Source organism: Kocuria sp. ChxB, from assembly GCF_044359605.1.
GTDB classification, from domain to species: Bacteria; Actinomycetota; Actinomycetes; order Actinomycetales; family Micrococcaceae; genus Kocuria; species Kocuria rhizophila.
On the sequence record NZ_CP121123.1, the window covers coordinates 1,777,001 to 1,890,464 of the forward strand.

Annotated in this window: 105 protein-coding genes and 1 pseudogene (2 of these 106 cut by a window edge); 73 read left to right on the top strand and 33 right to left on the bottom strand. The window is 70.8% G+C overall.

What is annotated here, in order from left to right; translation table 11 throughout:
* Positions 1 to 828, top strand: partial view of a helix-turn-helix domain-containing protein gene (locus P8S73_RS07895; protein ID WP_135010604.1) — the 3' portion only. It extends 123 nt beyond the left edge of the window; 828 of the gene's 951 nt are visible here — the last part of the coding sequence; the start codon falls outside the window, past its left edge; its stop codon occupies positions 826 to 828.
* Between the two features lie 71 nt (positions 829 to 899).
* On the opposite strand, the gene P8S73_RS07900 is transcribed toward P8S73_RS07895, so the two are convergent.
* Both P8S73_RS07900 and P8S73_RS07905 read right to left on the bottom strand, forming a co-directional pair.
* Positions 900 to 2,231 (bottom strand): NAD(P)/FAD-dependent oxidoreductase, encoded by a 1,332-nt coding sequence (locus P8S73_RS07900; RefSeq protein WP_191550663.1) that lies wholly within the window; start codon positions 2,229 to 2,231, stop codon positions 900 to 902.
* A gap of 39 nt (positions 2,232 to 2,270) precedes the next feature.
* Entirely contained in the window at positions 2,271 to 3,782 is a 1,512-nt protein-coding gene (locus P8S73_RS07905; RefSeq protein ID WP_101888134.1) for an APC family permease, read from the bottom strand.
* A 169-nt stretch (positions 3,783 to 3,951) separates the two neighbouring features.
* Between P8S73_RS07905 and P8S73_RS07910 the strand changes: the two genes are divergently transcribed.
* From P8S73_RS07910 to P8S73_RS07925, 4 genes are all read left to right on the top strand, one after another.
* Complete coding sequence (locus tag P8S73_RS07910; protein WP_101888133.1) at positions 3,952 to 5,358, top strand: aldehyde dehydrogenase family protein; 1,407 nt, start codon at positions 3,952 to 3,954, stop codon at positions 5,356 to 5,358.
* Positions 5,359 to 5,525: 167 nt separating this feature from the next.
* A complete protein-coding gene (locus tag P8S73_RS07915; protein WP_101888132.1) occupies positions 5,526 to 6,389 on the top strand; it encodes a transporter substrate-binding domain-containing protein in 864 nt (287 codons plus the stop codon).
* A gap of 143 nt (positions 6,390 to 6,532) precedes the next feature.
* The gene (locus tag P8S73_RS07920; protein WP_396350307.1) at positions 6,533 to 7,615 is read left to right on the top strand and encodes an alkene reductase; all 1,083 of its coding nucleotides are present in this window, start codon (positions 6,533 to 6,535) and stop codon (positions 7,613 to 7,615) included.
* A gap of 245 nt (positions 7,616 to 7,860) precedes the next feature.
* Positions 7,861 to 8,067 (top strand): cold-shock protein, encoded by a 207-nt coding sequence (locus P8S73_RS07925; protein WP_019310274.1) that lies wholly within the window; start codon positions 7,861 to 7,863, stop codon positions 8,065 to 8,067.
* Between the two features lie 188 nt (positions 8,068 to 8,255).
* On the opposite strand, the gene P8S73_RS07930 is transcribed toward P8S73_RS07925, so the two are convergent.
* Both P8S73_RS07930 and P8S73_RS07935 read right to left on the bottom strand, forming a co-directional pair.
* A complete protein-coding gene (locus tag P8S73_RS07930) occupies positions 8,256 to 9,860 on the bottom strand; it encodes a GMC family oxidoreductase (RefSeq protein WP_396350308.1) in 1,605 nt (534 codons plus the stop codon).
* A 188-nt stretch (positions 9,861 to 10,048) separates the two neighbouring features.
* Positions 10,049 to 11,265 (bottom strand): annotated as a pseudogene (locus P8S73_RS07935) (IS110 family transposase).
* Between the two features lie 396 nt (positions 11,266 to 11,661).
* Here P8S73_RS07935 and P8S73_RS07940 point away from each other — a divergent pair.
* The 4 genes from P8S73_RS07940 to P8S73_RS07955 all read left to right on the top strand — a co-directional run bounded on the left by P8S73_RS07940 (position 11,662) and on the right by P8S73_RS07955 (position 19,188).
* Positions 11,662 to 12,918: an MFS transporter gene (locus tag P8S73_RS07940; protein WP_135010609.1), complete on the top strand. Its 1,257-nt coding sequence runs from the start codon at positions 11,662 to 11,664 to the stop codon at positions 12,916 to 12,918.
* Positions 12,919 to 12,968: 50 nt separating this feature from the next.
* Positions 12,969 to 14,351 carry a D-serine ammonia-lyase gene (locus P8S73_RS07945; protein WP_271074078.1) on the top strand — a complete coding sequence of 461 codons (1,383 nt, stop codon included), beginning with the start codon at positions 12,969 to 12,971 and terminating at the stop codon, positions 14,349 to 14,351.
* Between the two features lie 171 nt (positions 14,352 to 14,522).
* On the top strand, positions 14,523 to 15,188 hold the full coding sequence (locus P8S73_RS07950) for a TetR/AcrR family transcriptional regulator (protein ID WP_396350309.1): 666 nt from the start codon (positions 14,523 to 14,525) through the stop codon (positions 15,186 to 15,188).
* Positions 15,189 to 15,387: 199 nt separating this feature from the next.
* Entirely contained in the window at positions 15,388 to 19,188 is a 3,801-nt protein-coding gene (locus P8S73_RS07955; RefSeq protein ID WP_396350310.1) for an MMPL family transporter, read from the top strand.
* A 67-nt stretch (positions 19,189 to 19,255) separates the two neighbouring features.
* Here the strand turns inward: P8S73_RS07955 and P8S73_RS07960 are convergent, their stop codons facing one another.
* Positions 19,256 to 19,426 carry a hypothetical protein gene (locus P8S73_RS07960; protein ID WP_396350311.1) on the bottom strand — a complete coding sequence of 57 codons (171 nt, stop codon included), beginning with the start codon at positions 19,424 to 19,426 and terminating at the stop codon, positions 19,256 to 19,258.
* Between the two features lie 646 nt (positions 19,427 to 20,072).
* Between P8S73_RS07960 and P8S73_RS07965 the strand changes: the two genes are divergently transcribed.
* Together P8S73_RS07965 and P8S73_RS07970 are read left to right on the top strand one after the other, a co-directional pair.
* A complete protein-coding gene (locus P8S73_RS07965) occupies positions 20,073 to 20,735 on the top strand; it encodes a CDP-alcohol phosphatidyltransferase family protein (protein ID WP_070637384.1) in 663 nt (220 codons plus the stop codon).
* 6 nt (positions 20,736 to 20,741) lie between these two features.
* On the top strand, positions 20,742 to 21,737 hold the full coding sequence (locus tag P8S73_RS07970; RefSeq protein WP_101888124.1) for a phosphatidate cytidylyltransferase: 996 nt from the start codon (positions 20,742 to 20,744) through the stop codon (positions 21,735 to 21,737).
* A gap of 91 nt (positions 21,738 to 21,828) precedes the next feature.
* Here P8S73_RS07970 and P8S73_RS07975 read toward each other — a convergent pair whose 3' ends face one another.
* Complete coding sequence (locus P8S73_RS07975; RefSeq protein WP_101888123.1) at positions 21,829 to 22,302, bottom strand: Hsp20/alpha crystallin family protein; 474 nt, start codon at positions 22,300 to 22,302, stop codon at positions 21,829 to 21,831.
* Between the two features lie 278 nt (positions 22,303 to 22,580).
* On the opposite strand from P8S73_RS07975, the gene P8S73_RS07980 reads away from it, so the two are divergent.
* Positions 22,581 to 23,000, top strand: a complete 420-nt coding sequence (locus P8S73_RS07980; protein ID WP_039100718.1) for a ChaB family protein — start codon at positions 22,581 to 22,583, stop codon at positions 22,998 to 23,000.
* 4 nt (positions 23,001 to 23,004) lie between these two features.
* On the opposite strand, the gene P8S73_RS07985 is transcribed toward P8S73_RS07980, so the two are convergent.
* The gene (locus P8S73_RS07985; protein WP_101888122.1) at positions 23,005 to 23,484 is read right to left on the bottom strand and encodes a GNAT family N-acetyltransferase; all 480 of its coding nucleotides are present in this window, start codon (positions 23,482 to 23,484) and stop codon (positions 23,005 to 23,007) included.
* A 61-nt stretch (positions 23,485 to 23,545) separates the two neighbouring features.
* On the opposite strand from P8S73_RS07985, the gene P8S73_RS07990 reads away from it, so the two are divergent.
* The 4 genes from P8S73_RS07990 (at position 23,546) to P8S73_RS08005 (ending at position 27,916) form a co-directional block, all read left to right on the top strand.
* Complete coding sequence (locus P8S73_RS07990; protein ID WP_039100720.1) at positions 23,546 to 24,508, top strand: 1-phosphofructokinase family hexose kinase; 963 nt, start codon at positions 23,546 to 23,548, stop codon at positions 24,506 to 24,508.
* Between the two features lie 63 nt (positions 24,509 to 24,571).
* Positions 24,572 to 25,456: a 5'/3'-nucleotidase SurE gene (surE, locus tag P8S73_RS07995; protein WP_396350312.1), complete on the top strand. Its 885-nt coding sequence runs from the start codon at positions 24,572 to 24,574 to the stop codon at positions 25,454 to 25,456.
* 211 nt (positions 25,457 to 25,667) lie between these two features.
* Positions 25,668 to 27,335, top strand: coding sequence for an MFS transporter (locus P8S73_RS08000; RefSeq protein WP_396350313.1), 1,668 nt, complete (start codon positions 25,668 to 25,670; stop codon positions 27,333 to 27,335).
* A gap of 353 nt (positions 27,336 to 27,688) precedes the next feature.
* A complete protein-coding gene (locus P8S73_RS08005; protein WP_223246133.1) occupies positions 27,689 to 27,916 on the top strand; it encodes a hypothetical protein in 228 nt (75 codons plus the stop codon).
* On the opposite strand, the gene P8S73_RS08010 is transcribed toward P8S73_RS08005, so the two are convergent.
* Complete coding sequence (locus P8S73_RS08010; RefSeq protein WP_396350314.1) at positions 27,913 to 28,398, bottom strand: NUDIX domain-containing protein; 486 nt, start codon at positions 28,396 to 28,398, stop codon at positions 27,913 to 27,915. The genes P8S73_RS08005 and P8S73_RS08010 overlap by 4 nt on opposite strands.
* A gap of 23 nt (positions 28,399 to 28,421) precedes the next feature.
* Between P8S73_RS08010 and P8S73_RS08015 the strand changes: the two genes are divergently transcribed.
* The 6 genes from P8S73_RS08015 to P8S73_RS08040 all read left to right on the top strand — a co-directional run bounded on the left by P8S73_RS08015 (position 28,422) and on the right by P8S73_RS08040 (position 32,806).
* On the top strand, positions 28,422 to 29,435 hold the full coding sequence (locus P8S73_RS08015) for a nitronate monooxygenase family protein (protein WP_058954933.1): 1,014 nt from the start codon (positions 28,422 to 28,424) through the stop codon (positions 29,433 to 29,435).
* A gap of 98 nt (positions 29,436 to 29,533) precedes the next feature.
* Positions 29,534 to 30,076, top strand: a complete 543-nt coding sequence (locus P8S73_RS08020) for a TetR/AcrR family transcriptional regulator (protein ID WP_396350315.1) — start codon at positions 29,534 to 29,536, stop codon at positions 30,074 to 30,076.
* Complete coding sequence (locus tag P8S73_RS08025; protein WP_295109292.1) at positions 30,073 to 30,501, top strand: multidrug efflux SMR transporter; 429 nt, start codon at positions 30,073 to 30,075, stop codon at positions 30,499 to 30,501. Before P8S73_RS08020 ends, P8S73_RS08025 begins: the two co-directional genes overlap by 4 nt.
* Complete coding sequence (locus tag P8S73_RS08030; protein WP_396350316.1) at positions 30,498 to 30,827, top strand: DMT family transporter; 330 nt, start codon at positions 30,498 to 30,500, stop codon at positions 30,825 to 30,827. Before P8S73_RS08025 ends, P8S73_RS08030 begins: the two co-directional genes overlap by 4 nt.
* 76 nt (positions 30,828 to 30,903) lie before the next feature.
* A complete protein-coding gene (locus tag P8S73_RS08035) occupies positions 30,904 to 31,959 on the top strand; it encodes a Dyp-type peroxidase (RefSeq protein WP_295109288.1) in 1,056 nt (351 codons plus the stop codon).
* A 46-nt stretch (positions 31,960 to 32,005) separates the two neighbouring features.
* Positions 32,006 to 32,806, top strand: a complete 801-nt coding sequence (locus tag P8S73_RS08040; RefSeq protein WP_295109286.1) for a family 1 encapsulin nanocompartment shell protein — start codon at positions 32,006 to 32,008, stop codon at positions 32,804 to 32,806.
* Positions 32,807 to 32,935: 129 nt separating this feature from the next.
* On the opposite strand, the gene P8S73_RS08045 is transcribed toward P8S73_RS08040, so the two are convergent.
* Positions 32,936 to 34,822: an FAD-binding monooxygenase gene (locus P8S73_RS08045; protein WP_396350317.1), complete on the bottom strand. Its 1,887-nt coding sequence runs from the start codon at positions 34,820 to 34,822 to the stop codon at positions 32,936 to 32,938.
* Between the two features lie 315 nt (positions 34,823 to 35,137).
* Here P8S73_RS08045 and P8S73_RS08050 point away from each other — a divergent pair, with 315 nt between their 5' ends.
* From P8S73_RS08050 to P8S73_RS08100, 11 genes are all read left to right on the top strand, one after another.
* Positions 35,138 to 36,670 (top strand): fumarylacetoacetate hydrolase family protein, encoded by a 1,533-nt coding sequence (locus tag P8S73_RS08050; protein WP_396350318.1) that lies wholly within the window; start codon positions 35,138 to 35,140, stop codon positions 36,668 to 36,670.
* Between the two features lie 45 nt (positions 36,671 to 36,715).
* Complete coding sequence (locus P8S73_RS08055; RefSeq protein ID WP_396350319.1) at positions 36,716 to 37,405, top strand: GntR family transcriptional regulator; 690 nt, start codon at positions 36,716 to 36,718, stop codon at positions 37,403 to 37,405.
* Between the two features lie 38 nt (positions 37,406 to 37,443).
* Entirely contained in the window at positions 37,444 to 38,979 is a 1,536-nt protein-coding gene (gene hpaE / locus P8S73_RS08060; protein WP_396350320.1) for a 5-carboxymethyl-2-hydroxymuconate semialdehyde dehydrogenase, read from the top strand.
* Between the two features lie 131 nt (positions 38,980 to 39,110).
* Positions 39,111 to 40,277, top strand: coding sequence for a 3,4-dihydroxyphenylacetate 2,3-dioxygenase (gene hpaD, locus P8S73_RS08065; RefSeq protein ID WP_039100730.1), 1,167 nt, complete (start codon positions 39,111 to 39,113; stop codon positions 40,275 to 40,277).
* A gap of 215 nt (positions 40,278 to 40,492) precedes the next feature.
* The gene (hpaH, locus tag P8S73_RS08070) at positions 40,493 to 41,278 is read left to right on the top strand and encodes a 2-oxo-hept-4-ene-1,7-dioate hydratase (RefSeq protein WP_102613781.1); all 786 of its coding nucleotides are present in this window, start codon (positions 40,493 to 40,495) and stop codon (positions 41,276 to 41,278) included.
* A gap of 50 nt (positions 41,279 to 41,328) precedes the next feature.
* Positions 41,329 to 42,099, top strand: coding sequence for an HpcH/HpaI aldolase/citrate lyase family protein (locus P8S73_RS08075; protein ID WP_396350560.1), 771 nt, complete (start codon positions 41,329 to 41,331; stop codon positions 42,097 to 42,099).
* A gap of 120 nt (positions 42,100 to 42,219) precedes the next feature.
* Entirely contained in the window at positions 42,220 to 42,957 is a 738-nt protein-coding gene (locus tag P8S73_RS08080; protein ID WP_259463944.1) for a dienelactone hydrolase family protein, read from the top strand.
* Positions 42,958 to 43,026: 69 nt separating this feature from the next.
* Positions 43,027 to 43,461: a cytidine deaminase gene (locus P8S73_RS08085; RefSeq protein ID WP_121566820.1), complete on the top strand. Its 435-nt coding sequence runs from the start codon at positions 43,027 to 43,029 to the stop codon at positions 43,459 to 43,461.
* Positions 43,462 to 43,575: 114 nt separating this feature from the next.
* Positions 43,576 to 44,220 (top strand): uridine kinase, encoded by a 645-nt coding sequence (locus P8S73_RS08090; protein WP_102613785.1) that lies wholly within the window; start codon positions 43,576 to 43,578, stop codon positions 44,218 to 44,220.
* Between the two features lie 107 nt (positions 44,221 to 44,327).
* A complete protein-coding gene (locus P8S73_RS08095; RefSeq protein ID WP_102613786.1) occupies positions 44,328 to 44,924 on the top strand; it encodes an ATP-binding protein in 597 nt (198 codons plus the stop codon).
* 107 nt (positions 44,925 to 45,031) lie between these two features.
* Positions 45,032 to 45,499 (top strand): GNAT family N-acetyltransferase, encoded by a 468-nt coding sequence (locus tag P8S73_RS08100; RefSeq protein WP_259463945.1) that lies wholly within the window; start codon positions 45,032 to 45,034, stop codon positions 45,497 to 45,499.
* 134 nt (positions 45,500 to 45,633) lie between these two features.
* Here P8S73_RS08100 and P8S73_RS08105 read toward each other — a convergent pair whose 3' ends face one another.
* Positions 45,634 to 46,311 (bottom strand): enoyl-CoA hydratase/isomerase family protein, encoded by a 678-nt coding sequence (locus P8S73_RS08105; RefSeq protein ID WP_102613788.1) that lies wholly within the window; start codon positions 46,309 to 46,311, stop codon positions 45,634 to 45,636.
* 127 nt (positions 46,312 to 46,438) lie between these two features.
* Between P8S73_RS08105 and P8S73_RS08110 the strand changes: the two genes are divergently transcribed.
* Both P8S73_RS08110 and P8S73_RS08115 read left to right on the top strand, forming a co-directional pair.
* Positions 46,439 to 47,863, top strand: coding sequence for a dihydrolipoyl dehydrogenase family protein (locus tag P8S73_RS08110; RefSeq protein WP_396350321.1), 1,425 nt, complete (start codon positions 46,439 to 46,441; stop codon positions 47,861 to 47,863).
* A gap of 195 nt (positions 47,864 to 48,058) precedes the next feature.
* Positions 48,059 to 48,700 (top strand): DUF1345 domain-containing protein, encoded by a 642-nt coding sequence (locus P8S73_RS08115; protein ID WP_059281511.1) that lies wholly within the window; start codon positions 48,059 to 48,061, stop codon positions 48,698 to 48,700.
* Between the two features lie 63 nt (positions 48,701 to 48,763).
* On the opposite strand, the gene P8S73_RS08120 is transcribed toward P8S73_RS08115, so the two are convergent.
* From P8S73_RS08120 to P8S73_RS08130, 3 genes are all read right to left on the bottom strand, one after another.
* A complete protein-coding gene (locus P8S73_RS08120) occupies positions 48,764 to 49,489 on the bottom strand; it encodes a hypothetical protein (RefSeq protein WP_224764846.1) in 726 nt (241 codons plus the stop codon).
* A gap of 258 nt (positions 49,490 to 49,747) precedes the next feature.
* Complete coding sequence (locus P8S73_RS08125; RefSeq protein WP_121566484.1) at positions 49,748 to 50,626, bottom strand: hypothetical protein; 879 nt, start codon at positions 50,624 to 50,626, stop codon at positions 49,748 to 49,750.
* A gap of 94 nt (positions 50,627 to 50,720) precedes the next feature.
* Positions 50,721 to 51,536, bottom strand: coding sequence for a sulfurtransferase (locus P8S73_RS08130; RefSeq protein ID WP_121566485.1), 816 nt, complete (start codon positions 51,534 to 51,536; stop codon positions 50,721 to 50,723).
* A 130-nt stretch (positions 51,537 to 51,666) separates the two neighbouring features.
* Between P8S73_RS08130 and P8S73_RS08135 the strand changes: the two genes are divergently transcribed.
* Positions 51,667 to 52,059 (top strand): membrane protein, encoded by a 393-nt coding sequence (locus tag P8S73_RS08135; RefSeq protein ID WP_019310847.1) that lies wholly within the window; start codon positions 51,667 to 51,669, stop codon positions 52,057 to 52,059.
* Positions 52,060 to 52,074: 15 nt separating this feature from the next.
* On the opposite strand, the gene P8S73_RS08140 is transcribed toward P8S73_RS08135, so the two are convergent.
* A complete protein-coding gene (locus tag P8S73_RS08140; RefSeq protein ID WP_121566486.1) occupies positions 52,075 to 52,254 on the bottom strand; it encodes a hypothetical protein in 180 nt (59 codons plus the stop codon).
* Between the two features lie 205 nt (positions 52,255 to 52,459).
* Here P8S73_RS08140 and P8S73_RS08145 point away from each other — a divergent pair, with 205 nt between their 5' ends.
* From P8S73_RS08145 to P8S73_RS08210, 14 genes are all read left to right on the top strand, one after another.
* The gene (locus tag P8S73_RS08145) at positions 52,460 to 52,615 is read left to right on the top strand and encodes a hypothetical protein (protein ID WP_161936985.1); all 156 of its coding nucleotides are present in this window, start codon (positions 52,460 to 52,462) and stop codon (positions 52,613 to 52,615) included.
* Positions 52,615 to 53,271, top strand: coding sequence for a Fic family protein (locus tag P8S73_RS08150; protein WP_121566487.1), 657 nt, complete (start codon positions 52,615 to 52,617; stop codon positions 53,269 to 53,271). Before P8S73_RS08145 ends, P8S73_RS08150 begins: the two co-directional genes overlap by 1 nt.
* Positions 53,272 to 53,321: 50 nt before the next feature.
* Positions 53,322 to 54,119, top strand: a complete 798-nt coding sequence (locus P8S73_RS08155; protein WP_121566488.1) for a carbon-nitrogen hydrolase family protein — start codon at positions 53,322 to 53,324, stop codon at positions 54,117 to 54,119.
* Positions 54,120 to 54,386: 267 nt separating this feature from the next.
* Positions 54,387 to 54,539, top strand: coding sequence for a hypothetical protein (locus P8S73_RS08160; RefSeq protein ID WP_396350322.1), 153 nt, complete (start codon positions 54,387 to 54,389; stop codon positions 54,537 to 54,539).
* 175 nt (positions 54,540 to 54,714) lie between these two features.
* Positions 54,715 to 55,842, top strand: coding sequence for a Gfo/Idh/MocA family protein (locus tag P8S73_RS08165; protein ID WP_396350323.1), 1,128 nt, complete (start codon positions 54,715 to 54,717; stop codon positions 55,840 to 55,842).
* A 51-nt stretch (positions 55,843 to 55,893) separates the two neighbouring features.
* Positions 55,894 to 57,306: a TIGR01777 family oxidoreductase gene (locus P8S73_RS08170; RefSeq protein ID WP_396350324.1), complete on the top strand. Its 1,413-nt coding sequence runs from the start codon at positions 55,894 to 55,896 to the stop codon at positions 57,304 to 57,306.
* A 207-nt stretch (positions 57,307 to 57,513) separates the two neighbouring features.
* Entirely contained in the window at positions 57,514 to 59,058 is a 1,545-nt protein-coding gene (locus P8S73_RS08175) for a hemolysin family protein (protein ID WP_070637411.1), read from the top strand.
* A complete protein-coding gene (locus P8S73_RS08180) occupies positions 59,055 to 60,134 on the top strand; it encodes a hemolysin family protein (protein WP_144802567.1) in 1,080 nt (359 codons plus the stop codon). Before P8S73_RS08175 ends, P8S73_RS08180 begins: the two co-directional genes overlap by 4 nt.
* The gene (locus tag P8S73_RS08185) at positions 60,131 to 60,730 is read left to right on the top strand and encodes a DUF3817 domain-containing protein (RefSeq protein WP_144802570.1); all 600 of its coding nucleotides are present in this window, start codon (positions 60,131 to 60,133) and stop codon (positions 60,728 to 60,730) included. Before P8S73_RS08180 ends, P8S73_RS08185 begins: the two co-directional genes overlap by 4 nt.
* 118 nt (positions 60,731 to 60,848) lie before the next feature.
* The gene (locus tag P8S73_RS08190) at positions 60,849 to 62,051 is read left to right on the top strand and encodes a sensor histidine kinase (protein ID WP_396350325.1); all 1,203 of its coding nucleotides are present in this window, start codon (positions 60,849 to 60,851) and stop codon (positions 62,049 to 62,051) included.
* Positions 62,051 to 62,947 carry a response regulator transcription factor gene (locus P8S73_RS08195; RefSeq protein WP_144802576.1) on the top strand — a complete coding sequence of 299 codons (897 nt, stop codon included), beginning with the start codon at positions 62,051 to 62,053 and terminating at the stop codon, positions 62,945 to 62,947. The genes P8S73_RS08190 and P8S73_RS08195 overlap by 1 nt, the downstream gene beginning before the upstream one ends.
* 146 nt (positions 62,948 to 63,093) lie before the next feature.
* Complete coding sequence (locus tag P8S73_RS08200; protein WP_260859432.1) at positions 63,094 to 63,876, top strand: ABC transporter ATP-binding protein; 783 nt, start codon at positions 63,094 to 63,096, stop codon at positions 63,874 to 63,876.
* The gene (locus P8S73_RS08205) at positions 63,876 to 65,345 is read left to right on the top strand and encodes an FtsX-like permease family protein (protein WP_396350326.1); all 1,470 of its coding nucleotides are present in this window, start codon (positions 63,876 to 63,878) and stop codon (positions 65,343 to 65,345) included. Before P8S73_RS08200 ends, P8S73_RS08205 begins: the two co-directional genes overlap by 1 nt.
* 5 nt (positions 65,346 to 65,350) lie before the next feature.
* Positions 65,351 to 66,097, top strand: a complete 747-nt coding sequence (locus tag P8S73_RS08210; protein WP_396350327.1) for an ABC transporter permease — start codon at positions 65,351 to 65,353, stop codon at positions 66,095 to 66,097.
* Between the two features lie 86 nt (positions 66,098 to 66,183).
* On the opposite strand, the gene P8S73_RS08215 is transcribed toward P8S73_RS08210, so the two are convergent.
* Positions 66,184 to 66,738 (bottom strand): TetR/AcrR family transcriptional regulator, encoded by a 555-nt coding sequence (locus tag P8S73_RS08215; RefSeq protein WP_396350328.1) that lies wholly within the window; start codon positions 66,736 to 66,738, stop codon positions 66,184 to 66,186.
* Positions 66,739 to 66,911: 173 nt separating this feature from the next.
* Between P8S73_RS08215 and P8S73_RS08220 the strand changes: the two genes are divergently transcribed.
* From P8S73_RS08220 to P8S73_RS08290, 15 genes are all read left to right on the top strand, one after another.
* Positions 66,912 to 68,429 carry an MFS transporter gene (locus tag P8S73_RS08220; RefSeq protein WP_070637629.1) on the top strand — a complete coding sequence of 506 codons (1,518 nt, stop codon included), beginning with the start codon at positions 66,912 to 66,914 and terminating at the stop codon, positions 68,427 to 68,429.
* Between the two features lie 219 nt (positions 68,430 to 68,648).
* A complete protein-coding gene (locus tag P8S73_RS08225) occupies positions 68,649 to 70,034 on the top strand; it encodes a S41 family peptidase (RefSeq protein WP_070637421.1) in 1,386 nt (461 codons plus the stop codon).
* Positions 70,035 to 70,196: 162 nt separating this feature from the next.
* Positions 70,197 to 70,499 (top strand): urease subunit gamma, encoded by a 303-nt coding sequence (locus P8S73_RS08230; RefSeq protein WP_070637423.1) that lies wholly within the window; start codon positions 70,197 to 70,199, stop codon positions 70,497 to 70,499.
* Positions 70,500 to 70,517: 18 nt separating this feature from the next.
* Positions 70,518 to 70,949 carry an urease subunit beta gene (locus P8S73_RS08235; protein WP_070637425.1) on the top strand — a complete coding sequence of 144 codons (432 nt, stop codon included), beginning with the start codon at positions 70,518 to 70,520 and terminating at the stop codon, positions 70,947 to 70,949.
* Positions 70,950 to 71,034: 85 nt separating this feature from the next.
* Complete coding sequence (ureC, locus tag P8S73_RS08240; protein WP_070637427.1) at positions 71,035 to 72,750, top strand: urease subunit alpha; 1,716 nt, start codon at positions 71,035 to 71,037, stop codon at positions 72,748 to 72,750.
* A gap of 149 nt (positions 72,751 to 72,899) precedes the next feature.
* Positions 72,900 to 73,391, top strand: coding sequence for an urease accessory protein UreE (ureE, locus tag P8S73_RS08245; protein WP_070637429.1), 492 nt, complete (start codon positions 72,900 to 72,902; stop codon positions 73,389 to 73,391).
* Between the two features lie 40 nt (positions 73,392 to 73,431).
* Positions 73,432 to 74,100, top strand: coding sequence for an urease accessory protein UreF (locus P8S73_RS08250; RefSeq protein ID WP_070637631.1), 669 nt, complete (start codon positions 73,432 to 73,434; stop codon positions 74,098 to 74,100).
* Between the two features lie 118 nt (positions 74,101 to 74,218).
* Positions 74,219 to 74,830, top strand: coding sequence for an urease accessory protein UreG (gene ureG, locus P8S73_RS08255; protein WP_070637431.1), 612 nt, complete (start codon positions 74,219 to 74,221; stop codon positions 74,828 to 74,830).
* Positions 74,823 to 75,710, top strand: a complete 888-nt coding sequence (locus P8S73_RS08260) for an urease accessory protein UreD (protein WP_070637434.1) — start codon at positions 74,823 to 74,825, stop codon at positions 75,708 to 75,710. Before ureG ends, P8S73_RS08260 begins: the two co-directional genes overlap by 8 nt.
* A 22-nt stretch (positions 75,711 to 75,732) precedes the next feature.
* Complete coding sequence (locus tag P8S73_RS08265) at positions 75,733 to 76,824, top strand: HoxN/HupN/NixA family nickel/cobalt transporter (protein WP_135010630.1); 1,092 nt, start codon at positions 75,733 to 75,735, stop codon at positions 76,822 to 76,824.
* Positions 76,825 to 76,956: 132 nt separating this feature from the next.
* Positions 76,957 to 78,327, top strand: a complete 1,371-nt coding sequence (locus P8S73_RS08270) for an NAD-dependent succinate-semialdehyde dehydrogenase (protein WP_135010631.1) — start codon at positions 76,957 to 76,959, stop codon at positions 78,325 to 78,327.
* A gap of 156 nt (positions 78,328 to 78,483) precedes the next feature.
* Entirely contained in the window at positions 78,484 to 78,960 is a 477-nt protein-coding gene (locus P8S73_RS08275; protein WP_124109657.1) for an ester cyclase, read from the top strand.
* Between the two features lie 191 nt (positions 78,961 to 79,151).
* The gene (locus P8S73_RS08280) at positions 79,152 to 79,676 is read left to right on the top strand and encodes a DUF664 domain-containing protein (protein WP_124109658.1); all 525 of its coding nucleotides are present in this window, start codon (positions 79,152 to 79,154) and stop codon (positions 79,674 to 79,676) included.
* Positions 79,677 to 79,800: 124 nt separating this feature from the next.
* Positions 79,801 to 81,630 carry a M23 family metallopeptidase gene (locus P8S73_RS08285; RefSeq protein ID WP_223110662.1) on the top strand — a complete coding sequence of 610 codons (1,830 nt, stop codon included), beginning with the start codon at positions 79,801 to 79,803 and terminating at the stop codon, positions 81,628 to 81,630.
* Between the two features lie 114 nt (positions 81,631 to 81,744).
* A complete protein-coding gene (locus P8S73_RS08290) occupies positions 81,745 to 82,926 on the top strand; it encodes an NAD(P)/FAD-dependent oxidoreductase (protein WP_396350329.1) in 1,182 nt (393 codons plus the stop codon).
* A gap of 200 nt (positions 82,927 to 83,126) precedes the next feature.
* Here P8S73_RS08290 and P8S73_RS08295 read toward each other — a convergent pair whose 3' ends face one another.
* The 5 genes from P8S73_RS08295 to P8S73_RS08315 all read right to left on the bottom strand — a co-directional run bounded on the left by P8S73_RS08295 (position 83,127) and on the right by P8S73_RS08315 (position 89,544).
* Positions 83,127 to 84,413 carry a cytochrome P450 gene (locus P8S73_RS08295; protein WP_396350330.1) on the bottom strand — a complete coding sequence of 429 codons (1,287 nt, stop codon included), beginning with the start codon at positions 84,411 to 84,413 and terminating at the stop codon, positions 83,127 to 83,129.
* Between the two features lie 57 nt (positions 84,414 to 84,470).
* A complete protein-coding gene (locus tag P8S73_RS08300) occupies positions 84,471 to 85,691 on the bottom strand; it encodes an MFS transporter (RefSeq protein ID WP_396350331.1) in 1,221 nt (406 codons plus the stop codon).
* Between the two features lie 163 nt (positions 85,692 to 85,854).
* Entirely contained in the window at positions 85,855 to 87,042 is a 1,188-nt protein-coding gene (locus P8S73_RS08305; RefSeq protein ID WP_259918869.1) for a DUF4097 domain-containing protein, read from the bottom strand.
* A gap of 8 nt (positions 87,043 to 87,050) precedes the next feature.
* Positions 87,051 to 87,707, bottom strand: a complete 657-nt coding sequence (locus tag P8S73_RS08310) for a response regulator transcription factor (RefSeq protein WP_124109662.1) — start codon at positions 87,705 to 87,707, stop codon at positions 87,051 to 87,053.
* Between the two features lies 1 nt (position 87,708).
* Positions 87,709 to 89,544 (bottom strand): histidine kinase, encoded by a 1,836-nt coding sequence (locus P8S73_RS08315; RefSeq protein ID WP_396350332.1) that lies wholly within the window; start codon positions 89,542 to 89,544, stop codon positions 87,709 to 87,711.
* A gap of 266 nt (positions 89,545 to 89,810) precedes the next feature.
* On the opposite strand from P8S73_RS08315, the gene P8S73_RS08320 reads away from it, so the two are divergent.
* On the top strand, positions 89,811 to 91,112 hold the full coding sequence (locus P8S73_RS08320) for an acyltransferase (protein ID WP_124109787.1): 1,302 nt from the start codon (positions 89,811 to 89,813) through the stop codon (positions 91,110 to 91,112).
* 135 nt (positions 91,113 to 91,247) lie between these two features.
* Here P8S73_RS08320 and lysX read toward each other — a convergent pair whose 3' ends face one another.
* The 4 genes from lysX to P8S73_RS08340 form a co-directional block, all read right to left on the bottom strand.
* Positions 91,248 to 94,547, bottom strand: coding sequence for a bifunctional lysylphosphatidylglycerol synthetase/lysine--tRNA ligase LysX (gene lysX / locus P8S73_RS08325; RefSeq protein WP_396350333.1), 3,300 nt, complete (start codon positions 94,545 to 94,547; stop codon positions 91,248 to 91,250).
* Positions 94,548 to 94,676: 129 nt separating this feature from the next.
* On the bottom strand, positions 94,677 to 95,567 hold the full coding sequence (locus P8S73_RS08330) for an alpha/beta fold hydrolase (RefSeq protein ID WP_246829104.1): 891 nt from the start codon (positions 95,565 to 95,567) through the stop codon (positions 94,677 to 94,679).
* 137 nt (positions 95,568 to 95,704) lie between these two features.
* Positions 95,705 to 96,595 carry a formyltetrahydrofolate deformylase gene (gene purU / locus P8S73_RS08335; protein WP_396350561.1) on the bottom strand — a complete coding sequence of 297 codons (891 nt, stop codon included), beginning with the start codon at positions 96,593 to 96,595 and terminating at the stop codon, positions 95,705 to 95,707.
* A 267-nt stretch (positions 96,596 to 96,862) separates the two neighbouring features.
* Entirely contained in the window at positions 96,863 to 97,363 is a 501-nt protein-coding gene (locus P8S73_RS08340; protein ID WP_396350334.1) for a nucleoside deaminase, read from the bottom strand.
* A gap of 113 nt (positions 97,364 to 97,476) precedes the next feature.
* Here P8S73_RS08340 and P8S73_RS08345 point away from each other — a divergent pair, with 113 nt between their 5' ends.
* Positions 97,477 to 98,040 (top strand): AAA family ATPase, encoded by a 564-nt coding sequence (locus P8S73_RS08345; protein ID WP_081477475.1) that lies wholly within the window; start codon positions 97,477 to 97,479, stop codon positions 98,038 to 98,040.
* Between the two features lie 132 nt (positions 98,041 to 98,172).
* Entirely contained in the window at positions 98,173 to 98,709 is a 537-nt protein-coding gene (locus P8S73_RS08350; protein WP_019310803.1) for a DUF4190 domain-containing protein, read from the top strand.
* 221 nt (positions 98,710 to 98,930) lie between these two features.
* On the opposite strand, the gene P8S73_RS08355 is transcribed toward P8S73_RS08350, so the two are convergent.
* Both P8S73_RS08355 and P8S73_RS08360 read right to left on the bottom strand, forming a co-directional pair.
* A complete protein-coding gene (locus P8S73_RS08355; protein WP_019310802.1) occupies positions 98,931 to 100,580 on the bottom strand; it encodes a thiamine pyrophosphate-binding protein in 1,650 nt (549 codons plus the stop codon).
* Positions 100,577 to 102,022, bottom strand: a complete 1,446-nt coding sequence (locus tag P8S73_RS08360; protein WP_039102105.1) for a sodium:solute symporter — start codon at positions 102,020 to 102,022, stop codon at positions 100,577 to 100,579. Before P8S73_RS08360 ends, P8S73_RS08355 begins: the two co-directional genes overlap by 4 nt.
* Positions 102,023 to 102,215: 193 nt before the next feature.
* Here P8S73_RS08360 and speB point away from each other — a divergent pair, with 193 nt between their 5' ends.
* Positions 102,216 to 103,253, top strand: a complete 1,038-nt coding sequence (gene speB / locus P8S73_RS08365; protein ID WP_059281563.1) for an agmatinase — start codon at positions 102,216 to 102,218, stop codon at positions 103,251 to 103,253.
* Positions 103,250 to 104,434, top strand: coding sequence for a PLP-dependent aminotransferase family protein (locus P8S73_RS08370; RefSeq protein WP_059281564.1), 1,185 nt, complete (start codon positions 103,250 to 103,252; stop codon positions 104,432 to 104,434). Before speB ends, P8S73_RS08370 begins: the two co-directional genes overlap by 4 nt.
* A 156-nt stretch (positions 104,435 to 104,590) precedes the next feature.
* On the opposite strand, the gene P8S73_RS08375 is transcribed toward P8S73_RS08370, so the two are convergent.
* The 3 genes from P8S73_RS08375 to P8S73_RS08385 all read right to left on the bottom strand — a co-directional run bounded on the left by P8S73_RS08375 (position 104,591) and on the right by P8S73_RS08385 (position 107,502).
* Positions 104,591 to 105,424: a hypothetical protein gene (locus tag P8S73_RS08375; protein ID WP_153007952.1), complete on the bottom strand. Its 834-nt coding sequence runs from the start codon at positions 105,422 to 105,424 to the stop codon at positions 104,591 to 104,593.
* Positions 105,402 to 106,403 carry a type IV toxin-antitoxin system AbiEi family antitoxin gene (locus tag P8S73_RS08380; RefSeq protein ID WP_019310797.1) on the bottom strand — a complete coding sequence of 334 codons (1,002 nt, stop codon included), beginning with the start codon at positions 106,401 to 106,403 and terminating at the stop codon, positions 105,402 to 105,404. The genes P8S73_RS08375 and P8S73_RS08380 overlap by 23 nt, the downstream gene beginning before the upstream one ends.
* A gap of 94 nt (positions 106,404 to 106,497) precedes the next feature.
* Complete coding sequence (locus P8S73_RS08385) at positions 106,498 to 107,502, bottom strand: CoA transferase (protein ID WP_019310796.1); 1,005 nt, start codon at positions 107,500 to 107,502, stop codon at positions 106,498 to 106,500.
* Positions 107,503 to 107,592: 90 nt separating this feature from the next.
* Here P8S73_RS08385 and P8S73_RS08390 point away from each other — a divergent pair, with 90 nt between their 5' ends.
* Positions 107,593 to 108,093, top strand: a complete 501-nt coding sequence (locus P8S73_RS08390; protein WP_191550625.1) for a MarR family winged helix-turn-helix transcriptional regulator — start codon at positions 107,593 to 107,595, stop codon at positions 108,091 to 108,093.
* Between the two features lie 141 nt (positions 108,094 to 108,234).
* Here P8S73_RS08390 and P8S73_RS08395 read toward each other — a convergent pair whose 3' ends face one another.
* Positions 108,235 to 108,849, bottom strand: coding sequence for a malonic semialdehyde reductase (locus P8S73_RS08395; protein WP_191550624.1), 615 nt, complete (start codon positions 108,847 to 108,849; stop codon positions 108,235 to 108,237).
* Positions 108,850 to 108,971: 122 nt separating this feature from the next.
* Here P8S73_RS08395 and P8S73_RS08400 point away from each other — a divergent pair, with 122 nt between their 5' ends.
* Both P8S73_RS08400 and P8S73_RS08405 read left to right on the top strand, forming a co-directional pair.
* Positions 108,972 to 109,595, top strand: coding sequence for a LysE/ArgO family amino acid transporter (locus P8S73_RS08400; RefSeq protein WP_047978916.1), 624 nt, complete (start codon positions 108,972 to 108,974; stop codon positions 109,593 to 109,595).
* Between the two features lie 39 nt (positions 109,596 to 109,634).
* The gene (locus P8S73_RS08405) at positions 109,635 to 110,732 is read left to right on the top strand and encodes a hypothetical protein (RefSeq protein WP_019310792.1); all 1,098 of its coding nucleotides are present in this window, start codon (positions 109,635 to 109,637) and stop codon (positions 110,730 to 110,732) included.
* Between the two features lie 109 nt (positions 110,733 to 110,841).
* Here the strand turns inward: P8S73_RS08405 and P8S73_RS08410 are convergent, their stop codons facing one another.
* The 3 genes in view from P8S73_RS08410 to P8S73_RS08420 are tightly spaced (at most 3 nt apart) and all read right to left on the bottom strand, a layout consistent with a single transcriptional unit that may run on beyond the window.
* On the bottom strand, positions 110,842 to 112,386 hold the full coding sequence (locus P8S73_RS08410) for a dihydrolipoamide acetyltransferase family protein (RefSeq protein ID WP_019310791.1): 1,545 nt from the start codon (positions 112,384 to 112,386) through the stop codon (positions 110,842 to 110,844).
* A gap of 3 nt (positions 112,387 to 112,389) precedes the next feature.
* The gene (locus P8S73_RS08415; RefSeq protein ID WP_019310790.1) at positions 112,390 to 113,400 is read right to left on the bottom strand and encodes an alpha-ketoacid dehydrogenase subunit beta; all 1,011 of its coding nucleotides are present in this window, start codon (positions 113,398 to 113,400) and stop codon (positions 112,390 to 112,392) included.
* Positions 113,400 to 113,464, bottom strand: the 3' portion of a protein-coding gene (locus tag P8S73_RS08420; protein WP_019310789.1) for a thiamine pyrophosphate-dependent dehydrogenase E1 component subunit alpha. 1,138 nt of this gene lie beyond the right edge of the window; the window shows 65 of its 1,203 coding nt (coding positions 1,139-1,203); its start codon lies beyond the right edge, outside the window — the gene reads right to left on this strand; its stop codon occupies positions 113,400 to 113,402. The genes P8S73_RS08415 and P8S73_RS08420 overlap by 1 nt, the downstream gene beginning before the upstream one ends.

Sequence of the window (113,464 nt, forward strand, 5' to 3'; positions counted from 1 at the left end):
GATCTCACCACGGTGGAGCTGGACGACGTCCACCTGTTCGACATGGCCACCGGCGCCCACCGTGTGGTCCGTACCCCGGACCTGGTGGCGAAGGATGCGGGGGAGTACCTCAAGCTGAGCCTGCAGCTGGAGGGCGAGGCGCGGCTGAGCCAGGACGGGCGGGAGTGCGTGCTGAGGCCCGGGGACCTGGGACTCTACGTGGCCTACCGGCCGTACGAGCTCGTCTTCGACGGCCCGCAGCACAGCATGGTCATGACGTTCCCGCGCTCCGTGGTCCGGCTGATCCCCGCCCAGCTGGACACGGTCACCGCCCAGCGCATCACCCAGGACGAAGGCCTGGGGCGAGTGGCTGTCCCCATGTTCCGCCACCTCGCGGAGAACATGGACGTCCTGCACGGTCCCCATGCCCGAAAACTCGTGCGGTCGGCCCTGGACATGCTGGTCAGCGTGCTCTCCTCGGAGGTGCTGGATCCCGCCACGGAGCGCGCCGGGGATCTGCTGGTGCAGCAGGCCACCGCCTACATCGCGGACCACCTGGCGGACCCGGAGCTGTCACCCGGAACGATTGCCCGGGCGCTGTACGTCTCCGTGCGTCAGCTGCACAGCCGTTTCGCGGCGCAGGATCTCACGGTGGCATCGCACATCCGGGCGGTGCGCTTGGCGGCCATCCGCGCCGACCTCGCGGATCCTGTGCACCGCCAGGAGACGGTGCACACCATCAGCGCCCGCTACGGGTTGACGGATCCCGCGCACGTGAGCAAAAGCTTCAAGGCCGAGTTCGGGGAGACCCCCTCGGCGTTCCGACGCCGCCTCCTCGCGGAGTCCTGAGACCGGACGACGACGCCGCTCGCCGTGGAAGGCGGCGAGCGGCGTCGTCGTCCCGAGGGGGGCGCCGGTGGTCAGGCGCGGATGTCCTTGAGGACCTCCCGGGCAGTGGAGAGACCCGTCTCGATGGCCCCGTCCACCACCACGCCGCGCCACCCGCGCGCCCAGTCCGCGCCCGCGAAGCGCAGGCGGGAGTCGGTGGTGCGGAAGTGGTGCCACCCGTTGGTGAACTGCCCGGAGCGCAACGTGGCCCATGCCTGGCCGCTCCACTTGTCCGCCACCCAGTCGTGCCCGGTGCACTCCACCACCTCCAGGTCCGGGCGCCACTGGTCCACGATGGCCTGGCCGTCGCGAGGATCGGTGAGGTCCACTGCGTCGTGGTGGGAGCCGAAGCCCACGCAGATCGTGGTGTCGTCGTCCATGAAGAACTCGCTGCGGAACACGGCCACCTTGTGCGGGGTGGGGGCGTAGCCGATGACGCTGTGGTGGCCCTTGACCTTGATCCAGATCTTGCACCCGGTGGAGTTCCACTTCTGGTCGACCACGCTGCGCATCCCCGCGGGCAGTGCGGGAGTGAAGTCGATGGTGGGCAGCGCTCCCACCGGAACCGTGACGATCACGCTGTCGCAGGAGATCTTCTCCCCCGTCCCGAGAGTCACGGTCGCGCCGTCATGACGGTGGTCGATGGCGGTCACGGGCGTGTTCAGACGAATGGGGCAACGCAGGTCTGCGGCGATGTTCTCGTACAGCCCGCGCATGCCGTGGGTCAGCTTGAACCGCAGCGTCTGCTCGTCCACGAGGGAGAGCCGGTGGTCCGAGAGGGCCGCCCACTGCTTGGCCATCAGGGGTGAGCCGTTGTGGGGGTCCCCGATGTACGCCGCGGACCAGTAGGCGTCGGCGAGGTCCCGTTCCTCCTGCGAGAACTCGTCGCCCCGGAGGCAGTCGAGGACGCTGCCCCGGTCCGCCGCCAGGAACTTCTCCCGGAGCTCTGGAGAGGAGCCGCTGCGCTCGTCCAGGACGTGCAGGGGTTCGTACGGATAGGGGAAGAACTCGCGGGAGTTCTCGAAGATCTTCGCCATGGGCCGGGCGAGTGCGGCGTCGAGGTCCGCCTCGGTGCCGTGTTTCACCCGGTCGCCGGTGATCCAGTAGGCATCGTCGCAGAACGGGCTGGGATAGATGCTCTGGTCGTAGCGGGTGATCTCGCTCCACACGTGCGGCTGCATCCAGTGCACCCAGGTGGCCCCCAGCTCGAGGGGGCGTCCCATGCGCTCCTCGGTCCATGCTCGGCCGCCCACGCGGTCCCGGGCCTCGACGATCTCCACGTCCACGCCGGCCATCTGCAGCTCACGGGCTGCCACGAGCCCGGCGAATCCGGCTCCGACCACGACGACATGCGGGTTGTTCACGGGGTACCTCCGTTGGTTGTGGGGTTCAGGTCTGGGATGTCAGGCGCGTGGCGCCACGATCGGGATCTCCTGCGACTCCGGGATCTGGTCGACCTGGTCCATGGCGGCGTAGACGTCGGGCCGGCGTCGACGCAGGATCTCGCCCCAGACGAGCCCCACGAGGCCGGAGCCGATGATGATGCCCGGCATCACGACCACGAGCGGGGATGGGCCGTCGGCTCCGATCATGAGGTCGAAGTTCAGGAGGATCAGCACCGCCACGACCAGCAGGGCCAGGGCGGCGAGGACGGGCGCCACGAAGCGCGTGCCGACTCCGTGGCCGTGGTGGTCGCGGGCGAACCAGACCACCACGGCCACGGAGGTGACGGCGAGGAGGAAGACCAGTCCGAACGCGGCGGCGTTGGTCAGCCAGGTGAACAGGGTGAGCACGGGGAACATCGGGCCCAGGTCGGAGTTGGCCCCGGCAATGGCGAACGCGACGATCACGAGGAGCCCCACGGCGCTCTGCGCGAGGGATCCCGCCACGGGTGCCCCGGTCCGGGGGGACGCCACCCCCAGCGACCGGGGGATCACGCCGGTGCGTCCCAGTGCGAAGAAGTACCGTGCGGCGCCGTTGTGGAAGGCCACCAGAGCTGCCAGGAGACTGGTGATGAACAGGACGTTCGCCACGTGCGCCAGCAGGGGGCTCTGCTCGGCGAGCCACACGAAGACCAGATCAGGACCGGACTCGCGTGCGGCATCCACGATGGCGGAGGGGCCGATGCCCACGGACAGGGCCCACGCGGAGAAGGCGTAGAAGACGGCAATGATCCCGACCGCCGTGTAGGTGGCACGGGCCACGGTTCGCCGGGGGTTCCGGGTCTCCTCCGAGTAGATCGCCCCGGACTCGAAGCCCATGAACGCCGCGATCCCGAAGGCCAGGAGCACACCCACCCCGCCGGTGAAGAAGTGGCCGGGATCCACCGTCTCCGTGGACACGCCCTCCGGTGCCTTGACCAGAGCCAGCACGGAGACGACGGTCACCACCAGGAACTCCAGGGCCACCAGGACGCCCAGGACCTTGGCGGACAGGTCCACACTGTTCACACCGAGCGCGGCGACCACTGCCCACCCGACCAGGCCGGCCGCCCACCAGGGCACGGACACGCCGGTGAACGTGGTGACCAGGGCGGCGAGGGAGAAGCCGAACAGCCCGTACAGACCCACCTGCATCATGTTGTAGGAGACCAGGGCCAGGATGGCCGCCGCGATGCCCTGCCGGTTGCCGAGTCCCTCCGTGATGTAGGCGTAGAAGGCACCGGCATTCTGCACGTGGCCGCTCATGGCGCCGTAGCCCACGGCGAAGACCATGATGACGACGCCGAGGGCCAGATACCCCAGGGGTACGCCGAGCAGCCCGGAGACCGCGAAGCTCGTGGGTACGCCCCCGGCCAGCACGGTCAGCGGGGCGGAAGCGGCGATGATCATGAACACGAGGGCAGTGGTGGACAGGTGCCGTCGTGCCAGCGTGGTGGTCCCGTGCGCGGTGGTCTCGGTGGGGTGCGGGGTCATCTCTCAATGGTGTTCCAGGTCACACAGGACTGGCTTGTCCTGCAGTGCGTCGTCGTTGTCTTTCCCTGCCGTCCGCAACCCCGAGGCGCCCCCGCAAAGTGATCCACGGCACAATGTGAGCAGTCGGCCTCGCTCGTCCGCGTGGCCTCCCCACTCCCAAGGAGTCACCGTGAACACCTTCCACGACCTGCTCTCGGCCATCACCGACCCGTCCGGGCGCGAGATCCTGGATCCCGCCACCGGCGAGGTGGTCGGCTCCTTCCACGAGTCCACCCCCGCGGAGCTCGACGACGCCGTGACCGCCGTCCGCGCGGCACAGCCTGCGTGGGCGGGGCTGGGTCACGCCAAGCGTTCCGAGTATCTGCACCGGGCCGCGGACGCCGTGGAGGCGAACGCCGAGGCGCTCGCGGAGCTGCTGTCCCGCGAGCAGGGCAAGCCCGTGAAGAACGGCCCGAACGCGGCGTTCGAAGTGGGCGGCTGCGCGGCGTGGCTGCGGGCCAGCGCGGACTTCCCCCTGGAGCCCGAGGTGCTCGTGGACGACGAGACCGGCTACGCCGAGCTGCAGTACGTGCCCCTGGGCGTGGTGGGGGCCATCGGGCCGTGGAACTGGCCCATGATGATCACCGTGTGGCAGCTCGCGGCGTCCCTGCGCATGGGCAACACCGTGGTGGTCAAGCCCTCCGAGTACACGCCGCTGTCCGTCCTGGGTCTCGCGCACGTGCTCAACCAGGTGCTCCCCGCGGACGTCCTGCGCGTGGTCCCCGGTGGCGGCGAGGTGGGTCGGGCGCTGTCCGAGCACCGCGGCGTGGACAAGCTCATGTTCACCGGCTCCACCGCCACGGGCCAGGCGATCATGCGCTCCGCCGCGGACGGGCTCACGCGCCTCACCCTGGAGCTGGGTGGCAACGACGCCGGTGTGGTCCTCCCGGACGTCGACCCCCGGGCTGTCGCGGAGGACCTCTTCTGGGGCGCCTTTATCAACACCGGTCAGACATGCGCCGCCCTCAAGCGGCTGTACGTGCACGAGGACGTGCACGACGCCGTGTGCGACGCCCTGGTGGAGGTGGCACGCCAGATGCCCATGGGCAACGGGCGCGAGGAGCAGAACGTGCTGGGCCCGCTGCAGAACAGGCAACAGTACGACATCGTGGCCGGACTCGTGGAGGATGCCAAGAACGGCGGCGGCAGGGTGCTGATCGGCGGGGACCCGCAGGAGGACCAGCCGGGGTACTTCTACCCCACCACCCTGGTGGCGGACCTGCCCAACGACAACCCGCTGGTCACGCAGGAGCAGTTCGGTCCGGCCCTGCCCATCGTGAAGTACGCGGACGTGGAGGACGCCATCGCCATGGCCAACGGTCTGGACGTGGGTCTGGGTGCTTCCGTGTGGAGTTCGGACGCCGAGAGCGCGATGGCCGTGGCTCAGCGCCTGGAGGCCGGCACCGTGTGGATCAACAAGCACGGCGGCGTGGACCCCCGCATCCCGTTCGGCGGCATCAAGAAGTCCGGCTTCGGCCTGGAGTTCGGTGTCGAGGGACTCAAGTCCGTGGCGGCCAGCAAGGTCATCTCCCGCTGATCCCGCGTTCCGCGTGAGCCTGCGTGCGGGCGCCCAGCATGTGCTGGGCGTCCATGTGAGGCGGCTCCCCGTGGTGAGTCCCCGGGTCACCACTGGGCGGGGGTCGGGACCGACCATCCGTTGCACCGCCCCGGGCCCGCGGGTCCAAAGACAGAAAGAGGCATCCCATGAAGTCCTTGTCACGCCCCGCTGCGGTGCTCGCCGCGGCCACGGCTCTCGCTGCCGCAGGACTGCTCACCGGGTGCGGTGAGCAGGGGCAGGAGGGCGGCGGTGCGGCGTCGTCGGCGTCTGCGGGCGCCGGGGCGTCGGTCGCGCCGGCCGCCGAGAACTCGCGCCTGGGTCAGGTGCTGCGGGACGGGAGGATCCAGGTGTGCACCACCGGGGACTACCGGCCGTACACGTACAGGGACCCGGAGACCGGGCAGTGGTCCGGGATCGACGTGGACATGGCGCGGAACCTCGGCAAGTCGCTCGGGGCGGAGGTGGAGCTCGTGCAGACCTCTTGGGCGAACGTGGTGGCGGACCTGGACCGCAGCTGCGACATCGCCGTGGGCGGGATCTCCTACACCACCGACCGGGCGCAGAAAGTCGCATTCACGGAGCCGACCTCTCCGGACGGCAAGACCCCCGTGGTGCGCTGCGGCGAGGAGGAGAAGTACGACACTGTGGCGGAGATCAACAAGCCCGCGGTGCGCGTGATCACCCCCGTGGGAGGGACCAACCAGAAGTTCGCGGACAAGAACTTCCCGGAGGCGCAGGTCACCGCGTACGAGGACAACAACACGATCTTCGACCAGATCGTCCAGGGGAAGGTGGACGTGATGGTCACCGACGCCTCCGAGACGCGCTGGGTGGCGCACACCCACCCCGAGCTGTGCGCCGTGCACCCGGACAAGCCCTTCGACCACTTCGACAAGGGCTACCTCCTGCCGCAGGGGGACACCGTGTGGGAGGAGTACGTGGACAACTGGCTGGACGTGGCAACCCAGGACGGCACCAAGGCCGCGGCGGAGAAGAAGTGGTACGGGTGAGCCACCAGGAGTGACGAGGCGCGGGCGGTCCCGGGACGTCCGCGACGTCGCCGGAGACCGCCGGGAACTTTCCGCGGGAATGGTGTGGCCGGGATAGGTGTTGCACAACTGAAAAGGCAACCGATCTCGACGGAGGGACCCGCATGCCCACCCTGTACGACCCCATCACCGTAGGAGCCTTCGAGCTCAAGAACCGCGTGGCCATGGCGCCGCTCACCCGGATGCGCTCCGACGAGGACGGCGTGCCCAAGGACATGAACGTGGAGTACTACGCGCAGCGTGCGTCCGTGGGTCTGCTCGTCACCGAGGGCACGTTCCCCGCCGTGACGAGCCGCGGGTTCTGGGGCCAGGCCGGGATCGAGACCGCCGAGCAGGCCCTGGGCTGGTCCCGCGTGGCGGAGGCCGTGCACGAGAAGGGCGGCGTGGTGTTCATGCAGGTCATGAACGCCGGTCGCGTGTCCCACCCGGAGCTCACGGGCGGGCCCACCCCGGAGGCCCCGAGTGCCGTGGGCATCGACCAGAGCACCCACGTACCCAGCGGCAAGCAGCCCATCCCCGTGCCCCGCGCGCTCGAGGCTGAGGAGCTCCCCCGGGTCCGGCAGGAGTTCGTCTCCGCCGCGCGCCGTGCGGTGGACGCGGGGATCGACGGTGTGGAGATCCACGGCGCGAACGGGTACCTGCTCCACGAGTTCCTGGCCCCGTCCGCCAACCACCGTGAGGACGAGTACGGCGGCTCCCCGGAGAACCGGGCGCGCTTCGTCGTGGAGGTGGTGCGCGCCGTCGTCCAGGAGATCGGGGCGGAGCGTGTGGGCCTGCGGATCTCGCCGGAGCACAACGTGCAGGGTGCCGTCGAGGACGACCACGACGACGTCCGCGCCACCTACGCCGCGCTGCTCTCCGGTCTGCGGGACCTGGGCCTGGCGTACCTGTCCGTGCTTCACAAGGACATCGACGGGGAGTTCGTGCAGGAGCTGCGTGGCCAGTTCGACGGTGTGTTCTACCTCAACAGCGGCTTCAGCGAGTACACGGAGCTCGAGGAGTCCGAGCACATCATGGCCGCGGACCTGGCGGACGGTGTGATGGTGGGGCGGGAGCTGATCGCCAACCCGGACCTCGTGCAGCGCTGGCGGGACGGCCTGGAACTGAACACGCCGGACCCCAAGACCTTCTACCTGGGCGGCCCCAAGGGGTACGTGGACTACCCGTTCGCTGCAGCGCGCGTCTGAGACCGGACACCCGGGGCCGTCTGGAGGGCGGGTCGGAGGGGCGTCGGGGGGGCGGCGTTTGACTCCGGCCCGCCGGGGCCGTAGCTTGAGGAGAAGTTGTTGAGGTTTCGTTTTGTCTTTTAAGCATCACCCCACCGTCTGAGGTGTGGCAGTTTTTCTGAAGAAACGTTCATGGCAAGCATCGCAACGCCGAGCCCCCGAAATTCGGGACGAGCTCACTTTCTTCCAGAAAGACAGGTCTGACTATGACTACTGGCACCGTCAAATGGTTCAACGCTGACAAGGGCTTCGGCTTCATCGCCCCCGAGGACGGCTCCGACGACGTCTTCGCCCACTTCTCCGGCATCAACTCCGGCGGCTTCCGCTCCCTCAACGAGGGCGACAAGGTCGAGTTCGAGGTGCAGCAGGGCGACCGCGGCCTGCAGGCCACGAACATCACGGTGATCTCCTGATCACTCCCTGATCATTCGTTCGCGGGCGAGGACAGCTCCCCGAGGACCACGAGACATGCGCTCTGCCGATTGCGGCGGGGCGCATTTCTCGTGGTCCGACGGCCGCCTGGGGGTCTGCACGCCGCCCCGGAGCGCACGCGTTCTCCCGGGCTCTGGCCGGGCCTCGGCTCCGGTGACCCGGTCTCAGGTCACTTTCCCAGCAGCATCCGCGCCCCCTTCTCGCCGATCATTGCGGAGGGGGCGTTCGTGTTGCCGTTGGTGATGAACGGCATCACGGAGGCGTCCACCACCCGCACGCCGTCCACCCCTCGCACGCGCAGCGTGGCGGGATCCACCACGGCCATCTGGTCGGTACCCATGCGGCACGTGCCCACCTGGTGGTGGTAGGTGGTCACGGTCCGGTCCATGTAGGCGTCCTCGTCCGCCTCGGTGACCACGTCCGGTCCGGGGTAGATCTCCCGCGCGCCCCACTCCTCGGCCAGAGGGGAGGACGCCGCCATCGCCCGTCCCTGCCGCAGCGATGCCCGCAGCGCCTCGCGGTCCCGGGGATCCGAGAAGATGTTGGGGTCGTAGTTCGCCGGATCCGTGCTGCTGGGACCCGTCAGGGTGATCCGGCCCCGCGAGTACGGGCGCACCAGCCCGGTGTGCAGTGTGAAGGCGGTGGCGGGGCCCTCCATCTGGTCGTCGTACATGGGCACGCAGAAGTGCAGAGGCTGGGTGTCCGGGCGGTCCTGGTCCGGGGTGGACTTCCAGAACAGGTGCGTCTGGGTCACCGCGATCTCGTCCTCGGGGTGCTCGATGGTCCGGGCCGTGGCCTCTGCGATCACGGGCACGAGCAGGTGGTCGTGGAGGTTCTCACCCACGCCGGGCAGGTCCACCACCGGCTCGATCCCCACCTCCCGCAGGTGCTCCGCGGGGCCGATGCCCGAGCGCATGAGAATCTTGGGACTGTCCAGCGCCCCGGCGCACAGCACCACCTCGTCCGCCTCGATGACTTCCCCGGCCGAGCCGAGGTCCGCGGTGGGTTCCTCCGGCGAGACGCCCTCCACCTCGGCGTTCGGCCCCGCGTGCAGCTGGACCCCCGTGACCCGGCCGTCGGTCAGCACGAGCTGTTCCACCACCGCCCCGGTGCGGACCTCGATGGCGCCCCGGTCCACCCACGGCTTCGCGTACGCCATGTAGGTGGTCACGCGTCTGCCGTCGGCCACGGTCAGCTGCTCCTGGGAGATGCCCTCCTGGGCGCCGGAGTTGTAGTCGGCGTTAAACGGCACCCCCACGGCCTCGGCGGCCGCGATGATCGAGTCGAAGATCGGGCTGAGGCGGTAGCCGCCGACCACGGGAACGGGACCGTCCGTGCCGCGGGGCGCGGCGGCGTCGTCGTCCGCGGTGGGGCCGTCCCAGGCCTCGAGCGCCTCGAAGACGGGGGCGACGTCGCGCCACGCCCAGCCCTCGCAGCCGGCCGCGGCCCAGTCGTCGTAGTCGAGCGGGTTGCCACGCACCCAGATGGCGGCGTTGAGCGCGTGGGAGCCGCCCAGCACGCGCCCGCGCGGCCAGTGAATCACCCGCCCGGAGGCGTGCTCCTGCGGCACGGTGAAGTAGTCCCAGTCCTCGGTGCTGTGCCAGAGCTCGCCCAGACGGGAGAGGTGCGGGATGGCCGGGTTGGTGTCCTCACCGCCCGCCTCCACGAGTGTGACGTGGTGGCCGGCCTCGGCCAGGCGCCCGGCGACGATGGATCCTGCGGTGCCTGCGCCCACGACGACGGTGTGGCGCGCGCTGTCTGCTGTGTTCGTCATGCTTCCAGTATGTGATGCGGGACACATGGCGGCTGGTCCTGGCGTGCAAGGCCTTTGGGGATGCGTGCTGGGCCGCTGCCCGCCGCGCGCCTCCGCTGAGGATTAAGTGCAGATTTTGCCGAATACCGATCAGTAGGCGGCAAAAACTGCACTTAATCCTGGGGTGGGGGGTGTCCCTATGTTCCGAGTCAAGCCGCGAGAGCGGTTGGTTCGGGGGTAGGGGCGGTGGGTGGTTGGTAGTAGGTGCCGTTGCGGAGCATCGCGAAGATGACGTTGCAACGACGACGGGCCAGGCAGATCACGGCGGCGTTGTGTCGTTTTCCTTCGGCTCGTTTGCGATCGTAGTAGGCCTTCGAGATCGGGTCGCGATTCGAGGCGATCCACGCGGAGTAGAACAGTGCGTTCTTCAATCGTTTGTTGCCCGAACGAGCGGGGAACTCACCACGGATCGACGTCCCTGATCGCCGTGTGATCGGGGCGATGCCCGCATACGCGGCCAGGTGGCCCGCGGTCTCGAACCCGGTGCCATCGCCGATCGCGAGGAGGATCTGGGCTGCGGTCTTGATGCCGATCCCCGGCATGCTCATCAAGACCGAGGCGAGAGGGAAGTCCTCCAGCATGGCCTCGACTTCGTGGGCGACCGTGGCCCGTTGCGCTTTCAACTCCTTGACCTGCCCGGCCACCCTGGGGATCACGAGCTCGACCGCCGCGGTCGCCGGCACTGTCACGGTCTGCTCGCTCAGCGCCGTGAAGATCTTCTCGACCAGCGCAGAGGGATCGCGGCGAGAATGGGAACGAGCGAACCTCAAAACCCGCCCGCCCAGCGGACGTGAACCCGGTGGGGCCTCCGAACTTCTCTAGCAGCTCCAGCACGAGGTCGGTGGAGAGGGTCCCGCCGGGGAAGACACGTTCTAGTGCGGGGTGGATCTGGGTGAGCAGCGAACGGATCCGGTTCAACGCCCTGGTGGTCTCGTGGGCGAGGTCCTCGTCGAACCCGGCGAGGACTTTCAGCGCGGAGAGGACCTCGTTGTCATGGTCGACCTGCCGCAGCGTGTGGGGCATGGTGCGGGCGGTGTCGGCGATGATGAACGCGTCTCTGGCGTCGGTCTTCGATCTTCCCGGATACAGGTCTGCTGCTTTTCGCATAGCTAACCCGGGAAGATACGCCACAGCGCAGCCGGTGTCTGGCCACCGCGATCGGCAACGCCCCGATGGTGTTGGGCTGGTCCACGACCATCAGCACCTCACCACGCTCCTGCAGGCTGGTGAACAACTCCCGCAGCTGGGTCTCGTCCTGCGGGAGGGGTTTGTCGAACAGTTTGTGCCCGGTCGCATCCAGCGCGCACCCGTGGTGGGCGGTCTTGCCCACATCCAGGCCGATGATTACCGCGAAACGGTTCTCCATGATGAGCCTCCTTGGCGCACCATCGCTGGTCGCAGTCTTGACACCCGATGCCGGCACCCACGTTACGAAGAGACCTCGCCACCACGGCGGCGGGCCGTGTCCCTATCAGCGGTCAACGCGTGTCTCTCGACCGGGCGGCAACACCCCCCGGACCATCAATGGCAGGGCAACAAAGCCATACCCGGCCGAGCGACCAGACCCCCGACCATCGGAGGCACTCACAAGGTAACGGGCTGCACCAACGGAGCAAACGCAGATTGTCGCTGCTCAGGCTGCGCTTGCTCCACAAGACAGCACCACCGCCGAGTGGGGCCCCGGTAGAATCGCAGCGTTGTCAGGGGTTCTCCGCGTGTGTGGTCGGGTGCGCGGTCGTCGGTCGTACCCAGGAGCACGCACATGAGCACACCCCCGCCCCACGAATCCCCGCGCACGACGCCGCCCGCACCGGCCGGTGCCCCCTCGCTCGTGTCCGCGGGTGGTTGGCCGTTCCTCATCACGGGACTCATCGGCCGGCTGCCCGCCGCCACTGTCCAGCTGGGGGTTCTGCTCTACGTGAGTGGGGCGGGCCTGGGGCTGGGGCTCGCCGGTCTCACCGTGGCCGCCACGGGCCTGGGCTCCGCGGTGGGGGCTCCGCTGCTGGGTCGGATGGTCGACCGCTTCGGACCGTTGCCCGTGGTCGTGTCCGCCACCCTGGTGCAGCTGCTCGGCATGAGTGCCCTGCTGAGCGTGGTGCTGCTCGAGGCGCCCTCCTCCCTGGTGCTCGTGGCCGGGGCCGTCATCGGCGCCGCGAATCCGCAGATCGGCGCCATCGCGAGGGCGCGCTGGTCGGCGCTCGCGCGGCGTCGTGGCACGCCCGGGCTGGTGAGCAAGGCCCTGGGCTACGAAACCGCGTGCGACGAGGTGGGTTTTGTCCTGGGCCCCGTGATCGCGGGCGTGCTGGTGGGGGTGCTGGGTCCGAATCCTGCCCTCGTGGTGCTCATGGTGTGGGTGCTGCTCGGTCAGGGGTGCTTCATCGTCTACCTCGCGCAGCGTCGCAACCTGACCCTGGACACCCGCTCGATCGAGGTCACGGACGGCTCCGCCCCACGGATCCGCTGGGCCGCCGTGCTGCCGCCGATGCTCGCGTGCCTGTGCGTGGGCACCGTGTTCGGGTCCACGCAGACCGCGCTCACGGCCATCAACGCCGAGCGCGGCACGGAGGCGTACACCGGACTGATCTACGGCTGCATGGGCGGGGGCAGTGCGCTCGCGAGCCTGCTGGTGTCCCGTCTGCCGTCCCGTGTGCCCCTGTCGGTGCGCGTGGCGTGCGGGGCGCTCCTCGTGGGGGTCATGGCCGTGCTGCTGATGGGCGTCCCGGGGCCGGTGGCGCTCTCGGTCCTCTTCGCGGCCACGGGCCTCGGTGTGGGCACTCTGCTGGTCAGCTCCTACACCCGGGGCGAGGAGGTTGCGCCCTCGCACCGCATGGCCAGTGTGATGACCATGCTCACCACGTGCATCGTCCTGGGGGTCTCGTTCGGCTCCGCGATGGGCGGGCTCCTGTCCGAGGTGCCCGAACGCGGCTTCGTGCTCACCCTGGGGGCGGGCGTCGCGGGGCTCGTGGCGGCGGTGGCCATGCACGCCACCCGCCCGAAGAGCACGCGCCGGGTGGTGTGAGGCAGCCCCCCCCCGTGGTCCCCTTCCCCTGACGGCGCCATGATGGACGCATGACAGCACAGCGTCCCGACCCGCGCCCCGCATCCCTGCCCCCGGCTCGGGAGGGCGCCGTCCCCGGCGGTCTCCTCGAAGATCCGCTGGCCGCGCGCCTGGCCCGGGAAGAGCCCCTGACCTGGTGGAATCCCGCCGCGACGGACGCCGCGCAGGGGCTCTCGGCGTCCCGCGTGGACCCCGCGATCGTCGACGACGCCGCCGCGCGCCTCGAGCGCTTCCGCCCCTGGATCGCGGCGACCTTCCCGGACACCGCCGCAGCGGGCGGGCTCATCGAGTCGCCACTGCAGGAGGCCACGGCCTGGCAGAACGCCGCCGGGGTGCGGAGCGGGCGGGTGCTGCTCAAGCGGGATGACATCCTCCCGGTCAGCGGCTCCGTCAAGGCGCGCGGAGGAGTGCACGAGGTGCTGCAGTACGCGGAATCGCTGGCCGTGGCGCACGGCCTCCTGCCGGACTCGACAACGCGCCCGGATGCGGACAAGGACTACACGGCGTTCAGCAGGGCACCGTTGCGCGCCCTCATGACCGAGCACCGCGTGGTGGTGGGCTCCACCGGCAACCTGGGACTGTCCATCGGGATCATCTCCGCCGCCCTCGGACTGCAGGCCACGGTGCACATGTCCACCCACGCCCAGCAGTGGAAGAAGGACCTGCTGCGCTCGCGGGGCGTGGAGGTGGTGGAGCACAGCACGGACTACACGGAGGCCGTGGCGGCGGGTCGCCGGGCGGCGGAGCAAGACGACGCGGTGCACTTCGTGGACGACGAGCACTCCCTGAGCCTGTTTGCCGGGTACGCCGTGGCCGGCGCGCGCGTGGCACGTCAGCTCACGGACCAGGGCATCGCCGTGGATCAGGACCATCCCCTCTACGTGTACCTGCCGTGCGGGATCGGAGGGGCTCCCGGCGGGGTGGGCTACGGTCTGGCGCGGGAGTTCGGGGATGCGGTGCGCTGCGTGTTCGTAGAGCCCACCCAGGCGCCGTGCATGCTCCTGGGGCTGCACACGGGACTCCACGACGGCATCTCCGTGGCGGAGCTCGGACTCACCACCCGCACGGTCGCGGACGGTCTGGCCGTGGGTCGTCCCTCGGGCTTCGTGGGCCGTGCCATGCAGGGCCTGATCGCGGGCTGCGTCACGGCGTCGGACGAGCAGATGACGGGCCAGGTCAAGGCCTTGCATGCCTCGGAGGGCATAGTCGTGGAGCCGTCCGCGGCCTCGGCGTTGGAGGCGATCCGCCGCGTGGCGGGGGAGGCTGTGCCCTTAAAGGGTAGCGACCGCCGGGGGAGTGCGGCGGTGCGCGTCCCGGAGGGGGCCACCCACCTCGCGTGGCTGACGGGCGGTGGCATGCTGCCCGCACAGGTGAGGGCGCACTACCTGGGTTGAGGTGCGTGGTGCCCGGGCAGGGCGCCGGGGCAGGCGACGTCGGCACTGTACCCGGCCCACAGGGGTGGCGAGACTGCCCGGGACGGTCCGACGAAACTCTGAGGAACGGTCTGGTGAGACCCTCCGCACAACAAGGTGCACTCCGTGCAATGACTGCCGTACGATGGCCCCGTGACACCCCAGCTGATCTCCGGATGCCGTGAACGGCGCGCAGCGGAGCCGAAGGACAAGCGCGAGGCCATCAGGCTGCGCAACCGCCGGGCCATCATCGCCGCGGCGGGGGAGCTCACGGCGGAGCTGGGCACCGAGGGTGTGAGCGTCAACGGTCTGGCAGAACGCGCCGGAGTGTCACGCAGGACCATCTTCAACCACTTCCCCTCGGCCCAGGACGCCGCCTTCGAGTACCTCTCGGAGCTGGTGACCGAGCTGATCGACACCGTGCTGGACGACCTCCCGGAGCCCACCGAACCGGAGACCGCATCGCTCGGTGAGGTCTACCGGCAGCTGATCGGAGCGCTGCGCGCCCGCGTGCTCATCGGGGACCTCCAGCCGGTGTTCTCCGTGGACGTGCAGGAGACCCAGGCCGCCTCCCTGTGGGGCTACCGGGTGACCCGCATGGTGGTGGAGCGCCTGAACGAGGTGCTGCGGGAGCGTCTGCCGCAGTACACCCCGTTCCAGACGCACCTCGTGGTCACCACCCTCATCAACTCGCTCGCCGAGTGCCTGGACGAGTGGCTGGCCCGCACCGGCGGAGTCCTGGACGAGCGGGGGCGCCAGATCTGGGACGAGCTGCTGTCCACCGCCCTGGAGGTGCTGGGGAGGGGCTTCGACACCTGACGCCGCGGCGTCGTCCCCCCGCCCGAGAACCACCGCAGCACCCGAGAACCACCGCAGCGGCAGAGAACCACCGCACCGAACGAGACCAGCGCACCGACCGGGACCACCCCGGACAGGCACCACCTGGGATCCGCAGCCGCCCCGCGCGGCGCTCCCGCCAGACACTTCACCGCACAGACGACTCAGTAGGAGAACCTCCGTGGCACGACTTCTGTACAGGCTGGGCAAGAGCTCGGCCGCCCACGCGTGGGCGGTGATCCTGGTGTGGCTCGCCGTCCTGGCGCTGGCCGTGGGTGGGGTGGCCGTCTCGGGGGTGCACCTGAGCAACGCCATCACGATCCCCGGGACCGAGACGCAGAACCTGGCGGACAAGCTGAAGGCGGAGATGCCGGAGGCCAACCAGGGGACGGGCCGGGTGGTGTTCTACACCGAGGACGGCTCGGAGTTCACCCAGGCCCAGAGGGACGGCATCGAGGACGCCCTGAAGGCCACGGAGGACGTCTCCGGGGTGGACTCCACCGTCAACCCGTTCGAGCGCCAGCAGCAGCTGGACGACGGCCGGCAGCAGCTCGAGGACGGCCGTCAGAAGCTGGAACAGGGCGAGAAGCAGATGGCCCAGCTGCAGAAGAGCCTCCCGCCCGGGGTGAGCCCGGAGCAGGTGCTCAAGCAGCAGGGGATCGACCCGAACCAGCTGGAGCAGCAGAAGGCCCAGCTCGAGCAGGGTGAGCAGAGCTACGAGCGCATGGGCGACTACCGCGTGGTCTCCGAGGACCAGAACTCCGCGATCAGCGTGGTGAACTTCACGCAGGAGCAGAACGCGGTGGAGGCGGACACCAAGACCGCCGTGATGGACGCCGTCCGTACCCACCCGGTGGACGGCGTGGGTGTGGAGTTCTCCCAGGAGATCGCGCAGGACATCACCGCGCTGCTGGGCCCGTCCGAGATCATCGGCGTGGTCGTGGCCGGGCTGGTGCTGCTCATCATGCTGCGGGCCCTCGTGCCGGCCGCGCTCCCCGTGCTCACGGCGCTGCTGGGCGTGGCCGTGGCCACCTGCATCACGCTCTCGTTCTCCGGTGCGGTGGACATGATGTCGGTGACGCCCATGCTCGGCGTGATGCTGGGCCTCGCGGTGGGCATCGACTACTCGCTGTTCGTGCTCAACCGGCACCGCCAGCAGCTGCGCCGCGGCGTGGAGGTGCGCGAGTCGATCGGTCTGGCCGTGGGGACCTCCGGCACCGCGGTGTTCTTCGCGGCGCTCACGGTGATGGTGGCCCTGGTGGCGCTGAACGTCACGGGCATCCCCTTCCTGGGGCTCATGGGCACCACGGCGGGACTGGCCGTCCTGGTGGCCCTGCTGCTGACCCTGACCCTCACCCCGGCGCTGCTCTCGCTGGCCGGGCGGCGGGTGCTGCCCAAGAAGCAGCGCAACGCCGCGCCGCACGAGGAGAGCATCGACGAGCACAACGTGCCCCTGCACCTGCGCCACCCGTGGATCACCACGCTGGCGTGCGCGGCCGTGCTGATCGTGCTGGCGATCCCCGCGCAGAGCATGCGCCTTGGTCTGCCGGACGCCTCCATCGAGGCCGAGGACAGCACGCAGTACAAGGCGTACCAGCGCATCGCGGAGGACTTCGGGGCCGGCGAGAACGGTCCCATCGCCGTCGTCGTGGACCTGCCCGAGGGCCTCAGCAAGGCCGAGGCGCAGGAGAAGATCAACGTGGTCTCGGACCAGCTGGCCGCCCAGGAGGACGTGGCCAACGTGCTGCCCGGGCAGCTCACGGACGACCGCGCCACCGGCGTGATCCAGGTGATCCCCGAGTCCGGGCCCGCCGAGGCGGCCACCGAGGAGCTCGTGGGCAGCATCCGCGACCTCAACGGCGACCTGGAGTCCCAGGAGGACGTCCACGTGGGCGTGGCGGGCACCACCGCCGCGAACATCGACGTCTCCCAGCTGCTCGGCGAGAAGCTGCCGCTGTACCTCGGCGTGGTCATGCTCATCTCGCTGCTGCTGCTGCTCATGGTGTTCCGCTCCGTGCTGGTCCCCGTGATCGCCACCCTGGGCTTCCTGCTCTCGGCGCTGGCGTCCCTGGGCGCCGTGGTCGCGGTGTACCAGTGGGGCTGGGGCGGCGCCCTGTTCGGCGTGCACGATCCCGGGCCCATCCTGAGCTTCCTGCCCACCCTGATGGTCGGCATCCTGTTCGGCCTGGCCATGGACTACCAGCTGTTCCTGGTCTCCGGCATGCGCGAGGCCTACGTCCACGGGCACCCCGCGCGCCAGGCCGTGGTCCACGGCTTCCGCGCCGGGCGCTCCGTGGTCACGGCCGCGGCGATCATCATGATCTCCGTGTTCGCGGGCTTCATCTTCTCGGAGCTGTCCATGATCCGGCCCATCGGCTTCGCGCTCGCGGGCGGTGTGCTGCTGGACGCGTTCGTGGTGCGGATGCTGCTGATCCCCGCGGTCATGCGCCTGCTGGGCGAGAAGGCCTGGTGGCTGCCGCGCTGGCTGGACAAGATCCTGCCGCACGTGGACGTGGAGGGTGAGTCCCTGCTGCGCGAGACCGCCGCCTCCACCGCGGACGCAGCGGACCACGCGGACGACGACGCCGCACGCCACTCCCACGCCAGGGGTCGCCACCGCGCGGACTCGGCCCACCGCCACCGCGGTTCGGGTCAGCACACCGGGGCGGCCGTGGCCGGTGCGGCGGCAGGTGCAGCCGGGGTGGCCGCCCACCACCGTGGTTCTTCCGAGGAGGAGGCCGCGCGCGGGGAAGCGTCGAGCCACGACCGGTCCGCCGTCGGGGGTGAGCTCGGCCCGGGTGGCCGAACCGCCGCTGCCGAGGCTCCGGAAGGTGCCGGTGCCACCGTGGAGAACTCCGCCCCTGTGGGCCGGGCATCCGGTGGGCCCTCGGCTGCCGCGGGGTCTGCGGCCGCTGCGGCCGGGGCCCGCCATGCGGCGTCGGCACCCCTGGGGGTGCCCGACGACGAGCGGACCGTGGCCGAGCAGCACCGCGCGCGGCGCCACGGGCGTCACGCAGCGGACGTCCCGGGCCACGAGGCCCCGGGCGCTGACGGCCCTGCGGCCCGGGAGGGGACCCCGGACGTGGTCCTCGTGCCCGCTGATCCCGCGCTGCGCGCGACCAACCAGGGTCTGCGGGTGCTTCCCGACGTGTGGGAGTCCGAGCAGAAGCTGCTGGCCTCGCTGGCGAGCTCCCGTGAGGAGGCCGCCCCGCACAAGTCCATGCACAAGCGGGCGACGTTCGAGAAGGTCATGGTGGCCGGGCGCCCGGTGGTCATCGCACGTCCCAGGCCCGCCCTGGAGCGTGCGGCTGCGCCGGTGGTCATCCACTGGCACGGTGGGGCGTACGTGCACCCCATGACGGGGACGCACTGGCGGTGGATCGACGCCCTCATGCAGCGCACCGGGGCCACCGTGGTGGTGCCGGGCTACGGGCTCGCTCCGGATCACACGGTGGACGAGGCCCTGGCGCTCGCCGACGGCGTGTGGTCCCTGGCGCGGTCCCTGTCCCCGCGGGTCTTCCTCGCCGGTGACTCCGCCGGCGGTGGTCTGGCGGTCGCTCAGGCCATGCGGCTGCGCGAGGCCGGTGCCGAGCAGCCCGCAGGGCTCATCCTGGTGTCCCCGTGGGTCGATGCCACAGTGAGCAATCCGGAGATCGAGGAGTACCGCTCCGTGGACCACATGCTGGACACCGAGGGCCCGCGCGCGGCCGGCCGCTGGTGGGCCGGAACCCGCGAGGTGACGGACCCCATGGTGAGCCCCGCGTTCGGTGAGGTGCACGGCCTGCCGCGCACGTTCGTGCTGCAGGGTGACCGGGACATGCTGTTCCCGGACACCATGGAGTTCGTCACGGACCTGGTCCGCGCGGGCGTGGACACCACCACCGTGGTGTGCGAGGGCGGCCCCCACGTGTACGCCCTGATGGTGTGGTCCAAGCGGGCCACCGAGGACCTCGACCGGGTGGTGCGCTGGATGGGCCGCTGAGCGTCCCTCGCACCGGCTCAACGGGCCCCGGGTGCCGACCGTCCTGGTCGTTGCCCGGGGCCCGTTCTCATTCCCGGCCCACCGTGCGGAAGTACCACGCGTAGAACGCGGTCCACCCGGTGCCGAAGATCGCCCACCGCACCCGTTCCGGAGCGTCCGGCCAGAGCCGTCCGTGCAGGGCGGAGACCCCGCCGACCGCGGCCGTGACCACCACGAAGCGCGGGGCCCGTGCGGGCACGGACCACGCGAGGAACCGGTGCAGCGGATCACCGCGCAGCCCGGCGGTGCGGGCGTAGAGCTTGTAGGGGGTGCCCCGCAGAGGCCCAGGAGCACGGCCGTGAACCCGCGGGCGGCCATGTCCCGTTCCACCCGCGCGACCATCGCGGAGGAGACCGCGGGGATCCGGGCGAGCATCCGCGCCGAGTCGTCACCGGGAACACGGGCACCCCAGCGGTGCATCACGGCGCCGCCCACCAGGGCACCCGCGGTGGCCGACGCGGCGCACGCGAGTCCGCGGGGCAGGTTCCGGACCGCGACCGCGGAGAGCCACACGTCCGGGACCACGAAGAACGCGGTGGCCTCCGCGAAGCTCCAGGCACCGGCCACGGCGTGGTCACGCAGCGCGCTCACCGGGCTCCACCACCCCGGGGGGTGGGCACGGTGCGTCACGGTGGCTCCCAGTGCGGTGCGTTGCTCGTTCCCGCAGGTCAACCGCGCCTGGCCCGGAGGTGATGGCTGCGCGGGCTCGTCAGGGGTTCTGCTGTGCACGGTGGTCTCCCGGTGGACTCGAGGTGGCACGGTTGTGGACATCCAACCACCACGGGGCCGCGGGTGTGCCACAGTTGGCGCAGATCCACAGTCCCCACGGCCCCAGGAGACGCCGCATGGCCACCACCGACCCCCTGCGCAGGCCCATCCCGCAGCGTTCCGCCGGGTGGGCCACCGCCATCGCCGGCGCCCTGCAGCGCGCGGGACTGCGCCCCAACCACATCTCGGTGGCCTCGGTGCTCGTCTCCCTGGTGGGCTGCGGGTGCCTGGTGGTCTCGGTCCACGCGGACGACGCCGCCCGCACCCTCGCGCTCGTCCTCGCCGCGCTCTGCATCCCCCTGCGTCTGCTGTGCAACATGTTCGACGGGATGCTCGCCGTGGAGGGCGGGCTGCGCACACCCACGGGGGAGCTCTACAACGAGGTGCCGGACCGGATCTCGGACCTGGCCCTGCTCGCGGGAGCCGGCTGGGCGGCGTCGTCCGTGGCGGGCGGTGCTGCCCTGGGGTGGCTGGCCGGGGGCCTCGCGGTGCTCACCGCCTACGTGCGGACCCTGGGTGTGAGCGTGGGGTGCGCGCAGCAGTTCGGCGGGGTGCTGCCCAAGCAGCGGCGCATGTGGCTGCTCCTGGCGGGGATCCTGCTGAGCGCCACCGAGCCGTGGTGGGGGTGGCCGCGCGGGAGCGTCCTGTGGGTCACGCTCGTGCTCGTGGCGCTGGGGTGCGCGCTGACCGTGGTCACCCGGCTGCGGGCCGTGGCGCGCGAACTGCGGGAGAGGGGGTAGGCCGCCGTGGAGTTCGGACTGCTGGGCGGACCCACGTGGTGGTTCCTCGCCGGGCTGCTGGGGTTCCTGGTGCTCGCCACCGTGGTGGCGGAGATGATGTACCGGCGCACGGCGTCGGAAGGGCTGCGGGCCACGCTGCTCAACGTGCGGCAGCGGATCTTCGCGTGGTGGATCATGGTGGCGGTGCTCGTGGGCAGCCTGGCACTGGGGGAGACCGCGGTGGTGCTGCTGTTCCTCGCCCTGTCCCTGCTGGCCCTGCGGGAGTTCGCCAACCTGCTGCCGCCCGGGGAACGGGACCGGAGGGTGCTGAGCTGGATCATGGTGGTTCTCGCCCCGCTGCACTTCTGGTTCGTGTGGGAGCACTGGTACGGGATGTTCGCCATCTTCATCCCGGTGTACGCGTTCCTGTTCCTGCCCGTGCTGCTCGCGCTGTCCGGGCGCACGGAGTCGTTCCTGCACCGGGCCGCCCTGAGCCAGTGGGGGCTCATGGTGTGCGTCTACGCCCTGAGCTACCTCCCGGCGGTGCTGCAGCTGCCCGTGGCCATCCACGAGGGCAGGGCCGCGGCGGACGGCTCCGCCGTGGGCTCCGGTGGCGTGGAGGCGGGCGCGCTGCTGCTGTTCCTCGCCGTGGTGGTGCAGGGCTCGGACGTCCTGCAGTACCTGTGGGGCAAGACCGTGGGCCGGCACCGGATCGCGCCCACCGTGAGCCCGAACAAGACGTGGGAGGGCTTCGTGGGCGGGGTGCTCTCCGCCACGGCTCTGGGGACGGCGCTGTGGTGGCTGACCCCGTTCACCCCGTGGCAGGCCGGGGTGCTGGCCCTGGTGTCCTGCCTGCTGGGTTTCGTGGGCGGGCTCGTGATGAGCAGCCTCAAACGGGACCGCGGCATCAAGGACTTCGGGGCGCTCATCCCAGGCCACGGCGGGATCCTGGACCGGATGGACTCCCTGATCTTCGCGGCACCGGTGTTCTTCCACCTGACCCGGTTCTTCTTCGCGGGGTGAGTCCCAGGCCGCCGGGCGTGACCGAGGGCCCGCGGGATCTCCCGCGGGCCCTCGTGGCTCACTCAGTGCGTGCCGACTGGCGCCGGGGCGGTCAGCTCTCGGAGTCCTCGCCGGACTCGACCTGCTGCTCCTGCTGGCGGTTCTCCAGCACCACGTTGTCCTGGTTCTGGCCCGTGGCCACCTGGATCTTGCGCGGCTGGGACTTGGGGGACACGGGGATGGTCACGGTCAGCACGCCGTTGTCGTATGCGGCGGTGATGTTCTCGGTGTCGATGCCCTGGCCCAGGTTCAGCTGCCGCACGAAGGAGTGGTTGCGGCGCTCGCGCACAATCCACTTGGTGTCCTTCTCCGCGGAAGGCAGGCGGCGCTGCGCGCGGATGGTCAGCAGCTGGCCGTCCACGTCCACGTCCACGCTGGTGGGGTCGATGCCCGGGAGGTCAGCGGCGAGGTAGTAGTTGGAGCCCCGGCGGAAGAGGTCCATGGGCATCTGCTCCAGGCCGTTGCGGGTGGAGAGGACCTGGTTGGCGAAGTTCTGGACCTCGGAGAACGGATCGAAGGTTGCCATGACTGCTGTTCCTTTCCTGTGCGACTCGTCCGTGGTGCGCCCCGGAGCCCCCGTGAAACCGGTGGACGAGGAGCCGTCACGTTCCTTGAGTACCCCTGACTCAACTGCTCATAAATTAGCACTCTTCCCGGCAAGGTGCCAAGGATTGGGGCATCAAAGTTGAGTGGATTCAGCTCAAGGCGCACGGGGGCCACGTCGGGCCCGAAAGGGTGGGGCGGGCGGCGTCGTCGTTCCTAGAATCGAAGCACCAGAGACGTTCCCAGCAGCAGGAGGACACCGTGCCCAAGGCGGGGAAGAACGGTCGCGCACGTCAGGACGAGATTCCGTCCACGCTGCGGCGCTCGGACGAGAAGGCGCAGGACACGTTCGCGCAGGCGTACGACTCTGCGGAGGACGAGTACCACGACGAGTCCCGCGCGGCCCGCACCGCGTGGGCCGCGGTGAAGCACACCCACGAGAAGGTGGGGGACCACTGGGAGCCCAAGGAGGAGAACGGCCCGTCGGACGCCAGCGCGGAGCAGGGCGGGCTCAACTCCGAGGACACCGCCGGGGGAGTGGATGCGAACGCCTCCAAAGAGCACCTCTACGGGATCGCCCAGGAACTGGACGTGCAGGGCCGCTCGGACATGACCAAGGACGAGCTGGTGGAGGCCATCGAGAAGGCGAACGACAAGAGGACGCGGGACGCGCGGGACTGAGGCCCTAGAGCACCCGCCCCAGGAACACCGAGGCGGTGGTGTCCCGGTGGAAGGGCTCCACGGGCTCGTAGCCGCGGTTGCGGAACATGGCGATGCCCTCGGTCATCTCCGGGTTCAGGGAGACCACGGCCGTGGTGGCGCCGAAGGAGCGCACCTTGTTCTCGAGGGCTCGGACCAGGGCGCGGGCGTGGCCCCTGCCGCGGTGCTCCGGGGTGACCCAGATCCGGCGCAGCTCCACGCGCTCGTCGTCGATCCGCCGGACCGCTCCGCAGGCGATCACGGCTCCTGTGACCAGGTCCGTCATGAGGAAGAAGTCCCCGTGGGGAGGCGTCACGTCCTCCGGGCCGGAGACCTCGGTGAGCTCGGGGTCGAACCCGCCGTCGATCCGGTGGTCCAGTTCGCTGAAGTACGCGCTCAGGGCCTGCAGGGTGTGCTCGCTCGCGGCCTGACCCTCCACGATGCGGACCGGTGCGGTGGAATTCATCCCACCATGGTGGCACCTCCATGTGCTGTTCACCAGGGATGGTGTGATGTAGCTTTCGTTCGTGACCGAGACCCGCTCCGGCGCCGCGCCGCGCCTGTCCATCCTGGTTCCCACGCCGCTGCTGATCACGGAGATCACGGAGCCGGCGGCGAACCGCAACCGCAGCCCCCACGAGTCGGACGTGCACATGCACCCCGGCGGGCAGGGCCTGTGGGTGGCCCGCATGGCCGGTTCCCTGGGCGCGGACGTCTCCGTGAACGGTCCCTTCGGTGGTGAGCTGGGCACCCTGATCCGCTCCATGCTGGACGGGCTCGGGATGCAGGTCAACGCCGTGCGCTACGGGTACGGCAACGGCGGCTACGTGTACGACCTGCGCGGTGAGGACCGGGAGACCGTGGCCCACATGCCCCCGCCCGAGCTCTCCCGCCACGAGCTGGACGACCTCTACGGCACCGCGTTCGTGGACGCCCTGGCCTCGGACGTCCTCACGGTCACGGGCGCGGAACCCGGGGACGTGCTGCCGGCGTCGTTCTTCGGGCGGCTCATCCGGGACACCCGGGACGCGGGGACCACCGTGGTCGCGGACCTGAGCGGCGCTCCTGCGCTGGCCGCCGTGGACGCCCACGTGGACGTGCTCAAGATCAGCCACGAGGAGGTCCGGGACCTGGACCTCGGCTCGGACGACACCCCCGAGTCCCTCGTGGACGCCGGCCGGGCGCTCGTGGAACGGGGTGCGGGCGCCGTCGTGGTCTCGCGCGCCAAGGACCCGGCGCTGCTCGTGGAGAAGGACACCGTGCGGGAGGTCTCGGCGCCGTCCATCACGCCGCTGGACCACCGCGGGGCGGGGGACTCCATGACCGCGGGCATCTCCGTGGGGCTGGCCCGTGGGCTGGACCTGGTGGATGCCGTGGCCCTGGGTGCCTCGGCGGGAGCGCTGAACGTGGCCCGCCGCGGGCTCGGCACCGGCAACCGCACGACCATCGAGAAGTTTGCCCGCCAGATCACGGTGCGCACCCTCTCCTGACGGGCCTGGTCACAGGGGACGCCACCCTGGTCCGGGCCCGGGCCGCGTGCCACCATGGATCCCATGCACATCCTGGTCACCAACGACGACGGCATCTCGTCCCCGGGACTGTCGGTGCTCGCGCAGGCCGCGCTGGACCGCGGGCACAGTGTCAAGGTGGCCGCCCCCGCCGAGGAGTACTCGGGCGCCAGCTCGTCCCTGTCCGGCGAGGAGATCGACGGGCGGATCGCCCTGGTCCCCGCGGAACCGCCCCGGATGCCCGAGGGCGTGGAGTGCGTGGGGGTGAAGGCCGCCCCCGCGCTGATCGCGTTCCTGGCCTCCTACGGGGCCTTCGGCCAGCGCCCGGACATGATTCTCTCCGGCGTGAACCTGGGCGCGAACACGGGCAAGGCCACTCTGCACTCGGGCACCGTGGGTGCGGTGCTCACGGGCGCGTCCCACGGGATTCCGGGGATCGCGGTGTCCATCACCTCCGGTGCCCCCCAGCACTGGGACACGGCCCTGCTGGTCACCCGCTACGCCCTGGAGCGCTGGGAGCAGCGCCCGTTCGACGAGTGGATTCTCAACGTCAACGTCCCGGACGTGTCCCCGGATCGGCTGCGCGGGCTCAAGCCCGCCCGGCTCGCGAGCTTCGGCGCGGTCCAGGCACAGATCGGGCGCGGGGACGAGAAGCACATCGCGGTGACCTACAGCGCGGAGACCGGTCCGGAGGAACCCGAGAGCGACCACTACCTCCTCACCCACGGCTGGGCCACCGCCACCCTGCTGCGCGCCCCCGTGGACGATCGCACCCAGGACACCCATGCCGTGCCGCGCCAGGAGCTGGGGATCGCGGGGCCCACGCCGTTCTGGGACGTCACCCTCCCGGGCCTCACGGACGACGACGCCGCCGCACCCGGTCCCGGCGACGTCACCGTGGACTCCGCCACGGTCATGCGCCGGACCTGACGTCCCGCCTCCCGTGAGCGGTAGGCACACGACGATCACGACGTCCGCCACCGGTCCCTGCACGTTCACACGGTGAGCGGATAGTCTTCCCGCGAGAACACTCGCCCGTCCCAGCCGGCCACCGGCCGGGGCCAGGGTGGGAACGGACCCCCTGCCCCGGTGGAGCACGGACGGTCGCGGACCGAGAACCAGCACGAAGCGGAGGCCCCCCATGGCGTCGACACCAGCGGCGGAAGCCCAACCCGGCGGCGTCGCCACCGTGGACGCCCCGAGCCGCAGGGACTGGGTGGCCCTCGGAGCGCTCGCTGCGGGGCTCGGAATGATCGTGCTGGACGGCACGATCGTGGGGGTCGCCCTGCCCGCGATCATCCAGGACCTGGGGCTGAACCTCACGGACGCGCAGTGGGTCAACAGCCTCTACGCGGTGCTGCTCGCGGCGCTGCTGCTGTCCACGGGCAAGCTCGCGGACCGCTGGGGACGCAAGACCATGTTCATGGTGGGGCTCGTGGTCTTCGCCGGGGGCAGTCTGCTGGCGGCCCTGTCCGGCACGGCGGGGGCGCTCATCGCGTCCCGCGCGGTGCAGGCGCTCGGGGCGGCGTTCATCATGCCGTCCACGCTGTCCACCGTGAACGCGCTGTTCCGCGGTAAGTACCGCGGCCCGGCCTTCGGGGTGTGGGGCGCGGTGATGTCCGGCGCCGCGGCGATCGGCCCGCTGGTGGGCGGCGCGCTGACCCACTGGGCGTCCTGGCACTGGATCTTCCTGGTGAACCTGCCGCTCGCCGCGGTCATCGCGGTGGTGGGGTGGACGAGCATCACCAACACCCGCAGCGACGTGCGCGAACGCGGTGCGGACGTGGACGGTGCCATGCTCAGCGCCATTGCGTTCGGCGCGCTGGTGTTCGCGATCATCGAGGGCCCGGCCATCGGCTGGCTCACCCCCACGGCGGACTTTTCGATCTTCGGGTGGGTGTGGCCCGCCACGGCGCCGGTGTCCATCGTGGCGATCGCGCTCGTGGTGGGGCTCGTGGCGCTCGCCCTGTTCGGGGTGTGGGAGCGCCACCGCGCGAAGGTGCGCCGCTCGGCACTGCTGGACCTCGGTCTCTTCCAGGTGCGCACGTTCTCGTGGGGCAACCTGGCCGCCGCCATGGTGGCCGTGGGCGAGTTCGCGATCATCTTCGTGCTCCCCCTGTACCTCACCAACGTGCTGGGCCTGAACATCATGCAGTCCGGGCTGGTGCTCGCGGCCATGGCCATCGGCGCGTTCATCTCGGGCGCGTCCGCCCGGCACCTCGCCGCGAAGTTCGGGGCGCCCGGGACCGTGCTGATCGGCCTGGGGCTCGAGGTGGTGGGTGTGGTGGTGCTCGCCCTGGTCATGGGCCCGGGCACCGCCGCGTGGCTCGTGGCGCTGCCGCTCGTGGTCTACGGCGTGGGCCTGGGGCTCGCGTCCGCGCAGCTGACCGGCACCGTGCTGCGGGACGTGCCCGTGGCGTCGTCGGGGCAGGCCTCCGCGACGCAGAGCACCGTCCGCCAGATCGGCTCGGCGCTGGGCACGGCGTTCGCGGGCGCGGCGCTGTCCGTGTCCATGAGCCTCACCCTGCCCGCCGCCCTGGACGCCACCGGGCTCGACGCCGCCCAGGCGGACCAGCTCGCGGAGGCCACCCACCAGTCCGCGGGCGGCATGATCCCGCAGCTGCAGGCGCAGGCGGAGCAGCACCCCCTCGGGCCGGAGACGCAGCACGTGATCGACGCCCTCTCCACCGGCTTCACGCACGCCACCCAGTGGGCTCTCGTGATCGCCACCGGGTTCATCCTGCTCGGCTTCCTGGGTGCGCTGCAGGTGCGCCGGGCGGCGCGGCGGGACGATACGCCCGCGGCCTGATCGACTCTCGCGCGCCGCTTCCGAAGCCGCTGGCGCCGTCCAGCCGACGACGCCGCACGGCCGGCCCCATCCGTCGTCTCACCCCGGTCGCACGGCGGGGGAGAGTGCCCGAAGGGTCATTGTCCGGGCCTGTGCTGTCTGAGACGGTGGAAGGCCGGGAGATTCCCGGTGGAACGACCCGAGCGGGTGAGGCGGAGATGTCCACGAGCGAACCGAACGCCTTCGAGGCACGCCATGGCGGACGGAGGTCTGCGAAAGGCGCACCAGTGGGCGACTCGGGCGAGTCCCAGCCCCGGCGGCAGGAGATCCTGAGGGCGGATCCGTACTATCCCCACACAGCGTGGCGGACGGTTATGACGTGGCTGCTCTACTTCTTCGTCTTCCTGGGGTTCGCGGCACTCCTCACCCTGATCGTTCCGGACCGCCAGTTCGGGTGGTATTACGTGGCATACACCGCCGTGTTTGCCACGGTCGGCACGGCCATTCAGATCGTGAACCGCAAGGCTCGCGTGCGGATGCTGGAGAACTCGGACCAGATCTCGCGTGCGCACGAGACCCAGGCCACCCCGGGGATCAGCTAGCTCTGCGTCCCCCGCACCGTCGGCAGCGCGTACCAGCGGGCCAGGGGCGCCAGATCCGGCACGTCCTCCACACCGTCCAGGGGCTGCCACCGCAGCTCCTCGATCTCCGCGGCCGGCACCGGGGTCTGCGTCAGCGCCACGGTGCTCATGAACACGTGGCTGTGCAGCCCGTGACCGGGTTCGTTGGCGGCGTCGCTGTGCCACTCGCCCACCGGCACGAGGTCCGCGGCGGACAGCTCGATCCCCAGTTCCTCGCGCACCTCGCGGATCCCGGTCTCCTCGGGGGTCTCGCCCGCCTCCGGTTTCCCGCCGGGGAACATGAACATGCTGGTCCCGCGCTTGCGCGCGGTCAGCACACAGCCGTCCGAGGCGCGGCGCAGGACCACGCCGGTGACCTTGATGACGGGGCGGGCGGCGTCGTCGTTCCCGGAGGGGGAGGAGGACGGAACGGGGGCCTGGCGGGGATCATGGGATGCGGACACGCCTGCCAGTGTAAGGAGACACCATGACCAACCCCCTGACCACCCTGCCCGTGCCCGTGGTGCAGGCGCCCATGGCGGGCGGGCCGTCCACGCCCGCGCTCGCGGTGGCCGTCGCGCGCGCCGGCGGGCTGGGCATGCTCGCCGCCGGGTACAAGAGCACTGAGGCGATGGCGGAGGAGGTCCGCGAGGTCGCGGCGCACACGGACCGCTTCGGCGTGAACCTGTTCGTCCCCGAGCGGGACCCGTCCGATCCCACCGCGCTGGCGAACTACGCCCGCGCCCTGGCCCCGGTGGCCGCTGAGCTGGGCGTGCCCGCCCCGGAGCCGGGCGCGTACGTGGACGACGAGTACCCCGCGAAACTCGACCACCTCACGGCCCACCCCGTCCCACTCGTCTCGTTCACGTTTGGCCTGCCCACCGCGGACGACGTCGCCCGGTTGCGGAACGCGGGCAGCGCCGTCGTGCTCAACGCGACGTCTGCGGAGGAGGTGGCGGCAGCGGCCCGGCTGCGCCCGGACGCAATCGTGGTGCAGGGCGTCGAGGCGGGAGGGCACCGCGCAACCCACGGGCAGGCAGGGCAGCCGGAGGAGATCACCACGGCCGCTCTCCTCGACGCCGCACGGGAGCTGACCGACCTTCCCCTCGTTGCCGCGGGCGGGATCGCGGGCCGGGACGACGCCGCCGCCCTCCTCGCGCGGGGTGCTGCGGCCGTGCAGGTGGGCACGCTGTTCCTCACTGCGGTGGAGGCCGGCACCAAGCCCGCTCACCGGGAGGTCCTGCTGGACGGCACCCACACGGAGACCCTGGTGACCCGCGCGTTCTCCGGGCGGGCGGCCCGAGCGCTGCGCAACGGCTTCACCGACCGGATGGCCGCGCACGAGGTGACCGGCTACCCCCAGGTGCACTACATGACCGCACCAATGCGGGCGGCGTCGTCCGCGGACCCCGAGGGGCTGAACCTGTGGGCGGGCACGGGCGCGGCGGCCTGCCGGGAGACCAGGGCGGCGGAGGTCGTGGAGCTGTTCCGGGGGCTGTGAACGGGTCTCAGCACACGCCGATCGACCGTCTGCGCCACCTGACCTGACTGAACGCCGCGCGAACTTTTACCTACCATACGTATGGTAGGCTCACCGCTGTGACAACCAAGACCGAGATCCTGGACAGCGCGCTGGAGGTGCTGCGCTCCGGGGGCGCCCTCACCATCGATGCCGTGGCCCGTGCCGTCGGCATCACCAAACCCGGGGTGGTGCACCACTTTCCCACCAAGGACAGGCTCTCCGTGGCCGTGGTGGACCACCTGCTCGACCACTGGGAGACGGAGTTGATGCATCGCGCGGGACCAGACCCGGACGCCGTCACACGCCTGCGCGCCTGCGTGGAGTTCGCGCTGCTGAACGAGCTGGACCCGGCGGACCTCGCCGTCCTCGCAGACTCACGGCTGCGTCCGGAGCTTGCCGCCCGGTGGAGCGAGCGCATGAGCGAGTGGTTCGGGGACTCCGACCGCCCGAACATCGTGGCAGCCCGCCTGGTGGCGGACGGTGCGTGGATCGACCGCTGCCTCGGGATGCTGGACCTGGACGAGGAGCACCGGCGCGCCGTCGTGGACGTGACCCTGCGCCTGGTGGACAGCGTGCCCGTGGCAGAAGGTTTCGAGAAGAAAGAGAGGGCGACCGCATGAAGAAGTGGCTCTTCCTGGTCCTCGCGATCTGCTGCGAGGTGATCGGCTCGCTGTCCATGAAGGCCGCCGTGGAGGCGCCCGGGTTCTACGCCCTGACCGCGGTCGGCTACGTGGGTGCGTTCGTCTGCCTGTTCGCCTCGCTGCGCAACGGCATGAGTCTGGGCGTGGGCTACGGCATCTGGGGTGCCTCCGGTGTGGCCGCGACCGCCGTGATGTCCATGATGATCTTCGGCGAGCCCATCACCCTGCTCATGGCCGTGGGACTCGTGGCCGTCATGCTGGGTGTGCTGCTCGTGGAGGTCGGCTCGCAGCTGGCCCAGCGGAACCAGATGGACCGGAGCGGGGCGGACCGGGGCGGGGCCGACGGCGCCCGGACGCCCGGGAGCACACGCTCGACCCCCACCGCAACGGAGGCCACCCGATGACCGCCCTCTCCTTCCTGCTCCTCGCACTCTCGATCCTCTGCGAGGTCACGGCCACGGTCTGCCTGCGCATGGCGACCGCGGGTGGCCGGACGTGGTGGGTCGGCGTGGTGCTGGGCTACCTCACGGCGTTCACGCTGCTGGCCTCCGTGATCGCCCAGGGCATGGCGCTCGGGGTGGCCTACGGCATCTGGGCCGCCGCCGGGGTGGCGCTGACGGCGGTGATCAGCCGGATCTTCTTCAAGGAGCCCCTCACGTGGGTCATGAGCCTGGGGCTGGTGCTGATCGTAGGCGGTGTGCTGCTCATCGAGACGGGCGCGGCCCACTGACGGGGTCGGGCCCGGGGGTTACTGTGGGAGCAGTCACCGGCCCGCAACGGTAGCCCGCTCACCCCACGGAGGCACCATGCCCACTCAGAAGATCGTGGCCCCACCGGCCAAAGCCGCCATGTTCCTGGTCCTCACCGTCAACGAGGGCGCGGAGGCCCAGGTGGCGGACGTCCTGACGGGCGTCTCGGACCTCACCAAGGCGGTCTCGTTCCGCGTGCCCACGAGCAACCTGCTGTGCGTCGTGGGCATCGGGCACGACGCCTGGGGTCGGCTCTTCGACGCCCCGCTGCCCAGGGACCTGCACCCGTTCAGGGAGTTCCACGGGGAGGTGCACTCCGCGCCGGCCACCCCGGGGGACATCCTCATCCACCTGCGTGCCGGCACGCAGGACGTGTGCTTCGAGCTCGCCAAGCAGCTGATGAGCAGGCTGCGCCCTTACACGCAGGTACAGGACGAGGTCCACGGCTTCAAGTTCTTCGAGGAGAGGGACCTGCTGGGCTTCGTGGACGGCACCGCCAACCCGGAGGACGAGGACGCCCAGTCGGCCGCCGTGGTGGGGGACCAGGACCCCTCCTACCGTGGCGGGAGCTACGTGCTTGTCCAGAAGTACCTGCACCAGATGGACGAGTGGGAGGCCCTGTCCACGGGTGAGCAGGAGCGGGTGATCGGGCGCTCGAAGCTCGAGGACATCGAGATGTCGGACGAGCAGAAGCCCGCGAACTCCCACGTGGCGCTCAACGACCTCGACGACGTGGACGGCCACGCCCGCGAGATCATGCGGGACAACATGCCGTTCGGCGAGGTGGGCTCGGCCGAGTTCGGCACCTACTTCATCGGCTACGCCGCGGACCCCGCGGTCACCGAGACCATGCTGGAGAACATGTTCATCGGCAACCCGCCGGGAACGTACGACCGCATCCTCGACTTCTCCACGGCGGTCACGGGCGGCCTGTTCTTCGCCCCGCCCAGGTCCTTCCTGGACGACCCCACCACGGTGCCCGCCCGGGACACCTCCTCCGGTGCCGACGCTCAGAACGACGACGCTCCGGACGACGACGCCGCGCCCGCCTCCCCCGTGCCCGCCGCCGCCGCGGACGGTTCTCTGGGCATCGGCAGCCTCAAGCGGCCCTGACGCCGGCCGAACACACCACACGACAACCTGATCCAAGGAGCTGACGATGAACAACCTGTACCGCGATCTCGCCCCCATTTCCTCCGCAGCCTGGTCCGACATGGAGGACGAGGCCCGCAGGACCTTCCGGGCCCGTGTGGCCGCGCGCCGCGTCGTCGACATGCCGGAGCCCGCCGGCGCGGAGTTCTCCGCGCTGGGCACGGGGCACGTGAGCCGCATCGAGGCGGACACCACCGGTGTGCAGGCGCTGCAGCGCCACGTGGTGCGCGTGGTGGAGCTGCGCGCCCCGTTCACGGTGAACCGCTCGGACGTGGACAGCGTGGAGCGCGGCGCCACGGACCCGGACTGGCAGCCCGTGAAGGACGCCGCCGTGGCCCTGGCCTCCGCCGAGGACCGCACGGTGTTCTACGGCTCGGACGCCGCCGGGATCCAGGGCATCGCGCCCGCGAGCGACAACGGCCGCGTGAGCATGCCGCAGGATGTCCGCGAGTTCCCGGACGCGGTGGCGAAGGCCAAGACGGAGCTGCGGCTGGCCGGTGTGGCCGGGCCGTACAACCTGCTGCTGCCCGCGGACCTCTACACGGAGGTCACGGAGACCACCGACCACGGCTACCCGATCTACGACCACATCTCCCGCATCCTGGGCGACGGCAGCATCATCTGGGCTCCCGCGCTCGACGACGCCCTGCTGCTCTCCGCGCGCGGCGGCGACTACGAGCTGCACCTGGGTCTGGACACCGCGATCGGATACTCCTCTCACACGGCTGAGACCGTGGACCTGTACCTGCGTGAGACCCTCACGTTCCGGGTCAACACCTCCGAGGCGAGCGTGGTCATCTCCCGCTGAGCCCGGTCCGCACCAAGAGTCCGCCAGACACGGCGAACTCACCGCGCACGAAGAACCCGCCGCGCACTCCCCCAAGGAGTGCGCGGCGGGTCGTTTCATGCCCGCGCGCGGCGGTGAGACCCCCGCGGGTCAGCCCCTGCGCAGGAACCCGGCGAAGAACTCGCCCAGCTCGGCGGTGGCGTCCAGCGGGAGGACGGCGGCCACGTAGTGGTCCGGGCGGACCACCACCACGGCGCCGTCGCGGCTGATCTTGCGCACGTCGAAGACGTCCTCGCCGGGGATCGCTGCGTGGACGCGCTCCCAGTAGTTCAGCTCGAATGGGCCCACCTGCGGTTTGAAGACGCGGGGGACGGCGTTGATGTCCACGTCCGTGTAGGGCTGCTGGTAGGTGACGTCCACGTCGAAGAGCGTGGCGTCCCCGTCGCCTTCGCGGCGGTAGGCCACCAGCGGTGAGGCGGGGTCGTTCTGCAGCCACTCGGCGAACGCGGTGGTGGGGGAGTCCGCACCGGCCACGGCGGAGTCCGCGTACACGTGGATGCGCCAGCGCCCGTCCGCGGTGGCCTCGTGGCCCTGGTGCACCACCATGGAGTCGCACACGCGCTGGACTTTCGCGGACTTGAAGCGCTTGCCCACAGGCCAGCCCTCCGCGAGGTCCTGGTGCTCGGTTCCGGCCACGATCAGCGAGGGCTTGTACTCGGTCATGAACCCGGCCGGGAACTCGGCGGTCTTGACGTAGAACTCCTCCAGGTACTTGGGGTCCGGCAGCTTGTCTTGCGGGGTGGCCATCAGGGTGGACCACTCGCGGTCGAAGTCGATCAGGTTCTTGGCGATGACCTGCCGCTCCTCGGAGTAGGTGTCCAGGAGGGACTCGTCCGCGCGGCCCGAGAGCACCGCGCCGAGCTTCCAGCCCAGGTTCCAGCCGTCCTGCATGGACACGTTCATGCCCTGCCCGGCCTTCGCGGAGTGGGTGTGGCACGCGTCCCCGGCGATGAACACGCGGGGGCAGCGGGTGCCGCGGTCCTCGGTGTCGACGTCGTCGAAGTGGTCCGTGAGGCGGTGGCCCACCTCGTACACGGAGGACCACGCCACGGACTTCACGTCCACGCTGTAGGGGTGGATGATCTCGTTCGCGCGGCGGATGACCTCCTCCACGGGGGTCTTGCGGATCTCGTGGTTGTCGTCCTCCGGGACCTCGCCCAGGTCCACGTACATGCGGAACAGCAGCCCGCCCTCGCGCGGGATGTGCAGGATGGAGCCGTGCACGGAGTTGATCGCGCACTTGGTGCGGATGTCCGGGAAGTTCGTGTTGGCGAGCACGTCCATGACGCCCCACGCGTGGTTGGCGCCCTTGCCCTCGAGCTTGCGGCCGATGGCCTTGCGCACGCGGGATGCGGCGCCGTCGCAGCCGAAGACGTACTGGGCGCGCACCGTGCGCTCCTCGCCCTCGCGGGGGCCGGCAACGTAGCGGACGGTGACGGCGACCGGGTACTCCTGCTCCTGGTCCACCTCCAGGCCCACGAACTCGATGCCGTAGTCCGGCTCGATCTTCCCGGGGCCCCGCTTGGCGGAGCGCAGGAAGTAGTCCAGCACGCGCGCCTGGTTGACGATCATGTGGGGGAACTCGGAGATGCCGTGGGGGTCGTCCGCGGGGCGGCCCGTGCGCACGATGTTCTGCGGGTTGGTGGGGTCCGGGTTCCAGAAGCACATCTCCCGGAGCATGAACGCTTCCTGGATGATCTCCTGGGCGAAGCCGAAGGACTGGAACGTCTCCACGCTGCGTGCCTGCAGCCCGTCCGCCTGGCCGATCTCCAGGCGCCCGGTGCGGCGCTCGATGATCCGGGTGCTGACCTCCGGGTACTGGGAGAGTTGCGCCGCGGCGATCACACCGGCCGGACCGGATCCCACGATGAGCACGTCCATGGTGTCCGGGAGGTCCTCGGGGCGGTCCACTCCGTGGCCGCGGGCCTCCTCCACGCGGGGGTCCTCCGAGACGTATCCGTTCTGATGAAAAAGCATGCCTTCTCCTGCGTTCTGCGATGGGACGGGCCTGCGGTGCGGTGCGAGCCACAGTGCTCGGACCGCCGTGGACCGGTGCGCATGAAAGTCTGTCGTGCAGATCATATACGATATGTGGTGCAGGTAACAGGATGTTCTCGATCCCATGGAAGTGTGACGCGTGGTCGTCCCGGGAGCTTCGCGGGTCACAGGCCCGGGTTCTGCCCGCCGGGCCGTTGCCCCGTCACAATGGTGTGATGCAAACCACTTGTCGCCTTCGGTCAGATAATATACGATTTTGAATAACATTCTGCCGATCACGAGGAGGCGGTCACGGTGACCGAGAACCCCCAGAACGCCCAGCACGCCGCGGACGGCACCGCCGCCGCGCAGCCCGTGCCGGTGTGTCCCGGCAAGATCGTCGCCGTGCACGTTGCCTATGAGTCCCGCGCGGCCCAGCGCGGTCGCAAGCCCGCCGTGCCGTCCTACTTCCTCAAGCCCGCCAGCTCCCTGGCCGGCTCCGGCGCCGTCGTTGAGCGCCCCGCGGGCACCGAGCTGCTCGCGTTCGAGGGGGAGATCGCCCTCGTCATCGGTACGCCCGCCCGCAACGTGTCGCTGGAGGAGGCGTGGGACCACGTGGCCGCCGTGACGGCCTCCAACGACTGGGGCCTCTACGACCTGCGCGCCGCGGACAAGGGCTCCAACCTGCGCAACAAGGGCCGGGACGGTTACACCTCCCTGGGCCCCTCGCTGATCGACGCCCGCGAGGTCTCCCCGGAGCAGCTGCGCGTGCGCACGTGGCTCAACGGCCAGGTGGTCCAGGAGGACACCACGGCCCCTGAGAACATGATCTTCCCGCTCGCCCAGTTCGTGGCGGACCTCTCCCAGCACGTGACCCTGGAGGAGGGGGACGTGATCCTCACGGGCACCCCCGCCGGTTCCTCGGTCGCGCAGCCCGGGGACGTCGTGGAGGTGGAGGTGGACGCGCCGACCGCGGCCGGAGCGCCGTCGTCCGGCCGCCTGCTCAGCCGCGTGACCGAGGGCCACGAGCGTTTCGACGAGGGCCTGGGCGCGATGCCCGCCGTGAACGACACCCAGCGCGAGGAGGCGTGGGGCTCGCGCGAGTCCGCGGGCCTGCCCGAACAGGGGGCGGAGCACGCGCTGAGCCCCGCCCTGCGCGCGAAACTCGACAAGGCCCCCACCGCGGGGCTCTCCGCCCAGCTGCGCAAGCGCGGGCTGAACAACGTGGTGGTCGCGGACGTCTTCCCGCAGACCCCCGGCACCAAGCTGGTGGGCACCGCCAAGACCCTGCGCTTCGTGCCCAACCGCGAGGACCTCTTCAAGGCCCACGGCGGTGGCTACAACGCCCAGAAACGAGCGTTCGACGCCGTGGGCGAGGGCGAGGTGATCGTGATCGAGGCGCGCGGGGAGACTGGTTCCGCGACCCTCGGTGACGTCCTCGCGCTGCGCGCCCGCCACAACGGCGCGGCCGGTGTGGTCACGGACGGCGGCGTGCGGGACTACGCCGCGGTGCAGGAGATCGGGCTGCCCGTGTTCTGCAAGGGCCCCAACCCGGCCGTGCTCGGCCGGCGGCACGTGCCGTGGGAGTTGGACGTGGCCGTGGCCTGCGGCAACGTCACGGTGCTCCCGGGTGACGTGGTCGTGGGGGACGACGACGGCGTCGTCGTGATCCCGCGCGAGCTCGCCGAGGAGGTGGCCCAGGACGCCCTGGCCAAGGAGCACGAGGACGCCTGGGTGGCCGAGCGCGTGGCAGAGGGGCACCCGGTGGACGGGCTGTTCCCGCCCACCGGCGAGTGGAAGCAGAAGTTCCAGCAGTGGCTCGCCGAGAACCCGCTGCCCTCCGAGTGACCCGCGCCTGACCCCCGAGACCCCCCGAACCGAACCGAGGACCACATGCCCCTGACCGCGAACGCCGCACCCTCCAAGGCGCAGCGCGCGTACGAATGGATCAAGGCCCAGATCATGTCCCAGGCGTTCTCCCCGGGCTACCGCCTGGTGCTCGCGAGCATCGCCGAGACGCTGAGCATGTCCGTGGTGCCGGTGCGCGAGGCCATCCGGCGGCTCGAGGCCGAGGGCCTGGTGACGTTCGAGCGCAACGTGGGCGCACGGGTGTCCATGGTCAACGGCGAGCAGTACACCTACAGCATGGAGACCCTCGCGGTGCTGGAGGGCGCGGCCACCGCACTGTCCGCGGCGCACATCACCGCCGAGGACCTCGCCCACGCGCGGGAGCTCAACGCCTCCATGGAGGCCTCGCTGAAGAACTTCGACCCGCAGACGTTCACGGAGACCAACCACGAGTTCCACCGCGTGCTCGCGTGCCGGTGCCCCAACGAGCGCCTCAACGACCTGGTCACGGTGGAGTGGGAACGCCTCAACCACCTGCGGACCTCCACGTTCTCGTTCGTCCCGGAGCGCGCCCGTGCCTCGGTGAACGAGCACCACCACATCCTCCACCTCATCGAGACCCACGCCCCGGCGGACGCCGTGGAGCGTGCCGTCCGCCAGCACCGCGCCGCGACCCTCGCCAGCTACCTCAGCAGCCGCGAGGACCGTGGTGCGGCGCAGCGGCGCACCGCGTGAGACAACCCACCGAATCCACTGATACGAGGAGTCATCCCATGGCCGCTCTGCAGGACACCAAGCCCGAGAACCTTCCCGAGTCCATCCGCCACTACATCGGCGGCGAGTGGGTGGACTCGATCGACGGGGACACGTTCGACGTGCTCAACCCCGTGACCAACGAGCCCTACATCACGGCCGCCTCCGGCAAGAAGGCGGACATCGAGGCCGCCGTGGCCGCCGCCAAGAAGGCGTTCGAGGAGGGCCCCTGGCCCAAGATGCTCCCGCGTGAGCGCTCCCGGATCCTGCACAAGATCGCGGACATCGTGGAGTCCCGCGGTGACCAGCTGGCCGCCATGGAGTCCTACGACTCCGGGCTGCCCATCACCCAGGCCCTGGGCCAGGCGCGCCGCGCGGCGGAGAACTTCCGGTTCTTCGCGGACCTGATCGTCGCTCAGATCGACGACGCCTACAAGGTCCCCGGGCGCCAGGTGAACTACGTGAACCGCAAGCCCATCGGCGTGGCTGGTCTGATCACCCCGTGGAACACCCCGTTCATGCTCGAGTCCTGGAAGCTCGGCCCGGCGCTGGCCACCGGCAACTGCGTGGTGCTCAAGCCCGCGGAGTTCACCCCGCTCTCCGCGTCCCTGTGGCCGGGGATCTTCGAGGAGGCCGGCGTGCCCGCCGGTGTGTTCAACCTGGTGAACGGCTTCGGCGAGGAGGGCTACGCCGGTGACTCCCTGGTCAAGCACCCGGACGTGCCCCTGATCTCCTTCACGGGCGAGTCCCGCACGGGCCAGATCATCTTCGGCAACGCCGCCCCGTACCTCAAGGGCCTGTCCATGGAGCTGGGCGGCAAGTCCCCGGCCGTGGTCTTCGAGGACGCGGACCTGGAGGCCGCGATCAACGCCACGATCTTCGGCGTGTTCTCCCTCAACGGCGAGCGCTGCACCGCGGGCTCGCGCATCCTGGTGCAGCGCGGGATCTACGACGAGTTCGTGGAGCGCTACGCCGCGCAGGCCAAGCGGGTGAAGGTGGGTCTGCCCTCGGACCCCAGCACCGAGGTGGGCGCCCTGGTGCACCCGGAGCACTACGAGAAGGTCATGTCCTACGTGGAGATCGGCAAGCAGGAGGCCCGCCTGGTGGCCGGTGGCGGCCGCCCCGAGGGCTTCGAGACCGGCAACTACGTGGCGCCCACGGTGTTCGTGGACGTCAAGCCGGACGCCCGGATCTTCCAGGAGGAGATCTTCGGTCCGGTGGTGGCCATCACCCCGTTCGACACGGACGAGGAGGCCCTGGAGCTCGCCAACAACACCAAGTACGGCCTGGCCGCCTACATCTGGACCAGCGACCTCAAGCGCGCCCACAACTTCGCGCAGAACGTGGAGGCGGGGATGGTGTGGCTGAACTCCAACAACGTGCGCGACCTGCGCACCCCGTTCGGCGGCGTGAAGGCCTCCGGGCTGGGCCACGAGGGCGGCTACCGCTCGATCGACTTCTACACGGACCAGCAGGCCGTGCACATCAACCTGGGTGAGGTGCACAACCCGGTGTTCGGCAAGCAGGAGGATGCCGCCGCCAAGACGGACGGCTGAGCCCCGCCCACGCAGCACCCCCACGCCAGTCCCACGCCGCTCCCGCTCCGCCGCGGGCCGCCCGGTCCGCGGCGGAGCGGACGGCCACCAGAACCCCACGACCCTGTCACTCCCACCACGAAGGACACACCATGACGAATCCCGCTGATCGGACAATGACGTCCTCGGGCTTCTACGTTTCGCAGGAAGCCCCGATCACCACGGACAACCCCATCAAGACCCCGAGCGCCCCGGCGCCGGACATCCTGCGCTGCGCGTACATGGAGCTCGTGGTCACGGACCTGGCCAAGTCCCGCGAGTTCTACGTGGACGTGCTGGGGCTCACGGTCACGGAGGAGGACGAGAACACCGTCTACCTGCGCTCGATCGAGGAGTTCATCCACCACAACCTGGTGCTGCGCCAGGGGCCCGTGGCCGCCGTGGCCGCGTTCTCCTACCGCGTGCGCACCCCCGAGGACCTGGACAAGGCCGTGGCCTTCTACGAGGAGCTCGGCTGCCGCGTGGAGCGCCGTGCGGAGGGCTTCACCAAGGGCATCGGCGAGTCGGTGCGCGTGGAGGATCCGCTGGGCTTCCCGTACGAGTTCTTCTACGACGTGGAGCACGTGGAGCGCCTCGCGTGGCGCTACGACCTCTACACCCCGGGCGCCCTGGTGCGCCTGGACCACTTCAACCAGGTCACCCCGGACGTTCCCCGTGCCACCAAGTTCATGCAGGATCTGGGCTTCCGCGTGACCGAGGACATCCAGGACGAGCAGGGCACGGTGTACGCCGCGTGGATGCGCCGCAAGCCCACCGTGCACGACACCGCCATGACCGGCGGCGACGGCCCCCGCATGCACCACGTGGCCTTCGCAACCCACGAGAAGCACAACATCCTGGCCATCTGCGACAAGCTCGGTGCGCTGCGCCAGTCGGACAAGATCGAGCGCGGGCCCGGCCGTCACGGCGTGTCCAACGCGTTCTACCTGTACCTGCGGGACCCGGACGGGCACCGCGTGGAGATCTACACGCAGGACTACTACACCGGTGACCCGGACAACCCCGTGGTCACGTGGGACGTGCACGACAACCAGCGCCGCGACTGGTGGGGCACCCCCGTGGTCCCCTCCTGGTACACGGAGGCCTCCCTGGTGCTGGACCTGGACGGCAACCCGCAGGAGGTCGTCTCCCGCACGGACGACTCCGAGCTCGCCGTGACCATCGGCGCGGACGGCTTCTCCTACACGCGTCCCTCCGAGGGCGAGGAGTCCATGCCGGACTGGAAGAAGGGCGAGTACAAGATGGGTCACCAGCTCTGACCCGTTCCTCCCGCGCGTGAGCCGCTCCCGCCCGCCCGCCCCGGCGGCTGCGGGTGCGGCTCACGCCAACCGGACGACGACGCCGCTCGCGCCCTTCCCGGGTGAGCGGCACCCGGCCCTGCGGGGCACCCGGGTGACGGAGCGTCGGGAAGCCGGCGCAGCGGCGTCGTCGTCCCCTGCGGACACGGCGCACGGACCAACCGAAAGGCAAGGACATGTTGGAGCACGAACGCGTGGTGGCCATCGCGGACGAACTGGCCGCAGCGGAGGCCAACCGCACGATGATCGAGCGGCTCACGCTGCGCTACCCGGAGATGACCGTGGAGGACTCCTACGCGGTGCAGAACGAGTGGCGGCGGCGCGCGCAGGAGTCCGGGCGGCGGCTCGTAGGGCGCAAGATCGGGCTGACGTCCAAGGTGATGCAGGAGGCCACGGGGATCACGGAACCGGACTACGGAGCGATCTTCGCGGACCAGGTCCACGAGAACGGCTCGGTGATCGAGCACGGGCAGTACTCGAACGTGCGGATCGAGGTGGAGCTGGCGTTCGTGCTCAAGGACGAGCTGCGCGGACCGCACACGAGCATCTTCGACGTGCTGCGGGCCACCGAGTACGTGGTCCCGGCCCTGGAGATCCTGAGCTCGCGGATCGAGATGGAGGGCCGCACGATCGTGGACACCATCTCGGACAACGCGGCCCTGGGTGGAATGGTCTACGGCGGCAACCCCGTGGCACCGGACGCCGTGGACCTGCGGTGGGTGTCCGCGCTGCTGTACCGCAACGAGACCCTGGAGGACACGGGGGTGGCTGCGGCCGTGCTCAACCACCCCGCCAACGGCGTGGCGTGGCTCGCGAACAAGCTGGCGGCCCACGGGGACGCGCTGGAGGCCGGGAGCATCGTGCTGGCCGGGTCCTTCACCAAGCCCATGTGGGTGCACCCCGGGGACACCGTGCACGCGGACTACGGACAGTTGGGAGCCATCACGTGTCGCTTCGAGTGAACGACCTCATCCACACCTTCCGCTCGGAGGGTGCGGCCAACCTGCCGGGTGTGCTGCCGAGCCTGAAGGACCTCTTCGCGCTGCCGCGCACCCCGGAGGACCCGGTCACGGGCATCTTCCTGTCCTCGGGGGACCCCACGGCGGCGGAGATCTGCGCGAGCGCCGGCTTCGACTACCTCCTGGTGGACGGCGAGCACTCGCCCCTGTCCCTGGAGTCCATCCAGGCCCAGCTGCGCACGATTGCCGGGTACCCCACGCTGTCCGTGGTGCGGGTTCCGGACAACGACGAGGTGCTCATCAAGCAGTACCTGGACCTCGGGGCGCAGTCGCTGATCGTGCCCATGGTGGACTCGGCGGCCGAGGCGGAGGCCGCGGCCCGGTCCGTGGCGTACCCGTCCGAGGGCGTGCGCGGCGTGGGGGCCGCGCTCGCCCGCTCCGGGCGCTGGGGCGGGATCCCCGGGTACCTGCCGCGTGCCCGGGAGACCATCACCCTGGTGGTCCAGGCGGAGTCCGCCGCGGCCGTGGCGGGCATCGAGGAGATCGCCGCGGTGGACGGGGTCGACGGCGTGTTCGTGGGCCCCTCGGACCTCGCCGCCTCCATGGGGCTGATCGGGCAGCAGACCCACCCGGACGTCGTCGCCGCCGTGAAGCACGTGATCACCGCGGTGCAGGCGGCGGGCAAGTTCGTGGGCGTCAACGCGTTCGCGCAGGACCAGGCGCGGGACTACCTCGCCGCGGGTGCGGACTTCGTGAACGTGGGCGCCGACGTCGCCCTGCTGGCTTCCGGGGCACGGAACCTGGCGGGGGCGTTCCGGGGCTGAGCCCTCCGGGGGTATGAATAAACCCCGGCCGTCACACTCGCGTGGGCTGCGCCGGGGGCTACTCTTCCAAGTATGCAGGGTGCCTCCGGTGGACCGTGACCGCGGGGCTATGGTCTGTGCATGACTGAACTCGTGCGATACACCGTGGACCTCGCCCACGCCTCTCAGGAGAGGGGCGGCTCGAACCGGCTCTCCGCCTACGTCGCGCGGCCCGCCGGGGACGGCCAGTGGCCTGGCGTGGTCATGGTGATGGAGATCTTCGGCGTGAATGACGACATGCGCGCCCACGCCGACCGCATCGCCGGGTGGGGCTACGAGGTCGTCGTTCCGGACCTGTACTCGGAAGGTGGGGCGCGGCGGTGCCTGGTCGCCACGATGCGTTCCCTCATGACGGGCAAGGGCAGGGCTCTGGTGGACATCGAGACCAGTCGGCAGTGGCTGCTCGCCCAGCCGGAGACCACCGAGGCCGTGGGCCTCATCGGCTTCTGCATGGGCGGGGGCTTCGCGCTGATGACCTGCGACCGGGACCGCTACGCCGTGGCGAGCGTGAACTACGGCACCGTTCCCGAGGACGTGGGCCATGCCTGCCCGGTGGTGGGTTCCTACGGTGCGCGCGATCTGCAGAACCGGGGCGCTGTGCAGAGGCTGGAGGCAAAGCTCGACGCCGCCTCGGTGGAGCACGACATCCAGGAGTACCCGAGCGCGGGCCACGCCTTCCTCAATGACTCGATGCCGGGGCCCGCCGCGCTGGCTCCGCTGTGGCACGTGGCAGGCTTCGGGGGCACCCGAGAGGACCGTGAGCACGCGTGGCGGAGGATTGAGGACTACTTTGGGGCGCACCTGGGCGCCTCTGTGTGAGTGCCTGACGGTGTTGCCCCGCACCGGACACAAGCCTTCACGCCTGCGACTGCTAGTTAGAGTCAGAGCATGGACCGCGAACAGCTGAACCGTACGGTCAACGCATGTCGAGACCTCATCGAGCACCGTTTCCCCGGCGATGAGGAGCGCGGGGCAGCCGCGATGCTGCTGGCCGACGGGACGGTTCTCACCGGCACGGCACCGGATGCGGTGAACCCGGCGGTGGAAGTCTGCCACGAGATCGAGCCCTACGCGGCAGCGTTCCGGCTCGAGCAGGAGATCGTGGCGTCCGTGTGCCTGCACCGGGAGGAAGCGGGAAGGTTCCTGGTCCTCAGCCCGTGCGGCGTGTGCCGGGAGCGGTTGGCCGTGCACGGGCCCGATGTGCTCGTCGGTGTTGCCGGGCGCGGGGATCCCACGCAGGTCACGTGGAAGCCATTGCACGAGGTGCTGCCGGACTACTGGATGACCGTGTTCCCAGGCGAGATCTCCAGTCGTTGGCAGTAGTTGTTTCGTCTCCGACCCCTCGGCCGTCAGAGCCCGGGACCATACGAACGTTGAGGCGCGGATCTTCCAACCACGCCGGCCAGGTTCCCTGGGCGTAGCTGAGAGACTCGTGGCATGAATCGTCACCAAACCCTCGCGCTCCTGGCCGAACGTTTGTGCGCCGTTGCACCGGGGCGTCCTGCGCTGGTGGCCATTGACGGATTCGACGGAGCGGGAAAGACGGTTCTGGCAAGGGAGCTGGTGACACTCGTGTCGGCCCGGGGCACGCGGCCTGTCATCAACGTGAGCATGGACGACTTCCACCACCCTCGCGCCCACCGGTATGCAACTGGCCGAGGCCCTGAGAGCTTTTATCGCGACTCCTACGACTACGACGCTTTTCGTCGCTGTGTCATCACACCACTTCGAACTGAGCACGCCATTACCCCGGCCGTGTGGGACGTTGACGAAGACCGGCCTGTCGATGCACGGCCCATCGAGCTGGCACCGGACACCCTGGTGCTGGTGGACGGGATCTTTTTGCACCGGCCTGAACTGCGTGACGAGTGGGATGCTTCCGTGTGGGTTGATGTTCCGTTCAGCGTCTCGGTACCGAGAGGAAACGCGCGTTTTGCCGGGGAACACGACCCAGACCCGGAGGCCGAAGAGCATCACCGTTACGTGGGCGGCCAACGCCTTTACCTGGCCGAGGCTTCTCCCCGGGAGGCTGCAACGTTCATTTTCGAGAACACAGATCTCAACCGCCCGCGGCTTTTCTAGGGTTCGGAAGAATGAGCTTGACGATTCAACGAGGCGACGACAGCTATGAACAGTTCGGCAACGGCCTTGGTTCCCATCCCATGGACTATCGGCAGTAAAATCAGCGCATGACACGTCGACCGACCTGGAGGACGACGACGCACAAGTGGGCGTGGGAAGTCGACCCCGGTCACCTGGCATCGATGCGCGATGTTCTGCTCGCCCCTGGGGTAGCGGGAGGGCGGCGTCACCTGATGATGGAGGTCCTGGCCTATGCGCGGGACGAGGCCATCGCGGCCGCACAGCCAGGGCATGTCCTTGTCACCTACCACGACGACGGATCTGTCACCATCGATGACGACGGTCGGGGAACCGACACCCGCGTGGATGACGATGGCCGGGTCATCCGAAAACCCGTGATGGCGACGGCGGACGTTCGGTTCACGGACCCAAGGCGTTCTCCCCGTCTTCCTGACGGGTTGCCACGCCGGGGAATGTCATCCGTTGCGGCGCTCAGCGACATCCTCACCCACGAGAACCACCGAGGGATGGAAGCGTGGACCCAGACCTACCACTACGGGATTCCTGCGGCAGAGTTGATGTCGGTGACACCCCGCGGCCATTCAGGCACGGTGGTGACATTTCATACGGAGATTGATGGGCCCCAACGCTTGACCCCCGAAGATCTGCGGGCGTTTACGGGAATTCACATAGAAGTGCAATGACCGGTCATTTGAACCGTGCCCCTGTAGCCAAGTGTGGACGGTCTGCGGCGTCTTGCCCTTGTAGCGGTCAGGGGATGCCTAGCATCCGCTCAGCAGGCCCAGCTGACGTGATCAGTCTGCCTGCCATTGAAGCCGCCGCGGGAGAGGCCTTCCGCTCGATCGGGATGCCGGAGGTCGCTGACGATCCTCTGCCCGACGTGCAGCGACTTAAACGGCATGCATCGGCCGGCCGGGCGTGGGTTGCCACGGTCGACAACCAGGTCGTGGCCTATGCTCTCGCCGTGCTGCGTGACGGGAGTGCCCATCTGGAACAGGTCAGCGTTCACCCGGATCATGCCGGGCAGCGCATCGGAGCCAACCTGATCGACGCCGTCACTTCTTGGGCGCGTGACCGGGGCGACGACCGGCTCACGCTGACCACCTTCGCGGACGTCCCCTGGAATGCCCCCTACTACCGCAAGCTGGGCTTTCGTGCCCTGCCGGACGATGCCCTCGGGCCGCAACTCGCCGCCGAACTCTCCGAGGAGCGCATGCGGTTCACGGCCCCTCGGGTCGCGATGGCCCGTGACGTGTGACGGGGTAGCGACCACCAGGGTGCTCGACCGCTCGGGAATGCCCCACACCAGCCCCACCCGTCTCGCGACGCGCTGATGCACGCGCAGTGCGGCCGGGATGCAGCACCACGAACGCGCAGCGCAGGGAAGAAGTTTCAGGCGCCCGTTTCCACAGTGAGCTGCTCCGGACGGTGCAGCGCCTCCACCACGTCCGCGTACCGCCGACGCTTGTTCGTGGCCAGGACGGAACCGCGGAGCGGGCTCAGCTCACCAGCCCGGCGCACGGCGTGGGCCAGCAGATCTGCGCCGGGAACGGCGTCGTCGACAATTCCTGCCGCCGCGGCCGCAGGGGCGTCGTAGCGCTCGGACAGGACCATGGCGCGGTGGGCGTCGCGCGGGGCGAGGCGGGCCGTGACCAGGGCGGACAGTCCGGAGGTGAACGGGACCCGGATCGAGGTCTCGGGGAGGCACAGGAACCCGCGTTCCGAACGGGCGCAGCGCTCGTCGCACGCGAGGGCCAGCAGGAGCCCGCCGGCGTAGCAGTGGCCATTGATCGCGCAGACCGTGGGGACCTCGGAGACCAGCAGACGAGCGACAAGGCTCTGGAATGCCGCGCTGTACTCCGGCTCCACGAAGAGCTCGGGGACGAGCCCGTTCGAGAAGAACTTGCCCTGAGCCGTGATCACCAGCGCGAGCTCCCCGGGCGTGGACTCCACCCGCGTGAGGGCGGCGTCGATGGCCCGCATCCGCTCGTACGTGAAGCGGTGGTCGCCCTCGGGCGAGTCGCTGATGTCGAGGACGAACACGTTCTCCTGGCGGGTCAGCTGAGTCATCTCGTCAGCATGGCACACGCCCGCCCACGGACGCGGCCGGGCAACCAGCGCCGGGCGCCGGACCGTGGACGGCGGCGCGTCCCCGCACTCTAGACTCGCCTCACATCCCAGGACGAACGGAGCCCTCATGACCACCGCGAACCAGAGCACCCCGGGAGCCGAAAGCGCGGCGGAGCACGCAGCGGACGTCGTCGTGATCGGCGGCGGGCCCGCGGGGGAAAACCTGGCGCAGTATGCGCACGACGGCGGGCTCTCCACCGTCATCGTGGAGGAGTCGCTCATGGGTGGCGACTGCTCGTACTACGCATGCATGCCCAGCAAGGCGCTGCTGCGCCCCGTGGAGGTGGCGCGCACCGCCGCGCACCTGGAGGGCGTGGACTCCCCGGCCGTCCGGGTGCGGGAGCTTCTCGCTCGCCGGGACGCGTGGGTCTCCCACTACGACGACGCCGCGCAGGTCCGCTGGGCGGAGGGCGCCGGTCTGCGCGTGGTGCGCGGGCACGGGGAGATCACGGGGCCGCGCACCGTGCGGGTCACCGGTCCGGACGGCAACCGGACGCTGACGGCCCGCCGTGCGGTGGTCATCGCCACCGGCTCCACCGAGGTGGCCCCGCCCGCCCTGGAGGGTCTGCACGCGTGGAGCTCCAAGGACGCCACCGGGGTCGTGGAGGTCCCGCCGCGCCTGGCGATCGTGGGCGGCGGTGTGGTGGCCGTGGAGGCCGCCACCTGGCTGGCCGCTCTCGGCTCCTCCGTCACGATGCTCGTGCGCGGCGACGCGCTGCTCGCGAAGAACGAACCGTTCGTGGGGGAGATCGTCAAGGACGCCCTCGAGGACGGCGGGGTGGACGTGCGGCTGAACACCACCGTGGAGACCGCCCACCGCGCGGAGGCGCGGGACACCGGACTCGGCCGGATCCACGGCGGCCCGGTGCGGCTGGGCACCACGGGCGGTCCGCTGGAGGTGGACGAGGTGCTCGTGGCCACCGGCCGCACGTCGCGTCTGACGGATCTGGGGCTGGACTCCGTGGGGGTCACCCCGGAGGATGCCCGCGCCGGGCACCTGCCGGACTGGCTGCACCTGGTCGGGGACGCCGCCGGCACCGCCCTGCTCACCCACATGGGCAAGTACGAGGCCCGCGTGCTCGGCTCCCGGCTCGCCGGACGGCACGAGACCGCCCCGGACGGTCCCGTTCCCGTGCCGCAGGCCGTGTTCACGGATCCCCCGGTGGGTGCCGTGGGCCTGACCGAGGCCGAGGCGCGGGAGGCGGGGCACGGCGTCGTCGTCGCGGAGGCCCCGATCACCGGTGCCGCCGGAGCCGCCCTGCTGCGGGACGACGCCGCCGGGCACGCCACACTCGTGGTGGACGAGGACTCGGGGTGCCTCCTGGGCGCCACGTTCGTGGGCCCCGAGGCCACCGAACTGGTGCACGGGGCGACGATCGCAATTGTGGGAAGGGTGCCCGTGAAGCTGCTGCGCCACGCCGTTCCGAGCTACCCCACGGTCTCCGAGATCTGGTTGCGGCTGCTGGAAGAGCTGCCCGCGGAGCTGCGCTGAGGCCTGTCCTGGTCGGCCTGGCGTGCCGAGCGCCGCAAGAGGTGCCCCGTGGGACGTGATCTGCGGCCCCGGAAGGGCTTCGCTCGGGACGGTGGGAACGCGTCATGCCGTGGCGCGCGCCCGGAGAGGCCACGAGTCCGGGATGCTGAGCGCGCGGCGGGCACCATGTCGTGGCGCGCCCACTAGCCTGGACCCATGACGAGCACCGAGCGGCGGCCCCTGTCCGCCCACCTGCGACTCGCGATCGCCGTGGCGGTGGGCGTGGTCGCGGGCGGGATGGCCTCCCTGGCCCTGGACGGGCTGCTGGCGGTGCTGGTCGGGGCGTGCGGTGTGTCGCTGGCGTACGTGGTGCTGGCGGTGTCCGTGCTGTGGCCCATGGATGCCGCGCGCACGCGCAGGAACTCGGTGCGCGAGGACTTCCAGCCGCTCGTGCAGGAGGCCACCGTGGTGGCACTGTCCCTGGTGAACCTGCTGACCATCATGGTCATCCTGGTGCGCGGAGGCACCGAGACCCGCACCACCGGTGCCGTGCTGGGGCTGCTGGGCATCCTGCTCACGTGGGCCATGCTCCACCTGATGTACGGGGCGCGCTACGCCCACGAGTACTACCGGCACCCGCAGGGCGGGATCGACTTCAACGACCGCGAGCCCCCGCGGTACGTGGACTTCCTCTACTTCTCCTTCAACCTGGGCATGACGTTCCAGGTCTCGGACACCAACGTGAGCACCACACGGCTGCGCGCCGTGATCCTGCGCCACTGCCTGCTGTCCTACATCTTCAGCACGGTCATCCTGGCGGCCACGGTGAACGTGGTGCTCGGTGTGCTGCCAGGATGACCGCGCCTGCTTCTCTCCCCGCGCTCTGCGCCCCGCAGTGACGGCCGATGGGTCGTGGGGGCCCTATGCGCCGGCGCGGGCGGATTTCAGGATCGCGTCCACGGTGCCGGCCTCGTCCGTCTGGTTGATCTGGTTGACCAGCTCCACTCCCTTGCTCTGGGAGAGGGGCTTGTTGCCCTCGTTGACGGGGGCGTAGTGGAACTCGGCCAGCAGTGCCGCCTTGTCGCCACCGTTCGTGAGGCGCACGATGCCCTTGTTGTCGGACTCCGTGAGTCCCCACATCACCGAGTCACCACCACCGTCACCCCGTGCGGGCGCGGGCACGTAGCTGGAGTACGTGTAGACCTTGCCGTTCACCTGCTCGCTCATGGGCGTCTCCAGCCCGATCAGCGGATGGGCGGGGCGGGTGAACCAGTCGCCCTTGGGCGGCCGGGCCTTGGTGGAGGCCACGGATCCCGTGACCTTCCCGTCCGGGCTCTTCAGCTCCAGGTAGCCGTTGCTCTGCTCAGCCGTCCAGTCCTTGGGGTACTTCACCGTGAACAGTTTGTCCGGGTCCGTGTACGTCTGCGTGAGCTCATAGGTGGCCGCGCTGTCGGCCTCGGCGGGTGTGACCCCCTGAGCCGGTGCCACGGAGCTCTCGCCGCCGGCCGGGGCGCTCGCCTCGGGGTTCGCCGAGGGGCCACCCTGTTCGGGATCGCCGGAGGAGCCGCCCGCGCACCCGGTCACCGTCACGGTGCCGAGCAGCACTGCGGCGACCAGCCATGTTCGAGTGCCGTGTCGCTTCGCCATAGCAAACAGGTTCGCAATCGCGAGTCCTGTGCGCAACGCCACAGCGGGTTCGTCACCAACTCGTGATTTTGCAAACGCATACAGGGGGCGCCAATGTGCGGGAATTCACGGCCTGACCTGCAGTGATGAGCAAGCATGAGATCGGCCCACTTCGGGGGGCATCGTGGTGGGCGCGTGGGTGGGGGCGGGCACGAAGACGCCCGGCCGGATGGTTCCGACCGGGCGTCTTCTGGGGGAGTGGTGCTCGTGACGCGGTGCTCAGGCGCCGGGAACGTCCCGGGGGGTGAGGTACCGCTCGCCCTCCTCGGTGGTCCCGAGGTCGAAGTCGCGTTCCTGCTCCTGCACGCGCTCCTCCACGATGCGCGAGTGGCGCACCGGCTCGACCTCCGGGATGCTCTCGGGGGTCTCGTACTGGGCGGTGTCGTCCTGGGCGGAGTCATCGCGGGAGGCGCGCTCGGCGCGGGATCCGTGCTCGTCCGCACCGCGCCGCACCGCATCGGCACGGTCAGCCTCGCCCGAGGTGCGGCGATCGGTTCCGTGCCCGTCCGCTTCGACCTGCACGGCACCGTCGGCAACGCCGCCGCGCGGGCCCGCCACGTGCTCGGATGCCGTGCGGTCACCCGCGGCCTCCGGCCGCCCGTGGTCGTCACTGCGGCGGTCCTCGGTGAAGCGTTCGCGCGCCACACCACCGCCGGTGTCGAGCCGGTCCGCCGGGTTGTCGGAGACGTTGGGGTTGGCGTCACCGGGGCGCGGCTGGAACTTGCGGGTGCCCGCCAGTGCCTCGGAGTCCACCTCACGGTTGTGCTGGGCGTCCACGGTGCCCTCGTCCACCACGGGGAAACCGGTCTCGCGCAGGGCCTTGGGGGGCTTGCCGTCGTGCTCGTCCGTGGCGGTGCGGCCCTCCTGAGCGGTGCCGCGGGTCGCGGAGCCGGCCGGGGCGGCGTCGTCGTGCGCTGCTGCGCGGGTGTGGTGGCGGGTGCCCGGTTGTTCGGGGTCCCCGTCCGCCGAGCTCTCCTCGGGCTGGGTGTCGCGGCCCGCGCGGGAGTCGTCCTTGCCCTGCACGGTGGTGGGCTGGTCCGGGTCGTCAATCTGGCCGGCGGACGCGATGGGATCCGAGTTCTCGGGGTGCTGAGTCATGTCGAGCCTCCTGAAGTTGACGTGGCACAGGCCACGTGTGGTGTGCTCCATCTTGGCACTGCCCGGGGAATGTGTCAGTAGCCTGACGGCCAGTTCAGCTGGTGGGGGACGTCTCCACCGGGCGGTCCGTGTGGGAGTACTGGGACCAGCTGCCGGGGAACAGCCGTCCCGTGCCCAGGCCCGCGTGCTCGGCCACGAGCAGGTTGTGGCACGCCGTGATGCCGGAACCGCAGTAGGAGATCATCCGGGTGGCGTCCACGACCCCGGCGGCCTCGAACCGCGCTCGCAGCTCCTCGACCGGCTGCAGCGTCCTGTCCTCCTGCAGGTGCTCCCGGCACGGGACGTTCACGGCACCGGGGATGTGCCCCGAGCGGGGATCCACGGGGTCCGGGGCGTGCCCGGCGAAGCGGGTGCGGTCCCGGGCATCCACCACCACGGGACCGTGGGCGGCCTCGTCGATGGTGGCCAGCGCCCCGCGCGGCCACGGGACGGGCGTGAACTCGGCGGCGGGCAGCACGGCGCGGTGCCGCTCCCGCTCCTCGGCGGGGAAGGCGTCCAGGCCGCCGTCCAGCAGGGCGGCGCGGTGGCCCGTGGTGCGCAGCATCCACACGAGACGGGCGGCCATCACGCCACCGGCGTCGTCGTACGCCACCACCGTGGTGGAGTCCCCGATGCCCGCGCGGGACATGGCCGCGGCAAAGTGCTCGGGCGTGGGCAGCGGGTGCCGCCCGCCCTCCGGCTGACCGTGCTCCGCGAGGTCCGCGCCCACATCCACGAACACGGCGCCCGGCAGGTGCCCCTGCAGGTACTCGGCCTGCGCGTTGCGCCCGTCCAGGTACATCCGCGCGTCCGCGAGCACCACCTCGTCCCGGTGCTCGGCCAGCCACTGCGGGGTCACAAAGGGGTCCATGACCGCCTCCTCGTTCGACGACGTCGCGCTGCTCGCCTCCCAGCGTAGGGCGAGGGCTCGGCGGTGGGAATGACGCCGCCCGGCGGAGTTCTCCGACCGCCTGCGCCGCGCTGGTGGGTACGGTGGGGGGATGAACAGGACACTGATGACCGCCCGCCGCAAGGCCAACCGCTCCGCCGTGCTCTCCGGGCTGGCTCTGACCGGGATGGGCATGCTGCACCTGGTGAAGCCCGAGCCCTTCGATGCGCTGATCCCCGAGCAGCTGCCGGGCACCGCGCGGCAGTGGTCCATCGGATCGGGCTACGCGGAGCTGGCCACCGCGGCCCTGCTGCTCGTGCCGCGCACCCGCAGGATCGGCGGGGCGGTGTCCGCCGCGCTGTTCGTGGGCGTGTGGCCGGGGAACATGAAGATGGCGTGGGACTCCCGCCACGCGTCACCCACCCGGCAGGCCATTGCGTACGGGCGGCTGCCGCTGCAGATCCCGCTGATCGTCGGCGCGGTGAAGATCGCGCGCAACGCCTGAGCAGGACCTCCCCGACTACTGCTGGCCACGGTTGAGGCGCACGGCCCAGAACCCGGTGACGGCCAGGGCGGCGATCCCCACGAGGACCGCGAAGGGCACTATCGGTCCGCCCAGCACGAGGCCGAGAACCACCGAGAGCAGCACGGCGAGCCACGCGGCCGAGACGGCGAAGAGAGCGGTCCTGTTGCGGGTCATGCAGTCCTCGTTCCGATGACGACAGCGTCGGGTGCCCGACGCGTGGCGTACACGATAGCCGTAGAGGCATGAGAAACATGCCCACTACTATCAACTCCACACTGTTGCCTTCAGCCCACCATGGTCCCGTGACACCACATCACCGATGCAGGAGGATGCTTTGACCGTGTACAAAGACGATGACCTTCGTGAGCGGCGGGAATCCATGACGGACATTTTGGCGAGCTGGGACCTCGAAGGGGCGCTGCCCGATGCCGCGGCCATGGAGCTCGTCCGGGAATACGTGGCAGGGGTCTTCGGGCTGGACGAGCTGATCCAGAAGATGGCCGACCTTCCGCTGTACCCGGAGCGGGCGGCCTGATGGAAGGGGAGTTCGCCGATCCATACCTGTACCCCGGCACCAATGTCCTGAAGAACATCCCTGGTATCCGTGACCCGCAAGCCGCGTCCAGGTTCGAGCGCCGCGAGACGTTGGTACGCCGTCGTGAACTGGAACGCGATCCGGTGCAGGGAGCGTTCGACCTGACTCACCTGCGGAAGATCCACCGCAGGCTCTACCAGGACGTGTGGGAGTGGGCGGGGCACATCAGGACCGTTGCCCTGACGAAGGGGGCCTCCACATTCCTGCACCCCTCTCGGATCGAACTGGCCTTCAGGGGCATCCACGAAACCCTTCAAGAATCTGCGCTGCTCATGGATCCAGGTATCTCGGACGCGGACTTCGTCGAGCAGGCATCCACCCTGCTGGAACAGGTCAACTATGTGCACCCGTTCCGAGAGGGTAATGGCAGGACGCAACGTGCCTACCTGGACCAGATTGCGGCGCTGTCAGGTCGTACCTTGTCCTGGCGAAACATTGGGCGCATTGAGAACGAACGCGCCTCCATTCGTGCGTTCAACGAGGGAACAGGTGAGCCGTTCAAGCCCCTGATCGAAGAGATCTTGAAACCGCCTCTCGACGGGCTGTCCCTCTTGGACGAGGAGCTGTACCGGGCCAGTAACCCTGACGGCAACTGACCGTTCCACTCTTGCCATGAATTTCCCCTCACGCCCCTAAAGTGGCAGGTATGCGCATCGCCCTCGGACAGTTGCTCAGCACCTACGACCCTGCGGAAAACCTGCGGACCGTCGCGGATCTCGCGCGACGCGCGGGCGGGGACGGGGCAAACCTGCTCGTGCTCCCCGAAGCCACAATGTTCGCGTTCGGGCGCCGGCTCACGGACGTCGCTGAGCCGCTGGACGGGCCGTGGGCGAGCGCCGTCGCCGATCTTGCGCGCGAGCACGCGGTGGCGATCGTGGCGGGCATGTTCACCCCCGGAGACGGCGAGCGCGTGCGCAACACCACGCTGATCGCCCTGCCGGACGGCACCGTGCGCGGCTACGCCAAGATCCACCTCTTCGACGCGTTCGGCTTCCTGGAGTCCGACACCGTGGACCCCGGCGACGAGCCCGTCACCTTCCCCGTGGGGGACACCACCGTGGGGGTGGCCACGTGCTACGACATCCGCTTCCCGCGTCTGTTCACCCGGCTCGCGCACGACGGCGCCACGGTCACCGTGGTCGGCGCGTCCTGGGGTGACGGGCCGGGCAAGGTGGAGCAGTGGGAGCTGCTGGCGCGCGCCCGCGCGCTGGACACCACCTCCTGGGTGGTGGCCGTGGGGCAGGCGAACCCGCTCGCGGCGGGGGAAGAGAACCCGGAGAAGGCCCCGCGCGGCGTGGGGCACAGCCTCGTCGCCGCCCCGGACGGCACCGTGGTGGCATCTCTCGGGGAGGCCCCGGGCTACGCCGTGGTGGACCTGGACATGGACCTCGTGGAGCGCACCCGCAAGGCCATCCCGGTGCTGGCCAACGCGCGGGAGCTGTAGGGCGGGCGTCGGCTCCCGGCCGGCGCGGATGACTGCGGGTACTGGAACGGCGGCGTCGTCCGGGTCGGACCACGGCCCATGGGATTGCGTGAGCTGAGAGAGCTCATCTGGAAGGCGTTTGTCTCCGTCCACCTTCTGGCCGCCCGGCTATGGGCACCGAGCCTGGGACGGGCCTAGGATCAAGGGACTCGGCACGGGGTCAGACGGGCGGTCGGCGGGTCGAGGTGGTGACCGGTACCGGCCGTTGGTGAACGGAGTGTGTGGACCGTGGTTGCAGCATCAATCTTCCTGTGGGCGGCAGTGGCCGCCGTGATCGTGCTCGTGCTCGCGCTGGTCGGCTTCGGCATCTGGGCCGTGGCACGACAGCGCCCCGCCGGGAAACCGGCTCCCGATACTGTGGGCTCGCCAGGGCGCGATTAGCAGAACCCCTGTGGGGCCACGGCGGATCGCGCTCGCGGCCGGGGACCTGTGCGCGGTGGGTGAACGGGCGCTGACACGCGCCGGAGGGCGTGCCTACAGTGGTTGCAGAACACGTCATCAGCCCACTGACGGGTGGGCGTGACCCGCAGTCTCGACCCCTCGGAGGTTCACCATCATGGTTGCCAGCATCCCGAACGACCGCCCGGTCCGCTTTGCGGTGGTGGGCGTCGGTCAGATCTCCCAGCAGGCGTTCATCCCCGGCCTGGACCGGATTGAGGACGCCGAGCTCGCCGCGCTGGTGACCTCGAGTGCGGAGAAGGCGGAGGAGTTGGGCCAGGAGTACGGCGTGGCCGTCTACTCCTACGAGGAGTACCCCGCCCTGCTGGAGTCCGGGGACGTGGACGCGGTGTACGTGGCCACTCCGGTGTTCCGGCACCGCGAGTTCGCGGAGCCCGCGCTGAAGGCCGGCATCCACGTGCTGCTCGAGAAGCCCATGGAGACGTCCGAGGAAGACTGCCAGGCCCTCATCGACGCCGCGGAGCAGAGCGGCGCCACCCTCATGCTCGCCTACCGTTTGCACCAGGAGCCGGGCACCGTGGAGATGATCGAGAAGGTGCGTGACCAGAAGGTCATCGGCGATCCCCGCTACTTCACTGCGGCGTTCTCCCAGGACATCACCGAGGAGAACCACCGGGGGCACTCCGGGTACTGGGGCGGGCCCATCCCGGACCTGGGCACCTACCCGCAGAACATGGTGCGCAACCTCTTCCACGACGAGCCCGTGGAGGTTTACGCCAAGGGCGTGCGCACCCCGGGCCGTGAGTTCAATTTCGACGACACCGTGGCCGTCACCCTCACCTTCCCGGGGGACCGCCTCGCGCAGTTCACCATCTCCTACGCGTCCGAGTCCGTGGAGCGCTTCACGGTCTCCGGCACCGAGGGGGAGATCTCCGCGGAGCCGTGCTTCGGGTTCGGCCCGGACACCGGCATCGAGTACACCCTCACCAAGAACGGCTCCTCCGAGAGCTTCGCTCACGACCCCGTGGAGCAGTTCGGCGGGGAGACCCAGTACTTCGTGGACTGCCTGCGCCAGGGGGTGGCCCCCGAGCCCGACGGGGAGGAGGGCCTGCTGGATGTCCGCGTGAACGCGGCGATCCTGAAGTCCCTGGAGACGGGTGCTCCGGTGGCACTGGAGCCGCGGCGTCGTGAACGCGTCCTGGACTCCCGGCAGGTCTACCGGGTGACCCCGGCGGACGAGCCCGGCGACGACGACCTGGTGGACCAGGTGCCCCAGAACGGCTGAGCCCGCACCCCCTGCACCCTTGCCCCACGAGTGAACGGAAACGGCAGCGCCATGACCCACGAATACGTCCACGAGACCCGCCTGACCCAGCCGCGGGAGCGGGTGTTCGCGTGGCACGAGCGCCCCGGGGCCCTGCCCCGGCTGACCCCGCCGTTCGGCGGCGGCCCGGACCAGGTGCGCCAGGCGCCCTCGGACGGGATCGAACCCGGTTCCGAGGCCAAGCTGGGGGTCTCCGTGCCGGGCACGTTCGGCATGGTCCACCTGCCGTGGACCGCCCAGCACGGTGAGTGGGACCCGCCGCGCTACTTCACGGACCGGATGGCCAAGGGTCCGCTGGGGGAGTGGGAGCACCGGCACGTCTTCGAGGAGACGGAGGCCGGCGGCACGCTCATCCGGGACCGAGTCACGGTGCGGCCGCTGCCGCAGTGGGCGGGCAGGCTCAACGACGTGGGGGAGCGCGTGATGACCCCGCAGCTCAACCGGATCTTCGCCTACCGGGAGCGGCAGCTGAAGGCGGACCTCGCGTTCCACGACCAGCACGACGGGCCCCGGCTGACCATTGCGGTGGCCGGCTCGTCCGGGCTGGTGGGCACGCAGGTGTGCGCCCTGCTGGAGACCGGCGGGCACACGGTGCTCCGCATGAAGCGAGGGGCGGACACCGGGGACGGCGTGATTGGCTGGGATCCGGACCAGGGCGTGCTGAACCCGCACGACCTCGAGGGCGTGGACGTGGTGGTCCACCTGGGCGGCGCGTCCATCGCCACGCGCTTCACGGACGAGAACAAGAAGAAGATCATGAACTCCCGCGTGGACAGCACCCGCCTGCTGGTCCGTGCGCTGGGCCAGGTTCCCGCGGAGAAGCGGCCCCGGGCGCTCGTGGTCTCCTCCGCCGTGGGCTACTACGGCACGGGCCGCGGGGACGAGGTCCTCACGGAGGACTCGCCCTCCGGGGACGGTTTCCTGGCCGAGGTGTGCCGCGAGTGGGAGCGCGCCGCCCACGGTGCCGCCGCGTACGGCATGCGGGTGGTCAACATCCGCACCGGTCTGGTGCTCTCGCCCACGGGCGGTCTGCTCAAGCCCCAGCTCCCGCTGTTGGAGGCGGGACTGTCCGGGCCGCTGGGTGGCGGGAAGCAGTGGCAGAGCTGGATCGGGCTGGACGACATGGCCGGGGCCGTGGCGCACCTGGTGCTCAGCGAGGACGCCGAGGGCCCGTTCAACGTGGCCGCGCCGCAGCCCGTGCGGCAGAAGCAGTTCGCGAAGACCGTGGCCGGGGTGCTGCACCGACCGGCCGTGGTGCCCACGCCCCTGGCCGGCCCCAAGGCCCTGCTGGGCACCCAGGCCACCGAGGAGCTCGTGGCGGCGAGCCAGCGCGTGGACGTGGCCAAGCTGCTGGCCAGCGGCTACCGGTTCCGCAACGAGGACCTGCGCAGCTGCGCCCAGCACATTCTCGGCCGCACGCGCTGACACGAACCGCGGGGGAGCCGTGGGGATTCGGTATCCTGGACCGGTGACATCTCAACACAACCGGCCCCCGGCGCACCTCGGTGCGCTCGTCGCGGCCGACGACAAGGAGTCGGACAGTCCGGCGCAGCTCCGCTGCTCCCCTGATTCCCGCTCGACCGCTTCCCCGTTCCCCCCGCGCGTGACCGCGCCGCGCCCCGAGGTGAGCTGGTGCTGACAGCCTGGCTCCTCCTGCTCGTCTTCCTGTTCCTGGTGCTGGCCAACGCCCTGTTCGTGGCCGTGGAGTTCGCGTTCCTCACCGTGGACCGTCAGGCGGTCCAGCGCGCCCACCAGTCCGGCGACAAGCTCGCCGGCACCATCGAGGAGAGTCTCAAGAAGACCTCCACCAACCTCTCCGGCGCCCAGCTGGGGATCACGGTCACGAGCCTCATGGCCGGCTTCCTCACCGGTCCCAGCCTGGGCACCCTCTTCGCGGAGGGCCTCGGCTGGACGGGGGTTCCCGACGCCGCCGCGGTGGGCATCGCGACCACGGCCGCCTTCATCGTGGCCACCTTCACGCAGATGGTCTTCAGCGAACTGGTCCCCAAGAACTGGGCCATTGCGGACCCCATGCGCGTCACGCGCGTGGTGGTGCTGCCCCAGAAGTTCTTCATGCTCGTGTTCGGATGGCTCGTGACGGTGCTCAACAGCTCCGCGAACGCCGTGCTGCGCATGCTGGGCTTCACGCCCACCGAGGACGTGGCGAACGCCCGCACTGCGGAGGAACTGGCGTCCGTGGTGAGCCGCTCCGGGCGCGAGGGCACCCTGGACGCCGGCACCGCGGAGCTCGTGGCCCGCTCCATCGAGTTCGGTGACCGCACCGCGGCAGACGTGATGCGCCCCCGGCCCCGTGTCACCTTCCTGGATGCGGACGACACCGTGGAGCACATGCTGCTCACCGCGTCCGAGACCGGCCACTCCCGGTTCCCCATCACCGGTGAGTCCGTGGACGACATCGTGGGCGTGGTGCACTACACCCACGCACTGGCGGTTCCCTTCGACGAGCGTGCCGTGGTGCGCGTGAGCGACGTGTGCGTGCCCGCCGACGTGGTCTCCGAGTCCATGACCCTGGATCCCCTGATGCGCCAACTGCGCGGCAAGGGCCTGCAGCTGGCCGTGGTGGTGGACGAGTACGGCGGCACCGCCGGCATCGTCACCCTGGAGGACCTCATCGAGGAGATCGTGGGCGAGATCGACGACGAGCAGGACACCCGCGTGCAGCGCTTCCGCCGCACCCGCGACGGTGGCCTGGTGGTCTCCGGTCTGCTGCGCCCGGACGAGCTGGGCGACGTGCTGCGCGTGGACATGCCCGAGGGCGAGGAGTCCGACACCCTGGGCGGCCTCATGGCGGAGGAGCTGGACCGGCTGCCCGAGGTGGGGGACTCCCTCACCGTGGAGGCCGTGGACCACTACCACCGGGACGAGGACGACCTGCCGACCACCGCCGAGATCCGGCTCGAGGTGATGCGGATGGACCAGCACCGCGTGGACCGTCTGCTGGTGCACCGCGTGGGCGGAAACCCGGACGAGCGGGGCGGCTCGACGTCGTCGACCTCCTGGCAGCCCCCGGGGCGGCCCGATCCGCTGGGCGGGGAGAACCCCGAACCGGTCACTGCCGAGCAGTTCCGCGCCTCCCGGGGCGAGAACCTGGGCGCCCCCGGGTTCCACCGTGACGAGGACGTGTCCGAGGAAGACCCCAGCGAGGAGAACCGATGACCACGAGCACCGCCATCATCGTGCTGGTCCTGCTGCTGGCCGGCAACGCGTTCTTCGTGGCGAGCGAGTTCGCCGTGGTCTCGGCCCGCCGGGACCAGCTGGAACCCCTCGCGGCGGAGGGCTCGAAGTCCGCCAAGTACGCCCTCAAGGGCATCGAGAACGTCTCCACGTCCCTCGCGGCCACCCAGCTGGGCATCACCGCGTGCTCCCTGCTGATCGGTGCCGCGGGTGAGCCCGCGATCGCGCACCTGATCGAGGTGCCCATGCACTGGCTGGGCGTTCCCGAGGCGCTGCTGCACCCGATCGCCCTGGTGATCGCGCTGCTGATCGTCACGTTCCTGCACATGATCCTGGGCGAGATGGTGCCCAAGAACATCGCGATCGCCGTGCCCAGCCGCGCCGCCCAGGTGCTGGGCCCCGTGCTGCACGGGTTCGTGGTGGTGTTCCGCCCGTTCATCTGGATCATGAACGCCACGGCCAACCTCCTGGTGCGCTGGCTGTTCCGCGTGGAGCCCAAGGACGAGGTGGCCTCCGCGTTCACCTCGGACGACGTCCGCGGCTTCGTGGCGGAGTCCGGGCGCGAGGGTCTGCTGGACAACGACGAGATCCGGCTGCTCACTGGTGCCCTGAACTTCGAGAACAAGACCGCCGCGGACGTGGCCCTGCCGCTGACCGGCATGCGCACCGTGCCCTCGGACATCACGGTCTCCGGTGTGGAGCTGCTGTGCGCGGAGACCGGCTACTCCCGGTTCCCGGTGCGGGACCGGGACGAGCGGCTCATGGGCTACATCCACACTAAGGACGTGCTGGGCCTGCCCGAGACCGCCCGTGAGCGCCCCATCCCCCCGGCAATCGTGCGCCGTTTCGCGCGCGTGGCCCCGGGGGACAAGCTGCGCAAGGTCACCCGCACCATGCAGGCCAAGGGCGCGCACTTCGCGCTGCTCGGTGAGGTGGCCCGTGATTCCCGCACCTCGGACGAGTCCGTCTACATCGTCGCGCTCGAGGACGTCCTGGAGGAGCTCGTGGGCGAGGTCCGCGACGCCACCAGCAAACCCGATCAGGAGAACGCCGCATGAGCCCCCGGAAGCTGTACCGCACCGCCGCCACCGCCGAGGCCGTCACCTGGACGCTGCTGATCCTGGGCATGATCGCCAAGTACGTCTTCCACGCCGGGGACCTCCCGGTGCGCATCGGGGGCGGGATCCACGGGTTCGTGTTCCTGAGCTACTGCGTGGCCACCGTGGTCGTCTGGACGGACCGCCGCTGGCCCGCGTCCACCGGCGTGGTGGGGCTGCTGCTGTCGGTGGTCCCGTTCGCCACGGTCCCCTTCGAGCGCCACGTGGAGCGCAGGGGCCTGCTCTCCGACTCCTGGCGCGTGGCACCCGCGGGCACGCTCCCCGCGGACGACGACGCCGCACGGCCGGCTTCCTCCGCCACCTCCCCGCAGCGCGGGGCCGGGTCCGCGGGCACCACGGCCGCCGGGGCGTCCAATCGCACCCCGGCGGCGTCGGCGGAGGTGACTGGCCGCGAGCCCGCGCGCACCCCGGCCGAGAAGCTGCTCGCGGTGATCCTGCGGTGGCCGGTCCTCTCCGGACTGGCCCTGTTGGTGTTCGTGGTGCTGCTCTTCGCGGTGCTGCTCACGGCGGGCCCGCCCACCCAGTGGTTCTCCTGACCTCTCAGGACGCGCAGGACGCCCCGCGTTCCTCCCCGGCAGGGGCTGGAACCCGGGGCGTTCCTCGTCCCACGGGATGACGCGCCGGGCCGTGCGCGGCGGATAGGCTTCCCACGTCATGGCTGCACACATCAGACTCGCCCGCTGGGTGGAGGACCACCCCCACTGGAGCAACGCCGTGCTCGTGGTGCTGGGCGGGCTGGTCACGGCGTTCTTCTCCGCGGTCTCCCTGGGGGACACCCGCACCTGGTGGTGCACGCTCGCGTGCTGGATCCCGCTGTTCTTTCGGCGCGTCAACCCCGTGGCCACGGCGTACTGCGTGGGGGCCCTAAGCCTGCTGAGCCTGCTGGTGCTCAACGTGGCCCCCATCGGACTGTGCCTGTGGGCCGTGCCGTGCGTGGTCTACACCGCGGTGAAGCTCTCACCCACCCCCGTCGGGCGGCGCGTGTACGCGGCGGCGCTGCTGGGCAGCGTGGTGCTGGGGGTGCGCAGCAACCACTGGTTCCTGTTCATGTTCGACGGCTACACCACCCTGGAGTGGGTGCTCGCGGGCACCATGTTCACGGTGGTCACCGCGGCGATCGTCACGGTCGCGTTCCTGGCGGGGGATCTGGCGCGCGGGCGGCGTCGTCGTCGGGAGCAGCTGGAGGACCGCGCGCGGCGCCTGGAGGTGGAGCGCGAGCAGGAGGTGCGCCTGGCAGCCCAGGACGAGAGGGCACGGATCGCGCGGGAGATGCACGACGTGGTGGCGCACTCGCTGTCCGTGGTGATCGCGCAGGCGGACGGGGCGCGCTACGCGGCGTCGTCGGCCCCCGAGGTGGCCGTGGAGACCCTGGGGACCATTGCGGAGACCGCGCGCGGCTCCCTCGCGGAGATGCGCAAGCTGCTGGGCGTGCTGCGCACCGAGGACGAGACGGGCACCGCGCCCGTGCCGCAGCTCGAGCAGATCGAGCACCTCGTGGCCTCCGTGCGCGCGGCCGGGCTGCCCGTGGAGTACCTGGTCAGCGGGGACCCGCACCTGTCCCCGGGCGCGCAGCTGACCCTGTACCGCGTGGTCCAGGAGGCGCTCACCAACGCCCTCAAGCACGCCCCCGCGGCCACCTCGGTGCGGATCGCGGTGGAGCACGGCCTCGGCGGTTCCACGGTGGAGATCAGCAACGACGGCGCCGGGGGTGACTCCCGGGCACCCGGCGGGGGATACGGGCTGCAGGGGCTGCGCGAACGCGTGGGCCTCTACGGAGGCTCCCTGAGCGCGGGCCCGCACCCCGAGCGCCCAGAGGTGTTCGTGCTGCGCGCTACCCTGCCGGGGGAGGAGACATGATGGCAGAGACCCCGGGCGCCACGCCCATCCGCGTGCTCATCGTGGACGACCAGCCGCTCGTGCGCGGCGGTTTCCGCATGCTCGTGGACTCGCAGGCCGACCTCACCGTGGTGGGGGACGTGGACGACGGCGCCGCGGCCGTCGAGGCCGTGCGCTCCGCGGCGCCGGGCGGCCCGGACGTGATCCTCATGGATGTGCGCATGCCCCGCATGGACGGCATCGCCGCGACCCGCGAGATCCTGCGGCTGCGGCCGGAGGTCAGGATCATCGTGCTCACCACGTTCGACCTGGACGAGTACGCCCTGGAGGGCATCCAGGCCGGCGCCAGCGGGTTCCTGCTCAAGGACGCCCGCCCCGAGGAGCTGCTGGACGCGATCCGCACCGTGGCCCGCGGGGACGCCGTGATCGCGCCGTCCACCACGCGGCGGCTGCTGTCCCACCTGGTCTCCGGGGGTTTCCCGCCCGAAGATCGAGCGGCCCCGGGCGGGGCGGCTCAGGCCTCCCGCGCGGGGTCCGGGGGCACGACGCCGCCGGAAGAGCCCCGGTGGCGCGGCGCGGCTCCCGCACCGGGTGCCGACCCCGGCGTTCCCCTCGGTGGTGCGCCCCTCGATGGTGCGCCCGGCACCCCGCAGTCTTGCGAGGGCGGCAGCCCCGGAGGTGCCCCGGCGCGGGACCCGTGGCAGGACCCCCGGCTCGGCACCCTCACGGCCCGTGAGCGCGAGGTCTTCGAGCTGATCGGCGAGGGGTGCTCCAACGGGGAGATCATGCAGCGGCTGTTCCTCTCCGAGCCCACGGTCAAGACCCACGTGTCCCACATCCTGTCCAAGCTGGGCGCCCGGGACCGGGTGCAGGCCGTGGTGATCGCGTACGAGACCGGCGTGGTGCTGCCCGGCTGAGCCCCGATCCACGGCCCGGTCTCATCCCCCGGTATGAGCGGGCGGCCCCGGGTGCGTCGCGCGTCACTGCCGGGGGCACGCCGGGACCGGAAAAGCTCGTACCCCCGTCCGATGTGCGCCGGCCCGGGGGCTCGGAAAATGGAAGCATGACTTCTCCGAACCCCACCCGCACCCCACACGACTCCGCACCCTGGGCCGCCCCGGCGCCCGCACACCCCGGCACCTCCCGGCGTCTGGCCGTGAGCGCGGCCCACGTCTCCCGCACGTACGGTGCCGGCGGCACGGCCGTGGCCGCGCTGCGCGACGTGAGCCTGGAGATCCCCGAGGGCACGTTCGTGGCGGTCATGGGCCCCTCCGGCTCCGGTAAGTCCACGCTGGTGCACTGCCTGGCCGGTCTGGACACCCCGGACCGCAACCCCGAGACCCGCATCGCGGTGGGTGGCCAGGACATCGCCGGGCTCTCCGACGACCAGCTGACCCGCTTCCGCCGCGACCACGTGGGCTTCGTGTTCCAGGCGTTCAACCTGGTCCCCACCCTCACCGCCCGTCAGAACATCGAGCTGCCGCTGTCGCTGGCGGGCAAGAAGGTGGACACCGCCCGCCTGGACGCCCTGGCCACCACGCTGCAGATCACCAAGCGCCTGGACCACCGCCCGGACGAGATGTCCGGCGGGCAGCAGCAGCGCGTCGCGATCGCGCGCGCCCTGCTCTCCCAGCCGGACGTCGTGATCGCGGACGAGCCCACGGGCGCGCTCGACTCGGCCACGTCCCAGGAGGTGCTCGCCCTGCTGCGCCGCTGCGTGGACGAACTGGGCCAGACCGTCGTCGTGGTCACGCACGACGCCACCGTGGCCGAGGCCGCGGACCGCGTGGTGCGTGTGCGCGACGGCCAGATCGTGGCCGACGACGCCCGGGGAGGTGCGCGCTGATGCTGAAGGTCGTCTACTCCCGCCTGACCCGGCAGTGGAGCCGATACGCCCTCGTGGTGCTGTGCGTGGCCGTGTGCGCCGCGTTCATGACCGCGGCCCTGGGGCTCGCGAGCAGCTTGACCACGAGCCTCGCCTCGGACCTCGCGGCACCCTACAAGAACGCGGACGCGGTGGTGCAGAGCACGGACGACGAGAAGGCCCCGGCCGCCGCGGACGCTCAGCAGATCCGCAAGATCGAAGAGCTGCCCGAGGTCCGCAGCGCCTGGGCCTCGCACGGGGCCCCCGTCCAGGCCCAGGGCGGGAAGGAGAACTCACCCAGCGTCATGGGTGACCTGCCCGGGGACCCCTCCCTGCTGCCCGCGGAGCTGACCACGGGTGAGCTGCCCACCTCGGACACCCAGGTGGCCGTCGCCGAGAAGACCGCCGAGGACCTCCACCTGGGGGTCGGGGACACCGTGGAGCTCACCGAGTGGGGCATCGAGAACGGCGCCACCACCCAGTACACCGTGAGCGGGATCGTGTCCCAGAGCTCGTCCTCGAGCCTGCCGGACTGGTACGCCACGCCCGGCGGGCTGGGGCACATGGCCGCAACGGAGGCACCCGGGCTCGCCGGGGGCTCCAGCATCCTGCTGCGCACCGACGGCTCCCTGAGCCAGGAGCAGCTGGACTCCCTGACCACCGAGGTCAACAGGATCCTGGGCACGGGCCAGGGCGGCCAGCCGGCCCTGAGCATCAAGACCCCCGAGCAGTTGGCGGACGACGCCCTCCAGGAGATGTCCCAGGGCACGGACGTGCTCGCGATCTTCCTGGCACTGTTCGCCGGACTCTCCGTGCTGGTGGCGCTGCTGGTGGTCACCAACACCCTGTCCGTGCTCACCGCCCAGCGGGCCCGTGAGCTCGCCCTGCTGCGCTGCGTGGGCGCCACGGGTTCACAGCTGCGCCGCGCGGTGCTGCTCGAGGGGCTGTTCATCGGGGTGCTCGCATCCGCCCTGGGCGTGGCCGCCGTGGCCGGTCTCGTGGCGCTGCTCAACGCCTCGGGCCTCACCGGGTCCCTGACTCTGACCCTCGCCCCCCGGGACGTGCTGGTCGGCTTCGTCACCGGTGTCCTGCTGACCGTCGTCGCCTCCCTGGGTCCGGCCCGCCGTGCCCGTGGGGCCTCGGCGCTGGACGGCCTGCGCGGCTCACGGGCCGCGGACGGGCTGCCCGTGGTGCGCATCGTGTTCGGTGCCCTCGTGCTCGTGGCCGGTGTGGGCGCCCTGGTGTTCGGAGCATCGCAGCACAGCCCCGGGCTGGGGATCGCCGGAGGGCTCGCGGCCTTCCTGGGCGTGGTGCTGACCTCCCGTGCCTACATCCCCGGCATGGTGCGGGGGCGGGCAGGCTGCTGCCCGGCGGGATCCCCTCCCGCCTGGCCGCGGCGAACGCCGCGCGCTACCCCACCCGCACGAGCACCACGGCCACCGCGCTGCTGATCGGTGTGCTGCTGGTCTCCACCGTGCTCACGGGCCAGCACGTGGCCCGCGTGAACCTGCTCAACGAGCTCGACCGCCAGAGCCCCGTGGACATCTCCGTCCCGGCGCAGGCGGGGCAGCTCAGCGCGGACCAGATCTCCGAGCTGGAGGGGCTGTCGAACGTCCTGGGCGTGCAGACCGGAGGGGACCTGCCCTCCGGGGCCGGTGCGACCATCGACGCCGAGCAGTACCTCAACAGCACCCAGGCCACGGACCTGCGCAGCTCCGTGGCGGACATCCTGCACGTGGACGCCAACCAGCTGGGCGGGGCCCTGCTGGAGAAGGCCAGCTACGTGAGCGTCCTGGACGTGCTGCTCACCGTGGTCCTCGGACTGCTGGCCGTGGCCGTGGTGGTGTCCGTGCTGGGCATCGCGTCCACCACGTCCCTGTCCGTGCTGGAGCGCTCCAAGGAGAACTCGCTGCTGCGGGCCCTGGGACTGTCCAAACGGCAACTGGGCGCGCTGATCCGCCGAGAGGCGCTGGTGATCTCCCTGGTGGCCACCCTCGTGGGCCTGGTGATCGGATGGGCCTTCGGAGTGCTGGGCGTGATGGCCGTGCTCCCGGAGGGCATCGCCGTGCACCCCGCGGTGCCGTGGGCGGGCTTTGGTCTGATCCTGGCCGGCGCCGTGGTGGTGGCCGTCCTCGCCTCGGCCTTGCCGGTCCGGCGGGCCACGAAGCTCAGCCCGGTGGAGGGCATGGCCCGGGCGGAGTGAGACCGGGGTGAGCCCATGAACCAGGGGCGTGGTCGCGTACGGGCGGCCACGCCCCTTTTCCTGTGCCGGGGAGGCCCGGGGGTCGATCAGCCCGGCGTGTCTGCCCCCGTGAGCCGGTCCAGGGCGGCCAGGAGACGGTCGAGGATTGCGTGGCGCGCCGCGGCGTCGTCGGGAAGCAGGCCCATGACCGCCTGCTGGTACAGCCCGTCACCCATGGCGAGCACTGCCGTGGCGACCACCGGGTCCTGTACGTCCGCGAGGATCACGCGGTACCACTCGGCGTTCACGCGGGCGCAGGTCTGCTTGGCGCCGGGTTCGCGGGCCTGCACCAGCCGGAAGGCGACGCCCAGGCTGCGGTCCAGTGGGCTGTCCTCGTAGAGCGAGGTGGTGAGGAACTCGCGGGCCGCGCCCTCGGAGGACGCGGTGAGCCGCTCGAGGTCCTCCCGAGCCAGTTCCTCGCAGCGGACCATGGCCGCCTCCACGAGCGCCTGGCGGTGGGGGAAGTGGTAGAGCAGCCCGCCCTTGGAGACTCCGGCGTGGGCGGCCACCGCGTCCAGGGTGGCGGCGCGCTCGCCCTCCGTGAGCACCAGGTGCTCGAAGGCGGCCAGCAGCTTGTCTCGGGCTTCCGGTTTGCGTGGCATGGACGTGCGGGACCTCACGTGGTGACGGGAATCATTGCGGACCTGACGAAGTTAACTGTACCGTCTGGACGGTAAAGACTGGTGAGATGCTCCGAGAACGGAGCACGGTACAAGGGCGTACGTCTCTCGTCCCCCCGCAATCCGAGTCCGAGGAGGTTCCCGAGGTGTCCACGATGGTCGAAGAACAGCGCAAGGCAGGGCCCCGGCAGTGGGCCTCCCTGGTGGTTCTGATGCTCCCCGTGCTCCTGGTGTCCGTGAACAACACGGCCCTGAGCTTCGCCCTGCCCGCGATCTCCCAGGGGCTTCACCCCACGGCGTCCCAGCTGCTGTGGATCGTGGACGTCTACCCCCTGATCCTCGCTGCGCTGCTGATCCCCATGGGCAGCCTGGGGGACCGGATGGGTCGGCGGAAGATGCTCATGATCGGGTCCACGGGCTTCGGTCTGGTGTCCCTGTTCGCCGCGTTCGCCCCCACTGCGGAGTGGCTGCTGGCCGCCCGCGTGGGCATCGCCGTGTTCGGCTCCATGCTGCTGCCAGCCACGCTGTCCCTGCTGCGCTCCGTGTTCCGGGACGACCGCCAGCGCACCCTGGCCATCGCCATCTGGACCGCCGGGTTCAGCGCGGGCGCGGCCCTCGGGCCCATTGCCGGCGGCTTCCTGCTCAACCACTTCTGGTGGGGTTCCGTGTTCCTGCTGGCCGTTCCGGTGCTGCTCGCGTTCCTGGTGGCCGCGCCTCTGATCCTGCCCGAGTCCAAGGACCCCCACCCCGGGCCCGTGGATCCGCTGTCCATCGTGCTGGCCGTGCTCACCATGGCCCCGGTGGTCTACGGCATCAAGTCCCTCGCCACCGGTGGCTCGGTGCTCCACGGTGTGCTGTTCATCGCCGTGGGCGCGCTGTGCGGGCTGCTCTTCGCCCGCCAGCAGGTGGCCAAGGACTACCCGATGCTGGACCTGCGCTTCTTCCGCAGCCCGCGCTTCTCCGGCGGCCTGTCCGTGAACATGGTGTCCAATGTGGCGCTGTTCGGCTTCCTGTTTTTCTTCACCCAGTACCTCCAGCTGGTCAACGGCACGGACCCCATGACCTCCGGGCTGCTCATGGTCCCCGGCCTGGTGCTCTCCATCCTGGCGGGCCTGGGTGCCGAGCGGATCGCACGACTGGTGGGCATCCGCACCGCCGTGGTGCTGGGTCTGCTGCTCGTGGCCGCCGGGTTCTTCGTGGTGGCGTTCACGGATCAGATGGCGTCCTCCGCGCCCATCCTGGTGGCGTTCACCGTGATGAGCGCGGGCACGGGCCTGGCCACCACGCTGTCCACGGACCTCGTGGTCTCCTCCGTGCCCGAGGCCAAGGCCGGCGCGGCGTCGGCCGTGTCCGAGACGGGCTACGAGGTGGGCGCCGTGCTCGGCACCGCCGTGCTGGGCGGGCTGACCACCGCGTTCTACCAGGCGCACCTGGAGCTGCCCGCCGCTGTGAGCGCGGACAGCGCCCAGATCGCGCACGAGACCCTCGGCGGGGCGCTGGACGTCGCGGCGGAGTCTCCCGCGGGCTCCGTGATCGCCGACGCCGCCGTGGCCGCCTTCTCCTCCGGGATGCAGTGGACCGCGCTGATCGGCGGCGTGCTGGTGGCCGTGGTGGCACTGGTCCTGGCCCGCGTGCTCCGCGCGGACCGTCGGGTGCGCCGCGTGCAGGGCTGACGCGCCCGGCCCACGACGCCCCGTCCACCATGCCCAGGGGCCACGACGCCGCCACACCGCTCCGCGACCCGTCTCACGTCTGAGGTGCACTTCTGCCAGGATCCCGTGCCGCGGGAGCGTCAGAAGTGCACCTCAGGCGTGCGGGTGACCCCCGCAATCCGCGCGCCGTGACGTGAGGCGGAGAGACGGTGACGGCGCGAAGGAGGTCAGAATGAGTACATGACCCTGAATGGTTTGGCGGTGGACGCCCCGGTTTACCTGGACTTCGCGCACGACTGGCTGGACCCTGACACGCGTTCACTGCTCGTTCAGGAGCGTCACGAATTCGAGGCTGTCCTGGGAGCACCCGTGGTGTTCACTGAGCCGCCCATCGCCTGCACCCGGTGGGTGGCCGAACGAACGAGCCGGGGTGAAGCCCCTTCACTGGCCTGGGACCCGGACGGCGCCACCCTGCGCAGTCGTGCTAGCGATCCGGATGGACTCCTGGCGACGTTCAGCTTGCTCCAGACACTGGCCCACACGTCGGGTACATGTGTCTACGCTTCTCCCGCGCAGACCGTCGATCAGGCCGTGGAACGCATTCGGAGCGAATGCCTGAACAGCTATCCCTCCTTCGATCTGCGGGGACTGGACCGGGCCGCCTTCTGCGCCGGGGTCCTGGACGACCGTCCTGGGGACTGGGCCGATTTCCTCCCCTGGGCCACACGATGGGTGGCCCAGCTCGGGGATGCGCACACTGCGGTCATGGACCACGGTGCCACGAGGTTCCACCCGCCCTACACGGCCGAGCTCCACGATGTCGGAGCCGTACTGATCCGCGTTCCCGAAGGGTCATCCGCGTACGCGGTTGGTGTCAGGCCGGGGTGGGTCGTGCGCATCGCGGACCCCGACCACTGGCTCTCCACGGTGGGCGCCTCTCCTCAGCAGCACCGGAGGATGGCTGCCCGCTCCGCCATGGCCGTCGCGGGCGAACAGCGCACGTTCGTGGCGGAGGACCCGCGTGGCACGCGCTCGGCGAGGTGGATTGAGTCGGCGGCTCCCCCTGCTGTGGAAGACCTCGTGACGGTTCGGCGGAACCCGGCGGGTGATGTGCAGATTGTGCTGCGGGCGTTCGACCCAGTTGCGGGCATCGAATCCGTGATCGACGACGTCGCCGCGTCAGCCACGGTCACGGATCACATGATCCTCGATCTGCGCGGGAACGTCGGGGGAGACATCATGCTGGCGGGTCGTTTGCGGGATCGCTTCCTGCGCACCAGAACTCTGCTGGGCAGCGCTGCCTTCACGGATGGCCGCGGCGGGTTGTCGGGACCGCGGCCCCGCTGGGCCGAGCCCTCCGTCCGTGGGCGGTGGCCCGGCACGCTGACGGTGGTGGTGGATGCCTCCACGTACAGCGCCGCGGAGGACTTCCTGGTGGGGCTGAAAGGGCTCGACCACGTGACGGTGGTGGGTGAACGCACAGGCGGTGGAAGTGGCCGGCCACGCACGATCCCCCTGGGCCCTGACTGCAGCCTGCGCATCAGCACGGCCATCACCTACGACCGGTCCGGGCACCCGGTGGAGTTCCACGGCATCCAGCCCGACCGCCGCCCCACTCGCGTGTAGCGCACGGCACACCCCTGGAAAGTTTTTGAATGCCTGGGCACCTGCTGTCCATGACACCGCAGGTCACCCCGGTTGTGGAGGTACGCTAACCAAGTTCGCGTACCGAGGGGTAGCCGTCTCTCTCCAGCGACGGAACCAGCCGAGCCAGCGGAGGGACGAGGCATGCACCTGCAGCCCAAGGATCAGGAGAAGCTTCTGGTGGTGGTCGCCGCAGACCTCGCGCGCAGACGCCAGGCGCGGGGGCTCAAGCTGAACTACCCCGAGGCCGTCGCCATCATCACCTACGAGCTCCTGGAGGGCGCTCGCGACGGGCGCACCGTGGCGGACCTGATGAGCTGGGGGAGCACCATCCTCACCCGCGAGGACGTCATGGATGGTGTCCCGGAGATGATCCCGGACGTCCAGGTGGAAGCCACGTTCCCGGACGGCACCAAGCTCGTGACCGTCCACGACCCCATCCGCTGACCTGCGCGAGGAGCACCCATGACCCCCGGAGAGTACGTGCTGGCGGACACCCCCGTGATCTGCAGCGAGGGCCGCGAGGCCATCACCCTGGAGGTCCTCAACCGCGGGGACCGCCCCGTGCAGGTGGGCTCCCACTTCCACTTCGCGGAGGCCAACCGGGCCCTGCAGTTCGACCGCGACCGGGCCGTGGGGCACCGCCTGGACATCCCCGCGGGCACCGCGGTGCGCCTGGAGCCGGGGGACACCACCACGGTGCGGCTGATCCCCCTGGGCGGTGACCGCATCGTCCACGGCTTCCGGGACCTCATGGACGGGCCCCTGGACGCCCACGAGCCGGCCTCCCTGGACGACGACGCCGCGGCCGTCACCCCCGTACGCCACCGCTCCGCAGCGGGAGACGCCCCGAAGCCGCTGCGCCAGCGGGGCGGCTTCTCCAACGAGACCCGCTGACCTCGTCCGGTCCGCACGCGTCCGGCCCACCCGGACGGCACGACGTCGACCAGCACGCTGAACACGCAGAACGAGAAGGTCAACCATGAGCTTTGAGATGAGCAGGGACCAGTACGCGAGCCTGTACGGACCCACCGCGGGGGACGCGATCCGCCTGGCGGACACCGAGCTGTTCGCGCGCGTGGAGAAGGACCTCACCACCCCCGGGGAGGAGGCCGTGTTCGGCGGCGGCAAGGTGGTCCGTGACGGCATGGGCCAGAACGGCCAGCTCGTGCGGGACGTGGGGATCCCGGACCTGGTGATCACCAATGTGGTGGTCATCGACTGGACGGGGATCTACAAGGCGGACGTGGCGGTGCGGGACGGCCACATCCAGAGGATCGGCAAGGCGGGCAACCCGCACGTGATGGACGGTGTGGACATCGTGATCGGCGTGGCCACGGACGTGATCGCCGGGGAGGGCAAGATCCTCACGGCGGGCGGGATCGACTCGCACATCCACTTCATCAGCCCGGACCAGATCGAGACCGCACTGGTCTCCGGGGTCACCACGATGATCGGCGGCGGCACGGGGCCCAGCGAGTCCTCGAAGGCCACCACCATCACCCCCGGTGAGTGGAACATCCACAACATGCTGCGCTCCTTCGAGGAGTTCCCCATGAACTTCGGGCTGCTCGGCAAGGGCCACGGCTCGGCCATCTCCCCCATGGCGGAGCAGATCCGGGCGGGTGCGATCGGACTGAAGATCCACGAGGACTGGGGCGCCACGCCGTCGTCCATCAACACGTCCCTGCAGGTGGCGGACGAGTACGACGTCCAGGTGGCCATCCACACGGACACCCTGAACGAGGCGGGGTTCGTGGAGGACACCCGCGCGGCCATCGCAGGGCGGGTGATCCACACGTTCCACACGGAGGGCGCGGGCGGCGGCCACGCCCCGGACATCATCGAGCTGGCGCAGGACCCGAACATCCTCCCGGCGTCCACCAACCCCACGCTGCCGTACACGCGCAACACCATCGAGGAGCACCTGGACATGCTCATGGTGTGCCACCACCTCAACCCGGACATCCCGGAGGACGTGGCGTTCGCGGACTCGCGCATCCGCAAGGAGACGATTGCCGCGGAGGACGTGCTGCAGGACATGGGCATCTTCTCCATGACGTCCTCGGATTCGCAGGCCATGGGCCGTGTGGGCGAGGTGGTGCTGCGCACGTGGCAGGTGGCTGACTCCATGAAGCGCCAGCGCGGGCAGCTGCCCGAGGACGAGGGCTCGGTGGGGGACAACCACCGCATCAAGCGCTACATCTCCAAGTACACGATCAACCCGGCGATCGCCCACGGCGTCTCCCACACGGTGGGTTCCGTGGAGGAGGGCAAGTTCGCGGACCTCGTGCTGTGGGAGCCCAAGTTCTTCGGGGTCAAGCCGGACCTGATCATCAAGGGCGGGCAGATGGTCCACGGGGTCATGGGCGATCCGAACGCGTCCATCCCCACGCCGCAGCCCCGCTGGTACCGCAAGGCGTTCGGCGCGTATGGCAAGGCGGCCGCGCGCTCGTCCATCACGTTCATGTCCCAGGCCTCCATCCAGGCTGGCGTGCCGCGCTCGCTCGGCCTGGAGAAGGTGGTGCGCGAGTGCCGGGACATCCGCTCCCTCACCAAGGCGGACATGAAGTTCAACGGCGAGACGCCGCAGCTGCGCGTGGACCCGGAGACCTACGAGGTGCGGGTGGACGGCACGCCCGTCACGTGCCAACCCCGCACGGAGCTGCCGCTCGCCCAGCGCTACTTCCTGTTCTGAGGCCCCGGCGGCGCAGCGGCGTCGTCGTCCCGGCACCCCCGGAGGACGACGACGCCGCGCCGCCCCTTCGGCGGTCCGGGGCACCAGCCAAGGCGGTCGCCGGGGAAGCAGGCACGTTCGGAACCCCCGCAATCGACGGAAGGAGACCCGTGATCGTCACCGAGATCCTGGGCAACATCCACGAGGCCTCCGGCCAGGAGCTCGTGGGCGGACGGCACGTGGAGAAGGTGGTGCTGCCCAGTACGGAGCTGGTCAAGCGCATCCAGCGCCTCACCACGGACCACGGCCACGAGCTGGGGCTGCGGCGGCCCGCCAAGGCGCCGGACCTGAAGGACGGAGACGTGCTGGCCGTGGAGGGGGACGCCGAGAACGGCAACGCCGTGGTGGTCCAGGTGCTGCCCACGGACGTGCTGGTGATCGGTGCGCGCTCCATCGTGGAGATGGCGTTCGTGGCGCACAGCCTGGGCAACCGGCACCTGCAGGCACAGTTCTTCGACGAAAACTCCGAGTACGGGGCGCAGGTGATGGTGGTGCAGTACGACCACACCGTGCAGGACTTTCTGGACCACCACGGGGTGCCGTACTCCCGGCAGGAGCGCGTCATGCCCGTGCCGTTCCGTCACGCCGAGCACACGCACTGAGGCCGTGACGGATTTGAGCCTGAGCGGTGTCCTGGGGCTGATGCAGCTCACGGACTCCGCCCTGCCCACCGGGGCGTTCAGCCACTCCCTGGGCTTCGAGACGTACATGGCCGCGGAGCAGCTGGAGGACGAGGCCTCGTTCTCCGCGTGGCTCGAGATGTTCGTGGACCAGCAGCTCACGTTCACGGATGCGCTGGCCATCCGACTGGTCTACGCGGCGCAGGACTTCGAGCGGGTCGAGGACCTGGACGACCTCGTCACGGCGCAGGCCCTTCCCCGCCAGATCCGGGAGGGCGGGATGACCATGGGGCGGCGGCTGCTGAGCATCGGCGCGCGCAGCTACCCGGGGGACTGGGTGCTGCGGTACCAGCAGGGCGTGGCCGAGGAGCGCATGCACGGCCACCAGGCCACGGTGTGGGGTGTGCTCGCCCGCGGCCTGGACGTCCCCGAGGACACCGCGGTGGCCTCCCACGTGTATGCCACGGTGATCTCCCTGACCCAGAACGCGGTGCGCGGCATCCCCCTGGGCCAGAACACCGGACAGGCGGTGATCCGGGCGGCACAGGACTGGGTGGGGCGCGCCGTCGCCACCTCCCGGGAGCTGGTGTCCGCCGGGCTGGGCGAGGAGGTGCTGGGCGCGGTGGCCCCCGGCCTGGAGATCGCCCAGATGAACCACGAACGCCAGCGGGCCAGACTTTTCATGAGCTGAGGCCAACGACGACGCCGCGCGGCCAGGCCGGGCGCGTCGGGCCGGTTCGCCCGCGGGCCGGCGGAACGCACGAGACCTCACGAGAACAAGAACCACCACGAGCAGCAGGAGGGACAGCATGGACCCCGTCATCATCGGTGTGGGAGGCCCCGTGGGAGCGGGCAAGACGCAGCTCGTGGAGCGCATCACGCGTGCCATGAGCCAGGAGATCTCCATGGCCGCGATCACCAACGACATCTACACGATCGAGGACGCCAAGATCCTGGCGCGCAACTCGGTGCTGCCGGAGGAGCGGATCATCGGCCTGGAGACCGGAGGCTGCCCCCACACCGCCATCCGCGAGGACACCTCCATGAACGAGGCCGCGATCGAGCAGCTGAAGAAGCGGTTCCCGGATTTGCAGGTGATCTTCGTGGAGTCCGGCGGGGACAACCTCTCCGCCACGTTCAGCCCCGAGCTGGTGGACTTCTCCATCTACGTGATCGACGTGGCCCAGGGGGAGAAGATCCCGCGCAAGGCAGGGCAGGGGATGATCAAGTCGGACCTGTTCATCATCAACAAGACGGACCTGGCCCCGTACGTGGGAGCGGACCTGACCGTGATGGAGGAGGACTCCAGGGTCTTCCGTAAGGACAAGCCGTTTGCGTTCACCAACCTCAAGACGGACGAGGGCCTGGAGCGGGTGCAGGAGTGGATCCGCACCGACGTCCTGATGCTGGACCTTGCCTGAGGACTGGGCCGGTCAGCTGCGCCTGGAGATCGGGCAGCGGGACGGGCGCTCGTACGCCGCCCGCCAGTTCCACGAGGGGGCGCTGCGGGTGCTGCGCCCGCACTACCTGGACCGCTCCGGGCAGGTCACCTACACGGTGGTCAACCCGGGTGGCGCGTACCTCGGGGCGGACGCCTACCGGCTGGACGTCGACGTGGCGGCCGGTGCCTCCCTGGCGCTCACCACGCAGTCCGCGACCAAGGTCTACCGCACGCCCCAGGACCCGGCCACTCAGGAGATGTCGGTGCGGCTCGGCCCCGGCAGCGTGCTCGAGTACGTGCCGGACCAGCTGATCGTCTACCGGGGCGGGTCCTACATCCAGCGCACCCTCGTGGAGATGGACCCCACGGCGTCCCTCGTGCTCGCGGAGGTCGTGACGCCGGGGTGGTCCCCGTCCGGGGAGTCCTTCGCGTACGACGACCTGCGGATGCGGACCGAGGTGCGGGTGACGCCGCCCGCGGGGGCGGGTGCGCCGTCATCCCCCGCGCCGGTGCGGACCCGGCGGCTTGTGGTGGACCAGCTGCGGATCCGCCCGTCCGAGCACACGGACGTGGCCGGCACCGGGTTCATGGAGGGCCACAGCCACACCGGGCAGCTGCTGCTCGCGGACGCACGTCTGGACGCGGAGCTGTACGAGCGTCTCTGTGAGCTCGTGGACGCGTCCGGCACCCACTCCGGGATCACCCGCGCCGGCGCGGGGGAGCCGTACGGCGTGCGGTGCGTGTGCCTCCGCTCGCTCGCCGAGTCCACGGAAGCCATCGCGGCGCTGCACCGGGCCGTGGTGGACGAACTCCGGGAGCGCTGGCGAGGACAGGCCCCCCTGGGGCTGCGCAAGTACTGACCACACCCCACCGAGGAGGACCGTGTCCACCACGTCACACCCCACGCTCTACCGCCGCTACGTCACGGACCGGCACGCGCTGCCGCTGCGCATCCGGGTGGGCTTCACGCTCGCCGCGGTGGCGTGCCTGCACCTGCTCGCGTTCGGACTGCTGGCGAGCGCGCTCGCTCCCGGTTCCCAGCCCCTCGCCCTGGGCGTGGTGCTGACCGCGTACGCCGCGGGCATGAAGCACAGCTACGACTGGGACCACATCTCCGCGATCGACAACTCCACCCGCAAGTTCGTCTCCGAGGGCATGAACCCCGCGAGCGTGGGCTTCGCATTCAGCCTGGGCCACTCCCTGGTGGTCACGCTGGCCGGGGTCATGGTGGTGGCCGGGGCGCAGTTCGTCAGCGGCGCGTTCGAGGAGGGCAGCTCCGCGAACCACGTGCTCGGGCTGATCGGCGCGGGCGTCTCTGGGGTCTACCTGCTGGTTCTGGGCCTCTACAACGCGAGCATCTCCGTGGGTCTGCTGCGTGGCCGCGGCAGCCGCACGCTGCCGCCGTCCGCGGCTGTCTCCGCCTCCGGGGACGACGCCGCCCACCCCCACGACCTCGACGGCGGCTGGGGCCTCGTGTCCCGGCTGCTGCGCAAACCGCTGCAGCGCGTGCGGCGCCCTCGGGACATCTTCGTGCTGGGGTTCCTCTTCGGTCTGGGTTTCGACACCGCCACGACCATCGGCCTGCTGCTGCTCACCGTCTCGGCGTCCCTCGCGGGCGTGCCGGCCCTAGCCTTGCTGGGGCTTCCCGTGGCGTTCACGGCGGCCATGACCCTGTGCGACACCCTCAACGGGCTCGGCATGATGAAGCTCTACTCCACGGCCCTGACCGAGACCGGCACCCGGATGCGCTTCAACGCCACGGTCACCGTGATCTCCGCGGTCTCCGCGCTGCTCATCGCTGTGATCACCCTCGGCGGGTTCGTCAACGACCTTCTGGGACTCACCGACCCGGTCACGACGGCGCTCGCGGACGTCGACCTCGGCCAGGCGGGCCTGGCGCTGGTTGCCGTCTTCGGACTGGTGTGGCTGTGGTTCTGGTGGACGTCCCGTCGTGGGGCGGACACGCAGGCGTGAGCGCCGGTCCCGACGCCGCGCAGGGATGGTGGGCTTCACATCGTCGGGAATCTTCCCCCGCGGGCGTTCGTTAACCCGGGTGAGGACGTGCTCGATCGTCCGAAAAGAGAATCCGAGACACTAGGAGACCTCATGGCTTTCCGTACAGAGAACCCCGCCACCGGAGTTGTTGAGCAGGAGTTCACCTCGGCCACCGACGCAGACGTCACCCGCGCCATCGAGCGCGCCGACGCCGCTTTCGCCTCGTGGCGCAACACCCCGGCAGCTGACCGCGCCAAGGCGCTGGCGGCCGTGGCCCAGGCCTTCCAGGACCGCGGGGACGAGCTGGCGCGTGTGATCAGCACCGAGATGGGCAAGCCCTTCAAGCAGGCCCAGGGCGAGGTCGCCCTCTCGGCGTCCATCTACCAGTGGTACGCGGACCACGGCGAGGGGCTGCTGGAGGAGGAGACCCTGGACGTGGGCGACAGCGCCAAGTCCGTCGTGGTCACCGAGCCCGTGGGTGTGCTCATGGGTGTCATGCCGTGGAACTTCCCGCAGTACCAGGTGGCCCGTTTCGCGGCCCCGAACCTGATGCTGGGCAACACGATCCTGCTCAAGCACGCCTCGATCTGCGGCCGCACCGGTGAACTGATCGAGGAGATCCTGCACGGTGCAGGCATCCCGGAGGACGCCTACATCAACCTGTTCGTGAGCACCGACCAGGTGACCACGATCATCGAGGACCCGCGGGTGCGTGGCGTGTCCCTGACCGGCAGCGAGGGCGCCGGTGCTGCGGTGGCCACCACGGCCGCGCAGAACCTCAAGAAGAGCGTGCTGGAGCTCGGCGGCTCCGACCCGTTGATCGTGCTCGACGACGTGGATGTGGCCAAGACTGCCAAGACCGTGGCGACCACCCGCATGCGCAACGCGGGCCAGGCCTGCAACTCGCCCAAGCGCATTCTGGTGCCCTCCGGGATGTTCGACGAGTTCGTGAAGGTGGTCGTGGAGACCGTCGAGGGCATGAAGGTTGGTGACCCCCTGGCAGAGGACACCAAGATCGGCCCGCTGTCCTCCGTGGAGGGCCGCGACGACGCCGTGTCCCAGGTGGAGCGCGCCGTGGAGCAGGGTGCCACCCTGCACACCGGCGGCAAGTCCCTCGACAAGGACGGCGCTTGGATGTCCCCGGCCGTCCTCACCGGTGTCACGCGTGAGATGGACGCCTTCAAGGAGGAGATCTTCGGCCCCGTGGCCGTGGTCTACTCCTACGACTCGGTGGACGAGGCCGTGGAGATCGCCAACGACTCCTCCTTCGGTCTCTCCGGCTCCGTGTGGGCCGAGGACACCGCGAAGGCCGAGGAGGTTGCGCGCCGCCTCGAGGTGGGCATGGCCTACGTCAACGAGCACGGCACCACCATGCCGGGCCTGCCGTTCGGCGGTGTTCGCCGCTCCGGCTACGGCCGTGAGCTGGGCCGCTGGGGCTTCGGCGAGTTCTCCAACACCAAGTTGGTGCGCGTGGCGGGCTGACCCCCCCCGCGTACCACCACGCTGGTGCCCGGGGTTGCGTGTTCGCACGCGGTTCCGGGCACCCGCCCTGCCGGTCGACGACGCCGCGGCGCCATCGACCGCGCGACACCAGCAGTCGCGGGGACCGCCCCGCCACACGAAGAGAAGGAGCATCCCATGGCGGATCTGACAAACCTCACGGAGCAGGAGCAGGCCAACCTGGACCTGGCCAAGGAGTACATGCGCATTGCCTACACCCCGGGTGAGGCCAGCGCGGACGCCGTGGCGCACCTGTGCGCTCCGGGCAACAAGTTCGTGGGTCCCACCACGTTCCCGGGCACCGAGACCCTGGAGCAGTACGCGGACGTCCACGGCGAGCTCATGACCAAGCTGGACGACCTCCACTTCGTGAGCTTCGACGTGGAGTTCGTGAAGGACGACCGCGTGGCCCTGCGCTACACCGCCCAGGGCACCCACAAGGGTGCCCCGCACGGTGACATCCAGCCCACCGGTCGCCAGGCCACCTGGACCGCGTGCGCGCTGTTCCGCGCGGAGAACGGCAAGCTCACGGAGTTCGTCAAGGAGTGGAACAAGCTGCCCATGTGGGAGCAGCTGGGCTGGCCCATCGAGGAGTGCCTGACCTACAACGACTGAGACGGTCGCGACGCCCGGTGCGGTGTCGGTTCTGCGGCGGGGCCGCGGCAGGTGCGTGCTGCGCCTGTCGCGGCCCTGCGGCGTTGTCGGCCCTTTCCGGCGAGGAAGGGCGTCCTGGGGTCCCGGGCTCCCAGCCGTGGTCGTACAGTGGGAGGCAGATCACACGGAACCGGCGCGGAATCAGGTGGACCATGAGTGCTCAGGAACTGCTGGCGGACGCGGCACGGCGTCCCGTGGAGGCGGCGGAGGCCGCAGTGGAGAACGTCTCTGCGGAGGTCTTGAACCGCATGCCGGGCGGCACGCACAACTCCATGTCGTGGCTGCTCTGGCACGCCGCGCGGCAGCAGGACGCGCAGATCGCGCAGCTGTGCGGCGCGGAGCAGGTCTGGACCGCCGAGGGGTGGAGCGGCTCCTTCGGGCTGGACCGTGCGGCCGGGGACTTCGGCTTCGGGGATGGCCCCGAGGATGTTGCCCGGGTGCGTGTCTCGGACCCAGGGCTGCTCGTGGGCTACCTCCGCGCGGTCTGCTGCGCCACGGCCCAGTACCTCCGGGGGCTGTCGGACGAGGAACTCGCTGAGGTCGTGGACGACTCGTGGGACCCGCCCGTCACCCGGGGCATGCGGATTGTCTCCACGATCGACGACGCCGCCCAGCACGTGGGACAGGCGGCGTACGTCCGCGGGCTCGTGGACGAGGACTGGACCGGGCGCTACTGACATCCTGTGGATTCCCGTTCATGCAACTACATGAACACCGGAAATTCACCTAGACTGGTTCTACTGACTGTCGGCGCCAGGGCTCACGGCGTCGAAGTTGACCCCCCGGGAGACACGATCATCCATGGCTCGTTCACGTGCACGCTCCACCCCCGCCAGGAAGCCCTCCATGGCTCTCATGGCGTTCACCTCGTTCTCCCTGCTGGTCGCGGGGAGCGTGGCGCTGAGCAACGGCACCGAGGTAGCCCCCTGGCAGCCCGCCATGGCGCAGGATCCCCAGGGACCCCAGCGCCCCGCGCCCTCCGGGCAGGCCACTGACGACGCCGCACGGCCAGCTGAGCCGTCCCTCTTCGCCGCCTCCCCGGATGACGCCGCCATCTCCGCGGCCCAGGACGCGTCCCTCGTCTCCCTGAGCAGCACCCCGCCGAGCGGCGGATCGGCCGGAGCGGGCGTGCCCGGAACGGGTGGCGGAACGGGCAACGGGGCAGCGTCCTCGGTGGCGCCGAGCACGCGCGCACCCGCGACCTTCAAGGGCGAGCTGCCCGTCAACACCCTGATCGCACCGGCGCAGCCCGTGGTGGTGCTCAAGGGCGGCGAATTCGGCTGGCGCACGGCGCCGGACACGGGCCAGCGCGAGTTCCACAACGGCACGGACGTCTCCGCTCCAGAGGGGGTGCCTGTCGTGGCAGCCCTGGACGGCACCGTGACCGCCGTGTTCTGGGACGTGTGGGGCGGCAACCGCGTGGAGGTCTCCCACGCGAACGGCATGAAGACCACCTACAACCACCTCAGCAAGGTGATGGTAAAAGAGGGCGATTCTCTGCGGGCATCGGAGCAGCTGGGTGCCGTGGGCCAGACCGGCCAGCGGGTGACCGGGCCGCACCTGCACTTCGAGACGTGGGTGGACGGCAAGGTCGTGGACGCGCAGTCCTTCGACTGGAAGTCCGGGGAGGAGATTATCCCGGCGTCCCGTCCGGCGTACTCCACGGCGGACCAGGCCGGGGTGTCGCAGGCCCCCACCAACCCGAACGCCAAGCCGGGAACGGACGCGGGTTCCGCGCCCAGGACACCGAAGAAGAACCAGGACGAGATCCGGGCGCTGGGTCAGCAGACGGCACCGGCCAAGGACACCTCGGCCTCCGGCAACGGTAAGGCCTCCGGTGAATCCGCTCCGAAGGCCTCCGACTCCTCCGGCAAGAAGCACGTGACCCACGGCCCGTCTCAACCCGGTTCGCCCACCAAGGGCACCGGCAAACCGCAGACTCCGCCGAAGACCCCGGTGGCGTCCGGCTCCCAGGGTGCCACCGGCAAGCCCGCTGACCCCAAGCTGTCCGAGCCCGGAAAACCGGGTGCGACGCCGACGAAGCCGGCGCCCTCTCGGCCCGCGCCCTCCAAGCCCGCTCCGACGAAGCCGGCACCGACGAAGCCCGCTCCGACCAAGCCAGCGCCCTCCAAGCCGGCACCGACCAAGCCCGCTCCGACGGAGCCCGCGCCCTCCAAGCCTGCCCCCACCACACCCGCGCCCTCCCCGGTCAACCCGTACACGGCGGACATCACGAAGCTCACCACCCTGGAGCAGTTCCAGCAGCGCACCCAGAACCTGCTGGCCACGCAGCTGAAGCTGACCCCGGCGGAGCAGTTCGGGCCGCTGACCCCCCTGAACGTGGAGCTCAAGGCGCTGACCCAGCAGCTCACCTTCCGCAACTTGGCCGCGGTGGACCCGGCGTACGCGAAGCAGCTGGGGATCACCCAGCAGGCGGTGGAGAAGGCTTCCGCCAAGCCCACAGACCCGAAGCTCACTTCCGCGGCCACGGCGGAGCTCACCAAGCTCCAGGACCTGGTGAAGAACGCGCCGCTCTACAAGGACAAGAACGCCGCCGCGCCGGGAGCGGGCCAGCCTGCCCCCGCGGTGCCGGGCCCCGCGGCGCCGGGCCCGGCCGCACCGCAGAACTGACCCCGGGACTCCCCACCCCCACGCGGTGCCCGATCCCACGGTGCCCGTTCGTGCGGTGCTAGCCTGCCCGCAAGGGGCACCAGCACCGGACCGGCACCAGGGAAGTGGGCACACGTGCGACGCATCGTGATCATCGGGGGTGGCAACGCGGGCCTGAGCTGCGCGGCGCGCCTCCTGCGGCAGACATCCCGGGACTCGGTCCGGGTGACGGTCGTGGAGCCGAGCCCCACCCACACCTACAGCCCCATGCTCTCCTACGTGGGGTCGGGCATGGCCGGCCTGAGCAGCGTGTGCAAGGCCCAGCGGCGGTACATGCCCTCCGGAGCCCGGTGGATCCGTGCCCGTGTCACGCGGGTGGATCCGCAGGCCCACACGGTGGCGCTCGACGACGGCACTGAGCTGGACTACGACGACCTCGTGGTGGCCCCCGGCATCGCCCCGGACCTCGATCGGGTGCCCGGGCTGGCCGCAGCCCTTGACGGCCCGCACGCTGCCTCCAACTACATCACGCAGCTCGCGCCCAAGACGTGGGACCTGATGCCCGGGCTGCGGGGCGGGACCGCTGTGTTCACCATCCGCTTCGAGGACGTGGGCTGCGGCGGGGTGGGCTACAAGCCCCTCTTCATGGCGTGCGACCACTGGCGCCGCACCGGGGTGCTGGAGGACCTCCGCGTGCGGGTGGTCGTGGAGGCGCCCGAGCTGTTCCCTGAGCCCCGGGTGGCCGGACACATCGCGGACGCACTGCGGCGCTACGGCGTGGAGGCCGTCCTGGACGCTCGCATCGAGTCCGTGGACCCGGAGACCCGGGCCCTGCGCATCACGCGGGGCGGGGCACGGGAGACCGTGGAGTACGACGCCCTGCACGTGGTTCCCCCGCACCGCGCCCCCGCGTGGATCGCGGACAGCGGGCTCGCGGACGACGGCGGGGCGGGCCGGGTGGCCGTGGAGCCCGAGACGCTGCGGCACGTCCGCTTCCCGCACGTGTGGTCCCTCGGGGATGCCGCCGCGCTGGGCATCATGGCCTCCGGCGGAGCGATCCGCAGCCAGAGCCCGGTCCTGGTGCACAATCTCCTCGCGGCGGATTCCGAGGAGCTCCAGCGCTACGACGGCTACACCGTGGCGCCCATCGCGCTGTCCCGACGAACACTGCTGCTCGCGGAGGTGGACCGCCGGATGCGCCCGGAGCCGTCCTTCGGCGTTCGCGACCTCGCGAACCCCCGCCCGTGGACGTTCCTCTTCGACCGCTGGCTGCAGCCCGCCCTGTACTGGAAGGGCATTCTGCGCGGTCTGATCTGAGCGGTTCGGCCCCTGGTCCCGGGCCACGACGCCGCCGCGAGACTCCAATGCGAGACCCCCACGTGGGGCTTCCACGCCACGTGGGGCACCCTCGTGAGAGAACCGCGCGAGGCGCCCGGCGGCGTCGTCCGGGGCCGTGCGTGGCGGGGCGGCGCGTGCTGGGGTGGTGCCGGGTCCGGACGGGCCCGGCGCCACCGTGCTCAGCGGGTGGAGCGCACCCGCACCCCGGTGACCGGGCGGGTCAGCATGTGGGTCCACGAGAACGTGAGGTCGTCCTGGTCGCTCGGCAGCTGGACCTCCGGGCGGCACAGCGCCACCACGGCGGCGGAGAGGGACGTGACCGCGATCTTTTCGCCGGGGCAGCGGTGGCCCGTGCGCACGTCCGCACCGCCCTGGGGGATGAACGTGGAGATCGCCTCGGCGTCCTCGACCCCCAGGAAGCGCTCGGGGTCGAACGTGGCCGCGCGGTCCCAGGACGCCGGATCCGTGTTGGTGCCCAGGATGTCCAGGACCACGCGTTCCCCCTTGTGCACGGGGCAGCCCTGGATCTCGGTGTCCTGCGTGAGCTCCGCGGGGAGCATGGGCACGAACGGGTACACGCGTCGGACCTCCTGCGCGAAGGCCACGGCCTCGGGAACGTCCAGCAGGGTGCCCCCGCGCTGCTCGGAGGCGGTGCGGATGCGCTCGACCCACTCGGGGTGCTCCACCAGGGCAGTGGCCGCGAACGCCGCGAAGCGGGCCACGGCCACGTTCGGGCGGGTGAGGTTCTGCAGCTCGATGCCCGCTGTCTTGGCGTCCACCAGCTCGCCGTGCTCGTCCACCAGACCGGCCATGTGCTCGAGCACGGAGTCCTGGGGAGCACGGACCCGCCCGGCTCGGACGTCCTTGATGAGCGCGGTGAAGCGGCGGTCCAGGGCGATCCGGTCCAACCGGGACACCACGTGGCTCGCGGGGCGTCCGAAGGTGTCCAGCAGGCGGCTCATGCGGTGGGCCCAGCGGTCCATCTCCGGCACGCCCCACTGCAGGCCGGCCCACCGGAAGGACGCGCGGCCGAAGGCGATCGCGGTGCTGTCGTAGACGTTGTCGCCGTCCTTCCAGCGAGCCACGAGGTCCTCGAGCTCCTCGGCCACGAAGGGCTTGTACGCGGCCACGCGCTCGTCCTCGTACGCCATGTCCGCGAGCTGGTTCTTGCGCGTCCGGTGGGCCTCGCCGTCCAGGCCGTGGACAGCTCCCGCTCCGAACAGGGGACCCTGGACGACGCCGGGCATCGCCCCGTCGCGCTGCACGCGGGACGTGTCGTAGAAGAGCTTGACGCCCTCCTCACCGCGGACCAGGACGGTATTCTTGCCCAGCAGGGGCATGCGCACAGGGCACCCCGAGTCCGAGGAGAGGCCTGCGCGGCGTCGTACGCGGGAGGCGAAGAGGTAGCCGGAGCGCAGCAGCGAGGGGCCCTGCTCGGAACGGGTCTGGCCGAACTGTGAAGTCATGCTCCCCAGTATGCGCCCGCAGCCCGTGCGTCTGCGGGAGGGTCGTTGAGCCTGCGTTCAGGAGCGGCGGCGCTCCCGCAGCGCCCCGGCGAACAGGAACGCGAGCACGCCCATCACGGGGAAGATGAGCAGCGCGGTGCGCAGCCCCACGGCGTCGGCGAGCACCCCCACCAGAGGTGGGGAGAGCACGAACACGATGCGCATGCACCAGCTGACCAGCGTGAGCCCCGTACCGGGTTTGAGGCCCGGCGCGTGGTCCGCGGCGGCGTAGGCGTTGGGGACCATGGTGGCGCAGCCGAAACCGGCGAGCGCGAAGCCCACCAGGGCCAGCCACGGAGCGGGCGCGAGGGCGACGGCTCCCAGGCCCACGAAGATCAGGACGCCTCCGATGCGGGTCACCAGGACGGCGCGGAGCGCGTCGATCAGGCGGTCCCCGACGATCCGGCCCACGAACTGCGCTCCCACGAGGCTCACGTAGCCGAGCCCCACCAGGCCCACAGGGGCGGCGAGCACGTCCCGGAGGTAGACGGCGGACCAGTTGGAGCCCACGTCCTCCACGAGCACCCCGGACACGGCGACCACCGCGATGGGCAGCAGAGCCAGCAGCGCCGCGCGCCTTCCCCGGGGCAGCCGGGGAATCCCTGCGGTGTCCACGGGGAGGTTCTCCGCCTGGGCGGCGGCGTGGGCCTCGTGGTCGTCCGGCACGGCCCACCGCATGGCCACCACGGCCACGGCGGCGAAGACCACCCCGCTGACGAGGAAGTGCCAGGCCAGGGGCACGTGCAGGGCGGCGGCCGCGGTGCCCATGAGCCCGCCGATCACGGCACCCACGCTCCACAGGGCGTGCATGGAGTTGATCATCGAGGTTCCGGCGAGGCGCTGGACCCGCAGTCCCTGGGCGTTCTGGGCGGTGTCCACCACCGCGTCCAGCACTCCGGCGACGAACAGCCCCGCTCCGAACACGGCGAGCACCGGGACGGAACCGGTCACGAACACGGCCGCGGCCAGGAGCACGGAACCCGCGGCCGCGGTCCGGGCGGTCCCGAACCGTCGCAGGACGGGAGCGGGCAGCGGCCCGGCCACCACGCCGCCGATCGGGAACGCGATCACCGCCAGCCCGTACGCCGCGTTGGAGAGCTCGAACATGTCCTTGAACTCGGGCAGCCGCGGGAGCAGGTTGGAGAAGATCGCGCCGTTCGTGAGGAACAGCAGGGACACGGCCAGCCGGGCACGGCGGATGCGCGCGCGGTCCATGGCTTCGGGGTCGGAGGACGTCACCCGACCAGGCTACGGGGCGCGCCGCCTGGGGAGTCATCCGGTGTCACCCGGGGCCGCACGTGCCGGTCCACTCCCGCCGCGGGCAGGGAAAAGCCCTGCGGCCCGCCTGGTCAGCGGTGCCGCGGGGCGCCCGTCCGGAGCCCGTACGCGCCGGACGGGAGGTCTACTCGTCGCGGCCCGGGGCGGTGGAGACCGTGAGGCTCGGGGCCGGGGAGTTCGAGGAGCGCGGGGAGCTCAGGGAACTGGGGGAGCCGTCCGTGGGCTCCTGCCGGTCGCCGTCCCACGCGTCCACGGTCCCGGCGTCCCGCACGTCCACCGGCGTCCCCTTCAGGAACAGGCAGGGCCGGCCCTTGGGTGCGGCGTCGCACGTGGCGTCCGCGTCGTACTCGGTGCTCGGCGCCCCGCCCTGGGTGGCGGTCTGCAGGCCCTGGTCCGAGCTCCACGAGTCACCGCTGCCCCACGAATCTCCGGCGTACGCGGAGCCACCGGGGGTGGTCGTGCGCGGGTGGCGGGGGTCGGCGACGTCGTGCTGGCTGCCCTGCGGGTACCAGTAGTCCGCGCCGGGCATGTCCACCCCGTACGCGCCGGTGGTCGCGGTGACGGAGGTGCGCTGCGGGGCGGGGCCCTGGGCCGCGACGAGCGCCATCCCCAGGGTCACGTGGGCGTCCAGGCGGTTCTTCACGCTCACCCCGTCCAGCACCACCTGCCCGGTGGTCGCCCGGGCGTCCAGCACGGAGGCCTCCACGTTCGAGGCGGTGACCGAGCCCATCTCGGACGAGGCGGAGACGTCCCGGTACGTGCCCTCCACGTTCACCGCGCCGGCGGTGCTGGAGATGTCCAGGGAGGCGGCGGGGGCGTCCTGCGGGACGACCACCGAGATCTGCTGCGGGCCGGTGGCCCACGCGGACTCCTCCTGCCGCGCGGCGTCCAGGCTCAGCACGCCGTTCTCGACCGTGGGGGTGATCTGCTGATCGGGCAGGGACCATCCGGTCTCGTGCCACTGCACCTCCACGTGCTCCACGGTGGGGCTCGTGGTGATGTTCACCGCGGCGGTGCGGGTGTCGATGCGGATCTCCTTGACGGCGGAGGTCGCGGTCCAGGATCCGTCGCGCTCCTGCGTCAGGGCGACCGCCGCCGCGGTGCCCGCCCCGGTCAGGACCAGCCCGAGCGCGGTCACACCGCCGATCACTGCGGTGGCCGTGTTCCACGCGCGGCGCTCGCCGCGCCCCACGGGGCGGTCGTGCGGGCGGTCCCCGCGGGGGTCGCGCGGGGGGCGGCCGTCGCCGGGAAGGCCCGCGGGCGGCGTCGTCGGGGAGGAAGAGGATGAGGGTTCGGGGAATCGTGTGCTCATGACGTGTCCTAGAGAGAGTGGTCCGAGTAGCCGAGGTACTTGAGAACGGCCAGCACCCTGCGGTTGCCGGTCTCGGAGATGACGCCCAACTTGGCGAAGATCGAGCCGATGTGCTTCTCCACGGCCGACTCGGTGAGGTAGAGGTTCGCGGCGATCGAGGCGTTGGACAGCCCCTGCGCCATGAGGCCCAGCACCTCGCGCTCGCGCGGGGACAGCAGCTCCATGTCCTCGCGGCGCCGCGAGCGCACCAGGATCTGGGTGAGCACCTCCGGGTCCAGCACGGTGCCGCCGGAACCCACGGTCTGCACGGATTCGAGGAACTGGTCCACGTCCGCCACGCGGTCCTTGAGCAGGTAGCCCAGGCCCTCGCGGCGGGACGCGATCAGCTCGGACGCGTAGCGCTCCTCCACGTACTGGGACAGCACCAGCACGGCCACCTCCGGGTGGGCGGAGCGGATCAGCACGGCGGCGCGGATGCCCTCGTCGCTGAACGAGGGCGGCAGCCGCACGTCCACCAGGGCGAAGTCCGGGCGGTGCTCCTCCACGGCCTTCACGAGGCCCTCGGCGGTGTCCGTCTCGGCCACCACCTGGTGCCCGGCGTCCGTGAGCAGGCGCACTAGTCCGGCGCGCAGCAGCACGGCGTCCTCGGCAATCACGATGCGCATCTCAGTTCTCCTCTCCCGCTGCGGGGTAGGCGTTTCCAGCCGCGGGGTACGACGACGCCGCACCGCCGGTTCCCTGCCCCGGCCCACCCGGGGTGCCCGGTGCGCTCGCGCCCCGGTGGTGGGCGGCGCGGTCCGTCTCGGGTGCGCTCCACGCGGTGCGGGGCGTGGCGGCGGGGTCGGTGAGCGGGAGCTCCACGACCACCTCGGTGGGCCCACCCGCGGGGGAGGTCACGAAGAACCGGCCGCCCGCGGAGCGGATGCGGTCCTGGATCCCGGAGAGCCCTCCGCCGGGGACCACCCGGGCGCCGCCGCGGCCGAAGTCGCGGACGCCGGCCACCACCACGGCGGTGCCGGGCGCGGGACCGTCCTGGATGGACACGGCCACGTCGGCGGAGCGCGCCCCGGAGTGCTTGACGGCATTGGTGAGGCTCTCGGACACCGCGAAGTAGATCGCGGCCTCTGTGCGGGGGTCCAGGCGCGGGGCCGTGACGGAGACGTCCACGGGGAACGGTGCCTGCGCGGCCACGGCGGACACGGCGGCGTCGAGCCCCCGGTCCTCGAGCACGGCGGGGTGGAAGCCGCGGGCGAGGCGGCGCAGCTCGGTGATCGCGGCCTTGGTGGTGCCGTGGGCCTCGGCCACGAGCTCCTTGGCGGCCGAGGGATCGGTGTCGATCCGGGACGTGGCCATCGAGAGGTTCATGGCCACCGAGACGAGCTGCGGCTGGACGCCGTCGTGCAGGTCCCGCTCGATGCGCGAGCGCTCGGTCTCCGCGCCGCGCACGGCGGACTCCTTGGCGGCGGACTCGTGCTCCGCCCGGCGGCGGGAATCTGCGGCCTCACGGCGCAGGTGGGCGGCCTCGCTCTGGCGCAGCAGCGCGGCGGAGAGCGCACGGTGGGCCACCGTGGCCAGCACGCCCACCAGGATGCTCAGCAGCACCGCCGCCACGCCCAGCAGGACGAGTGCCCACTCGGGAAGGTTCCCCGCGGTGGCCATCAGCCGGCGCACCACGGAGTCCGCCGGGGCGTAGAGGGGAGCGGTGGCGAGGGCGACGCCCGCACCCACCGTCACGAACGGCAGCAGGGCCAGCCAGCCCAGGGCGCACGTGAGCACCAGGTGGAGCAGCCCGAGCCACAGGGAGCCGTCGCTGACGTCCAGCCACACCTGGTGGGGGATCCGCACCCAGTCCGTGCGCGGGCTGCGCCGGCGCCGGGGATCGCGGATGTCCAGCCCGAACGAGGAGGCGGAACGCCGCCGCTCCAGCCACACCGCGGCCACCAGCACGTAGACCGTGGCGGCCAGGACCAGCACGCCCACGCCCAGCAGCGGCACGGTCAGCACGCCGACCGTCAGCAGGAAGAAGATCAGGGAGAGCAGCGCGCTGTTGAGCATCGAGTCCACCACGAGGTCCAGGCCCCCGAAGAACAGGGTCTTGGGGGAGAACGTGCGCCACTCCCGGACGGGGACGGTCGCGGCGGGGTCGCCGGAGCGACCGTCAGCGGGGGCTTCCGGCACCGCCCCGGACACGGCCCGGTGCCGGAGGGTGCTGGTGCGCTGCTCGGCGGACCTGGTGGGCGCCATCTCGTACGACGATGCGGCAGCGGGGGTCCGGTCCACGGGCAGGGTGCGCGTCACGGAATCGTGGTCCAGGTCGCGCTGGGCGGCGGGGCCGCTGCGGCCCGCGGCGCCGCCCGGGTGCTCAGCGGTGTCCGCACTCCGAGCGCCCGTGGTCTTGAGGGTCTGCTCGGCCGGGGGCAGGGGGCGGGTGTGCTCGGAGTCGGCGGGGAGGTGTTCGGTGGTGTCCCACGGTGGCGTGGGCTCCGGGGCTCGTGTGCTCATGGCCTCCACGCTACGGACACCACGCCGTTCAGCGCGCCAGAGCTGGCCACCGGGTCCGGGTGGGGTTTTCCCCACCCCGGTGCACCCTGGCGCACTCCTGCGCACTCCTGCCCACCTCTTCGCGGGTCGGCCTACCCCGTGGGTCCTCGTCCGGCCGCGACGGCCCCTGCCGGAGCTGTCCTGCCCCCACTCGGCGCGCGGCCCCGGGTTCCCCAGCAGCGCGTCCCACCCCCACTCGCGCGTGGACGCATCCTAGAGTGACGAGCATGAGCCACGACGTTCGCGCCCAGCCCGCGTCCGCCTCCCAGGCCCCTGACCGCGACCCCGCCGTGGACGCCGCTCGTGTGGCGTGCGTGATCACCGTGGTGTGCCTCCACGTCCTCTTGGTCACCATCACCCGGGACCCGGCCTCCGGGGAGATCCGCTCGGTGCTCGTGCCCACGCTGCAGCCCTGGTACTGGTGGGCCACGTGGCTCCTGCAGGTCATGCCGCTGTTCTTCGTGGTGGGCGGGGCGGCCACGGCGGGGGCGTGGCGGCGGCGTCGTGCGCGGGGCATGGCCGCGGGGGAGTACGTGCGGGAGCGGACCCTGCGGCTCGTGCAGCCGGCCGCCGTGCTGTGGTGCGCGCTGGCGCTCGGGGCCGCAGCGGCGCTCGTGGCGGGCGCGCCGCACGAGCTGGTGACGTTCGCGCTGTCCGGGATGGGGATGGCGCTGTGGTTCCTGGCCGCCTATCTGATCTGCCAGGCCCTGGCACCCTGTTTCATGCGTATGCATGAGCAGATGGGGTGGGTGTGGTGCTGGTTCCTGCTCTCGGGCACCGTGGCCGTGGACCTGATCCGCATGGCCACCGGGCAGCAGTGGTGGGGGCTGCTCAACATGGTGTTCGTGTGGCCGCTCGTGCAGCAACTCGGGTTCTTCCGCGCGGACGGGTGGTTCGCCGCGCGGTCCCGGGCGACGCTCGTGGCGCTCGCCGCCGGGTGCTACGCGCTGCTCGGGCTGTGCGTGGCCTCCGGTGCCTACGCCCCGGACATGCTCACCAACCTCAACCCGCCCACGGTGTGCATGGTGCTGCTCGGGGTGGCGCAGGCGTGCCTGCTGGAGGTCTTCTCGCCGGCGCTGCGCAGCCTCATGCGGTGGCGACCCGCGCAGACCGTGGCCCACGTGGTGGGCTCCCGCGCCCTGACCATCTACCTGTGGCACCTGCCGCTGGTCGTGGCGGTCATGGCCGCGTGGTTCCTCGCGGGAGGGTACGACCCCGCTCCCGGCTCCGCCGCCTGGTGGTGGCTGCGGATCCCGCTGGCGGTGCTGTGCTGGGCCGTGGTCCTGGCCGTGGCCACCGCGCTACGGCGGGTCGAGGCGGCGTCGACCGCCCCGTGGGGGTCCCGCCCCCTCGCCCTGTCCTGCACGGCGGTGGCCGTGGGGGTGGCGTGCGCCGCGGTGCCGCCGCTGTGGGAGATCGTCACGCTGCTGACCGTGCCCCTCACGGTGGCCGGGGCGGTGGGTTCCGTGGTGGCCGTGGTGCTGCTGCGCAGCGGGCGGGTGGCCCGGGGCAGCTCGGCCCGCTCCTGAACCGGTGCCATCCGCTCGGGGAGACGGCGCGGGGCTCCCACAGGGCGTGCTGCGGGAGCGTTCCCGGGCCGATAAACGGCCGCCGCCCGCGGTGTGCTCCGTGGGCGGCGGCCGGTCACGCGAGGGTCGGACGCGTCAGCGCTGCTCGTTCGGGCGGGTGAACGGGAACGCCAGCGTGGCGCGGATGTTGGTGCCCGTGAGCATCATGATCATCCGGTCCACACCGATGCCCAGGCCGCCCGTGGGGGGCATGGCGTACTCCAGGGCGGTGAGGAAGTTCTCGTCCACCTCCATGGCCTCCGGGTCACCCGCGGCGGCCTTGTAGGACTGCTCCGTCAGGCGGTTGCGCTGGTCCACCGGGTCCACCAGCTCCGAGTAGGCCGTGCCGATCTCCGCGCCGAACGCCACCAGGTCCCAGCGCTCCGAGAGCCGCGGATCCGTGCGGTGCGTGCGCGTCAGCGGTGAGGTCTCCAGCGGGAAGTCCGTGTAGAACACCGGCAGGGTGGTCTGACCCTCCACCAGCTCGTCGTAGAGCTCCAGGACCACTTCACCGGAGGTCATCTCCTCGCTCCAGTGCACACCGTGGGCGTCCGCGACGGCGCGCACCTCCTCCACCGGGGTGGCGGAGGTGAGCACGGTGCCGGTGGCCTCGGAGACCGCCTGGTGCACGGGGATCACGGGCCACTCGTGGTCCAGGCGGATCCGCTCCTCCCCGCCGTGGCCGTCCGGGCGCACGGCCACGGGCTCGCCGTGAATGGCCGTGGCGACCTCGATGATGAGCTCCCGGGTGAGCTCCCGCATGGTGTTGTAGTCGCCGTGCGCCGCGTACGCCTCCACGGAGGTGAACTCGGGGTTGTGGATGGCGTCCGCGCCCTCGTTGCGGAAGTTGCGGTTGAGCTCGAAGATCTTGTCCATCCCACCCACGCACAGGTGCTTGAGGTAGAGCTCCGGGGCGATGCGCAGGTACAGGTCCGCGTTGTACGCGTTGATGTGGGTGCGGAACGGGCGAGCGCTCGCGCCGCCGTGCACGGCCTGCAGCATGGGGGTCTCCACCTCCATGTAGCCGCGTTCCATGAAGGACTGGCGCATGGCGGCGATCCCCCGTGAGCGGGCCCGCAGCAGCCGAGAGGACTCCTTGTTCACGATCAGGTCCAGGTAGCGCTGACGCACACGGGCCTCGGGGTTGGTGAACCCGGTGTGGGGGCTCGGCACGGGCCGCAGGGACTTGGACGCCATGGCCCAGGAGGTTGCCAGCAGGGACGGCTCCCCGCGGCGGCTGCGGCCCAGGGTGCCGGTGACGGACACGTGGTCACCGGCGTCCACGGCGCGCCGCCACAGCGCCAGCAGCTCGGGGCTCACGGCGGAGTCCTCCAGGACCACCTGCAGCCGCACGTCGTGCTCCTCGATCACGGCGAAGACGACGCCGCCGAAGTCCCGCAGCTCGCGCACGCGCCCTCCCAGCGAGACGGGCTCGGTGACCGTGGCCTCCGCGCCCTCCTCGATGATCTGCCGTGCCCGTTCCAGGGACATCGTGTAGGGCACGCCCACGGGGTAGGGCTCCATGCCCGCCGCGCGCAGCACATCCAGCTTGTCGTGGCGGACCCGCTGCTGCTCGGTGAGGTGGCGTACCGGGCGGGGCGGGGTGAGCAGCTCGCGGTCCTGTTCGAGAGAGAGGTCCGCGAGCCGCACGGGAGCGCCGCCGGGCCCCGCGACGAGTGCCTCGCCGTCGTGCCCCGGACGCGGTGAGCGGCCCGGCAGGAAGCCCTCCGCGCGGCCGGCCGCGATCCCGATGTGCGGGAGGTTCGCGGCGGAGTCGTAGCAGACGAAGCGGGCGTCCCAGCGGGGCAGGTACTTGGCGTTGGCCTCGTACAGGGACTCGAGCTGCCAGAAACGGTTGCCCCAGGTGAGCACACGGTCCGCGAGGCGCACGCCCACGCCGGCGCCCACCTTGTCCGCGCCGGTGAACACGGAGCGGAACATCGCGAAGTTGAGGGAGACCTCGCGCACGCCCAGGTCCCCGCCCTCCTCGGCGAGGGTGGCCACCATGGCCTCGTTCACGCCGTTGGGGGCCTCGGGGGAGCGGCGCATCAGGTCCAGGGACAGTCCACGCGTGCCCCACGGGACGAAGGACTGCAGGGCCACGATCTGCCCGGAGGCGTCCCGCACCAGTACGGCCACGCTGCGCCCGTCCGTGCGGTCGGCCAGCCGGTTCAGGGCCATGGAGAAGCCGCGGTCCGCCTCGTCCCCGCGCCACTGCTCGGAGAGCTCGACGATCTGCTGCATGGTGGTGGCGTCCAGCTGGCTGTGGCGCTGCACGGTGACGGTGCAGCCGGCCTCGCGCACACGGGCCACAGCGCGCTTGACCGGGCGCATCGCGCGGCCCTCGAGCGTGAACGTGTCGGTGTCCAGGACGGCTTCGTCGCCGAGCGGGCGGGCCCGCAGTCCGGCCTTCACGTACGCCTCGGCGCCGGTCTCGGAGGCGGACAGCACCCCCATCCGCCAGGCGTGCTCGCGCCCCTCACGCAGCCACGCGGCAATCGCGTCCTGCCACGCGTCCGGGTGGCCCAGCGGGTCGCCGGACGCCAGGCAGACGGTGCCGATCACCCGGTAGGACACGGCCGCACGCCCGTCTGCGGAGAAGATCACGGACTTGTCCCGGCGGGTGGCGAAGTACCCCAGCGAGTCCTGGCCGCCGTTCGTTGCGAGGAGCCTGCGGACGTGCAGCTCCTCCTCGGGGCTCAGGACCTCGGCCCGCTGGGCGGACTGCGTGAACCGCCACACGGTGAAGAGAAGCACCGCGGCACCCAGGATGCCGCCCAGCGTGGCCAGCCAGTGGGGGCCCGGGGAGCCGTCCGAGATGCTGCGCGGCAGGGACAGGCCCGTGACGCTGCGGAACGAGAACCACAGGTGCTCGATGCCGTGCAGGTGGGTGGGGACCAGCCAGGAGACCGTGAACACCAGCACGATGACCAGGGCCAGACCGCTCAGCAGGGTGAGCAGTGCCTGCCGGGTGGCCCCGCGGCGCGTGCGGGCGGGGAAGTCGCGCCGCCGGGCGATGAACGCGATGATCCACGCCGCTGTGATGACGAACCCCACCCCGAGCAGGAGCCCGTCCAGGATCTCGAGCTCCGCCTCGAGGGACTCCACCGCCAGGGCGATGCCCAGCAGAACGTAGACCAGCATCTCCACGACCAGCACGCCGAGGGCGACCACCCACGCGATCCGCAGTCCACGTCGCAGCGCGGCCCCCACGATGAACAGGCTCAGGGCCAGGAACAGGTTGGGGCCGGCCGGAACGCCGAGCGCGGTGAAGACGTCGTCCACGATGTAGAGCCACTCACCCCGCGGGAACGGGATGGAGACGAGGGACCACAGCGCGGCCAGGAACACCAGGGTGCTGGCCAGACGGGGCAGGCGGTGGTGGGTTGTGTGCATGCGCGTCACTTTCTGACTCCGGCGGTGGCACACCGGGGCGGGGTACTCGAATCGTTGACCGGCTTCATTGGTACCACGGACCGGGGCATCACGGCCCGCGGTCGCTGCGGTCGGCGGTGGCGACGGTCGTCACGGCCCCAGGTGCTCGAGCACCGGGGGCAGCAGCCGTGGCACCACCAGGGGGTGCACCTGGTGCCCCATGCCCGGGACGCTCACGAAGCGGGCTCCGGCAACGGCCTCGGCGGTGGCGGGGCCGCCGTCCGGGCGCACGATCCTGTCGCGGTCCCCGTGGATCACCAGCGTGGGCGCCGTGATTTGGCTCAGCGCCTCGGTGCGGTCCCCGGACGCGCGGATGGCGCCGATCTGACGCCGCATGGCTGCGGTCTCCTGGCGCGGGTCCAGGCTGCGGTCCCAGTGGGCCGCCGCGAGCCGCCGCTCGTGCGCCCGGTCCACGGGGAAGCCGGTGCCCGCGAGGTGGCGGGCCATCACGAGCCGTGAGGCGATGAACGCGCCCCGGGTGCGTGCGCCGGGCAGGGCCAGCATGGCGGCCGTGGACGCTGCAACCGTTCCCACCGACGGCGCGCCCGTGGTGGAGCACAGGGAGACCAGCCGCCGCACCCGCCGGGGGTGGTGGGCCGCGAGGGACTGGGCGATCATCCCACCCAGGGAGAACCCCAGGACGTCCGCGCAGTCCACGTCCAGTGCCTTCAGGGTGTCGGCGACGTCCCGGGCCATGTTCTCCACGGTGTACTGCCCATCGGGCAGGTTCCCGCGCAGCAGCTGCCGGGCAGTGGGGGAGGCCGAGGACGCACGGAAGGACCGGCCCACGTCCCGGTTGTCGATGCGGATCACGCGGTGACCGTGCTCGCACAGTCCGGTCACGAACTGTTCCGGCCACGAGGTGAGGTCGAAGCCGATCCCGGTCACCAGGACCAGGGGCCTGCCGGTGTCCGGGCCGTCCGTGCGGACGCACATGAACCGCTCGGGGTCCAGATGGACGACACGCTCTTCGCCGTCCACCCCGGGAGGGCGCACGGGGGCGGAGGGCGGAGCGGGAGGTGCCGCGGCGTCGTCGTGGTGGGCGGTGGTTCGGCGGCTGCCCGCAGGGCCCGGCCTGCCCGGTGGAACGGGGAACCGAGACCGTTGCCCGGCCGCCGTCACCGCAGGACCACGGTCTTGCCCTCGTGCAGGATCACCCGGCCCTCGCAGTGCCAGCGGACGGCGTCCGAGAGCGCCTTGCACTCGGTGTCCCTGCCCGCGGCCACGAGGTCCTCCGGCCCGTAGGCGTGGTTCACCTCCACCACCTGCTGGGCGATGATCGGCCCCTCGTCCAGCTCAGCGTTGACGTAGTGCGCGGTGGCGCCCACGGTCTTGACCCCGCGCGCATAGGCCTGGTGGTACGGCTTGGCGCCCTTGAAGGACGGCAGGAACGAGTGGTGGATGTTGATCACCCGGCCCTCCATCCGGGTGGCCAGGGAGTCGCTGAGTACCTGCATGTACCGGGCGAGCACCACCAGGTCCACCTCGAAGCGGTCCACGAGCTCCAGCAGCCGCGCCTCCGCCTCCGGCTTGGTGTCCTTGGTGACGGGCACGTGGAAGAACGGGATGCCGTGCCACTCCACCAGGCGCTGGTGGTCCAGGTGGTTGGAGACCACGGCCACGATCTCCACCGGCAGCTCCCCGGTGCGGGCGCGGAAGAGCAGGTCGTTGAGGCAGTGCTCGAACTTGGAGACCATCACCAGCACGCGGCGCCGGGCCCGGTGCTCGTACAGCTCCCAGCGCATCCCGAACCGCTCGGCCACCGGGGTGAGATCACGCCGCAGGGCGTCCTCGGACAGTGCGCTGCCCTCCAGAGGGGCCATGTGCACGCGCATGAAGAAGTGGCCCAGGCGGCGGTCGTCGTACTGGGTCAGCTCCACGATGTTGGCACCGTGCTCCAGGAGCACACCGCTCACGGCGTGCACGATCCCCGGCTGCTCGGCGCAGTCGAGGGTCAGCACCAGTTCGGTGGGGCTGGACTCGCTGGCGGGAACCGCTCCGGACGTCATGGGCTGCGGGATGCTCACGGGTTCTCCTCGTGCTCGGTCGGTGGTTCGGAAACGGGTCGGTCGGAGCCGCAGCCCGCGCTCGTCCCAGGGGACGTCGTGGGGAGGCGAACCCGGTCATGGCGCCTGGCACCAGGTGCTGCGGGCGGCGTGGGGGAGGTGCGCGGCATGATCTGCCGCCGCCCCTCACCTGTGCGCCGCAGCCGCACCTGTACGGGCCCCAGTGTCGTGGACACTGCCCGTCCCACGGGGGAGGCGCGCGGGTGCGAGTCAGTAGTCGGTACGGTCCGGGTTCGCCTTCCAGGCCTCGAAGGGCTCGGTGCAGTTCTCCACGGACTTGTGCTCCACGGGAAGCATGGCGTCCCGCTGCTCCCGGGACGCTGTGAAGAAGTCGTGGAAGGCGGCGTCGTCGAAACCGCCCTGCGCGGCGTCGTGACGGTCCGCCGCGAAGTAGACGCGGGCCAGCCGGGCCCACAGCGCCGCGCAGAGGCACATGGGGCACGGTTCGCAGCTGACGCAGAGCGTGGCCCCGGACAGGTCGGGCGTGCCCAGGGCAGCGGCGGCCGCGCGGATGACAGAGATCTCGGCGTGCGCCGTGGGATCGTTCTCGGCAGTGACCCGGTTGACCGCCACGAACTCCTGCCCGTCCGCAGTGACCAGCACGGCGCCGAACGGGCCACCACCCTCGGAGGCGCTGCGGGTGGCCGCATCGATGGCGGTGCGCAGGTGCGCGGGGACCGCGTCCTGGCCGGGGGTTTTCTCGGGTGTCATGGGAGTTCCTTTCGCGCGGGGCGGTGAATGCCGTGGACACTGCCGATGGTGCCACTGCCTGTTGCGGGCGGCCCCCTCGGGGCGGTTTCGCCGGGGCCGCATAGGCTCACGGCATGGACACTCCCACGCCCGCTCCCCGCCGCATTCTGGTGGCCGGGGTCAGCGGCGCGGGCAAGACCACGCTCTGCCGGGAGATCGCCAGGCGATCCGGGATTCCCCACACCGAGATCGACGCACTGTTCCACGGCCCGGGCTGGACCCCGCGCCCCGAGTTCGTCGCGGATGTGCAGCGCCTGGTATCCCAGCCGTCGTGGGTCACGGAGTGGCAGTACGACGCCGCCCGCCCCCTTCTCGCCGAGTGCGCCGACACCCTCGTGTGGCTCGACCTCCCCTTCTGGACGGTGACGTTCCCCCGTGTGGTGCGCCGGACCGTGCGGCGCAGCCTGCGCCGCGAAGAACTGTGGAACGGCAACCGGGAAGCCCCGCTGCGCAGCATCGTCACGGACCCGGAGCACATCATCCGCTGGGCGGTGGCCACACGGAACAGCTGCCGGCACCGCATCCCCGTCCTGGGGCGCACCCACCCGGCCCTGCGCGTGGTCCGGCTGCGAACCCGGCGCGAAGTCCGCGCGTTGGTCGCCACCACCTGGCCCCTGCCCCGGCAGCGGGGGAGGTGAACAGTTCTGCCCCGCGCTCGCACCCATCGGCGCCGTGCCGGCGCCCCCCTCTGTGGCGGGCCGCGGAGCAGGGCCCGCCGCAATGGAGCGTCACTACCCCACAGGGCTGAAAGCAACATGCATAATCATTGGATGGACCCTGACAACCAGCAGCCCCAGACCCCCGACCATCAGCCCGCCCCGCAGGCGGACGTGCCACAGGCGGGCGCTCCGCAGACCGGTAATGCGCAGGCCGGCACTCCACAGCGCGATGCCGCTCAGGACGGCGCCTGGCAGGGCAACGCCCCGCGCTACGACACCGCCCAGCACGAATCCTGGCAGGGCAACGCCGCCCACGGAGACACCTCGCAGTACTATCCGGCCGCAGGGTCGACCGTGGCGCAGCAGCCCCCCATGCCGCACCAGGTGACCGTCATGCGTCAGGCCGCCGAGCCCAAGGGCCTGTCCGTGGCCTCCATGGTCCTCGGCATCGTGAGCATCTTCCTGGGCTTCACGTTCATCCTCCCCATCATCGGGTTCGTGCTCGGCCTCGTGGGTCTGAAGAAAGAGCCCGCCGGGCGCGGGATGGCCATCACGGGTGTGGTGCTCTCCGGTCTCATCCTGGCCATCTGGGCCATCCTCATCTTCTCCGGAATCGGGCTGATCGGGCTGGGTCTCAGCAGCCAGTGACCCCGGGGCGTCCGCCCCGCCCACGGCCACGCGGCGACGAGTCGCCACCCCCGAGGGGTGGGGTGCGCCCAGGACCCGCGCGAGGGGCACAGCACCTCGAACACGAGCATGACCGCCGAACCCACGGTTCGGCGGTCATGCTCTTTCCTCGACGTTCCGGAGCAACCGGTGCAGGTGCCTGCAGCCCGGAGGTGGCGCATCCCCGTCCGGGCAGGCCCCACTCAGATCTTCAGGTGCACCAGGCTCGGGCCCTTGGTGGCGAGCGCCTTCTGCACGGTCTCCGCGAGGGTGTCCATGGTGGCGGGGAACCCGGTGGCGCCGAAGCCTTCCGCAAGCTTGACCCAGTTCGGCTGCACGAGGTCCACGGCCAGGGGGTCGATGTCCCGGTCCACCATGTTCTGCCGGATCTCCCCATAGCCCCCGTTGTCCACGCAGATCACGGGCAGGTCCAGGTTCAGCTCCACTGCGGTCATGAGCTCCTGGATGGAGAACATCAGGGCCCCGTCACCCACCAGGCACACCACCGGACGCTCCGGCGCGGCCAGCTTGGCGCCCACCGCCGCGGGCAGCCCGTAGCCCAGCGTGGCGTACGTGCCCATGTAGAGCAGCGAGTGCGGCGCGGGCGCACGGAAGAACGTGGTGGAGCCCATGTAGGTGACCTGGGAGGAGTCACCGGCCAAGATGGTGTCGTCCGGGACCACCTCCATGATGGTCTCGTTGAGCGCGGCGAGGTCCGGCGCCCACTGGCGGCCCTCCTCGTCCATGGCGTCGAAGACCTCGCGCAGGTCCCGCTCGGGGCGGGGCGCGGCGTCGGAGGCCTCGAACGCGGCGCGCAGCCCGTCGAGCAGCTGCGGCACCACCGCGGCGGCGTTGCCGGGGACCTCCACATCCGGGGTGAGGTTGCACAGCATCTGGTCGCGCATGATGTCCACGCGCACGATCGGGCCCTGCGGGGTGATGTCACCGCCCCACAGCTCGGCCTCGCCCACCTTGGAGCCGATCACGAGCAGCGCGTCCGCGGAGCGCAGGAACTCGTGCGCGGTGCTCAGCCGCAGGTCCGCGCCCAGCGAGAGCCGGTGCTTCTCCGGGATCGCGCCCTTGCCGTTGGTCGTGGTGATCACGGGGGCCTCGAGCAGCTCGGCCAGCTCCAGCAGCCGGTCCCCGGCCGCGAGCGAGCCGCCGCCGGCCAGGATGACCGGGCGCTCACTGGCCGCGAGCGCGGAGACGGCCGCGGCGACGTCGTGCTCCGGGGCGGGCGTGGGTTCGCCGAGGGGACGCGGCGCCGTCGCGGACTCGGGGACGTCCGCCGCGGTCTCCAGGATGTCCAGCGGGATCTCGATGTGGATGGGACGGGGCCGCGAGTGCGCGAAGTCCCGCATGGCGTCGTGGATCATGGTCACGGCCTCGGCGCCGGAGGTCACGCGGCGGGAGACACCCACGATCGCGTTGACGGCGGCGGAGGGGTTCTTGGTCTCGTGCAGCGAGCCGATGTCCCGGAAGTCGTGGCCCACGGGGCGCCCCGGGGACAGCAGGATCATGGGCCGGGACTCGGCGTATGCGGTGGCCGCGCCGGACAGCGAGTTCAGCAGGCCGGGACCGGAGGTGGTGATGACCACGCCGGGCAGCCCGCGCACCTGGGACCAGCCGTCCGCGCCGTAGGACGCGCCCTGCTCGTGGCGCGTGGTGATCGCGGTGATCCCGAGCTCGCGCAGCGGCCGGTAGAACTCCAGAGAGTGGGTTCCGGGGATCCCGAACACGGTGTCGATGCCGTACCCGCGCAGGGTCTCCAGCACGGCCGTGGCCACGGTGCGCTCGGGGCGCGACGCCGCCTGGGTCCCCCCGGTCTCGGGGGTGCTGTTCTCGGTGCTCATGCCTTGGACTCCTGGATGCGTCGGTTCCACTCTTCACTGATCTGGGGTGGCGTGGGCCTGGTCACCAGCGACACCACCACGAATACTACGGCCGAGCTGACGAGTCCCAGGTAGATGGGGGCGTTGGCCAGCACGCCGAAGGCGAGCATCCCCGCCACGGTGGCCACCACACCGGCGGCCATGGACCACAAGGCCCCGGCCGCGGTGCCCCGGCGCCAGACCAGCCCGCCCAGCACGGCCACGAGCAGCCCGCCCACCAGCAGGTCGTACGCGATGGTCAGGGCCACCACGGTGGAGCTGACCAGCATGGACAGTGCGGTGATCACGAGTCCGACCACCACCACGTACACCCGGTCCTTCGTCACGGAGGCCTCCTCCGAGCGGGCACGCTCCACGTCCTCGGGGGAGGCTCCGAACAGTCCACGCAGCGTGGGGACCACGTCCACGCGGGCCACGGTGGCCGCGGCGATCGTGGCGCCGGAGGCCGTGGACATCATGGCCGCGACCCCGGCCGCGAGAACGACCCCGCCCAGGCCGGCGGGCACGTGGTACTGGGCCATGGCCGCAAAGGCCTCCTCGGGCACCTCGAGGGTGGGGAGCACGGCGGCCGCGGCGGTGCCGATCAGGGCGCCGGCCACGCCGTAGACGGCCACGTACCCGGCCGCGGCCAGCCCGCCCCAGCGGGCGACCTTGGGGGAGCGGGCCGTGAACACGCGCTGCCAGATGTCCTGGCCGATCAGCATGCCGAAGCCGTAGACCACGAACTGGGTGACGATCGCCTGGAACCCCATGGACCCGGCGAAGAAGTAGGAGGCGTCCAGGCGCTCGGTGATCCCGGACCAGCCACCCCCGGCCGCGAGGGAGAAGGGCAGCAGGATCGCGAAGATCCCGATGGTCATGAACACGAACTGCATGAGGTCCGTGAGCGTGATGGACCACATCCCGCCGAGCACCGAGTAGGCGATCACCACCACGCCGCCCAGCAGGATGGCCCACGGCCGGGAGATGGGGAACAGCACGGAGAAGATCGAGGCGTAGGCCGCGGTGGAGGTCACGGCGATCATCACGGTGTACGCGAGCATCACGAACGACGACGCCGTGGCGCCACCGCGCGCGCCGTAGCGCAGCTGCAGCATCTGGGAGACCGTGAACACCTTCAGCGACTGGATGCGCGGCGCGAAGAAGAGGCTCAGCACTGCGAGCCCGGTGGCGATGGCCACCACGAGCCACATCCCGGAGATCCCGTACTGGTAGCCCAGCCCCACACCGCCCACGGTGGAGGCACCGCCCAGCACCACGGCAGCCATGGTGGAGGTGTAGAGGCCCGCACCCAGACGACGCCCGGCCACGCGGTAGTCCGTGGCGGTGCGCGCACGGCGTGCGGCCCACAGCCCGATCACCACCATCGCGGCCAGGTACAGCACGATCACGAGCACGTTCACGGAGGTTCTCCTCGGGCAGGGGGCAGGGTGCCGCGCGTCCTCATCCGGCTGCGTTTCCGGGCGGGTGCGTGGCGTTAGGGTTTATGGACCAGGTCACAAAAACTAGCACCGCGACGATCGGTCGCAGCACCAGGGGCCCCAGCGACGCGGCCCCGGACGACGCCCGGACGATCCCGGGACGAGAGGAGCACGGGTGGAACCGGAACGCATTGTGGAGACCAACAGCGCTGGTGAGCAGCGGGTGGGGCCCGTGAACGCGGCCCTCACTCCGCGCTGGGCCGGGCCTGCCACGTTCGCGCGGCTGCCCCGCACGGACCAGGTGGAGCACACGGACGTGGCCGTGGTGGGCGTGCCGTTCGACTCCGGGGTGTCCTACCGCTCCGGTGCCCGGTTCGGTCCCAACCACGTGCGTGAGTCCTCCCGCCTGCTGCGGCCCTACAACCCCGCGCAGAACCACTCACCGTTCGCCAACCTGCAGGTGGCGGACGCCGGGGACATCGTGGGCAACCCGTTCGACATCCCGGAGGCCATCGAGTCGATCGAGGCCGCGGCCAAGGAGCTCATGGGGGAGTCCACCAAGGTGGTGGCGATCGGCGGTGACCACACCATCGCCCTGCCCCTGCTGCGCGCGGCGCACTCGCGCCACGGCAAGGTGGCGCTGCTGCACTTCGACGCCCACCTGGACACGTGGGACACCTACTTCGGCGCCGAGTACACGCACGGCACCCCGTTCCGGCGCGCGTTCGAGGAGGGGATCATCGACACCGACGCCGTGATGCACGTGGGCACTCGCGGCCCCCTCTACGGCACGCAGGACCTCGAGGACGACGCCCGCTTCGGCTTCGAGATCGTCTCCTCCGCGGACGTCATGCGCTCCGGCGTGGACGCCGTGGTCGCGGCCCTGCGCGAGCGCGTGGGGGACCGCCCGCTCTACATCTCCCTGGACATCGACGTCCTGGATCCCGCCCACGCCCCGGGCACCGGAACCCCCGAGGCCGGTGGCATCACGAGCCGCGAGGTTCTGGAGATCCTGCGCGGACTGCGCGGGCTGGACGTGGTCGCGTGCGACGTCGTGGAGGTCTCGCCCGCGTACGACCACGCGGAGCTCACCGGGATCGCCGCCGCGCACGTGGTCTACGAGCTGATCTCCCTGATCAGCCTGGGCGCCGACGCCGCCGCGGACGGTCCCGCGTACGGCATCTCGGGCGCGCGCTACGGAGCAGACAAGTGAGCGGCTTCGCGTCCCGCGCGGACGAGTTCCGTCCCTCCCCGGTCCGCGCCGTGTTCGAGGTGGCCCGCGACCCCTCCGTGGTCTCGCTGGCCGGCGGCAACCCGGACCTGTCCGTGCTGCCCGCGGACGCGGTGGGCGACGTCGCGTCCCTGCTGCTGCGCGGGCGCGCCGGGGAGATCCTGCAGTACGGCTCGGGTGCCGGCATGGACGGGCTGCGCGAGCTGGTCGTGAAGCTCATGGCGCGCGGCGGGTCCACCGTGACCGGCGCGGACATCCTGCCCACCACGGGCTCGCAGGCCGGGCTGGACCTCGTGACCAAGCTCTACTGCAACCCCGGTGACGTGATCGTGGCCGAGGGGCCCACCTACGTGGGAGCGCTCGGCGTGTTCGGCGCCTACGAGGTGGACGTGCACCATGTGGAGATGGATCACGACGGGATGCGGCCGGAAGCCGTGGCCCGGGCGCTCGACGAGCTGGCGGTCCAGGGCAGGCGTGTGCCGTTCGTGTACGCCATCCCGAGCTTCCAGAACCCGACCGGCGTGACCATGCCGGAGGAGCGGCGTCGTGAGCTCGTGGAGGTGTGCGCGCAGCGGGACGTGATGATCGTGGAGGACGACCCGTACGCGCTGCTGGCCTTCGACCGCAGCGAGCCGCTGCCCTCGATGCACGGCATGGACCCCGAGCACGTGATCCACCTGGGCAGCTTCTCCAAGATCTTCGCGCCCGGGCTGCGGGTGGGCTGGATGGCGGCGCCGCCCGAGGTGCGCGGTCGGCTGCAGATCGCCGCGGAGTCCGTGGTGATCCACCCGTCCAATCTGGCGCAGTCGCTCGTGACCTCGTGGGTGGGCTCCGAGCACTGGGAGCCAGCGCTGGACCGGGCCGTGGAGCTCTACAAAGAGCGCTGGACCGCCATGGAGGAGGCACTCACGGAGTACATGCCGGACTCGACATCCTGGACCACGCCGTCCGGCGGGTTCTTCACCTGGGTCACCGCGGAGGAGATCCGCGGCAAGGACATCCTGGCCGAGGCCATCGCCCACGGCGTGGTGCTCGTTCCGGGTTCGGCGTCCTACATGGACGGCCGGGAGTCCAACGCCGCGCGGCTCGCGTTCTCGGGCGTGGCCCCCGCGCGCATCCGTGAAGGGGTCAAGCGCTTCGCGGAGGCGCTGCGGAGCCTCTGACGGGCGCGCACCACGACGCATGGTGTGACGGTCTCGGGCGGGACGGGGAAGGCATCCCCTCCCGCCCGAGGTCTGTCTGACGGGTGTCCTCAGGCCGGCCCATCAGGCAGCTGCTCGAGGGGACCACGGGGCGCTCAGGGCGTACCTGTGGGCCCGTCACACGAGTGCGGACAGCAGGCTGGTGATCATGGCTTCGCGGCGGTCTCTGTCAGCTGAGGGGATCCGCTCGAGCGACGTCGTGAAATCCCTGGACAGCAGGGCAGTGCCGACATTCTTCAGGTCCGCGGCCAGGCTGGTCGCGATGGCGGCGGAGAGAACCTCCGACACCTCGTAGGACAGAAGTGCCACGGCCGCGAGGTCCTGGGCGTAGTTGTGGACCTCCAACAGATGCTGTCCGTGCCCGGTCTCGTAGAGTTCGGCCCGGACAGCCTCGGATTCCGTGTACCAGTGGCATGCCACGGCAAGGTCCTGGGCGTCCTTGGTGTCGTGGTTCGGAGCTCTGTCCGCCCACGAGCGGAGTTTCAGTGCGGTGTAACCGGCTGGTGATGGCACCCGAACAGTGTCCCCTTGAGGGGTGATTTCCACTGCCTGGGCGTGACGGTGGACGTCTTGGAAACCGGCGACGGTCCACGCCTCCTTGCGCGGCGGAGGGGTGACTGCCCCCGGCGGTTCCTCGACGCGGGGGCCGAAGGGCATGAAGTCCACGGGGATGCCGCCCACGCGGTAGCGCATCTGGCTGTCCCCCAGGCGAGGGTAGATCTTGGTGATGGGTTGATAGGCATCCCATCCGGGAAGTGCCAGGGCGAGGTCCACATCATCTGTCAACCGGATGGGAGCTGAGTCTCCCAGGCCGGAGTGGATGATGTTCCGTGCGTGGGCTCCCACCACCATTACCTGTGATGGTGCGATGTCCGTGTCGTGTCGGAGGCGTTGGACCACCTCTCCCACAACGTCCAGGACCCCTGGGTCAGGGGTGCCAAATGTGAGCATGGCTGTCCTTGACGTGCTGTGCGGCCTCCAGCTGGCGGCTCTCTCCCGCAGACTTCAGGTCGGCGTACACCAGGAGGGGAGGGGCAGGAGACGGAAAGGAGGAGAGCGGGTGGGTTTCATGGTCCGGGGGGAGCCAGAAGGCTGTGTGGATCATGATGTTGGGGTTCCCGTCCTTCCGCCAGCGGTTGGCCAAGACCATCGTGGGGGAGATGTCCTCAACGTAGAGCGTGGCGGTTCCGGGATTCTTGATCCACGACGCCGATTGCTCGCCGCTCACGTAGATCACACCGTGACCGGCAAGGTCCAGGTGGGCAGGATCGCCGTGGAACTGCTGCACCAGGGTCTTGGGTCCGAGCCCCGTGGCATACGCATCGGCCCACCGTTCTGCGAGAACATCCTGGCGCATCAGACGTCTGCTGCGGCGGTCCAGGAATCTCTGCTCGTCGAGGAGCTTCATGGTGGACTGGGCTTGTCCCAGGGACACCTTGGCCGCAGCAGCAACTGTCCTGACGGGGGAGTGGAGCAACTCGGGCCAGGACAGCAGTGCGAAAATGACCTGCGCTCGTCTGGGAGTGAAGAGCCCGGCTGAGGGTCGGAGTGCTCGGCGGTTCTGGACCGTGGCCGGATCGGGTCGACGACCTCGGACGTCGATGAGCACTCCCCCAAATCTGAGGTAGGCATTTCCTGCGGTGTCGAGGAACTGGACACCCGCCACGCGCAGCTCGTGGGCGCTGCGGGGGTTGACCGCCGGCGCGAGAAGGAGAAGGGGGTCGCCGAATTCCCCATCCAGCTGAAGAACACGGGTGAGGGTTGGGCTGTCGGTCACCACGGCGCGGAAACGCTGGGACCCCAGGGGGTGCGTGAGGAGGAGGGGTGTGGGCGTCTCACGTGCCAGGTCTCGCAGTGATGAGGGGCCATCGGCGCCAAGGCGGTACTCGTTCAGACGCCTCTCGATGGCGGTCTGCAGGGTTTCACTCACAGGCCCTCCGTTCATTCATTTCCTGTGTTCAGGATAAATGAACGCGGGTAAAAAATGAACAGACAGGACGTGGCTGCGTTTCCTCATGGGCATGTCAGCGTGCCGGAAGGGGCGGCAGGACCGGCGGCCGCTGCCCGTCGATCCGCACGGGGGCCGGCACACAGGTGACCTTTCCGTGCTCGGAGGTCAGCACAACGGTCTCAGGTCTGGGGTCGGTGCTCGGGGAAGGATGGCTGCGCCCCGCGCCGCCCCCACCGTCCAGCAGCACCCGCGCGGTGCGCTCCAGGGACAACCGGGCGTACCCTGACCGTCCCGCGGCCAGCAAGGCACACGCTGCCGCGGCCATGCCGTATCCGGTGGCGTGATCCAGCGCCTGCACTGGCAGCGCACCCGGCCGCCAGAGCCCGGTGCTGTCCGTGGAGCCGTACCGGTGGGCGATCCCGGTGGCCGCCTGGACGATGCTGTCGAAGCCCCGCGTTCCGGCGCGTGGCCCGGTGGGCTCCCACGCACTGAGCTCCACGTGCACGAGGTGGGGGAACCGCTCACCAACGACGAGCCCCAACGCGGTGAGTGTGCCGGGGCGGTATCCGGTGAGCAGGACGTCCGCCTGGCCGAGCAGCGCCGCCAGGTCCGCAGCTGCGGTCGGGTCGTAGAGGTCCCGCGAGGTGCAGCGCACGCCAAGGTCGGTGTCCAGGTGCTGCCCCAGCAGCTCGGGAATGGCGGGCGGGTCGACGCGGATCACACCCGCGCCCAGTGCCGCCAGGAACTTCGCGGCGGTGGGGCCGGCAATCACCCGGGTCAGCGAGACCACTCGGACGCCGTGGAGGGGCAGAGGGACACCGGCCGCGTGCGGGTGCACCGGTCGCCACGGGTGGCCGTCCGGTCCGGGGGAGCGGTGGCGTCCAGTGGTGTCCAGATCCCCAGCGAGGATGTGCAGCCACGGGCCGGGATCGGTGGCTGCCTCCCGCCGCCACTCGCTCTCACTCACCACACGGGCGGCCACACCTCCCTCTGCGACGATGCGGGACTCAGCGTCCCGGGAGGTGAGGCGAGCCAGTGCGGGCTCCAGCGCGTCGTCGTGGCCGTGCACCGCGTCCATCGCCCTGTGGCTGAGGCCCGGTGCGAGCCCGTCCAGGGCCGTGAGGATCTCCCGCGTGGGCGAATTCTAGGCCCCGTAGAATGGGACAACATGGACACCTCCCGCGCATCCACCCCCGACGTCGACCGCGCCCAGCTGCTCCAGAGCGCGGCTCGCCTGCGGGAGGTGCTGCGCCACGGCGTGTATTTCCTGCGCAGCATGGAAGGGTCCCGGCAGATCACCAGCCAGCAGATCAGCCTGTTGACCATGCTGCGCCCGGGCGGGGTGCGAATGACCACGATCGCGGCGAACCTCGGTGTCCGCACGCCCACCGCAACGCAGGGTGTGGACCGCTTGAGCAGGGCGGGGCTGGTGCGCCGCGATCCCGACCCCACGGACGCCCGCGCCGTACTCGTGTCCCTCACGCCCGCCGGGGAAGAGGTGCTGGCGCGCGAGGACGAGCGCCGCAACGGCTTCGTCGCGGACGTGCTGTCCACACTGGACGCCCGGGAGGTCGCCGCGCTCGACGCCGCGCTGCCGGTCCTCGCCAAGCTCGCCACGGGAGACGGCGGGGCGGGTGCAGAGGCGGCAGGGGTCAACCGGAAGTCCTGAACGGAACTCCTGGAACCGCGTGGCCCGCAGAGCCGAGGTGCACGACGCCGCTGCGGACAGCCCTGGCGCGGACGGCCAGCGCGCGGGCGGCGGTGCCACGGTGGCGGCCCGACTGACGGGGTCCGGCGGCGTCGTGGCGTCTCAGATCGTCTCGGTGACGTCCTCCACGGCGAAGCGCGGGTTGCGCTCGTAGCTCGGTGCCTGGGGGCGGCCCAGGTTGACCACCACGATGGAGCGCTTGCCCGTGCCCTCGAAGAACTCCCGGTCCACGGCGGGAGCGTCGAATCCGGTCATCGGGCCCACGGCCAGCCCGGCGGCGCGGGCCGCGATGATGAAGTAGCCCACCTGGATGTGCGCGTTGGCGGTGCCGCTGGACATGCGCAGCTCGGCGTTCTCGTCGTACATGCCTTGCAGCTGCGGGGCCGCGGGGAGGAACTCCGGGAAGCGGGTGTGCCAGTTCTCGTCGAAGGACAGGATGGCGGTCAGTGGAGCCTTGCGGGTCTTCTCCTGGTTGCCACCGTTCATGTGCTGCACCAGGCGCTCGCGGGCCTCGAGTGACTCCACCCACGTGATGCGCAGGGGCTGGGAGTTGAAGGCCGTGGGGCCCATCTTGGTGAGCTCGTAGATGGTGTGCCTCTGCTCCGCGGTCACGGGCTCGTCCGTGAAGTGGCTGGCGGTGCGGGCCGTGGTGAACAGGCGGTCGGCGTCCTCGGTGGTGATGTCGAGGGCGAGCTGCTCGAGGGCGGGAGTGCTCATGGGTGTCCTTCCACGCAGGGGCGCGCGGGCGGCGTCGTACCGCCCGGCGAAATCGTTTCTGGGGAAAGCATACCGTTGATGCTCTCCGGCGCGGTCCGAATGTCGGGGACGTCACGCCAGGGATGTACCTTGTCCGGGTGACTTCTGCGTTCCTTCCCGGGCTGGTGACCGGCCTGGCCCTGATCGTGGCCATCGGCGCCCAGAACGCCTTCGTGCTGCGGCAGGGCATCCGCCGCGAGCACGTGGGCGTGGTGGTGGCCATCTGCATCGTCTCGGACATCTTCCTCATCGGGCTGGGCACGGCGGGGATCGGGGTGCTCGTCGAGCAGGTGCCGTGGCTCATCAACGCCTTCCGCTGGGCGGGAGTCGTGTACCTCGTGGTGTTCGCGGTGATGTCCTTCAGGTCCGCGCTGAAACCCCAGACCATGGAGGCCGCGGGCAGCGGAGCGGGTTCGCTGCGCGGGGTCGTCCTGGCGACGCTCGCCTTCACGTGGCTCAACCCTCACGCCTACCTGGATGCGGTCTTGATCCTGGGCAACCTGGCCAACCAGCACGGAGAGCAGCGGTGGATCTTCGCGGCGGGCGCGTTCACGGGATCGGTCATCTGGTTCACGGCGCTCGGCGCCGGGGCCCGGGCGTTGTCCCACGTGCTGAACACCCCGCTGACATGGCGGATCGTGGACGTGGGAGTGGGCCTGGTGATGCTGTTCATCGCGGTGCAGCTCGCGCTGATGCCCGCCGTCTGACCCGGCGTCGGCGCTTGCGACGTGTGCTGAAATGGACTCATGACGCCCACCTCCTCGTACACCAGCAGCGGGACCGGGCGCAGGTCCCAGGAGTTCACCCCCGCCACTGCGGTGCGCGGGTTCCTGGAGCACTCCCGGCGCCGGGCCGCGGACCTCAGCCCCGGCTACGAGCGCGTGTGGGCCCGGGTTGCGGAGGTCGCCTACGCCGCGGAGGGCCTGCAGCAGGACTTCGTGATGGCCGCGGTGGAGGCCTACCCCGCACGTCCCACCCGCCCGGTGCTCAACGCCGTGGCGGCGGGCTTCGAATTGCTCAACACCGCCCTGCTGCTGCGCGGTGAGGGGGTGAGCCCCGGAACGGCGATCGATGCGGCGTCCCCGGGCGACGCAACCGTGCAGTCCCCTCAGCCTGGTGCGGACGAGCACGACGACGCTGCGGCGACCTCCGAGGACTCCGTCCACGACACCTCCCTCGCCAGCGAGATCGCCCTGGCCGCCGCCTACCGCATGGTGGCCACGTCCCACGCGCCGGAGTCCCGGCTGATCAAGCTCCTGGAGATCCTGGACCACTCGGTTTTCCACGCCGCGGCGGGGGAGCGAATCCTGGGCGAGCTCACCCAGCGCGCCGCCACGGTCGGGCACGGCGAGGTGCTGGAGGCCCTGCGGATCGGCAGCGCAGTGCCCTGCTACGAGGCACCGCTGCGGGCGGGTGCTGTGCTGGGCGGCGCCCCCACCGCGCACGTCAACGCCCTGGCGGACACCGGCCGCGCCCTGGGCATGGCCCACGGTCTCGCGCGAGAGCTGCGCCTGGCCGGGCACACGGACCGTGGCCACGGCGCGCGTGAGCTGCTGCGCGCGGACCGCCCCACGGTGCTGGGCACGTTCGTGGCCTCCGGCCCCCACGGCCCCGCGTGGCGCTCCCTGTGCGAGCGCGCTGCGGCGGGCACTCTCACGGACGACGACGCCGCTCACGCCCACGAGCTGCTCGAGCGTTCCGGCTCCGTACGCGCCGTCGAACGCATGATGGGCACCGCCCGTACACGCTCCGAGCACGCCATGGCCGGCGGGGACCTGCCCCCGGCCCTGGTGGAGCGCCTGCGCGCGTGGGCCGAGCGTGAACTGGGCTCCCCCCAGCGCTGAACTCCACGAACGGCGACGGCGCCCGGGCCGAAGCCCGAGCGCCGTCGTGGTCCCCTCCGCGCGAACCGGTGGCCGGTGCGCGGTCGATGTCCCCAGGGACCCGAACGGGTCAGATCTGCGTGAGAGCCCGCACCGGGTTCTCGATGCAGTCCGCCACGAAGCGGATGAAGCCGCCCGCCGCGCCGCCGTCGCACACGCGGTGGTCGAACGCGATGGTCACGGTGGTGACCTTGCGGACGGCCAGTTCACCGTCCACCACCCACGGTTTGTCGATGATCCGCCCGATGCCCAGGATCGCGGCCTCGGGGTGGTTGATGATCGGGGTGGCGCCGTCCGTGCCGAACACGCCGTAGTTGTTCAGCGTGAACGTGGATCCGCTCAGCTGGGCCGGGCTGGCCTTGCCGGAGCGGGCCACCTCGATGATCTCCCGCATGGCGCCGGTCAGCTCCATGGCGCTGAGCTGGTCCGCGTTGCGCAGGTTCGGCACCATGAGTCCGCGCTCGGACTCCACGGCGAGGCCCAGGTTCACGCCCTGCAGGCGCGTGATGGTCCGGGAGCCGTCCTCGGCGGTGTCCACGCGCGCGTTGAGCTGCGGGAACTTCCGCAGCCCGGCCACGGTGAACCGGGCGATCAGCGCGAGCAGGCTGGGCGTGTTCTCCGGGTCCTTGGCCTTGAGCTCGGAGCGCAGCTTCAGCAGCTCGGTGGCGTCCACGTCCACCCACACGGTGGCCTCGGGGATCTCCGTGCGGGAGCGGGTCAGGGCGTCCGCAATGGTCTTGCGCACACCCTTGACGGGCTCCTGCGACGCGATCGGCAGCCCGGTGCGGGAGTCGGTCCCGGCGGCCGCCGGGGACGACGCCGCCGCGGCGCCACCCTGGGGTGCCGCACCTCCCGTGGCGGCCAGGCCGGCGGGGGCGGGGGCCGCGGGCTCCGCGGCGGACAGACCCGTGGGGGCCGGCCCGGCGGCGTCGGCGCGCATCCGCTGGTCGTCCACCTGCTCGATGGCCGCGAGGACGTCCTTGCGCATGATCAGACCACCGGGACCGCTGCCCTGCAGGGCTGCGACGTCCACGCCGTGCTCCCGGGCGAGCTTGCGCACGAGCGGAGAGATCACGGTGGGAGCCAGCCGCGGCGCCTCGGCGAGCGCCTCGTGGGCCTGCACGGCGGCGTCGGCACCGGCACCGCGCTTGCGGCGGCGTCGGCGGGAGGAGGACGCGGCGGAGGTGCCGTAGCCGATCAGCACGTTGCCGGAGGACTCCTCGTCCTCGCCAGCGGTGGGATCGGCCTCGTCCACGGACAGCTCGGCCGAGGGCGTGGTGCCCGCGAGCTCCTCCTCGCGGTAGCTCGCGCCGTGCTCGGCGCCGGGAGCGTCCGCGTCCGTCCCGGAGCCGGCGGGGGCCTCGGGGGACTCCACGCCGTCGGAGATGGAGATCAGCGGCTGGTCCACCAGCATGGTGTCGCCCTCCGCGCCGTGCAGCTTGTGGACCACGCCCTCGAACGGGGTGGGCACCTCCACGGCGGACTTGGCGGTCTCCACCTCCACGATGGGCTGGTCCATGGTGACGGTGTCACCCTCGGCCACGAGCCAGCGGAGGATGTCCGCCTCGGTGAGCCCTTCGCCCAGGTCGGGCAGGTTGAACACATTGATGCTCACGGGTCAGTCCTCCCACTGCAGGTCGTCCAGCGCGTCCAGGATGCGCTCGGAACTCGGGATGTGGTGGTGCTCGAAGGACGGCGAGGGGTAGGGGATGTCGAATCCCGTGACCCGCAGCACCGGCGCGGCGAGCGAGTGGAAGCAGCGCTCCTGGGTGCGTGCGGCGATCTCCGAGGCCACGGACGCGAAGCCCTGGGACTCGGCCACCACCACGGCGCGCCCGGTGCGGCGCACGGAGGCGGCCACGGTCTCGTCGTCGTAGGGGACCACGGAGCCGAGGTCGATGACCTCCACGGACATCCCGTCCTTCGCGGCATCCTCGGCCGCGGCCAGGCACACCGGCACGGACGGGCCGTAGGAGATCAGGGTTGCGTCGGATCCCTCACGGGCGATGACGGCGTGGCCCTCGCGCGTGGGCAGGTTCCCGTTCTCGTACTGCTCGCGCAGCTCCTCCAGGTCCACCTGCGCGGTGGACCAGTAGAGCCGCTTGGGCTCGAAGAACACCACGGGGTCCGGGGAGTCGATGGCCTCGCGCAGCATCACGTACGCGTCCGTCACGGACGCCGGGGTGAAGACCTTCAGCCCGGGGGTGTGCGCGTAGTAGGACTCGGAGGAGTCGCAGTGGTGCTCCACGCCGCCCACGCCGCCGCCGTAGGGGATGCGGATGACCAGGGGCATGCTCAGCTTGCCCCGGGTGCGGTTGTGCATCTTGGCCACGTGGGAGGCCACCTGCTCGAACGCGGGGTACGCGAATGCGTCGAACTGCATCTCGGCCACGGGGCGCATGCCGTTCATGGCCATGCCCACCGCGGTGCCGATGATCCCGGACTCCGCGAGCGGCGTGTCGAAGCAGCGCTCGCGGCCGAAGCGCGCGGTCAGGCCGTCGGTGATGCGGAAGACGCCACCGAGGGTGCCCACGTCCTCACCGAAGACCACGACCTCCCGGGAGGCCTCCATGGCGTCCGCGAGTGCGGTGTTCAGCGCCTTGGCGAAACTGGTTTTCGAAGCGCTCATCACGCCTCCTCTCGGGAGAGCTCGTCCGCGAGCTGGGCGCCCTGCTCGCGCAGCTGGGTGGTGG

Excerpts from the sequence above, each read along its gene's own strand:
- ureC (WP_070637427.1), top strand. The coding sequence starts at position 71,035 with ATGAGCTTTGAGATGAGCAGGGACCAGTACGCGAGCCTGTACGGACCC.
- P8S73_RS08405 (WP_019310792.1), top strand. The coding sequence starts at position 109,635 with ATGACGCCCACCTCCTCGTACACCAGCAGCGGGACCGGGCGCAGGTCC.
- ureG (WP_070637431.1), top strand. The coding sequence starts at position 74,219 with ATGGACCCCGTCATCATCGGTGTGGGAGGCCCCGTGGGAGCGGGCAAG.
- P8S73_RS08130 (WP_121566485.1), bottom strand. The coding sequence starts at position 51,536 with ATGGACCCCTTTGTGACCCCGCAGTGGCTGGCCGAGCACCGGGACGAG.
- P8S73_RS08055 (WP_396350319.1), top strand. The coding sequence starts at position 36,716 with ATGCCCCTGACCGCGAACGCCGCACCCTCCAAGGCGCAGCGCGCGTAC.
- P8S73_RS08045 (WP_396350317.1), bottom strand. The coding sequence starts at position 34,822 with ATGCTTTTTCATCAGAACGGATACGTCTCGGAGGACCCCCGCGTGGAG.
- P8S73_RS08170 (WP_396350324.1), top strand. The coding sequence starts at position 55,894 with ATGACCCACGAATACGTCCACGAGACCCGCCTGACCCAGCCGCGGGAG.
- P8S73_RS08180 (WP_144802567.1), top strand. The coding sequence starts at position 59,055 with ATGACCACGAGCACCGCCATCATCGTGCTGGTCCTGCTGCTGGCCGGC.
- P8S73_RS08000 (WP_396350313.1), top strand. The coding sequence starts at position 25,668 with ATGGCGTCGACACCAGCGGCGGAAGCCCAACCCGGCGGCGTCGCCACC.
- P8S73_RS08220 (WP_070637629.1), top strand. The coding sequence starts at position 66,912 with ATGGTCGAAGAACAGCGCAAGGCAGGGCCCCGGCAGTGGGCCTCCCTG.
- P8S73_RS08305 (WP_259918869.1), bottom strand. The coding sequence starts at position 87,042 with ATGAGCACACGATTCCCCGAACCCTCATCCTCTTCCTCCCCGACGACG.
- P8S73_RS08310 (WP_124109662.1), bottom strand. The coding sequence starts at position 87,707 with ATGCGCATCGTGATTGCCGAGGACGCCGTGCTGCTGCGCGCCGGACTA.
- P8S73_RS08355 (WP_019310802.1), bottom strand. The coding sequence starts at position 100,580 with ATGAGCACCGAGAACAGCACCCCCGAGACCGGGGGGACCCAGGCGGCG.
- P8S73_RS08235 (WP_070637425.1), top strand. The coding sequence starts at position 70,518 with ATGACCCCCGGAGAGTACGTGCTGGCGGACACCCCCGTGATCTGCAGC.
- P8S73_RS07965 (WP_070637384.1), top strand. The coding sequence starts at position 20,073 with ATGGCCACCACCGACCCCCTGCGCAGGCCCATCCCGCAGCGTTCCGCC.
- P8S73_RS08135 (WP_019310847.1), top strand. The coding sequence starts at position 51,667 with ATGAACAGGACACTGATGACCGCCCGCCGCAAGGCCAACCGCTCCGCC.
- P8S73_RS08395 (WP_191550624.1), bottom strand. The coding sequence starts at position 108,849 with ATGAGCACTCCCGCCCTCGAGCAGCTCGCCCTCGACATCACCACCGAG.
- P8S73_RS07920 (WP_396350307.1), top strand. The coding sequence starts at position 6,533 with ATGCCCACCCTGTACGACCCCATCACCGTAGGAGCCTTCGAGCTCAAG.
- lysX (WP_396350333.1), bottom strand. The coding sequence starts at position 94,547 with ATGCACACAACCCACCACCGCCTGCCCCGTCTGGCCAGCACCCTGGTG.
- hpaH (WP_102613781.1), top strand. The coding sequence starts at position 40,493 with ATGTTGGAGCACGAACGCGTGGTGGCCATCGCGGACGAACTGGCCGCA.
- P8S73_RS07985 (WP_101888122.1), bottom strand. The coding sequence starts at position 23,484 with ATGAATTCCACCGCACCGGTCCGCATCGTGGAGGGTCAGGCCGCGAGC.
- P8S73_RS08205 (WP_396350326.1), top strand. The coding sequence starts at position 63,876 with ATGCTGAAGGTCGTCTACTCCCGCCTGACCCGGCAGTGGAGCCGATAC.
- P8S73_RS08320 (WP_124109787.1), top strand. The coding sequence starts at position 89,811 with ATGAGCCACGACGTTCGCGCCCAGCCCGCGTCCGCCTCCCAGGCCCCT.
- P8S73_RS08140 (WP_121566486.1), bottom strand. The coding sequence starts at position 52,254 with ATGACCCGCAACAGGACCGCTCTCTTCGCCGTCTCGGCCGCGTGGCTC.
- P8S73_RS07940 (WP_135010609.1), top strand. The coding sequence starts at position 11,662 with ATGAGCACACCCCCGCCCCACGAATCCCCGCGCACGACGCCGCCCGCA.
- P8S73_RS08155 (WP_121566488.1), top strand. The coding sequence starts at position 53,322 with ATGCGCATCGCCCTCGGACAGTTGCTCAGCACCTACGACCCTGCGGAA.
- P8S73_RS08215 (WP_396350328.1), bottom strand. The coding sequence starts at position 66,738 with ATGCCACGCAAACCGGAAGCCCGAGACAAGCTGCTGGCCGCCTTCGAG.
- hpaE (WP_396350320.1), top strand. The coding sequence starts at position 37,444 with ATGGCCGCTCTGCAGGACACCAAGCCCGAGAACCTTCCCGAGTCCATC.
- P8S73_RS08250 (WP_070637631.1), top strand. The coding sequence starts at position 73,432 with ATGCAGCTCACGGACTCCGCCCTGCCCACCGGGGCGTTCAGCCACTCC.
- P8S73_RS08165 (WP_396350323.1), top strand. The coding sequence starts at position 54,715 with ATGGTTGCCAGCATCCCGAACGACCGCCCGGTCCGCTTTGCGGTGGTG.
- P8S73_RS07905 (WP_101888134.1), bottom strand. The coding sequence starts at position 3,782 with ATGACCCCGCACCCCACCGAGACCACCGCGCACGGGACCACCACGCTG.
- P8S73_RS08030 (WP_396350316.1), top strand. The coding sequence starts at position 30,498 with ATGACCGCCCTCTCCTTCCTGCTCCTCGCACTCTCGATCCTCTGCGAG.
- P8S73_RS08315 (WP_396350332.1), bottom strand. The coding sequence starts at position 89,544 with ATGAGCACACGAGCCCCGGAGCCCACGCCACCGTGGGACACCACCGAA.
- P8S73_RS08035 (WP_295109288.1), top strand. The coding sequence starts at position 30,904 with ATGCCCACTCAGAAGATCGTGGCCCCACCGGCCAAAGCCGCCATGTTC.
- P8S73_RS08285 (WP_223110662.1), top strand. The coding sequence starts at position 79,801 with ATGGCTCGTTCACGTGCACGCTCCACCCCCGCCAGGAAGCCCTCCATG.
- P8S73_RS07915 (WP_101888132.1), top strand. The coding sequence starts at position 5,526 with ATGAAGTCCTTGTCACGCCCCGCTGCGGTGCTCGCCGCGGCCACGGCT.
- P8S73_RS08145 (WP_161936985.1), top strand. The coding sequence starts at position 52,460 with ATGACGGACATTTTGGCGAGCTGGGACCTCGAAGGGGCGCTGCCCGAT.
- P8S73_RS08270 (WP_135010631.1), top strand. The coding sequence starts at position 76,957 with ATGGCTTTCCGTACAGAGAACCCCGCCACCGGAGTTGTTGAGCAGGAG.
- P8S73_RS08005 (WP_223246133.1), top strand. The coding sequence starts at position 27,689 with ATGACGTGGCTGCTCTACTTCTTCGTCTTCCTGGGGTTCGCGGCACTC.
- P8S73_RS08125 (WP_121566484.1), bottom strand. The coding sequence starts at position 50,626 with ATGACTCAGCACCCCGAGAACTCGGATCCCATCGCGTCCGCCGGCCAG.
- P8S73_RS08275 (WP_124109657.1), top strand. The coding sequence starts at position 78,484 with ATGGCGGATCTGACAAACCTCACGGAGCAGGAGCAGGCCAACCTGGAC.
- P8S73_RS08095 (WP_102613786.1), top strand. The coding sequence starts at position 44,328 with ATGACACGTCGACCGACCTGGAGGACGACGACGCACAAGTGGGCGTGG.
- P8S73_RS08110 (WP_396350321.1), top strand. The coding sequence starts at position 46,439 with ATGACCACCGCGAACCAGAGCACCCCGGGAGCCGAAAGCGCGGCGGAG.
- P8S73_RS08015 (WP_058954933.1), top strand. The coding sequence starts at position 28,422 with ATGACCAACCCCCTGACCACCCTGCCCGTGCCCGTGGTGCAGGCGCCC.
- purU (WP_396350561.1), bottom strand. The coding sequence starts at position 96,595 with ATGACGTCCGGAGCGGTTCCCGCCAGCGAGTCCAGCCCCACCGAACTG.
- P8S73_RS07975 (WP_101888123.1), bottom strand. The coding sequence starts at position 22,302 with ATGGCAACCTTCGATCCGTTCTCCGAGGTCCAGAACTTCGCCAACCAG.
- P8S73_RS08340 (WP_396350334.1), bottom strand. The coding sequence starts at position 97,363 with ATGACACCCGAGAAAACCCCCGGCCAGGACGCGGTCCCCGCGCACCTG.
- P8S73_RS08195 (WP_144802576.1), top strand. The coding sequence starts at position 62,051 with ATGGCAGAGACCCCGGGCGCCACGCCCATCCGCGTGCTCATCGTGGAC.
- P8S73_RS07925 (WP_019310274.1), top strand. The coding sequence starts at position 7,861 with ATGACTACTGGCACCGTCAAATGGTTCAACGCTGACAAGGGCTTCGGC.
- P8S73_RS08090 (WP_102613785.1), top strand. The coding sequence starts at position 43,576 with ATGAATCGTCACCAAACCCTCGCGCTCCTGGCCGAACGTTTGTGCGCC.
- P8S73_RS08390 (WP_191550625.1), top strand. The coding sequence starts at position 107,593 with ATGGACACCTCCCGCGCATCCACCCCCGACGTCGACCGCGCCCAGCTG.
- surE (WP_396350312.1), top strand. The coding sequence starts at position 24,572 with ATGCACATCCTGGTCACCAACGACGACGGCATCTCGTCCCCGGGACTG.
- P8S73_RS08345 (WP_081477475.1), top strand. The coding sequence starts at position 97,477 with ATGGACACTCCCACGCCCGCTCCCCGCCGCATTCTGGTGGCCGGGGTC.
- P8S73_RS08200 (WP_260859432.1), top strand. The coding sequence starts at position 63,094 with ATGACTTCTCCGAACCCCACCCGCACCCCACACGACTCCGCACCCTGG.
- P8S73_RS08295 (WP_396350330.1), bottom strand. The coding sequence starts at position 84,413 with ATGACTTCACAGTTCGGCCAGACCCGTTCCGAGCAGGGCCCCTCGCTG.
- P8S73_RS08115 (WP_059281511.1), top strand. The coding sequence starts at position 48,059 with ATGACGAGCACCGAGCGGCGGCCCCTGTCCGCCCACCTGCGACTCGCG.
- P8S73_RS08190 (WP_396350325.1), top strand. The coding sequence starts at position 60,849 with ATGGCTGCACACATCAGACTCGCCCGCTGGGTGGAGGACCACCCCCAC.
- P8S73_RS08350 (WP_019310803.1), top strand. The coding sequence starts at position 98,173 with ATGGACCCTGACAACCAGCAGCCCCAGACCCCCGACCATCAGCCCGCC.
- P8S73_RS08120 (WP_224764846.1), bottom strand. The coding sequence starts at position 49,489 with ATGGCGAAGCGACACGGCACTCGAACATGGCTGGTCGCCGCAGTGCTG.
- P8S73_RS08040 (WP_295109286.1), top strand. The coding sequence starts at position 32,006 with ATGAACAACCTGTACCGCGATCTCGCCCCCATTTCCTCCGCAGCCTGG.
- P8S73_RS08105 (WP_102613788.1), bottom strand. The coding sequence starts at position 46,311 with ATGACTCAGCTGACCCGCCAGGAGAACGTGTTCGTCCTCGACATCAGC.
- P8S73_RS08280 (WP_124109658.1), top strand. The coding sequence starts at position 79,152 with ATGAGTGCTCAGGAACTGCTGGCGGACGCGGCACGGCGTCCCGTGGAG.
- P8S73_RS07945 (WP_271074078.1), top strand. The coding sequence starts at position 12,969 with ATGACAGCACAGCGTCCCGACCCGCGCCCCGCATCCCTGCCCCCGGCT.
- P8S73_RS08025 (WP_295109292.1), top strand. The coding sequence starts at position 30,073 with ATGAAGAAGTGGCTCTTCCTGGTCCTCGCGATCTGCTGCGAGGTGATC.
- P8S73_RS08400 (WP_047978916.1), top strand. The coding sequence starts at position 108,972 with ATGTACCTTGTCCGGGTGACTTCTGCGTTCCTTCCCGGGCTGGTGACC.
- P8S73_RS08150 (WP_121566487.1), top strand. The coding sequence starts at position 52,615 with ATGGAAGGGGAGTTCGCCGATCCATACCTGTACCCCGGCACCAATGTC.
- P8S73_RS08375 (WP_153007952.1), bottom strand. The coding sequence starts at position 105,424 with ATGCTCACATTTGGCACCCCTGACCCAGGGGTCCTGGACGTTGTGGGA.
- P8S73_RS07930 (WP_396350308.1), bottom strand. The coding sequence starts at position 9,860 with ATGACGAACACAGCAGACAGCGCGCGCCACACCGTCGTCGTGGGCGCA.
- P8S73_RS08415 (WP_019310790.1), bottom strand. The coding sequence starts at position 113,400 with ATGAGCGCTTCGAAAACCAGTTTCGCCAAGGCGCTGAACACCGCACTC.
- P8S73_RS08230 (WP_070637423.1), top strand. The coding sequence starts at position 70,197 with ATGCACCTGCAGCCCAAGGATCAGGAGAAGCTTCTGGTGGTGGTCGCC.
- P8S73_RS08385 (WP_019310796.1), bottom strand. The coding sequence starts at position 107,502 with ATGGACGCGGTGCACGGCCACGACGACGCGCTGGAGCCCGCACTGGCT.
- P8S73_RS08225 (WP_070637421.1), top strand. The coding sequence starts at position 68,649 with ATGACCCTGAATGGTTTGGCGGTGGACGCCCCGGTTTACCTGGACTTC.
- P8S73_RS08185 (WP_144802570.1), top strand. The coding sequence starts at position 60,131 with ATGAGCCCCCGGAAGCTGTACCGCACCGCCGCCACCGCCGAGGCCGTC.
- P8S73_RS08080 (WP_259463944.1), top strand. The coding sequence starts at position 42,220 with ATGACTGAACTCGTGCGATACACCGTGGACCTCGCCCACGCCTCTCAG.
- P8S73_RS08085 (WP_121566820.1), top strand. The coding sequence starts at position 43,027 with ATGGACCGCGAACAGCTGAACCGTACGGTCAACGCATGTCGAGACCTC.
- hpaD (WP_039100730.1), top strand. The coding sequence starts at position 39,111 with ATGACGAATCCCGCTGATCGGACAATGACGTCCTCGGGCTTCTACGTT.